Here is a 109,413-nt window from a genome sequence, read left to right on the forward strand (position 1 = left end):
GGAGAAGCACTATGAACGTGAACGAACTTTTGGATACCATTGAGGATGCTCTGGAGGAAGGTGCTAATGTGCCCCTTTCCGGCGGCAAAAAGATCGTGGATGTGGAGCAGATCCGGGATTATCTGGACGAGATCCGCGCAAACCTGCCCGGCGAGCTGCGGCAGGCCCAGCAGATCGTGAACGACCGCGCTCAGATCGTGGAGACGGCCAACGCACAGGCGCAGGCCATTGTGAAAAAGGCTGAGGAGCGGGCGCGCATTCTGGTGAGCGAAGCCGAGATCGTGAAGGCTGCACAGCAGCGCGCCGGGGAAATCACCACTGCAGCCCAGAACGAGGCCCGCACCCTGCGCCAGACCGTGACCGACTATTGCGACAACATGCTCAAGAACACCGAGGAAACAATGGTGGAAAATGCGGCACAGGTGAAGAATGTGCGCGCAAATCTGCGCCAGAACGCCAAGAAAAACGGCTGAAGACAGCCTTTTTCACACACAAATTACACATACGGCAAAAACCAAAGTTCCTGCAGGCAGAAATGACGGCCGACAGGGACTTTTTTTGTTGCATTTTGCGGCAAAAACGGGAGCACAAACCCTTGCAATCAGGGGCCTGATTTGTTAAAATAAAACTGTGTTATCGGGTAAAAGTGTGCGCTGTATGCACAGTGCCCGGAACACGGAAAGCTTATGAACTGAGAAAGGAGGCCGCAGCGATGGAACTTGAAACACAAGCAGCCTTTGACCCGGCCTCGTTTGAGCATATCCCCGTTCTGCTGAACGAGTGTCTGGAGGGTCTTGCCATTGATCCGGCCGGCACCTACCTTGACGGCACTGCAGGCGGCGCGGGACATTCCCGCCAGATCGCCTTGCGGCTGGATGCAGAAAAGGGCGGCAGGCTGATCTCGCTGGATCAGGACCCGGACGCGGTGCAGACCGCGCGTGCCCGCCTTGCGGGCCTGCCTGCCACGGTGGTGCAGATCAACTTCCGCTATGCCGGACAAGCTCTGGAAAGCCTTGGCATCGACAAGGTCAACGGCGCGCTGCTGGATCTGGGCGTTTCCAGCCATCAGCTGGACGATGCGGCCCGCGGCTTTTCCTACCGTGCGGATGCACCGCTGGACATGCGGATGAGCCAGCAGGGCGAAACGGCAGCGGACCTTGTGAACACCGAGAGCCGCGAAGAGCTGGCACGCATTCTGCGGGATTACGGCGAAGAACCTTTCGCATGGCAGATCGCGGGCAGGATCGTGGAGGCAAGGGAGAATTCTCCCATCGAAACGACCCTGCAGCTGGCAGACATCGTGGCCAGCGCCATGCCCCCGGCGGAACGCCGCAAAAACAAGAACCCTTCCCGCCGCACCTTTCAGGCGCTGCGCATTGCAGTGAACCATGAACTGGATGCGCTGGAAGAAGGCTTGGACACCATTTTTGATCACCTTGCGCCGGGCGGCCGGCTGTGCGTGATCACCTTCCACTCGCTGGAGGACCGGCTGGTGAAGAACAAATTTCGCCGCTGGTCCACCGCGTGCACCTGCCCGCCGGAGTTTCCGGTGTGCGTATGCGGCGGCAAAGCCAAAGCAAAGCTGATCACCCGCAAACCCATTGAAGCAAACAGTCAGGAATTGGAAGAGAACCGGCGCAGCCGGTCCGCCCACCTGAGAGTTTTGGAAAAATGCTGAACGGCAGAAGCCGTTGTGTGAGGAGGAGAGCAAACCATGGGTCAGGCAGCATATGATTATAACGCGGTACGCCGCAGAAAAGCCCCGCAGACACAGCGCAAGGCAGATCTGCAGGTAGCAAAGGGCGGCAAGCGTCGGCTTTCGCCGCTGCAGGCAGCGGTGCACAACGCCATGCATCTGGTAGCAGCAGCACTGCTGGTGGGGTTTGCCATCAGCCTGCTGTGGAGCGAGTCCAAGCTGGTGGAGCTGAACGACCAGATTCAGGACGCAAAGGCTCAGCTGGTCAGTGAGCAGAGCCAGTATACTTACTATAACAGCACCCTGAACAGCAAGACCAACATCACCAGCGTGGAAGAGACGGCCGGCAGGCTGGGCCTGATGAAAATTGATCAGAGCCAGATCACCTACATCCGTTTGGGCGAGAGCGACACGCTGGAGCGCACCCAGTCCGCTGTGCGGCAGTGGACCGACTTTATCTACAACGGTGCCGTGAACATTCTTGGCACTGTAAAGTGAACCAAATACGGGAAAGCGTGCGGCAGCGCACGCTTTTTCGGTTTATACACCCTGTTTGCAGGGCAGTTCCGAATTTGACAAAAGCGCGGCAGAAGGCAGCAAATGCCCGCTGCCGCAGGAGCATACCATGTGGAAATTCTTCCGAAAATTCATCAAAAAAATAAAAGGCCCCTGGCCGGAAACCAGCACCGGTGCCCGCATGAACCCCAGAACCAGTCTGATCTGCGGCGGTCTGGCCCTTGTGGTCATGGGCCTTGCTGCGGCCCGTGTGACCTACAGCCTGTATGATATCCAGATCAAAAACGGTGACACCTACCGCCAGCTGGCCGCAAAGCAGCAGCTGCTGGATACCACCATCAAGGCCACCCGCGGCGAGATCTACGATACCTCCGGCATCACGCTGGCCTCCACCAGCGTGGTGTGGACCATCTGGGCCGACCCGGACAACAGCAAAATCTTATATACCACCACCGGCAAGGATGAGGAGGCGGTGCGCACGCTGGACACGGCCATGTGCGCCGAGGTCAGCCGGGAACTGACCCTGCGCCTGCTTTCCGGCGACGGCGAAAGTCTGGACGCGGTGGACACTTCCTCGGAAGCGTACCAGACCCAGTACCAGAAGGTTTACGATGCACTTTCCAAGACGGACACCAAGTATCAGGTGCTGGCCACCAAGGCGAACAACGCTGTCAAGCTGTCCATCGAATCCTATGTTTCCCAGTTCAACAAGGCACACAAGCGTGCCACTGAGACCTCCCGCAAGGGCAACATCTCGGTCGGCAGCGAGAAGAGCTTCCAGCGCAATTACCCCTACGGAGCGTTTGCAGCGGCAGTGCTGGGCTTTACCGATGCGGACGGCATTGGTACTTACGGTCTGGAAAAATCCTATCAGTCCACGCTGGCCGGTGTGGATGGCCGCACCATTACCCAGCGCAATGCCTACGGCAACGCCATTGCGGACGAGAATGCCACCACCTTTGCAGCCAAGGATGGCTCTAATCTGGTGCTTTCGCTGGATGTGAATGTGCAGGAGATCGTGGAACGGTATCTGAACGAAGCCATTGCAGCCAACACGGTGGAGAACCGCGGCTGCGCCATCGTGATGAACGTCAAGACCGGTGCCATCCTTGCCATGGCTTCCAAGCCGGATTTTGACCCCAACGACCCGCTGGACTACAGCGCAAATCTGGATTACCTCAACGAGCTGGTGCGCGCTGAGCCGGAGCTGTACGGCATCTACAAAAAGGATGAGAACGGCAACGAGCTGAAGGATGCAAACGGCAACCGCATTCTGGACGAGGAGGCCGATTACTCTGGCTACTTCCGCGATATCCAGTGGAAAAACAAGGCCATCACCGAGTTGTACTACCCCGGCAGTGTGTTCAAGGTGATCACCTCGGCCATGGGCGTGGACTCCGGCCTTGCAAACATCAACACCACCTTTACCTGCGCCGGTGCTTACGGCGTGGCAAAGGAGACCTACCACTGCGCAGGCCACAAAGCCCACGGCACCATCACACTGGCCGAAGCTCTGCGTCAGAGCTGCAATATCTACTATATCCAGCTGGGCCAGCGCGTTGGCTCCCAGACCTTCTATAACTACTTCGATGCCTTTGGCTTTACCGGCCGCACCGGCGTGGACCTGCCCAGTGAGACGGGCTTCATGCAGTATTATAAGGCCAACCAGCTGGGCGAAGTGCAGCTGGCTTCCTCGGCCTTTGGTCAGGCAATGGCCATCACCCCGCTGCAGATGTGCACCGCTGTGGCCGCAGCCGTCAACGGCGGCTATCTGGTCACGCCCCATGTGGTGGATAAGATCACCGATGCAAATGGCAACGTGATCGAGGAGATCGGTGCCAATGTGCGCCGTCAGGTCATCAGCGAGAGCACCAGCAATGTGATCCGCCAGATCATGGAATATGAGGTGGGCAACGGCACCGGCGGCGGCAAGTATGCCTATGTGTCCGGCTACCGTATCGGCGGCAAGTCCGGCACTTCCGAACAGTTGAACATGGACCGCCGTGCCGACGGCGACTACAAGAAGGTGGCATCCTTTGCCGCTGTCCTGCCCGCCGACGACCCGGAGATCATCGTCTATGTGATGCTGGATGACCCCAACAACGCCAGAACGGACTACTCGTCCCTGCTGGCAGCGCCCGTTGTGGGCAACATCATCAGCGAGATCGCACCCTACCTTGGCATTGCCGCCGACGGTGAGGATCGCAGCCAGACTGTGGTCACTGTGCCGAATCTGGTGGGCACCGAGTGGAGCAGTGCGCAGGTGCAGCTGAACATCAAGGGCCTCAGGCATCAGCTGGCCGAAAGCACCACCAGTCAGGCGGCAGCAGCTGTCACCTACCAGTATCCGCACGCGGGTGCAAAGGTGGCCTACGGCACCACCGTGTACCTGTATACCGATACCTATGAGGGCAGCCATACCGATGTGCCGGATGTGACCGGCAAGAGCGCGGACTTTGCCCGCCAGATGCTGTCTGCCGCCGGATTGAACTGTGTGGTGGAGGGCAATGCGAACGGCACCGTGCAGGCCCAGAGTGCAGACCCTGGTTCCAGTGTGCAGCGCGGCACCATCGTGACCATTACCTGTGGGTAACAAGAACCCTCTCAGGCGCTTGCGCGCCAGCTCTCCCGAAGGGCGAGCTTTATGAGTGGGCACGGTAAAGTGAATCTTCTGAAGAACTGCACTTTATCGTAAGATGCAAAAGAGCTCCCCTTTCGGGGGAGCTGGCAATGCCGCAGGCATTGACTGAGAGGGTTTTACAAGATAAAAGAGAGGGGACATGAACAATGGAAAAAATTTCTGCAAGCAAGCTTCTGGCAGGGCTGGTGCCCGCAGACTTCATCCGGGAAGAGGTGCAGGTGGAACTGGTGACCACCGACAGCCGCGAGGTGCGGCCCGGCTGCATTTTTGTAGCGTTCCCGGGTGAAAAATTTGACGGCCACGATTTTGCGGCCAAAGCACTGGAGAACGGTGCTGTTTATGTGGTGGTGAACCACCCGGTGGAGGGCGTGCCTGCGGAAAAGGCCATCCTCTGCCCGGACAGCTACCACGCCATGATGGTGATGGGCGCGAACTACCGCAGCCAGTATCACCCCAAGATGGTGGGTGTGACCGGCAGCGTGGGCAAGACCACCACCAAGCAGATGACCTACGCCGCCCTTGCAGGCTTTGGCGAGACCATCAAGACCGAGGGCAACCAGAACAATGAACTGGGCATGCCCCGCACCTTGATGCGGCTGGAAAGCAGCACTGAGTATGCCGTGATCGAGATGGGCATGAGCCATGCGGGCGAGATCGATCGTCTGGCCCGGGCCGCACGCCCGGATGTGGGCATCATTACCTGCATCGGTGTGTCCCACATCGGCAATCTGGGTAGTCAGGAGAACATCTGCAAGGCAAAGCTGGAGATCTGCAACGGCCTGCCGGAGGGTGCACCGCTGGTGCTGAACTATGATGATAAGTTCCTGCGCGCCGCAAAGCTGCCCGCCCACGTGAAGCCGGTATGGTTCAGTCTGGCAGATGAGAACGCTGATGTGTGTGCACTGTCCATCCGGCAGGAAGAGGACGGCATGAGCTTTGTGCTGGAAGATCAGGAAGAGGGCACCTTTGTGGTCAAGATCCCGGCCATGGGCAAGCACAATGTGGCAAACGCTCTGGCTGCCTACTGCGCCGCCACCCGCTTGGGCTGCGACCCGCGCGGTGTCATCAAGGGGCTTTCCAATTTTGAGCAGACCGGCCGCCGCCAGAAGGTGGTGCACAGCAAGGGCGTTACCGTCATTGAGGATTGCTACAATGCAAACCCCGACAGCATGAAGGCCGCGCTTGCCATGTTCAAGGAATTCCCCTGCAAGCGCCGCTTTGCCCTGCTGGGCGATATGCTGGAGCTGGGCGAGCTGTCCCGCGAAGCCCACGAGGAGCTGGGCCGTCTGGCTGCGGAGAGTGATCTGTACTGCCTTGTGACCTACGGCGAAAACGCAAAGCGCACGGCTGTGGTGGCTGCGGCCAAGGGGGTCAAGACCCTCCATGCCAACAACTACCGCGAGGCAGCGGATGCTCTGCTGAACCGGATAGAGCCGGGCGATGCCCTGCTGGTGAAGGCAAGCCGCGGCATGGCGCTGGAAAAAGTGCTGGAAATTTTCTACGCAGAGCAGAAAGATGCCGAAGAATAACCCTTTGGCATGAATTTGGAGATTGAAAAATGATTCGTTTCGCCTTGGTCGTCGCGTCGGTGCTGGGTTTTGTGCTGACTGCGGCGCTCGGCAATATGATGGTGCCGCTGCTGCGGGAGCTGCAGCGTGCGGCACGCGGTACACAGCCGGACAGCGATGCCCCGGACAGCCCGGTGCCTACCATGGGCGGGCTGTGCCTGATGGTGGGCACCCTTGCCGCTGTGGGCGTGGGCTGGCTGGCCGCATGTGCTGCACAGCCTTCCCTGCTTGGCAGCGACCGGCAGATGACCTCCCGCCTGCTCATTGCACTGCTGGGGTCGCTGGCCTTTGGCGCAGTGGGGCTGGCCGATGATCTGGCCCGCATCCGCAGCCGCTACCCGGACGGTTTGGGCCTTGGCCTGCGCCGCACACAGCGCCTTGCACTGGAATGCATCGCTGCAGTGCTGGTGCTGGGCCTGCTGGCACTGAACGGGTGCTTGCCCACAGGGCTGATCCTGCCGGGAGCAGGCTATGTGGAATGTGCGCTGGCACCGCTGCTGTGGGCTGTGCTGCTGGTGGCGATGGCCGAGGCGGCCCGCGTGGCCGACGGTGCCGACGGCACGGTGTGCGGCGCGGCCTTTGCGGCCATGCTGGGCCTGATGATGCTGGAAACGCAGCTGGGCTGGTTCCCGCTGGCAGTATTCCCGGCGGCACTGGCCGGTGCACTGATGGCCTTTCTGCTGTGGGATTTTCCACCGGCAAAGCTGCACCCCGGCCGGTGCGGCTGCTTGTATGCAGCGGGAGCCATTGGCTGCATTCCGCTGTGCATTGGCTACGCAGAGCTGAGCATCCCGCTGGCACTGCCCTTCTGGGTGGAGGGCGGCATGGTGGTGCTGCAGGTCCTGTTCTGCCGCTGGAAGGGCAGGCCGCTGTTTGCGGCGGCACCGCTGCACCGCTGGCTGGAAAAGCGCGGCATGAGTGCAGTGAATATTTTTTACAGCCTGTGCGCACTGAGCGTGTGCGGGCTGGCGCTGGCCGTGTGTCTGGCACGCTGGGCCTGAGCGCCTGATTCTGAAAATAAGGGGGCGTGGCAATGGCAGCCACCCGCAGACAACATAAAAACCAAAAAGAAAGTGCATGGGTGCCGCCGCTGCAGCGGGACCCGGGACCATGGAACCGGCTGCTGCTCAACTGGCTGGCAACGCTGGCCATTATCATGGTGTTCGGCCTTGTAATGCTGTACAGCGCAAGCTACACCACCGGCTACCTGCGCATGGGCGACAGCCTGCACTACATCAAGCAGCAGGCTATCTGCATGGCCATTGGCATTGGCTGTATGGTAGTCATGAGCTATGTGGATCACCGCTTCCTGCGCTGGGCGAGCAAGCCGCTGTACTGGGTGGTGCTGGCCATGCTGGCCGTCACGCTGACCTTTGCACCGCTGAACGGCTGCCGCCGCTGGATCCGTCTGGGCGGACTGACTCTGCAAACCTCTGAGGTGGCAAAGTTTGAGATGATCCTGCTCTCGTCCCATCTGGCGGCAAGTGCGCCGCAGATCGGCCGGTTCAGCCCGTCGCTGAGAGAAAAGATCAAACCAAAGGATTGGCTGTTCATCCGCATCGTAAGGCAGCTGATCGTGCCGGTGCTGCCGCTGGTGCCGGTGGTGGTGCTGCTGTTTTTAGAGCCGCACATGTCCGGCATCCTGCTGACCACCGCCATCGTGGGCACCATCCTTATGCTGACCGGCTGCGGCGGTGTATTGACATGGTGCGGGGCCGCAGCGGCGGCTCTGCTGCTGAAACCGGCCCTGACGCTGGTGGAATCCATTGGCTATCTGCAGGACCGCCTGAACACATGGTCCGATGATCTGGAAGCGCTGAACGACCAGACCAAGCAGAGCTTGTACGCCATCGGCTCCGGCGGACTGAAGGGCCTTGGCCTTGGCAACAGCGTGGAAAAGCAGCTCTGGCTGCCGGAAAGCACCAACGACTTCATCTTCAGTGTGGTGTGCGAAGAGTTGGGCTTCATCGGTGCGGTGCTCATCATCGTGCTGTTCATACTGCTCATAGCGCAGGGCCTGATGATCGCCTATAAGGCCGAGAACCAGTTCTGCACCATGGTGGGGATTGGCATTATGGCGCAGATCGCCTGGCAGGTGTTCTGCAACATCGCCGTGGTCACCAACACCATCCCGAATACCGGCATCAGCCTTCCGTTTTTCTCGTCCGGCGGCACCAGTCTGATCTTGCTGCTGGCAGAAATGGGCGTGATGGTGAACATTGGGCGCAACGGAGAGCGGGCGGCGCAGCAGAGGGCGGCGGCCCACGCACAGCGGCAGGCTGCAAAGGCTCAGCGTGATGCGGAGCTGAAGGACCGTACCATCAATCTGGACGATGCCCGCCGTGCACGCAATGAACTGTAACGACTGTTTTGAGGGCTCAGGCCAGTGGGGAGCTCCCCGATGACCTGCCCAGATGCACTAATAATAGAGGAGGAATCGTCATGCGAGTTCTGATCGCTGCCGGCGGCACTGCCGGCCATATCAACCCGGCACTTGCCATTGCAGGTGCTATCAAAAAGGCAGACCCTTCTGCCGAGATCCACTTTGCCGGCCGCAAGGAGGGCATGGAGTATCGTCTGGTAGGACAGGCGGGCTATCCCTTCCACCATATCGAGATCACCGGTTTCCAGCGCAGGCTGTCGCTGAACAACATCAAGCGCAACATCGTTACGCTGTGGAATCTGGCCCTCTCTGGCCCCAAGGCAAAGGCCATTATGAAGGAGGTCAAACCTGATCTTGTGATCGGCTGCGGCGGCTATGTGTCCGGTCCGGTGGTGCGCTGTGCCGCCAAAATGGGCATCCACACCGCCATTCATGAGCAGAACGCATTCCCCGGCGTGACCAACAAGCTGCTGGCACCGGATGTGGATCTCGTGTTTGCCGCCGTGCCTGCTGCTGTGGAAAAGCTGGGCGCACCTGATAAGACCATCGTGGTGGGCAATCCGGTGCGCCCGGAGGTGTTCACCAAGGCAAAGGACCGCGATGCCATCCGCGCTGAGCTGGGCGCGGGCGACCGCACGGTGATCCTTTCCTTCGGCGGCAGCCTTGGCGCACGCCGCGTCAACGAGGTGGTGGCCGACCTGTGTGCATGGGAACAGCACGAGAAGAAGCCGGTGCTGCATCTCCACGCTACCGGCCAGTACGGTGTGCAGCTGTTCAAGGATCTGGAAAAGGAAAAGAACTTCGCGGAGGGCGACGGCCTTGTGGTGAAGGAATACATCAACAATATGCCGGAACTGCTGGCTGCGGCAGACCTTGTCATCAGCCGCGCCGGTGCGCTGACGCTGGCCGAGTTGGAAGCTGTTGGCCGTGCAGCCGTGCTCATCCCCAGCCCCAATGTGGCTGAGAACCACCAGTACTTCAATGCCATGGAACTGCAGAAGGCCGATGCCGCTGTGGTGATCGAGGAAAAAGACCTGACCGGCGAAAAGCTGGTGAGCACGGTGTCCGACATGCTGGCACAGCCCGGCAAGCTGGCTGAGATGGGCAAAAATGCCCGCAGCCTGTCGGTGGATGACAGCCTTGACCGTATTGCAGACGCTCTGATGAAACTGGTGCAGAAGTAAAACAAAACCTAAACCGGAAAGGAGGTGTGCGCCATGCAGCAATACCGCAATAACAGAAACAACGGCAATATCTACGACCTGCGGAAAGACCTGCAGCATACTCCGCCGCCTTCACAACAAAAAGGATCTTCCGGCAGTGCGGACGGGCGCTATGGCTTCAACGGGGAACCGCTGAGCTTTGCGCCGGACCGCACCGCCAATGGTACGGTGCGCCGCACCCGTACCGATAACAGCATCGAGTTCCCTTCGCAGCCGCGCCGCACCGAACAGAGCGGCACCCGGCGCACCAGCGGCCAGAACCGGAACCGTACCGCGCAGCGAAGCCGCACGGCCCAGCCGGAACAGCGTGCATCCGGCACGGCCCGCAAGCCGCAGCAGCGCCGTTCACAGGGACAGAAGCCGCGCAAGACAGCGGCTCAGGCAGCGCAGCAGCGCTACAAAAACCAGCGTCTGCGCCCGGCACAACAGCAGCCACGCGACCCGGTACAGCGGGAAAAACGCAAGAAGCGCCGCCTAACCCGCGCTGCACTGAAGCGGCGGCGGATGCTGCGGCGGCTGATGGCCTTTGTGACCCTGCTGGCCGTGATCGCCGCCGGTGTTTACCTGACCATGACCATGCTGTTTAAGATCGGCACCATTCAGGTGCAGACGGCGGACGGCACCGTGGTGCAGGAGGTGGGCGGCTATTCCAGCAGCCAGATCCTGCAGGCACTGGGTGTGCAGACCGAAGAGAACATTTTCAGCTTTGACCCTGCCGCCAAGGAAGCGGAACTGGAAAAGCAGTTCCCGCTGCTGGAATCCATCAGGGTGGTTCGGGATTACCCCAACACGGTGGTGGTGCAGGTGACCGAGGCGGTGCCTACCTATGCCATGCAGACGAAGAGCGGCTGGCTGACCCTCTCGGATCAGTTCAAGATCCTGGCCTGCGAGTCTGCCCAGCCGGAAGAACTCAAGACTCTATACGGCGGCGAGCCGGTGTCGGTGACACCCGGCGACCAGCTGACCTTTGCAGCGCAGGCAGACCCGGCGGCATCGGATGCATCCGGTTCGGCAGCAGCTTCGGCAGCGGTGCAGACGGACGACCGTCTGGATGCGCTGAATGAGCTGCAGGCAAAGCTGGAAGAGTATGGGATGCTGGACGATGTGACCCGCATGGAATTTGCGGACACCGACCAGATGGCATTTTTGTATCAGGATCGTGTCAGTGTGCTTCTGGGTACACGGAACGATCTGGATTATAAGCTGGACCGCGCACGCTATGTGCTGACCAATGCCGACGGCAAGGGTTGTGCCCCTACCGACACCGGCAGACTGGATTTCAGCCATGTCAGCGCGGGCAGCACCCGTAAAATTTACTTTGCACAGGGCCAGCCGACCCTGCCCTCCGGTTATGTTGTGCCGGAAAAGACCGTGCCGGAAGAGCCTGACACCTCTGCTGCCGAGGATACTGCGGCAGACGGTGCAGAGGATGCCGCTGCGGCCCAGCCTGCGGACGATACGGCGGCAGCTGCGGAAGAAACACCGCTGACCGACCCCGCCCGCATGACCGCAAATAACGAAGAAAACCCCATGTGACAAAATGTTTTGAGGAGCGTGTGCAGTATGAAACTGGAACAGTTACTGGAAGGCGTGCCCTTTACCCTTGCGCAGGGCAGCCTGGACACCGAGATCTCGGATATCATCTACGACAGCCGCAAGGCGGCACCGGGCCTTTTGTTCGTGTGCATCGTGGGCACCCAGCGTGACAGCCATGAGTTTGCCGCCGACTGCGCGGCAAAGGGTGTCAGCGCACTGGTCATCCAGCACGACATCGACCTTTCTGCCCTGCCGGGCGTGACCGTGGTCAAGGTGGAAAGCAGCCGCTATGCCATGGCGCTGATGAGCGCGAACCTCTTCGGCAACCCGTCCCGCCAGATGACCATGATCGGTGTGACCGGCACCAAGGGCAAGACCACTACCACCCACATGATCAAGAGCGTGCTGGAAGCTGCAGGCCGCAAGGTGGGCATGATCGGCACCAACGGCATTTATTATATGGGCCGCCACAAGGAAACTGCCAACACCACCCCGGAAAGTTACGAGCTGCAAAAGACCTTCCGGGAGTTTCTGGATGCAGGCTGCGACACCGCGCTGATGGAAGTTTCCAGCCAGGGCTTGATGATGGACCGCGTGGCCGGTGTGCACTACAATGTGGGCGTGTTCACCAACCTTTCGCCGGATCACATCGGCCCCGGCGAGCACAAGACCTTTGAGGAGTACCGCAGCTGGAAGGGCCAGCTGTTCAAGCGCTGCGACGTGGGCGTGGTGAACATTGACGATGAGAATACCGAAGCACTTCTGGAAGGCCACACCTGCCGCCTTGTCACCTATGGCCGCGCTGAGCAGGCGGACTACCGCGAGACCGGCTTTGAACTGCTGCGCACCCACGATTTTCTGGGCGTGAAGTTCCATGTGACCGGCAAGGACGAGATGGATGTGAAGGTGAACATGCCCGGTGAGTTCAGCGTGTACAACGCGCTGGCAGCTCTGGCGGTGGGCAAGGTGCTGGGCCTGCCGGATCAGGCCATCCACGACGGCCTTGGCAAGTGCGTGGTCAAGGGCCGCGTGGAGCTGGTGCCCATCAGCAAAAAGTTTACCATCCTGCTGGACTATGCCCACAACGAGGTGTCCACCGAAAGCCTGCTCACCACTCTGCGGGCCTACAAGCCCCACCGTCTGGTGGTGGTGTTCGGCTGCGGCGGCAACCGCTCCAAGCTGCGCCGCTACGGCATGGGCGAGATCTGCGCCAAGATGGCGGATCTCTCCATCCTTACCGAGGACAACAACCGCTTTGAAAAGGTGGAGGACATCCTTGCTGATATCCGCGTGGGCATGAACAAGGGCAACCCGGACGCAAAGTTTGTGGAAATCCCCGACCGTCTGGATGCACTGCACTACGCAGTGGATCACGCGCAGGAGGGCGACCTGATCGCCGTCATTGGCAAGGGCCACGAGACCTACCGTGACCGCGAGGGTGTCAAGACTCCGTTCCTGGAGCGGGAGCTGCTGGAAGAGTACGCACAGCAGATCGGGCTGGAATAACAGATAAAAAATAACGCCGTGTCGAATGTTCAGACACGGCGTTATTTTTTGCGGTAATTATGCTTTCAGCTGCGGAGCCTTGTTCTCCGGCAGGAGATTGGTCATGCTCTTCAGGCTGATGCCGATGGTGGAGAGATTGTGCAGCATGGCAGAGGAGGCCGGCTGCAGGATGCCCAGAGCACCCAGCGCGATGAGGGCCGAGTTGAAGGTGAGCACGAAGCGGTAGTTTGCGTGCACGCGCTTTTGCAGAGAGTTGGCGATGGCCTTGAGGGCCACCAGCTCCTCCAGACTGTCGGCTTTGATGGTCACGTCTGCAATCTCGCGGGCGATGGCAGCACCGGAGTTGATGGCAATGCCAATGTCGGCAGCGGACAGGGCGGGGGAGTCGTTGATGCCGTCACCGATCATCACCACGGTGTGGCCCTCGGCCTTGGCCTGCTGGACGAAGTTTGCCTTGTCCTCGGGCAGCACCTCGGCAAAGAAGCGGTCCACGCCCACCTGCTTTGCAATGGCGGCAGCGGTGCGTTCGCTGTCGCCGGTCATCATGACGGTGTTCCGGATGCCCAGCGCACGCAGGCCGTTCAGCACAGCGGCGGCTTCCGGGCGCAGCGGGTCGGAAATGCAGATCACGCCCACCAGCTGCCCGCTGGCAGCCATGTACAGGTGCGAATACGCGGGCTTGAGGGCATCGAACTTCTGCTGCTCGGCTGTGGGGATGGTACACTTTTCATCCTCAAAGACGAAGTGGTGACTGCCAATGACCACGCGCTGGCCGCCCACGCGGCTTGCAATGCCGTGGGCCACGATGTACTCCACCTCGGAGTGCATCTCCTCATGGGAAATGCCGCGTTCCTTGGCGGCACGCACCACGGCGTTGGCCATGGAATGGGGGAAGTGCTCTTCCAGACATGCGGCCAGCTGCAGAACTTCGCGCTCGTTGCAGCCGGAGAAGGGCACGACCTCCACTACCTGCGGGGTGGCACGGGTGAGGGTGCCGGTCTTGTCGAACACGATAGTGTCGGCCTTGGACAGGGCTTCCAGATACTTGCCGCCCTTGACGGTGATGTGGTAGCTGCCGCACTCGCGCATGGCGGAAAGCACGGCCAGCGGCATGGAGAGCTTGAGCGCGCAGGAGAAATCCACCATCAGGCAGGAGATGGCGCGGGTGGCGTTGCGGGTGAGCAGATAGGTGACCACCGTTGCGCCCAGACACCAGGGCACCAGCTTGTCGGCCAGAGCCAGCGCACGGCTCTCGGTGCTGGACTTGAGCTTTTCGGATTCCTCGATCATGGCCACGATCTTATCGTAGCGGTTGGAACCGCCCTCGGCCTTGGCGATAAAGACACACTCGCCCTCCTCCACAACGGTGCCGGCATAGAGGGTGGAGCCCTCTGCCTTGCGCACCGGCATGGACTCGCCGGTCAAAGCAGCCTGATTCACCATGGCTTCGCCTTCCAGAACGGTGCCGTCCAGCGGGATCATGTTGCCGCTGCGCACGACCACCTCATCGCCGGAGCGTACTTTGGTCAGAGGCACCAGCACTTCGGTGCCTTGGCTGCGCACCCACACCTTGTCCACGTTCAGGGCCATGCTGCGGGCCAGATCGTCCAGACTCTTCTTGCGGGTCCACTCTTCCAGCAGAGAACCCAGGTTCAGCAGGAACATGACAGAACCGGCGGTGCCAAAGTCGCCGCGCAGCAGCGAGACGCCGATGGACAAAGCGTCCAGCACCTCCACTTCCAGCCTGCGGCTCAGCACGCAGCGCACACCCTTCCAGAGAAAGCGGATGGAGCGGAATGCCGTGTAGGCAGCGTCAAGGGGCGCGGGCAGGAACAGCTTGCGCAGGCAGCGGCCTGCCACCAGATCGAACATTTTATCCTGATATTCCCGGTTCAGCCTGCGGCTGTCGGTAGAGGTGACCAGAGCGTCATACTCGGCCACATCGAACTTGTAGCCTGCCAGAATGGCAATGGCGGCGGTGCGCTTGCCGGTATAGGTAATGACCACATCGCCGGTGCGCTCGTAAACGGCGGCATGGACGATGGCATCTTTGTGGTTCAGATATGCTTCCAGCACATCGGCACGGTGCAAAGTCATGCGGACGTTTTCCACATGCACGCGCATCCGGCCTTTGCCTTCATGCAGAATGGTACATTTCATATATCAAATATCCTTCTCTATCTTTTTGCCGCAGCGTCAGGCTGCTATACCCTGCACGCCTGCGGCCCCACTCTCACAAAAAAGAGCCGCCCGAAGGCGGCTCGAAAGCCACGTTGGGGCTTTCAGTGCTTTACGAACCGAAAATTACTCAGCGGTCTCTTCAGCGGTCTCTTCGGTGGTCTCCTCGGCGGCATCCTCGATCACAGCAGCCTCGGCCTCAACAGCACGAGCCTCGTTGATGGCCTTTGCATCGGCCAGAATGTCACCGGCCTGCTCCTGAACTTTGCTGACGGTCTCCATGGTGGAGTCCTTCATGCGCAGCACGGCAGCAGTGGTCTGGGTGTAGACCTTCTTGGCGTCCTTGCTGGACAGCAGCTTGAAACCGGCAGAACCGAACAGAGTACCGGCGGCGAACAGTGCGATCTTCTTGATATCCATAGTAACTTCCCTACCTTTTCTATTTCCTGTCAGAGGCCCTGCACCGCAGGACCTGTAAGATGAATATACCGGCCCAAAAGCCGGAGAACAGGGTGGACATTTCCCTTCTGTCGAGCCTATTGTAGCACAGAATTTACCATTTTCAAGCTTTTTCTTGAATGTTAATACATGTAAACTTTTTACGATGTGTAGTTAGAAAAAGCTATCTCTAACGCGTTTTTTAAGACAAACTACAGTTTGTAAATGGAAACTAACCGGCAGATGGGACGAGAAAGAATTTCCAGTTTGTAAAAAATCCTGGTTTGGAAATGCAGGTTGCCGCCACGGCCCTTCTCTGTGAAAAAGCAACCCGGAAAAATCCGCAGATTTTTCCGGGCTGCTAAAATAAAAATCGTTTTCCGCTGAAGATGCCAAGAGCGACGCGGCGGGCATTTTAAACCGTTTTGCTTTACAGGATGCGCACCCGGATCACGGCGGGGATGGCAGCCAGCTTTTCGGCCAGCGTCTTGTCCACAGCACCGGTAGCATCCAGCATGGTGTAGGCCATGTTCTTTTTGCTCTTGTTCACCATGTTCTCGATGTTCAGACCGGCTTCGGTGGTCAGAGCGGTGATCTGGCTGATCATGCCGGGCTCGTTTTTGTGGATGATGCAGATGCGCTTGCCGCCGGCTCTGGGCTGGGTGACCTCCGGCATGTTCACCGAGTGGATGATGTTGCCGTTCTTCAGGTAGTCGCTCAGCTCCTTTGCGGCCATGACAGCGCAGTTGTCCTCGGCTTCCGGGGTGGAAGCGCCCAGATGGGGGTGCACACGATGCCGGGCTTGCCCAGAATGGCCTCAGACGGGAAGTCGGTCATATAGCCGGACACCTTGCCGGTCTCCATGGCTTCCAGCAGCGCCTCGGTGTTCACCAGCTCACCGCGGGCGTAGTTCAGGATCTTCACGCCGTCCTTGCACAGGGCAAGGGTCTGGGCGTTGATGGTGTCCTTGGTGGTGGGCAGGTAGGGCACATGGATGGTGATGTAGTCGCACAGGGGCAGCATGTCGTTCAGGTTCACGCAGTGGCGTACCTGACTGCTCAGGTTCCAGGCGGCGTCAATGGAGATGTAGGGGTCGTAGCCGTAGACCTCCATTCCCAGCTCAATGGCGCAGTTGGCCACGCGGGAGCCGATGGCACCCAGACCGATGACACCAAGCGTCTTGCCCTTGATCTCGTTGCCCACGAACTGCTTCTTGCCCTTTTCCACGGTCTTTGCCATGGCGGGGTCGCCGGTCAGGCCCTGACACCACTGGGCAGCAGCAGCCACATTGCGGCTGCCGGCGATCAGCATACCGATCACCAACTCGGCCACAGCGTTGGCGTTGGCACCGGGGGTGTTGAACACCACGATGCCCTGCTCACTGCAGCGGTCCAGCGGGATGTTGTTCACGCCGGCACCGGCGCGGGCGATGGCCAGAAGATTGTCGTTGAAGGCGGTATTCAGCATGTCGGCGCTGCGAACGAGGATGCCGTCCGGGGCATCGGTGTCCACAGCCACGTCAAACTGCTTGTTGTTCAGCTTTGCCAGACCCACCGGGCTGATGGCGTTCAAAGTTTTGATGGTGTACATAGTCCAGATTTCCCTTCTATTATACAGGAACCCTCTCAGTCACGGCTTGCGCCGTGCCAGCTCTCCCGAAGGGCGAGCTTAGAAAGCGGGTTCGATCAAGTTGTCCCTCTGATAAAAAGCTCCCCCCTCGGGGGAGCTGCCGAACGAAGTGAGGCTGAGAGGGTTTTATGCGTTCTCCTTGCGGAACTTCTCCATGAAGTCCACCAGCTTGTCCACGCCCTCGGCGGGCATTGCGTTGTAAATGGAAGCGCGCATACCACCTACCAGACGGTGGCCCTTCAGGTTCACGAAGCCTGCTTCTGCAGCTTCGGCGCAGAATTTCTTGTCCAGATCTGCATTGGGGCTGGTGAAGGTGACATTCATGGTGCTGCGGTAGCGGTGCTCCACAGGATTCGTGAAGAAGCCCTGACCGTCCAGATAGTCGTACAGCACTTTGGCCTTGGCTTCGTTGATCTTCTGCATGTTGGCAAGACCGCCGATGTCGTTTTCCAGATACTTGAGTACCAGACCGGTCATATAGATGCACCAGCAGGGGGGCGTGTTGTACATGCTGTCCTTGCCCAGCAGGGTGGTGTAGTTCATCATGGTGGGCACATTGTCGGCGGCATGGCCCAGCAGGTCGTCGCGGACGATGGCAATTGCCATGCCGGCGGGAGCTACATTCTTCTGCACGCCGAAGTAGATGCAGCCGTACTTGGTCACATCCACGGGCTTGGAGAGGATCATGGAGCTCATGTCGGCTACCAGAGGCACACCCTCCACCTGCGGTACCTCGACAAACTGAGTGCCGAAGATGGTGTTGTTCTGGCAGATGTGGATGTAGCTGGCATCCTTATCATAGTTGATGGCATTCACGTCCGGGATGTAGGTGAAGTTCTTATCCTTGCTGGAAGCAACAATGTTCACCTCGCCGAACTTGGCGGCTTCCTTGGCGGCAAGGTTCGAGAAGTTGCCGGTGACAAGGTAATCTGCTTTGCCGGTGGTCATGAAATTCAGCGGGACCATGGCAAACTGCTGGGTGGCACCGCCCTGAAAGAAACCGACCTTGTAGTTGTCGGGAATGTTCATTACCCGGCGCAGGGTGGCCTCGGTGTCCTTGATGATGGCATCGAACCACTTGCTGCGGTGGCTCATCTCCATCACGCTCTGACCGCTGTCGCCATACTCGAGCAGCTCTGCCTGTGCCTGCTTGAGCACCTTCTCGGGCAGCATGCTGGGGCCTGCGCTGAAGTTGTAAACTCGTGCCATAATGAACTCTCCCTTTCCTGTATCGCACAGCACCGCGGTTTTCTGCGGTGCGTTCTGTTGATTGCTGTAGCCGTAGTATACCGGTTTTGCAGGGATGAAAACAAGAGCATCTTTGCACAAAGATACGGCGCAAAAGCCCCTGTGCGGGCACAAAGCACACAAATGTCCTTGATAGAAAAACAAAAACAAAGACAAATGTAAAATAGAGCTGAAAAAGCCTGATTTCATCGGCGTTTTCGGCTCTTGCGCTTTGGCGCAGAAATTGGTATAATAATAAAACAAAGACAAACGTAAAAGCAAAAAAGATGTCAAAAGGAGGGAGAACAGCAGGATGTACGGCATCCCGGACAGTGTAAAGCCGCTTTCGGCGGCAGAGGAGCAGGTCATGCTTGCCGTGTGGGCCTGCCGTGCGCCCGTCACCCGGCGGGACATCGACGCAAAGCTGCGCGCAAAGGGCTGGGCACCGGCGACCGTTCTGAACTTTCTTTACCGGCTGGAAGAAAAGGGCTGGGTGAAAAGCGGCAAGGATGGCAACCGCAATACCTACACTCCGGCCATCACCCAGCGCGCCTACAACGTGTGGAGTATGCGGGAACGGCTGGACACCCTCTTTGGCGGCGACCTTGCGGCGGCGGTGCACGCGTTGGTCAGCGAGAGCGGCTGCGGCCAAAGCGAGCTGGAACAGGCCATGAAGGTGCTGGAGGAAAAGCATCTGGAAGCGGAAGAATATGATCTGTATGACCCTTATGGGTAAAAAGGAGAGCGGAAGATGGATTGCAAACTGCGTGCCAAAAACTGCGGCGGCTGCCCGATGCTGGGCATGGACTACGCCGCACAGCTGAAACAGAAAGAAGAGACCGTGAAAAAGCTGCTGGGCAGATTCGGCCCGGTGGAGCACATCCGGGGCATGGAAACGCCGTACCACTATCGGAACAAGGTGGTCTCCACCTTTACCACCGGCTGGGGTGGAAAACTTACCTCCGGCATCTACGCGGCAAACAGCCACAAGGTGCTGCCGGTGGAAAGCTGCCTTTTGCAGGACGAAGTGCTGGATAAGACCATGCTGGCCGTGCGTGCGGCAGCGGGCACCTGCCATTACCAGCCTTTTAATGAGGATAAGGGCACCGGCCTTCTGCGTCACTGCCTGCTGCGGCGCGGTGTTATGACCGGGCAGGTGATGGTGGTGCTGGTGACGGCTCAGCCGGTGCTGCCGGGTGCCAAGAACTTTGTCAAAGCCCTGCTGACCGAAGCCGGAAAGCAGGGCGTGGCCATCACCACCATCGTCCAGAACGTGAACGACCGCAAAACCAGCGTGGTGCTGGGCGATATGGAAAAGGTGCTGTACGGCAAAGGATTCATTCTGGACGAGCTTTGCGGCAAGACGTATGCGCTCAGCCCGCGCAGTTTTTACCAGATCAATCATACCCAGACCGAAGTGCTGTACGGCCTTGCGGTGGACGCGGCGCATCTCACCGGCAAAGAAGTGGTGCTGGATGCCTACTGCGGCATCGGAACCATCGGCCTGACCGCCGCCGACCATGCAAAGCAGGTAGTGGGCGTGGAGGTGAACCGCGAAGCGGTGCACGATGCCATAGGCAATGCAAAGCACAATGGCGTGAAGAACGCCCGCTTCTTTGCCGCAGATGCCACCCGGTGGATCGGCGAAGCCGCTGCGGCTGGTGAACGCGCAGACGTGATCTTTATGGACCCGCCGCGGGAGGGCTCTACGCCGCAGTTTATCGAAAGCGTGGCCCGCATGGCCCCGAAACGTGTGGTCTACGTGAGCTGCAACCCGGTCACGCTGGCCCGGGATCTGGAGCTGCTGACCCGGAAGGGATACAAAGTGGAGAGCAGCACGCCGGTGGATATGTTCCCTCACAGTGAGCATATCGAGACGGTATGCGCATTGTCCAAACTGGATATCCACCAGAAGATCACGGTAGACCTGAAGATGGATGAGTTGGACGTGACTGCTGCAGAGACCAAGGCTACTTATGAAGAGATCCGGGAGTACGTCAAGGAACACACCGGTCTGAACGTGAGCGACCTCTATATTGCACAGGTCAAGCAGAAATGCGGCATCAAGGAGCGGCAGAACTACAACAAGCCTAAGGCTGAGAACCCCAAGCGGCTCAAGTGCCCGGCGGAGAAGGAAAGAGCCATCCGGGAGGCGCTGAAGTATTTTAAGATGATTTGAAATAAAAAAATAGACGGATGTCTGTCAACTGGCAGACATCCGTCCGTTTTTATGATAATCTGTTATGATCGCAGTTCCTCAAGCAATGCCGTGCATCCTTCCAGTATATCCTGCCATGTGGCTTCAAAATCTCCCGTGAACCATGGGTCTGCCACTTCACGGGGATGATCTGTATGCGCCATCAGCAGCGAGACTTTATGCTGTGGGTCTCCGCCGACAAGCCGCAGGATGTCGCACAGATTACTTTCGTCCATGCCAATCAGATGATCATACCGTGCATAATCCAGCCGGGTCATCTGCCGGGCGGTCTTGCCGTTGCAGTCGATGCCATGTTCTGCCAGCTTCTGCCGTGCAGGAGGATAGACCGGATTTCCGATTTCCCATGCACTGGTGGCGGCTGATGCGATTTCAAATTGCTCGGATAGTCCTGCCTTGGACGTAAGGTCTTTCATCACATACTCCGCCATCGGGCTTCGGCAGATATTTCCGAGACAAATAAATAAGATCCTGGTCATGCCGGGTCGTTCTCCTTTTGGCTTACAAAAGCATAGCCGCCGTGGGTAGTGCGGATAAAGCTGCCGCAGCCGGCCAGCTTCTTTCGCAGATTGGAAACGGTATTTGCCACGACCTTTAAGGTGTCGTCACAGTTTTGTCCCCACACAGCACGGAAAAGCTCTTCTTTTGAGAAGATTTGTCCTTCGTGGGAGGCAAGCATCAGCAGCAAATCGAACTCCAGTCGTGTAAGGGAGACTTTTCTGCCGTTGCACGACACTTCGTGGGTCATTCCGTCCAGTGTAAGCCCCGGAAGAACCAACTTCTCCCATGAATCAATGGATATTTGCTCTGCCTCGATGTGCTCTCGTTCCAGAAGCATCCGGATCTTCTGCTCCAATTCCGGGTCAGGCTGTCGGGTCTTTATAACGATCATGGCAAACTCCTGCGTGTATTTTACTCTGCGGCGGTATCCATTTCCCGGAGCAGGTTTACCATCTCGATGGCACTGACTGCACAGTCATAGCCTTTATTACCTGCTTTGGTGCCTGCCCGCTCGATGGCCTGTTCGATGTTTTCGGTGGTCAGAACACCAAAGAGGACGGGAACCCCGCTTTCCAGCGAGACCGTGGCAATGCCTTTGGAAACCTCATTGCACACATAGTCGTAATGGCTGGTAGAACCGCGAATCACGGCACCAAGGCAGATCACAGCATCATACTTTCCGCTTTTTGCCATTTTAGAGGCAACCAGTGGGATCTCAAAAGCACCCGGAACCCATGCAACATGAATATCAGCGTCCTGCACATCGTGCCGGAGCAGACCATCCATTGCTCCGCTCAGAAGTTTGGATGTGATAAATTCGTTGAATCGGGCAGCTACGATACCGACCTTGATATTCTGAGAAACCAGCTTGCCTTCAAATGTTTTCATTTTTAAATACCTCTTTCGTTGTTAATATTCCAGAAGATGCCCCATCCGTGCCTGCTTCGTTTTCAGGTAAAATAGGTCATACGGGGTCGCCGTCATCTGAATGGGTACGCGCTCGGAGATCTCCAGCCCAAACTCGGAGAGCTGATATACTTTGTCCGGGTTATTGGTAAGCAGGCGCAGGCTTTTTACGCCAAGTTCCCGGAGGATCTGTGCGCCGAGATAATACTCCCGTTCATCTCCATGGAACCCCAGAGCGAGATTGGCTTCCAGCGTATCCATGCCCTGCTCCTGAAGTTCATAGGCACGCAGCTTGTTGATCAGACCGATGCCCCGGCCTTCCTGCCGCATATAGAGCAGGATACCCCGGTCTTCTTTTTCGATCTGCGTCATGGCAGCGGCCAGCTGCTGGCCGCAGTCACAACGCAAAGAGCCAAATGTATCTCCTGTCAGGCATTCCGAGTGGACGCGGCACAGAATATCCTTTCCATCGCCAATGTCACCTTTTACCAGTGCAATGTGATGCTCTCCGTTCAGGCGGCTCACAAAACCATAAGCTCTGAAGGTGCCATACTTGGTGGGCAGGTTCACTGCCGTCACCTGATCGACCAGTTTATCGTGACACTTGCGGTACTCCTGTAAATCACGGATGGTGATGAATTTGATCTGGAAACGCTCTGCCAGCTTTGCCAGTTCAGCGGTGCGCATCATCGTGCCATCCTCCCGCATGATCTCGCAGCACAGGCCGCATTCTTTCAGCCCTGCCAGACGGCACAGGTCAACGGTTGCTTCCGTGTGACCGTTGCGCTCCAACACACCGTTCTTTTTTGCCAGAAGGGGGAACATATGGCCCGGTCTGCGGAAATCTTCTGCTTTTGCGTGATCGTCCACACAAGCCATCGCCGTAATGGAACGCTCTGCGGCAGAAATGCCCGTAGAAGTAGAAACGTGGTCGATGGACACCGTAAATGCCGTTTCATGGTTGTCGGTGTTATGCTGCACCATCTGCGGAAATTGCAGCTTCTGGACGAAAGCCTCGGACATCGGCATACAGATCAGACCTTTGCCGTGGGTCGCCATAAAGTTGACGTTCTCGGTGGTGGCAAATTCGGCAGCACAGATGAAGTCCCCCTCGTTTTCACGGTCGGGGTCATCCGTTACCAGAATGATTTTTCCTTGCTTCAGGTCTTGCAAAGCTTCGGGAATGGTATTGAAGTTCATCGTAAACTCTCCTTAAAAGCCGCAGCGCAGCAGCATTTCTTTTGTGAGCGTGTTTTGCTTCGGTGTTTCTGATGGAAGCAGCCTCTCGATATATTTTCCAACAACATCGGTTTCCAAATTGACAAAATCCCCTTTGTGCCGTTGGTTCAGGTTCGTCTGACGGACGGTGTGCGGTATCGTGGACACGGAAAAGCCCGTAGGTTCCACCGCAGCCACGGTCAGGCTGATACCGTCTATTGTGATAGAGCCTTTTTCAACGACATAGCGAAGGATCGCAGAATCTGCATGAATGGTGTACCAGATAGCCGTATCGTCTTTTCGGATATTAGCAATGCGTCCGACGCCATCCACATGGCCTGCTACGATGTGTCCGCCAAAACGTCCGTTGGCCGGCATGGCACGTTCCAAATTGACAGCACTTCCAACGGTGAGCTGTGCAAGTGCAGAGCGGTTCAAGGTCTCGTGCATGACATCCGCAGCAAAGCTATCCGGGAAGAGCTGCCTGACGGTCAGGCAGATGCCGTTGACGGCGATGCTGTCGCCGATCCTGGTTCCTTCCAGAACCGTTTTTGCACGAACAGTCAGTACGGCGGAATGCTGTCCCCGATTGATGGATTTTATTGTTCCGACTTCTTCCACGATTCCGGTAAACACGGGTAATCCACCTCACTTTCGATCAGGAAATCTTTGCCAAGCTGTTCCAATCGGCTGTTCTTCAGGCGGAATGCAGCATCCGGAAGCGGGACACCTGCACCCTCAATGGGTGCTTTGGCATCCCTTCCTCCGAACAGCTTCGGGGCAATGTAAGCCTGTACCTGCTGCACGATGCCGCTTTCCAGTGCAGACCAGTTCAAGGTTCCGCCGCCTTCCAGCAGAATGCTGTCGATCTGCTCCTGCCCCAGCTGTTCCATCAGTTGCAGAAGATTCACATGACCGCAATGCGCTTCCAGACAAAGGACCCGGCACCCGGCCTGTTGATATGCCGCCTGCTTCTCCGGGTCGCCGCAGCAGGTCGCAAGAATGGTCGGAACCTGTTTGGCGGTCATGACCACCTGGGATTGCAGCGGTGTCCGCAAATGTGTATCACAGATGATCCGGACGGGATCACGGCCACCCTCTATCCGGCAGGTCAGCAGCGGGTCATCTGCTAGGATGGTTCCGACTCCCACCATAATGCCGCGGAATCGGTGTCGCTGCCGTTGAACATGATTCCGGGCAATTTCCCCGGTGATCCATTTGGAAGCGCCTGTGTATGTGGCGATTTTTCCGTCCATCGTCATGGCGTATTTCATGGAAACGAAGGGGCGTTTTGTGGTGATATAGTGGAAGAACACCTTGTTCAGCGCATCGCATTCCTCTTGCAGAACATTTTCGGTCACATCTATGCCGTGTGCGCGCAGGATTGCAATTCCTTTTCCAGCCACCAGCGGATTCGGGTCAGCAGAACCCACGACCACCCGGTGAATGCCCGCGTCCAGAATCGCATCCACGCAGGGCGGCTGCTTTCCGTAATGGCAGCACGGCTCCAATGTCACATACAGGGTCGCTCCCTGCGGATCTTCGGTGCAGGATGCCAGCGCATTGCGCTCCGCATGAGCCTGACCGTATCTCTGGTGCCAGCCCTGTCCGATGATCCTGCCCTCTTTTACGACCACGGCACCCACCATCGGGTTGGGAGATGTCCATCCGCAACCCTTTTTGCAAGCTGCAAAGCCAGACGCATATACTCTTTGTCGTTCATCGTGTCGCCTCCAAAAGAAAAAGCCCTGAACAAAAACGTTCAGGGCAAGCCGAAAAGACACAAGGAACCCTTATGCAAAAAAGAAAGCTCCAGAATGCAAACGCATCCCAGAGCAGCCTCCACAAGCGCAGAACCGTGCGGGCTCTGCGCTTGGTATCTTCTTTCATCCAGACTGTACTGTCGGCTTCGGAGTTTCACCGAATCATGCCTTACGGCTCGTGGGCTGTACCACCGGTAGGGAATCGCACCCTGCCCTGAAGATTTCTGATTCAATTACAGCGGCATTATAGCACGGCTCCTTTCGGATTGCAAGGGCATTCTGCAAACCGGGACGAAACCGGGATGAAGCGAATCGCTACAACAATAAAATCACATCGTCCGTAGGACAATGTGAACGGAGAATCCAAAGGGGCGCGGGTCGCCAGTGGCAACCTCAAAATGCGTTGCATTTTGAAGCGCTTGACCGAGCCGACAGGCGAGAGCAGCGCCCTTTGGCACACGACTTTGCTTGCAAAGTCTATTCCGAACAAGACGGTACGAACGGGAGGTGCTGGAAATGGCAGCAGAAAAGATCAAGGTCTACACATGAAGGTAGATACCACTGCCATTGAGCAGGAGATCGCCGCCTATGAGAAGCAGCTGCGGCAGCACTACTCCACAAAATCCCGGCTTATGGAGGAGATCGACAGCCTTGACCCGGACGACCGGCACTTTATCGCCCGAAAATCTGACCTTGACGACCGCCTTTATAAGATGTACGATAAAATCGAAGAGGTGGAAAATGAACTGATGGATGCCCGGGCAAAGAAGCAGACCATTGAAGCCGACAAAATCACAGGCGACAACATCTATAAGATCCTGATTTGCTTCGACAAGCTTTATGCCACCATGACCGAGGCGGAACGCCGCAGACTGGTGGAGATTTTGATTGATGAGGTGCAGATCTACCCGGAACGCCAGCCTAACGGACAGTGGCTGAAGTCCGTCCGGTTCAAGCTGCCTATCATCGACCATGACCTTGAATTGAGTTTGGACAATCAGGATCGTGTCGAGGTCGTGTGTTCGATGGTTAGAGTCAAAAAGCATTGATCTAATGTGAAGTAGGGTGAACCGTTTTATGGATTCTGTTACACAGCGTATAAAAATGATCCGGCAATATGAAGGAAAATAAGTAGGCCTGTGCGGTCTGGTGAAAAATAACAACACAAATAGCACAGAGAAAAGGAGCATCCCATGAACGCAAATATCAATTATGATGAGATCCCGGATACCAGTGCCGTGCAGGAGGACCTGCTTGCGGCGCTGAGCAGCCAGCATGTGACCGTGCACACGAATGAGGAGCCGGACTTCGACTACATGGAAAACGGGGATGTGGCTTTTGTGGTCAAGAATCCGCACAGCGAAGAGGATCTGCTCATTGAACTGGGCGGCGAGTTCTCGCTCTTCTTCGGCCTGTGGCATGGGCAGTACAAGGCCGTGGAGTATGACTACGACCGCATGAAGAAGGACATTGCAGCCATTCTGGCGGGCAATGCCGGTGCGCTGAGCCTGTATACCGACGGCAGGTGGCAGGGCAGCGCTCTCTGCCCGGAGAAGGTGTCTGCCGATGCCGACATGGAAAAGCTGCTGGAACGCTGCTGGCAAAAGCAGGAGCCGAAGGAAAAACTGCTGGCACAGGGCGGCAGGGTGGAACTGCTTTATTGGGACCCGGCGGAAAATAAGAGCTTTATGATTCCGGCAAAGAACTGAATTATAACAAAAAGGACACACCACAACGGTGTGTCCTTTTTGTTATACGATATGAAGCTTAGATCTTCTCGATGGTGATGCTCCAATCAGCGGTCATGGCCTCGTCCGGCTCCAGCACTTCGTGCTTGCCTTCCTCATTGACGCTGTTGGCCCAACCATTCCACGGCTCCATGCACACAAAGCTCTCGGCATCCTGCTGCCACAGCACGGCGTGGTCGAAGCTGTCGTCGGCATCCACAGTCACCTTGTGGCCGCTGCCGCTGTCGGTGAGGGTCATGGGGAACTGCACGCCGGTCAGCAGGCGCACGCTGTTGTCAGCACCTTCCTTGCGGGTGAGGGTGATCTTTTCCGGGGCAGCGGGCTGCTCGCCCTTGGCGCTCTCGGAACAGGTGGCGCACTTGATATCGAAGTCCACATTCTCCAGCTTGGAAGCCTTGAAGTAGGGGTGGAAGCCGAAGCTGAAGGGCATGTTGGTGTCGCCCTCGTTGATCACGGTCATGTTGATGGCGGCAGTGTTGCCCTCGAGGTTATAGTTCATCAGCACGGTGAAATCGAAGGGATAGAGGAACTTGGTCAGCGGGGTGGACTCCAAAATCAGGGTCACGCCGTCCGGGCCGACGCTTTCCACATCCCATGCGCACAGGTCGGCAAAGCCGTGGTTCTCCATGGGGTATGCCTTGCCGTCAAAGATGTGCACGCCGTTATCCGGCAGGCCGCAGTTGGGGAACAGCACCGGCACGCCGAAGCGGGGGCGGTTGCACTCGGAAAAATTGTGGTGGCGGGTCCAGATGTACTCCTCGCCGTTCAGGGAGAAGCCGGTGATCATGCCGCCGCGCTCCGGGGTGATGACCAGCTCGGTCTTTGCCTCAGCATCGGTGATAACGTACTGCTCATAGCAGGCACCGTTTTCGGTGACATAACGGGTGGTGATCTGATTCATAGTTCAGTCCTCCTTATGTTTCTGGTTCTGTGCCAGTTTTTCAAAATAATAATCAATGCCATAGCGAATGAGATATTTTATGACCCTTGCAATAACGGCCACGATAGCGGCAAAAATGCCGCCGTAAAGCAGAAACGCATAGATCATCATGCGAGTGGTCATAGCCATAAAAACACTTCCCTTCCGTTTTCATGCACAAAGAGGCTGCCGTACAGCCAAAGTGCCATACAGCAGCCTCGAAACGATTACAGAACGACGCCGTCCTTGAAGATGGAGATCTCGCGGAAGCCGTGCTTCTCGGCCTTGGTCTGCTCACCGCTTGCAACGCGGATGACCAGATCCAGCAGATCCTTTGCAGCCTCGTCGATGGTCTTTTCGCCATCGGCGATCACGCCGGTGTTGAAGTCGATCCAGCCGGATTTCTTCTGGGCCAGCGGGGTGTTGGTGGAGATCTTCAGGGTGGGAGCCGGGGCCGAGAACGGAGTGCCGCGGCCGGTGGAGAACAGGATCAGGTGTGCGCCTGCGGCGGTCATGGCCGTGGCAGAAACCAGATCGTTGCCGGGGCCGTACAGCATGTTCAGGCCCTTGGTGACAACGGGATCACCGTAGCCGATCACGTCCATGATGGGGGCAGTGCCGCCCTTCTGGACGCAGCCGCAGCTCTTGTCTTCCAGCGTGGTGATGCCGCCCTGCTTGTTGCCCGGAGAGGGGTTATCGTAGACCACCTCGTTGTGGCTGATGAAGTAATCCTTGAAGCCGTTGATCATGTGCTCAGCCTTGACAAAGACGTCATGGTTGATGCAGCGATCCATCAGGAAGCCCTCAGCACCGAACATCTCGGGCACCTCGGTCAGCACGGTGGAACCGCCGCGCTGGCCCATCATGTCGGAGAAGCGGCCGATGGTGGGATTGGCGGTGATGCCGGACAGGCCGTCCGAGCCGCCGCACTTCATGCCCACCACCAGATCGGACACGGGGATAGGCTCACGCTTGAACTGCCCGGCATAGGCAGCCAGCTCCTTGAGGATATCGCGGGCAGCGGTGAACTCGTCGTCCACCTCCTGACAGGTGAGGAACTTCACACGGTCGTGGTCGTACTCGCCCAGCTCTTCCACGAACTGATCGTGCTGCAGGTTCTCGCAGCCCAGATGCAGCACCAGAACGGCGGCAGCATTGGGGTGGCGCACCAGCGCAGCCAGCAGCTTGCGGGTCTGTGCATGGTCGTGGCCGGTCTGGCTGCAGCCGAAGGGATGGGTGAAGGTGTACAGGCCCTCGATGGAGCCGGTGACCAGATCCTGATTGTCGGCAACGATCTTCTTGGCGATGTCGTTGACGCAGCCCACGGTGGGGATGATCCAGATCTCATTGCGGATGGCGGCACGGCCGTCCTTGCGGCGGAAGCCCATAAAGGTCTCCGGCTCGACCTTGGGCAGGGGAGCCAGATCCGGGGCGGGGTTGTAGCTGTACTCTACCTCACCGGACAGGTTGGTGTGCACGTTGTGGGTGTGCATCCAGCTGCCGGGAGCGGCATCTGCGGTGGCGTGGCCGATGGGGAAGCCGTACTTGATCACGTTCTCACCGTTCTTGATGGGCTTCACGGCCATCTTGTGGCCCTGCGGAATGTCCTCCAGAGCAGTCACAGAAAGACCGTCCACTTCCACCAGCGTGCCCTTGGCAATGGGGTGCAGGGCAACGACCACGTTGTCGATGGGGCTGATATGAATTGCCTGCGGCATAGTTGTTCTCCTTATCGTATCGCACAAAAGGGAATGAACCCTCTCCGTCATCGCCATGCGATGCCACCTCTCCCGAAGGGCGAGGTCTTTGCGATGAAAACTTTACGTTTCCACGTTTCCGCAAAAGCTCCCCCCTCGGGGGAGCTGGACGCGAAGCGGACTGAGAGGGTTCACACCTCAAAGCAATGTTTCTTTTAAACGATCAGGCTTACAGGCAGCTCTTGTAAGCAGCCTCGGCACCCTGAGTGCGGATCATTTCCAGATCAGCCAGAACAGCGGCCTCCAGACCCTCGATCTTGGTCAGATCCTGATCCCACATCTGGGTGTTGGTCAGCACGGCGTTCACCAGCTGAGCAGCGGTGTCGTCCTTGTGTGCATAGTAGAAGTCCAGTGCCCATGCGTCATCCTGGATCTTGTAGGTGTTGCCGGCAGGACGCTTGCAGATCAGGCCGTCAGCGGTACGCTCCTGAATGTCGCTGGAATAGAAGGCAATGTAGGCTGCCAGAGACATGGTCAGGCACTTGGGCAGCTGCTTCTGCTCCTCGATGTAAGCCAGGAAGGAAGGCATGTTGCGGGCCTTCCACTTGGAGGTGGAGTTCAGGGAGATGCTCATCAGCTCGTGGTTAACGAAGGGGTTGTTGAAGCGGTCCTCAACAGCGGAAGCAAACTCTTCCAGATCCTTCTTGTCCAGCGGCAGGGTGGGGATGATCTCCTCGTGCAGCATCTTGTTCATGAAGCCGCGGATGGTGTCGTTGTGCATGCAGTCACGCACAATGTCGAAGCCGGCCAGATATGCGCCCAGAACGAAGCCGGTGTGTGCACCGTTCAGGATGCGGACCTTGCGCTTCTTGTAGGGGGTAACATCGGGCACGACCATGACGTTCACGCCGGCCTTCTTGAACGGCAGCTTGTCCTCCAGCTCAGCGGGGCCTTCGATGACCCACACGCCGAACACTTCGCCCACGTCCAGAGCGGCATCATGGTAGCCGTTGGCCTCTTCCATGGCAGCCAGTTCCTTGGGATCGCGGATGCGGCCCGGAACGATGCGGTCCACCAGAGTGGAGCAGAAGGTGTTTGCGTTGTTCATCCAGTCGATGAAGGCAGGCTCCAGATTCCAATCCTTGGCGTAGTTGTTGCAGCACTTCTGCAGCTCCTTGCCGTTGTTGTCGATCAACTCGCAGGACAGGATGGCCAGACCCTTGTCAGCAGCGCCGTTGAATGCCTTGTAGCGCTCGAACAGCACGCGGGTCAGCTTTGCGGGGAAGCTGTTGGGAGGAACCTGATCGAACTGGCTGTCGCCCTGCGTGTAGGCGATGCCGGCCTCAGTGGTGTTGGAAACGATGGTCTCCAGATCGGCAGAACGTGCCAGTTCCAGCACTTCGTCCCACTTGCCGTCGATGTAGGGGCACACACAGTCGGACACGCAGGAGATCACGCGCTTTGCATCGACCTTCTGGCCCTTCTCGCTGCCGCGCAGGTACAGGGTGTACAGGCCCTCCTGCTCGTTGATCCAGTCTGCCATCTGGGGAAAGTTGCTGATGGGCTGCACCAGCTTGACCTTGCCGTTGTAGCCGGCCTTCTCGTTTGCGATGTCATAGAAGTAATCCACGAAAGCACGCAGGAAGTTGCCCTCGCCAAACTGCATGACCTTGACGGGTGCATCCTTCAGGATGTAGCCGTTGTAGCCGGTGCCTTCCAGAACCTTGTAGTTCAAAGTTTCCATCTTGTTGATCTCCTTTATAAACTTGCTTTGCTTATCAGAGAGCCTCTTTGTCTGCCCTCTGCTCCTTACCCTATTTTATGCTGTTGTATACAAATAAGTCAAGAGCTTTGTGCAATATTTTTAGCCGTAAGGTGACGATTTGGGGCATTTCCAGCGAAAAGCACAATTGTGTGCTAGAAAATTTGTCACTTTTTCAGTTGTATACATGCGTGTTTTCCGTTATACTAAAGGTAAGACAAACCTGCCCGTGCAGGCGGGCGTCCCGTTGTACACAAGGTTTGACGGATTTTTAACAAAAACCATCAGAGAAAAGGAGTTATCGACCCATGAAAGCATTTATGGATAAGGAATTCATGCTCCAGTCTCCCACTGCTCAGCATCTGTACCACGACTACGCTGCGGATATGCCTATCTGCGACTACCACTGCCACATCCCTCCCCGTGAGATCTACGAGAACCGCCGCTTTGAGAACATCGCTCAGGTGTGGCTGGGCGGCCGCAACCCGGACGGCAGCTACTTTGGCGACCACTACAAGTGGCGCGTGATGCGTTCCAACGGTGTGCCCGAGGAGTACATCACCGGTGATAAGCCCGACCGCGAGCGCTTCCAGAAGTTTGCAGAGGCTCTGCCCATGGCCATCGGCAACCCGATGTACCACTGGACCAACCTCGAGCTGCATGTGTTCTTTGGCTACGACGGCGTGCTGAACGGCGACACCGCTGAGGAAGTGTGGAACCTGTGCAACGACAAGCTGCAGCACGATCCCAAGCTGACTGTCCGCGGCCTGATCGAGCAGTCCAACGTTGCCTTCATCGGCACCACCGATGATCCCATCGATGATCTGTACTGGCACAAGAAGATCAAGGAAGACTCCACCATCAAGTTCACCGTGGCTCCTTCCTTCCGCCCCGATAAGGCAATCAACATCAACAAGCCCGGCTTTGCCGAGTACATGGGCAAGCTGGCCGCTGTTGTGGGCAAGGAAAAGCTGGCCTGCATCGACTGCGTCACCGACGCTCTGACCAAGCGCATCGAGTTCTTTGCCGAGATGGGCTGCCGCGCTTCTGACCACGGTCTGGATTACATTCCCTACCGTGAGGCCACCAAGGAAGAGGTCAACGCCATTTACCAGAAGGTGATGAAGGGCGAAACCTGCACCGTGGAAGAGGCTGAGAAGTACCAGACCTACATCCTGATCCATCTGGGCAAGCAGTATCACCGTCTGGGCATCGCCATGCAGATCCACTACAACTGCCTGCGCGGCGTGAACCGCAAGATGAACGCTCTGCTGGGACCCGACACCGGCTATGATATGATCAACACCGCTACCTGCGGCGGCGAGATCGCAAGCCTGCTGAGCGCCCTGAACGACACCGACGAGTGCCCCAAGACCATCATCTACAGCCTGAACCCCGCCGACGACGCACAGATCGGCACCATTCTGGGCTGCTTCCAGAACAGCGAGGTGCCGGGCAAGATCCAGCACGGCTCCGCATGGTGGTTCAATGACCACAAGATCGGCATGGAAGAGCAGATGACCCGTCTGGCAAGCCTGGGCCTGCTGGGCAACTTCGTTGGCATGCTGACCGACAGCCGCAGCTTCCTGAGCTACACCCGTCACGACTACTTCCGCCGCATCCTGTGCAACATCATCGGCCAGTGGGTCGAGGATGGCGAGTATCCCAACGACGAGAAGGCTCTGGAGAAGATCGTCAAGGGCATCTGCTTCGACAACGCAAAGCGCTACTTCAACCTGTAAGAAGTTCTGCCTAAACTGAATAAGGCAATAGAAAGCCCCCGGAACGGTGTGAAACGTTCCGGGGGCTTTTGCTGTAAGCAGATAATGTTTACTTTACAAGGCCGCGCAGCACAACGCGGGCAGTGGAAACATCGGAACCGAGCAGGGTGTCGTAGGCATTCAGGATGTCGCGGATGGCCTGCAGGTTGTCCTTGGTCAGGGTGTAGGTCTTGGTGGAGCCGTCTTTGCCGGTAAAGGTGGCGGTGACGCTCTTGGCGGCAAGCCACTCGTTCAGCCAGCTGGTGCTGTCGTCCATATCGAACAGCTCATAGTCGAACCATGCCTTGAGGTCGTTGTCGTAGCCGCCGATGAACTCTTCATCACAGGTGAAGTCGTAGTAGTTATCCTCGGTCTCTACCCGAACAGATTTCATGTCCAGCTTTTTATTGCCGAAGTAGGTCATGCCCAGACTGAGATAAACGGTGGGATCATCGTTGGTAACGAACAGGTAGGGGTACAGGCCGCAGGAGGCCTTTTCCATGCTGGCATCCTCGTAGGGAGAATCGATCTGCCAGCCCTCGGCCTCGCTGTCATAGGTGACAGTGAACTTGGACAGGGCAGAGCGCAGCTGTGCCTCCGACACCGCATTGGTCACAGAAATCTCTGCCGGTGTGGCAGTATCCACGGCGGCAGGGCTCAGGGCAAAGGCGGAGACGCCGCCCATCAGGATGGCGGCGGTGCACAGGCAGGCGGCACCGCGCTTGAACAGTCCGGTCAGTTTCATAAGGATCTCCTTTCGCTTCACAGAAACGCTTTTTCTCTGTCCAGAGCATACCAGATTTTACGGCTCCTGACAGCAAAACGGCATGAATCGCCCCTCAGATGCATCAAAACGACCGTTCAGATGGTGTGCAGTGCGGATGAAAACGGCTTCTTATACCTGATGGGTCTCCAGCCAGTCGGTCATCTGCTGGGCGATGCCTTTGATGCTGCCATCCTCAAAGGGGATCTTCAGCCCGGCAGTTTCCAGCAGCTCGGTGTAGCTGGCCATGCCTGCACGGCGCACAAGGCGCAGATAGCGCTGCCATGCGTCCTTGTGGTCGGTCAGGCTCAGCAGGAAGAACTGCAGTGCGGCCATGGTGGACAGGCAGTAGTCGATATAGTAGAAGGGGCACTCATAAATGTGCAGCTGACGCTGCCAGCCTGCACCGCGGCCATAGAAGGGAAGACCGGCAAAATCGATCCACGGGCGGTACTTCTTTTCCAGCTTGAGCCACTCGGCATTGCGTTCATCGGGGGTCAGATCCGGGTTCTGGTACATGATGTGCTGGAACTCGTCCACTTCGCATCCGTAAGCAAGGAACACAAAACTGTCCTCGGCGTGCAGCAGGGCGTATTTGTCGGTGTCCTTGCCAAACAGCAGATGATGCCACGGTGCGGTCAGGAACTCCATGGCCATGGAGTGGATCTCGGCGCTCTCCATGCCGGGACATTCCAGATCGGCGGGCACTTCGGGATCACGCTCGGCCACATAGCCCTCAAAGGCGTGGCCGCACTCGTGGGTCAGCACGTCCACATCGCCGGAGGTGTTGTTCCAGTTGGCAAAAATGAAGGGGGCCTTGTAGCTGGGCAGGCTGGTCATGTAGCCGCCGGACATCTTGCCGGGGCGGCTCTCCACATCGAACAGCTCGTTGTCCTGCATAAAGTCGATGAACTCGGCGGTTTCCGGGCTAAGCTCATGGTACATGGTGCGGGCGGCATCCATACGGGCTTTGTAGCCGGGAATGGGCTTGGGATTGCCGTCCTTGAACATGATGGGCAGATCGGTGAAGGTGGGGCGGGCAATGCCGGTGCGCTTTGCACGCAGGGCCATCACCTTTTGCAGCTGGGGCACCACATCGTTTGCCACCTGATCGCGGAATTTCCGGATCTCCTCCGGGCCGTAGCCGATGCGGTTCATGCGGACGTAGGAGAGCTCACTGTAGTCGTGATAGCCCATTACCCGGGCCTGTGCATTCAGGTTCTTCACGATCTCGCCGTACAGCTCGTCCAGCTCGGCACGGTGGGCGTCAAAATAACCGGCCTCGGCCTCGTAGGCGGCGCGGCGCACGGCAGGGTCCAGATCCTCCTTGTAAGGGCCCAGCTGCGGGATGGTGAGCTGTTTGCCGTCCAGCTCCACCAGTGCGCCGCCGTAGATCTGCTGGTAGCGGCTCACCAGAGCATTGAACTGCTGCTGCAGCTCCACGGTGCGGTCATCCATGCCCAGAACGGCATTCTTCATACCGGCCACACAGGTGGTGCCGAATTTTTCGGTCAGGGCATCCACATGCGGATTCGCAAGGAAAGCGCGGCTGATCTCTACGCTGGCGTTGGTCACGGCGGGGCCGTTGGCATCAAAGAAGTCCTGCTCAGCCTTCCAGTATTCATCGCGGGTGTCGCAGGTGTAGTGGATGTTGGCAAGGTTCGCGGCGGTGTTGTACTCCGCAAAGGCTTCGCTCTGCTCGTAGTAGAGCCGGACAAGAGCATCGCCGTCCGGTGCGGCAGCGGCCTTTGCGGCCAGCTCTTTGCACCGGGCCAGCAGGGCACCGATGTCCGGGCGGGTATAGGTCATTTCGTTGAATTTCATTGGGAAACATTCCTTTCCGGGAGAAGACTCCATATTTAAGGTTAAACCCATCTTACCACGTTATGCGGCAAATGAAAAGGGGACACAGGCCAAAACCCGGCAGATGCTATGCACAACTGCTAAAATTTGACGATGCGGTTTGGCAAAGTTGTCTGTGCAGGCGGTTGCATGGCTGCGGCAAAAGGACTATAATAAAACCATCAACAGAGTAAGACCATGTGCGTTAAGTGCCGCATCAACGGGGAGTTGTGCTGTGGACGAAGGCGTACCCGCGGTGCATGGTCTGCATCCCGCTGCTGCATGGACTTGGGTGCAGGCGAGACGGCTTGCGTCCCGCCCGGAAGTGAAAGTTGTTGGATTCACGCCCTCCTTTGTGCGGTTTGTCACAGGGAGGGCGTTTTTGTTTGTGCAGACCGCCCGCCCGGTATTCCTTTTGCAAGGAGGACAGTTGATATGAACAACTCGAAAAATTCCGTCCGTACGCTCACCATGCTGGCCTTGCTGGTGGCAATGAGCATCGTGTTCAGCTGGGTGCTGAGCATCTCCACCGGCTTTGTGCGGTTCAATCTGGGCAGCCTGCCGGTGCTGCTGGCAGCGCTGCTGTTCGGCCCCGGTGCCGGCTTTGCCGTGGGCGCCGTGGCCGATATGATCGGCGGCGTGCTGGCAGGCTACGCCATCAACCCGCTCATCACGCTGGGCGCGGGTGCCATTGGTCTGGTGGCGGGGCTTGCATGGCAGAAGCTGCCCGGGCTGCGCACCGGCCTGCGGCTGCAGATCAGCGTGCTGCTGGGACACTTTGTGGGTTCCATGGTCATCACCTCGCTGGCACTGCGCATCTTCTACGGCTACCCGTGGGCAACGCTGGCAGTGCGCATCCCCAATGCACTGATCCTGGCTGCGGTGAACACTGTGCTGCTGCGCATCCTGCTGGAGAACCGTACCCTGATGAAGATGGTGAAAAAGTAAAAAGAGGCATTACAATGAATTACGAACAGGCAATGGAATACATCCATGCGGTCCAGTGGGCCGGCCACAAGCCCGGCCTGACGCGCACCCGCACCCTGCTGGCCGCACTGGGCGACCCGCACAAACAGCTCAGATTCGTGCATGTTGCAGGCACCAACGGCAAGGGCAGCACCGCCTCCATGATGGCGTCCTGCCTGCAGGCCGCGGGCTATCGGGTGGGCCTGTACACCTCGCCCTTCATCAACCGCTTCAACGAGCGCATCCAGATCAACGGCGTGCAGATCCCGGATGAAGAGCTGGTGAAACTAGTGGAGCAGGTAAAGCCCGCCGCCGATGCCATGGAAGATGTGCCCACCGAGTTTGAGATCATCACGGCGCTTGGGATGCTCTATTTTGCCCAGCAGAAATGTGAGATCGTGGTGCTGGAGGTGGGCCTTGGCGGCACGCTGGATTCCACCAACGTCATTGATGCCCCGGAGTGCGCAGTCATCACGGCACTGGGTATGGATCATGTGAAGGAGCTTGGCCCCACTCTTGCGGACATTGCCGCCGCCAAGGCGGGGATCATCAAGGAAGAGTGCCCGGTGGTGAGCTACGGCGGCGTGCCGGAGGCAGATATTGTTATCCGCCGCGTCTGTGCTGAAAAGCATGCCGAGCTGACTGAGGTGGATTTCAGCAGGCTGAAGTACGAGGGCGGCAGCCTTGACGCGGTGGAGTTCGACTTTGACGGCCTGACGGATGTGCACCTGCCCCTGATCGGCAGCTACCAGCCGCGAAATGCGGCGCTGGCTATCACGGCTCTGCGGGTGATGCGTGCCCATGGCTGGAACATTCCGGAAAGCGCCATCCGTACTGGTCTTGAAACGGTCAGCTGGCCGGGCCGGTTCGAGCTGCTGCGGCACGCGCCCGCGTTTCTGCTGGACGGCAGCCACAACGCCCACGGAATGCGTGCCACGGTGCAGAGCCTGAGAGACCGCTTCCCCGGGCAGAAGTTCGTTTTTCTGGTCAGCATCATGGCAGACAAGGATGTGGACCAGATGCTCAGCCTGCTGGCACCGCTGGCGGTGCGGTTCGTCACGGTGGCGGCGCACACGCCGCGCTCCATGCCTGCCGAAACCCTGGCAGAACACATCCGGGCCTATGGCTGCAGGGCGGAAGCGGCAGCTTCCATTGAAGCGGGCGTGGCCCGGGCGGTGGAGCTGGGCGGCGAAGGCCCGGTGTGCGCACTGGGCACGCTGTATTTCTCTGGCGATGTGCGGAAGGCGTTTGCGGAACTTGTGAAGGGCTGAAGATTTAAAATGGCTCCGCGTGCGCTGCGCCATCATCAGCGGAAAAATATTTTTATATTTGCAAATCAGGAAAATCTGCGGATTTTCCTGATTTGCTTTTTCACGGTAAGAGCCGTAACGGCTGACGGCATCTTGCTGCTGTCAGCCTGCGGCTGTCGCGCAGCGGATAAAGCGAAAGCTTGCCCGCACGGCTTGTCGCGTAAGCGACTTTAAATCGGCGGAACACAAAAAATCCTTTAGCGAAGCGACTTGGATTTTTTGTATGGAGCCCAACAGCTTTGGGGTCTGAAAGGGGCGAGCAGCCCCTTTCTCGTTGCGGGGTGGGTGGAGTCCAGAGGCAGGGAGGGGGGACTCGAAACACCCCTCCCTGCCTCTGGCCCAGCGGAGCGTCCCCGGCGGCGATGATTTTTATAAAAGCTATGAAGCCTGTCCCACGCGACTGCTCTCTGCACAAGAAGCAACTTTTTCTGTGAAAAAGCAAACAAGCCAGCTCCGCAGGGCTGGCTTATTTGCAATAAAAAATAATTTTCCGCTAAAAATGCCCAGAGTGAAACGGAGGGCATTTAAATGGTTAGGCCTGCGATAGCACAGACAAAAAGAAAAAGCGGTGACTCGTGCAGGTTGAGTCATCGCTTTTCTTGCCCCTTGCGGGGCAGGCAGGGTAAATGATAAGAAGGTAAATGAAGAAAATAGCAATTTTAAGAACAAAGGCTTTGTGCTGAGCGAAGAACCGCTCGTAGAAGCTCATGTATCCAACGTAATGCCTTTGTTGGATACAACATACCACTTTTTTGGAAGAATTACAAGCCCTTTTTTCGATTTTTCACCAATAAACGTGCGAAAAATCGCATTTTTGGAGAAACGCACAAATTCAACGAGAAGTTCCCGGCAAACTGACGAACAAGCATAAAAATGAGCCGGTGCGGCCCAGAACGGCGGCAAAAAAGACGCAGAATGCGACAGTTCTTTACAAGAACCGGTCCGTGTGCTAAGATGAATACATTCAATGGGAAGTCTGCCCTGCGAAGGGTGGGCGTATGTGTCCGAGCGGGATGGCCCGGCACGGGGAAAGGAGCATATCAATGGAAAATCAGGCGGTGAGCGGAACAAAAAAGCCGCTCTTCGGAGGGCGGAAGCCGCTGTTCACACAAAAGGAACTGCTGCTGCTGACCGGCCCGCTGCTGGTGGAGCAGCTGCTGGAAGTGACCGTGGGTATGGCCGATACCATGATGGTGTCCCGCTGCGGCGAAGCGGCCATTTCCGGTGTCAGCCTTGTGGACATGATCAACAACCTCATCATCGTGCTGTTTGCGGCGCTGGCCACTGGCGGCGCAGTGGTGGTAAGCCAGTTTTTGGGTGCGCGGGAGCAGAAGGAGGCCGATGCAAGCTCTGGCCAGCTGCTTTTGCTCAGCGGTGTGTTCGGGTTGCTGGTGGGTGCATTCTGCTTTGTTCTGGCCCGGCCCATGATCCGGCTGTTCTACGGTGCCATCGAGGCCGATGTGCTGGATGCCAGCGTGCTGTACCTGCGCATCATCGCCATCAGTTATCCGTTTCTGGCACTGTATAACGGCGGTGCGGCACTGTTCCGCAGCATGGGCAACTCCAAGATCTCCATGCAGATCAGCTTTTTGATGAACGTGATCAACATTGTGGGCAACGCAGTGTGCATCTTCGGATTTAAAATGGGCGTAGACGGTGTTGCATGGCCCAGCGTGCTGTCTCGTGTGGTGGCAGCGGCCCTTATCCTGCGCAAGTGCTACCAGAAGGGCAATGCCATCACGGTGCCCAAGACCACCCGGCTGGATGCAAAGATGACAAAGCGCATTCTGGGCATCGGCATCCCGTCCGCCTTTGAGAACAGCCTGTTCGAGGCCGGACGCATTCTGGTGGTGAGCATGATCTCCACCTTCGGCACAGTGCAGATCGCAGCAAACGCCGTGGCAAACAATCTGGACGGCATGGGCGTGATCCCCGGCAAGGCCCTCAGCCTTGCCATGATCACGGTGGTGGGCCGCTGCATCGGTGCGCGGGACGACGAGCAGGCTGTTTATTATACCCGCAAGCTGACGGTGTGGTCTTACATCGCAATGGGGCTTTCCAACGGTGCCATCCTGCTGTTTTTGCACAAGCTCATCGGCATCTACGCGCTGTCCGGTGAGACGATGGTGCTTTCTGAGCTGCTGGTACGTATCCATGCAGGCTTTGCCATCCTGCTGTGGACCCTGTCCTTCGTGCTGCCCAACGCCCTGCGTGCAGCCAACGATGTGAAGTTCACCATGATCGTGTCCATCCTGAGCATGGCGGTGTGGCGGCTGGGCTTCAGCTACCTGCTGTGCGTGCGCATGGGCTGGGGCGCTGTGGGCGTGTGGATCGCAATGATCATTGACTGGGTTTGCCGCGTGACATGCTTTGTGCTCCGCTTCCGCAGCGGTGTATGGAAAACCAAATATCAGGCATAACATAAAGAGGAGTATACTTATGAAACTGATCAGCTGGAACGTCAACGGCCTGCGCGCCTGCCTGACCCATGGCTTTGCCGAGAGCTTTGCGGCTCTGGATGCCGATATCTTTTCGGTGCAGGAGACCAAGATGCAGCCCGGTCAGGCGGATTTTGCGCCGGATGGCTACACCGAGTATACCTATTCTGCCGAGAAGAAGGGCTACTCCGGCACGGCCTGCTGGTGCCGTGAGCAGCCGCTGACCGTGACCGCCGGCATCGGCATTGAGCAGCACGACCACGAGGGCCGTGTGCTCACGCTGGAATACCCGGGGTTCTGGCTGGTGAACTGCTATACCCCCAACAGTCAGGATGGGCTGAAGCGTCTGGACTACCGCATGGAGTGGGAGGATGCCTTCCGTGCCTACCTGCTGGCACTGGACGCAAAAAAGCCGGTGATCCTGTGCGGCGATCTGAATGTTGCCCATAGAGAGATCGACATCAAGAACGACAAGACCAACCACATGAGCGCAGGCTTTACCGATCAGGAGCGCGGCAAAATGACCGAACTGCTGGACGCAGGCTTTGCCGACAGCTTCCGCGTGCTGCACCCGGATGAGGTGAAGTACAGCTGGTGGAGCTACCGCTTCCACGCCCGCGAGAAGAATGCGGGCTGGCGCATCGATTACTTCATCGTGTCCCGCCGCATTGCCGATAAGATCCGCGCGGCGGAGATCCACAACGAGATCTTCGGCTCAGACCACTGCCCGGTGGAGCTGGACATTGACCTGTAACCTGTAAAAAAATGCCTGCTCTCCCGGAAAGAGCAGGAAAAAGGAGACTCTATGCTCAAAAGCTATCTGCTGGTATTTTTTGTTTCCATGGTGCCGCTCATTGAACTGCGCGGAGCCATCCCCATCGGGCTTGGCATGGGCCTGCCCATCCTGCCCACCTATCTGGTGTGCGTGGTGGGCAACATGATCCCGGTGCCGTTCATCTATCTGTTTGCACGCAAATTCCTGATCTGGGGCTACCACAAGCCCCTTATCGGGCCAATCTGCAAGTTCTGCATCGTCAAGGGCGAGAAAGGCGGCCGCGCACTGGAAGCCAAGGCGGGCCGCGGCCTTGTGGTGGCGCTGCTGCTGTTCGTGGGTATCCCGCTGCCGGGCACCGGCGCGTGGACCGGGACGCTGGCGGGCTCGATCCTGGATATGAAGTTCAAGGACGTGGTCAAGGCCTGCATGGGCGGCGTGCTGCTGGCGGGCATCATCATGGGTCTGGCCAGCGCGGGCCTGCTGGGTGCGCTGAGCACCCTGTTCTCGGTGGGCTGAGAAAAAAGACTGCGTTCCGGCAAAGAACAACAATTGACAATGGCATTTTGCCGCCGAGTATGCTAAAATAAAAAAGTGTTTTGAAACCGGCGGCGAAAAGCTGCCGGACAGAAAGGAACGATAAGATCATGGATCAGGCACTGAATCAGAAAATCGACGCATATATTGCGCAAAACAAGGAACAGCTGCTGAAGGATATCGCCGCTCTGGTGGCAGTCAACAGCGTAGAGGGCACCCCGGAAGAGGGCGCACCCTTCGGCGCAGGCCCCCGTGCAGCGCTGGACAAGACGCTGGAGCTGGCTGCGGGCATGGGCTTTGCCACCCGCAACTGCGAAAACTACATCGGCTATGCAGAGCTGGCCGGCAAGGACCCTGAAAAGTATCTGGCGACCATCTGCCATGTGGACGTGGTGCCCGTGGGCAACGGCTGGACGGCCGACCCCTTCACCATGCGCATTCAGGACGGCTGGCTGCTGGGCCGCGGCGTTGCCGACGACAAAGGCCCCATGGTGGCTACCCTGTATGCCCTGAAGTTCCTCAAGGAGCAGGGCTATGAGCTGCGCTACCCCATCCGCGCACTGGCAGGCACCAACGAGGAGACCCACATGCAGGATGTGGACTACTACCTCAAGAACTACCCGGCTCCCGCTTTCTGCTTTACCCCGGATGCCGAGTTCCCGGTGTGCAACGGCGAGAAGGGCCTGTTCGGCGCCAAGATCGTCAGCCCGGTGTGCAACGGCGTCATCGTGGAGATCGAGGGCGGCGTGGCAAACAACGCCGTGCCCGACCGTGCAAGCGCGCTGGTCAGGACCGACATCTCCAAGCTGAAGAATGCCCCCAACATCACGCTGGAGCCGGAAGGCGACGGCGTGCGCATCCGCGGCTGGGGCAAGTCCGGCCACGCAGCCATGCCGCAGGGCACTGTGAACGCCATTGGTCTGGTGGTGAACTACCTGCTGGACAACGGCCTGTGCAATGAGACCGAGCGCACCTATCTGGAGGCTGTGCGCAAGCTGCACGCTTCTACTGCCGGTGAGGGTCTGGGCATCAACTGCGCCGACGGCCCCTTTGGCCCGCTGACTGTGATCGGCGGCCGCATCTACATGGAAGATGGCCGCATTTTCCAGACCATGGACAGCCGCTTCCCCACCTGCACCAACGGCAAAAAGATGACCGAGCAGATCCGTGCCGCACTGGGCGATGGCGCTGAGCTGCGTGATGTGACCGCTGCCGAGCCCTTCTATATTGAAGCAGACAGCCCTGCCATTCTGGCCTGCATCAACACCTACAACGAAGTGACCGGCGAGAACGCCAAGCCCTTCACCATGGGCGGCGGCACCTATGCCCGCCACTTCCCCTATGCTGTCAGCTTCGGCCCCGAGCATGTGGACCTGCCGCTGCCGGAATTCGGCGGCCCGATGCACGGTGCAAACGAAGCGGCACCCATCGACAAGCTGCTGGAAGCCGTGAAGATCTATATCATCGCGCTGCTGCGCCTTGAGGAGATCGACTTCTGATGCAGCCGATGAATGTGCTCGTCATCGATGGGCAGGGCGGGGGCCTTGGCAAACAGCTGGTGGCAGCCCTGAGCACGCAGTGTCCGGTGGCCCGGCTCACTGCGGTGGGCACCAACAGTCTGGCGGCAAACGCCATGCGCAAGGCCGGTGCCCCGCGTGCCGCCACCGGCGAGAACGCCGTGGTGGTGAACTGCCGCAGCGCGGATATCATCGTGGGGCCCATCGGCATCGTCGTTGCGGATGCACTGCTGGGCGAGATCACGCCCGCCATGGCCACAGCCGTGTGCCAGAGCCATGCGATGCGGGTGCTCATCCCGGTGAACCACTGCGAAAACTATATCGTGGGTGTGCCGGAGCAGCCCATCAGTGATCTGGTGGCCGCTGCGGTGCAGAAGGTGAAAGCTCTCTGCGCCGGGGAGCGCTGCTGAAAGAGAAAAAAAGGGGGATATCTCGCAGTGTGAGATATCCCCCTTTTTGCATCCCGCAGAAAGGAGAAAATGGAATGAAAGTATCTGAGAGCGTAAAGAAAATGTGCGATGTGCTTTCCTGTATCCCGCCGGATTTTAAAACAGCGGAAACTCTTTTTGCAGAGCAGCAGCCTACGGAGCAGGAACTGATGTGGCTTGCGGTGGAGCTGGCGGATAATACGTTTGGGGAATACAGGGATATGCTGAATGAAAATTGCCCCAGAGTAACGCCGGGCAAGGTGCACCGAGACTACCTGTATGATACGATCTTGTTTTTGCTGGACCATGAAATGAATCCCAATACGGTTGTGGACGAACATACAACGGAAGCCGAAAATATAATGGCGGTTCTGCGATTTACCGATGGCCCAGACGTGGCGGCGCGAACCATGCGGCTTCTTTTAGAGCATGGCGGCGATCCAAATCTGGATGTTGATTCGCTTACACCCCTTTCATGGATGGATGATGAATTGTGCATTGATCCCATTTGGGAAAGATGGTGTTGCGACCATTTAGTGCAGTGCCTAATGGTGATGCAGGCGTACGGCGGTGGGTGGCATGGAACAGATGGAAAATTCCATCGACCATTTTCGATGTGCGAAGGGTACCGGTCCGAGATCTTCAAGGAATTTGAAAAGTTTGATTATCGGTTCGGAACAGAAAAAGGTCACCTCGGTCCGATCCATATCTTTGAGAAAGCAACAGGAACAGTCGTGGCAGATTACATTTGAGCATGAATGCCCTTCTGCCTGTTTCCCGGCTGTGCGGCTGTTTCCGCAGGAAACAAGCACAGACAGATCAAGTTTCCCTTTTGGGCCCTTTCCGTGAAAATGCAACAGCGGACAGCCCGCAGGCTGTCCGCTGTTGCTCTATTATAAAAATATTCTTCCGCTGAAGATGCCCAGAGCGCAAGCGGAGGGCATTCTGAATCGTTACGACTTCTGTCGTGCGGCGATCTGCGCTGCCGTGGGCGGGGTGTCGCCCTGCGCAGCGTTTTCCAGCGCGCCGAGACGGCGGTCCAGATCGGTCAGGCGCTGGGCTACGATATCCGGCAGATCCTGCTGATCCAGATCGTCCGCCGGGTTCACGGCCTTGTTGTTGATGCGCACCACCTCGGCGGGCACGCCCACAGCGGTGCAGTTGGCGGGCAGATTGCGCAGCACCACGCTGCCTGCGCCGATGCGGGAGTTGTCCCCGATATACACCGGGCCAAGGACCTTGGTGCCTGCACCGATCAGCACGTTGTTGCCCAGAGTGGGGTGGCGCTTGCCGGTGTCCTTGCCGGTGCCGCCCAGAGTGACACCGTGGTAGATGGTGCAGTTGTCCCCGATCTCACAGGTCTCACCGAACACGATGCCCATGCCGTGATCAATGAACAGGCATCTGCCGATGGTGGCACCGGGGTGGATCTCGATGCCGGTGCGGCGGCGGCCATGCTGGCTGACCCACCGGGCCAGAAAGAACCGCTTGTGCTGGTATAGCCAGTGCGCAATGCGGTGATACACCAGAATGTGAAAGCCCGGATACAGCAAAATGACCTCCAGCACGTTGCGTGCAGCGGGGTCCTTGCGCTGGATGTTCCGCGCGTCCTCCAACAAACCCATGGGAAAACCCTCTCTTTCCTGATTCCGATGAAGCTGCTCTGAATAAAAATCACGCCTCTGCCATGAAAACAGCCTCTGACTCTTTTGACCATATTATAATAGCACACCCGGACGGGAATGTACAGCAATATGCTAGGAATTGACATGACTAACCCTGAATCTGGCGGGGAAAAACTGCTTTTGGGTAGAGTAGCTAAAATTCCGGGAGGGAAGCGGCAAACCTTTTTGCAACAAAATATATGCGGAAGCATTGACACATTTCGCGCTTCTATGCTAAAATATTATGAAAAGATTCCAGACTTATAAAAGGAGACAGCACCATGCAGAAAAGCGCGATGTGCACCAAACTGAACAAGCAGTTCGCATCCGGTTTTGCCGTGGGTTCGTTGTTTCCTTTTTTTGTGGAATGAGCTTTTCCCTTTGCGGGGAAAAGTTTTTTTTTGCCCGTAAGCCGGAAAGCCGAACCAGACAAACGCAAATCAGGAGGGAACTGCGATGCTGCTTGTAAATGCTGTGAACACCGAAGGAAGACCGCTTGAGATTTTTGTAAAGGACGGCAGGATCGCTGCTGTAGGTCAGGAGCTGGAGGCACTGGCCGGGGAGAACGAAACGGTCATTGATGCCGGAGGGCTGACCGTGCTGCCCGCTTTTGTGGACCTGCACTGCCACTGGCGCACCCCGGGCTTTGAGTACAAGGAGAACATCGAGACCGGCAGCCGCGCCGCAGCCGCCGGCGGTTACACCTTCGTGAACCTGATGCCCAACACAAAGCCGGTCTGCTCTTCTGCGGCACAGGCCATGATGGTGGAGCAGAAAGCCGCCGAGGTGGGCCTGTGCGATGTGAACCAGACCGTCTCCATCACCGAGAACTTTGACGGTGTGAGCATCGACCACCTCAAGACCCTGCCTGCCGGTGTGAAGTTCATCACCGAGGATGGCCACGGCGTGCAGGACAATGCCACCATGGCAAAGGCTTTCGCCATCTGCACCCAGAAGGATATCACCGTGATGAGCCATGCCGAGGATATGGAGATCAGCCCGTGGGACTACCGTCTGGCTGAGGACATCGAGACGGTGCGCAACTGCTGGCTGAGCGAATACTACCAGACCAAGCTGCACATGTGCCACGTGTCCACCCGCGGTGCGCTGGATGCCATCCAGATGGCAAAGCTGCGGGGGGCACCCGTCACCTGCGAGGTGACCCCGCACCACCTGTGGTTCACCAATGATACCTGCGATTACCGTGTGAACCCGCCCATCCGCACCGCCGACGATGTGCAGGCGCTGGTGGACGGCATCCGCACCGGCATTGTGGATGCCATTGCAACCGACCACGCGCCCCACTCCGAAGAGGACAAGCTCAAGGGCATGGCCGGTATGGTGGGCAGCGAGACCGCTTTCGGTGTCTGCTACACCAAGCTCTGCAAGCAGGAAGGCCTGCCGCTGGAAGTGCTGGTGCACCTGATGAGCACCCGCCCGGCAGAAATTCTGGGCCTTGCCAAGGGCCAGCTGGAGCCGGGCTACGATGCCGACATGGTGCTGGTGGATCTGGATACCCCCTACACCGTGGACAAGGACAAGTTGCACTCCAAATCTCACAACACCCCGTTCGACGGCGCTGAGTTGTACGGCAAGGTGTGCGCCACCATCAAGGGCGGCAAGCTGACCTATCAGGCAGAGGATTGAAAAAACAATACTATATAAGATAAGAATCAATAAGAGAGCAAACAGGAGGAACCCACAATGACCAACATGGATAAGCTTTACGAAGCAGTGGAAGCCCGCGGCCCGGTGTGCGTAGGTCTGGATACCGATTTCAGCTACCTGCCCGAGGACTTCGTGGACAGCACCCTGACGAAGGGCGAGAACATCGTGCGCTTCAACAGGAAGCTCATCGACGCCACCAAGGCCGTGGCAGGCTGCTACAAGGTGCAGATCGCTTACTACGAGTCTCTGGGCCTTGAGGGCATGAAGGCCTACGCCGACACCCTGAAGGCTGTGCGTGAGGTCGGTGTGCCGGTGATCGCCGACATCAAGCGCGGCGACATTGCCAAGACCGCCGAGATGTACGCCATGGGCCACTTTACCGGCGATTTCGAGAGCGATTTCGTCACGCTGGCACCCTATATGGGTCTGGACTCCATCAGCCCCTACCTGCCCTACGCCGAAAAGCAGGGCAAGGGCATGTTCGTGCTCTGCCGCACCTCCAACGGCGGTGCCAAGGACTTTGAGTATGAGAAGCTGGCCGACGGCCGCCACGTCTACGATCTGGTGGGCGACAAGCTGAACGCTCTGGGCAAGGACTACATGGGCGAGCACGGCTACTCCTCCATCGGTCTGGTCATCGGCGGCACCCACATCGAGGAGGCCACCGAGATCCGTGCAAAGTATCAGGACAGCTTCTTCCTGATCCCCGGCTACGGCGCACAGGGCGGCAAGGCCGAGGACATTGCCCAGTATCTTACCAAGGGCAACGGCGGCGTGGTCAACTCCAGTCGCGGCATCCTGCTGGCCTATAAGAAGCAGCCGGGCACTGCCTTTGACGAAGCCGCTTACAACGAATGTGTGAATATGAAGGAGGCCATTGCTCATGCGTGCAGCCTGCTGTGAAGCCACTGTTCTGCGCAATGAGGTCATTGCCCCGGACATCCGCCTGCTGACGGTGGTCTGGCCGGACCGCGATCACGCACCCCACGCAGGCCAGTTCTTTACCCTGCGTGCATGGGGCGCAGACGAAGCCCCCTTCCTGTCCCGGCCCATCAGCGTGCACCGCTGGAACCCGGACAGCAGCACCATCGAGTTTCTGTATCAGGTGGTGGGCGAGGGCACTGAAAAGATCGCGCAGCTCAAAATGAAGGATACCTTCCAGCTCACCGGCCCTATGGGCAACGGCTTTGATGTGCCGGACATCCTGAGCAAGTACAAAAAGATCGCTGTGGTGGGCGGCGGCATCGGCACCGCGCCCATGTTCCAGCTCACCCGCGAGCTGGCAGCGGCAGGCGTGAAGCCGGATGTGTTCTTCGGCTTCCGGGATGCCCCCTACTGCATGGAGGAGTACCGCGAGATCGCAAACCTCGTCAAGGTGTCCACCGACACCGGCGCAGTGGGCTTCCACGGCTTTGTCACCCAGCTGTACGACCCCGCCGACTACGATGTGGTGCTGGTGTGCGGCCCCACGGTCATGATGAAGAACGCTGCCCGCCTGTGTGCCGAGAAGGGCACCCCCTGCTTTGTGAGCATGGAAAAGAAGATGGCCTGCGGCATTGGTGCCTGCCTTGGCTGCACCTGCGAGACCAGGGGCGGCGAGGGCAAGAGCGTGTGCAAGAACGGCCCGGTATTTGATGCAACGGAGGTGTTCTTCTGATGGCTGACCTGAAAACCAACCTGCTGGGCTTTGTGATGAACAGCCCGGTCATCGGCGCATCCGGCACTGTGGGCTACGGTGTGGAGTACGAAGAGCTGGCAGACTTTGCCAAGATCGGCGGCATCTCCGGCAAGGGCCTGACCCTGCACGGCCAGTACGGCAACAAGGGCGAGCGCCTGTGGGAGACCCCCTCCGGCCTCATCAACAGCATCGGTCTGCAGAACCCCGGCGTGCAGCACTTCATTGACGTGGAGCTGCCCGAGATGCTGGAACTGAAGCAGAAGTACGGCACGGTGGCCATTGCCAACCTTGGCGGCCACAGCGAGGAAGAGTATGTGGAAGGTGCCGCGATGCTGAGCGACAGCGCAGTGGACATCGTGGAGCTGAACATCTCCTGCCCAAACGTCAAGGTGGGCGGCATGGCCTACGGCGTGAAAGCCGAAGCTGCCGGTGAGGTGGTGCGCATGGTGCGCGCTGCCTGCAAAAAGCCCCTGATGGTCAAGCTGAGCCCGCAGGCCGAGAACATCCCTGAGATGTGCAAGGCCGTGGAAGCCGCCGGCGCGGACGCCATCAGCCTGACCAACACCTTCCAGGCCTGCGCCATCGATCTGGAAAAGCGCCGCCCGGTGTTCAACAACATCTTTGCGGGCCTGTCCGGCCCGGCGGTGCGGCCCATTGCCCTGCGCATGGTGTGGCAGGCCGTGGGCGCTGTGAACATCCCGGTGGTGGGTCTGGGCGGCATCGCCACGGGCCGCGATGCACTGGAGTTCATCATGGCCGGTGCTGCGGCGGTGCAGGTGGGTGCCGCAAACTTTGCCAACCCCCGCGCCATGGAGACCATTGCCGACGAGATGGCCGCATGGATGGACAAGAACGGCGTGAAAACGCTGGACGAGATCCGCGGATGTGCCCGGAATGCTGAATAATCCAATTGATATACCAGCAAAATGCTGATTTATACGCATAAAAACAAAACCACTGCATAAATTTGCAAATCACGCAAAAGCGTGGTACAATACCGTTCAAAAGACATTTTTATAAAAGAGAGGGAGAAGTACAATGAGTGAAGCACTTGAGATCCTGAAGAGCTGTGACGCGTTCCTGGAAGGCCACTTCCTGCTGTCCTCCGGCCGCCATTCCAGCGCATACTGCCAGATGGCTTATCTGCAGCAGTACCCCGACCGCTGCGCCGAGGTGATGAAGACCGTGGCAGATAAGGTCAAGGAAATGGACGTGGATGTGATCGTCGGCCCGGCCATGGGCGGCATCGTGTACGCCTACGAGCTGGCCCGCCAGACCGGCAAGCGCGCCATCTTCACCGAGCGCGTGGACAATGTGATGACCCTGAAGCGCTTCGCCATCCACCCGGGTGAGAAGTGCCTCATCGCTGAGGACGTGGTCACCACCGGTATCTCCTCTCTGGAGACCAAGCGCGTGATCGAAGAGAACGGCGGCATCTGCGTGGGCATCACCTGCGTGGTGGACCGCACCAAGCCCGAGGCTCCGTCTCCCATTCCCATCGTGGCAAGCGCCCTCAAGCTGGACCTGCCCAACTACGCACCGGAAGAGTGCCCCATCTGCAAGGAAGGCAAGCTGCCGCTGGTGCATCTGGGCAGCCGCAAGATGAAGCAGGAAGCAAAGCAGACCCTGTAATGTGTTGAAACGAGGAAAACTATGAACGCATATCTTCTTTTGGCAAATGGCATGGTCTTTGCCGGCCAGTCGGTGGGTGCCGAGGGTGTCACCGTGGGCGAGGTGGTCTTTGCCACCGGCATGGTGGGCTTTCAGGAGACCCTGACCGACCCCAGCTACTATGGCCAGATCATCACCCAGACCTACCCCCTTATCGGCAACTACGGCATGAATAAGGACGACATGGAGTCCGACCGCATCTGGGCAAAGGGCTACATCGTGCGCGAGGCCTGCACCACCCCCTCCAACTGGCGCTGCGAGGAAACGCTGGACAGCTTTTTGAAAAAGAACAACACCATCGGCATTGAGGGCATCGACACCCGCCACCTGACCCGCATCATCCGCGAGAGCGGTGTGATGAACGGTGCCATCCTGACCACCTTCGACCCCGCCGACCCGGCCAACAAGGCCGAGACCGAGGCTCTGCTGGCTCAGATCCGCGCCTACGCCGTCACCGATGCGGTGAAGAATGTTACCTGTGAAAAGCCCGAGGTGTTCAACCCGCAGGGCGAGACCCATATCGTGCTGATGCACTACGGTTGCAAACGCAACATCGTGCGCTGCCTTGTCAAGCGCGGCTGCAAGGTGACGGTCATGCCCGCCTTTGCAACGGCAGAGGAAATCAAGGCCCCTGCTCCGGACGGCATCATGCTGTCCAATGGTCCCGGCGACCCGGCGGAACCCGTGGAGGTCATCGAGAACCTCAAGCACATCTTTGAGCTGAACATCCCCACCTTCGGCATCTGTCTGGGCCACCAGCTGAGTGCTCTGGCAGCCGGTGCCAAGACCATGAAGCTCAAATACGGCCACCGCGGTGCCAACCAGCCTGTGACCGACTTTGAGTCCGGCCGCACCTTCATCACCAGCCAGAACCACGGCTACGCTGTGGTGGGCGACGAGCTGCCCGCCGAGATGGGCGAGGTGGCACAGGTGAACGCCAACGACGGCACCTGTGAGGGCATCAAGTACAAGAAGTGGAACTGCTTTACCGTGCAGTTCCACCCGGAAGCAAACGGCGGCCCCAAGGATACCGAGTTTCTGTTCGACCGCTTCCTGAACAACGTCAAAGCAGCAAAAAAGGAGGCACGCTGAAATGCCGAAGGACCCTAGAATCAAGAAGGTGCTGGTCATTGGCTCCGGCCCCATCATCATTGGTCAGGCTGCGGAGTTCGACTACTCCGGCACGCAGGCCTGCCGCGCCCTGAAGGCAGAGGGCATCGAGACCGTTCTGCTGAACTCCAACCCTGCAACCATCATGACCGACCCGGATGTGGCCGACCATGTTTACATCGAGCCCATGACGCTGGAAGTCGTGGAGCGCATTCTGGACATCGAAAAGCCGGACTCCGTGCTGCCGAACCTCGGCGGCCAGATGGGCCTGAACCTGTCCATGGAGCTGGCCCGCTCCGGCTATCTGGACCGCACCGGCATCCGCCTGCTGGCCTGCAAGCCCGAGACCATCGACCGGGCCGAGGACCGCGAACTGTTCAAGGAGACCATGGAAAAGCTGCACCAGCCCATCATCCCCTCTGAGGTGGTGGAAACGCTGCAGGACGCTCTGGCCTGCGCAGACCGCATTGGCTACCCGGTCATCGTGCGCCCGGCCTTTACTATGGGCGGCACCGGCGGCGGCATCTGCGAGACCCGCGAAAAGCTCATCGAGATCGGCACCAACGGCCTGCGCCTTTCCCCCATCCATCAGATTCTTGTGGAAAAGTGCATCGCCGGCTGGAAAGAGATCGAGTATGAGGTCATGCGCGACCACAAGGGTAACGTGATCACCGTGTGTAACATGGAAAACCTGGACCCTGTGGGCATCCACACCGGCGACTCGGTGGTCGTGGCTCCCTCCCAAACCCTGACTGACCACGAATACCAGATGCTGCGCACCGCTGCTCTGGATATCATCACCGAGCTGGGCATCGAGGGCGGTTGCAACTGCCAGTTCGCCCTGAAACCGGACAGCTACGATTACGCGGTCATCGAGGTCAACCCCCGTGTGTCTCGCTCTTCCGCACTGGCTTCCAAGGCCACCGGTTATCCCATTGCCAAGGTGGCTACCAAGATCGCCATTGGCTACACGCTGGACGAGATCACCAACGATGTCACCGGCAAGACCTGCGCCTGCTTTGAGCCTGCGCTGGACTACATCGTGGTCAAATACCCGAAGTGGCCCTTTGATAAGTTCGTCTACGCCGACAAGTCTCTGGGCACCCAGATGATGGCCACCGGCGAGGTGATGAGCATTGGCAACAGCTTCGAGGCTGCCATGATGAAGGCAGTCTCCTCCATTGAGCTGGGTATGGACACCCTGACCCACAAGCCCTTTGAGGAGCTGACCGATGACGAGATCGTGGCCCACATGCATGTTCAGGATGCCGAACGCGTGTTCTGCGTGTACGAGGCCCTCAAGCGCGGCATCGACCACCAGACCATCTACCGCATCACCAAGATCGACTGGTGGTTCCTGGACAAGATGCAGCATCTGGCAGATTTGGAAAAGGGTCTTGCCAAGTGCAACGGCGTGCTGACCGAAGAACAGTACAAGACTGCCAAGAAGTACGGCTTCCAGGATAAGACCATCAAGCGTCTGGCACAGGTAGACACCCTGCCTGTGGAGAACTACCGCGCCGGCTTCAAGATGGTGGATACCTGTGCTGCCGAGTTCTCGGCCAACACCCCCTATTTCTACTCCACCTACGACGGCGACAACGAAGCTGCTGAGTTCATTGCCGAGAAGGAAGCCGAAGCATCCGCCAAGGGCGAGCCTAGGAAAAAGAAGGTTCTGGTCTTTGGCTCCGGCCCCATCCGCATCGGTCAGGGCATCGAGTTCGACTACTGCTCGGTGCACTGTGTGTGGACCCTGAAGAAGCACGGCTGCGAAGCCATCCTGGTCAACAACAACCCCGAGACCGTCTCCACCGACTTTGACACCGGCGACCGTCTGTACTTTGACCCGCTGAACCCGGAGAGTGTGGACAACATCATTGCCACCGAGAAGCCGGATGCCTGCGTGGTGCAGTTCGGCGGCCAGACCGCCATCAAGCTGGCAAAGCACATGGACGAGATCGGCCTGCCCATTCTGGGCACCCCGGCAGATGCCATCGATGAAGCCGAGGATCGTGAGCGCTTCGACGAGCTGCTGGAGCGCTGCAGGATCCCCCGCGCACCGGGCCGCACTGTCTTTAATCTGGACGAGGCTCTGGCTGCCGCCGACGAGATCGGCCTGCCGGTGCTGATGCGTCCCTCCTACGTGCTGGGCGGTCAGAACATGATCGTGGCCTACACCAAGGCGGACGTGATCGAGTACATGGGCGTTATCACCGAGCATGTGGACATGGATCACCCTGTGCTGCTGGATAAGTATATTCTGGGCACCGAGTGCGAAGTGGATGCCATCTGTGACGGCGAAAACTTCCTGATCCCCGGCATCATGGAGCAGGTGGAGCGCACCGGTGTGCACTCCGGCGACTCCATCTGCGTCTACCCGGCACAGCACCTGACTCAGGCCGAAATCGACACCATGGTGGATTACACCGGCCGCTTTGCCCGCGAGCTGCATGTCAACGGTCTGGTGAACGTGCAGTACGCAGTTTCCAACGGCAAGGTGTACGTCATTGAGGTGAACCCCCGTTCCTCCCGTACCGTGCCGTATATCTCCAAGGTCACCGGCGTGCCCATGGTGGATCTGGCGGTGCGCTGCTGTCTGGGCGAAAAGCTGGCAGATATGGGCTACGGCACCGGCCTGCACCCCAACGCACCTTATGTGGCCGTCAAGGTGCCTGTGTTCAGCTTTGAAAAGCTGCACGGTGTGGATACCCAGTTCGGCCCCGAGATGAAGTCCACCGGCGAAGTGCTGGGCATTGCCCCCAACTACCACGATGCCCTGCTCAAGGGCCTCATCGGCGCGGGCTACACCTTCAAGACCCCCGGCCCTGCAAGCTGCTGCATCTTCACCGTGAAGGACAGCGACAAGCCGGAGTTCGTGGATATCGCATGGAAGCTCAAGAGCATGGGCTACAAGCTGTACGGTACCTCCGGCACCTGCGCATGGCTCAACAAGCACATGGTGCCCTGCAACGAGGTGCGCAATATGTCCGGCGAGTCGCCCAACATCGTGGACCTGCTGCAGAGCGGTCTGGTGGATTATGTGTTCTCTACCAGCGCTAAGGGCCGTGACCCCAAGCGCGACTCCGTCCGCCTGCGCCGCAAGGCTGTGGAGCTGAGCATCCCCTGCATCACCGCAGTGGATACCGCCAACGCTCTGGTGGACTGCCTGCGCAGTGATCACAGTCTGGAAAATATCCCGCTGGTGGATATTGCCACCCTGTATCACCGCAAATAATTACCTCACGAATTACCCGTAAAATGCTTTTTTGCAGCGCCCGCCAAAACAGCGGGCGCCGTATTTGTGAAGGACGGAGAGAGATTACATAAGTTCGTGCGCAATAAATGACGTTTTGTGCGCAATCTGTCGCAAACAGTGTGTGAATTATGTTATACTCAACAACGCAAAATTTGCCAAAAGACGTTACTTTTGGACACTCCAGGAGGATATAGATACATGACCCGTTCCCAGATGATCGAGACTGTGGCACGCAAGACCGGCTTCACCGAAGCACAGGTCGAGACCACGATGGATGCAATGTTTGACCAGATCGCCGACTGCCTGCGCGCAGACGAGAAGGTGACCATCGCAGGCTTTGGCCGTTTTGAGATGCGTCCCCGCAAGCCCAAGGCCTACACCAACCCCAAGACCAAGGTTTCCAGCCGTCTGGAGTCCACCTCCATCCCCGGCTTCAAGGCCAGCGGCCGCTTCAAGCAGAAGCTGGAAGCAGGCAAGGCTGCCAAGACTGAGGAAGCTGTCTGATCCTCAAATCAAATGCAAAGAGCTGTGCCCTCCACTCGGGGCGCAGCTCTTTTTGTTTGGAGCTCCCTCCGTTTCGCATTTGCTCAACAGCTCCCTCGGAGAGGGAGCCTCGCCGTGCGGAAAAGTCTCCCTCTGGGAGGAAGGTGGCATCGCATTAGCGATGACGGAAGGAGTTCGTTAAGAACCTGCTGACAAGTGTGGCATTTCATGCTATACTGGGTTCAGAATATAAAGTGACAAAGGAACGGAGAATCAGATGCTTTACAGTGAGTTGCAGTGCAGCGATGCCATCCACAAGGCCGTGGAGCGCATGGGCTTTGCCGAAATGACCGAAATTCAGGAAAAGACCATCCCCGTCATGATGGCGGGCTATGACGTGATCGCAAAAGCCCCCACCGGCACCGGCAAGACCTGTGCCTTCGGCATCCCGGTGGCGGAGCATATCTTACCGGAAAACAAGTACCCGCAGGCCGTGATCATGGCCCCCACCCGGGAGCTGGCCCAGCAGATCGCGCAGGAGCTGGAAGAGCTGACCTATTTCATGCCCGAAGTGCAGGTGGCCTGCGTGTACGGCGGTGCCAACATGGAAAAGCAGGCAAAGCGCCTTGCCGAGGGCTGCCAGATCGTGGTGGCAACGCCGGGCCGTCTGATGGACCACTACAAGCACCATTCCATTGATATCTCCCATGTGACCCAGATCGTGCTGGACGAGGCCGACGAAATGCTGAACATGGGCTTCTATAAGGATGTGCGGCATATCATTGAAATGATGAAGGCCCGCAAGTCCCTTTCCATGTTCTCGGCCACCATCAGCCGCGAGGTAATGGACATCGGCTGGCTGTACCAGCACAACGCTGAGGAGATCACTGTCCAGCCCCGTGAGGAGAGCCAGCCCAAGATCACCCAGTACATGCTGGAGACCTCCGGCCGCAACAAGCTTTCCGACCTTGCACAGATCATCATTGGTGAGAACTACAAGCGTGTGATGGTGTTCTGCGATACCAAGTTCAACACTGCCACTCTGGCCAATCAGCTGGCACGGCTGGGCTTCTCGGTGGACTGCCTGCACGGCGACCTCTCCCAGAAGGAGCGCAACCAGATCATGCAGAACTTCCGGGACGGCAAGCTGGCCATTCTGGTAGCCACCGACGTTGCCGCCCGCGGCATCGATGTTTCGGATGTGGATGCCGTGATCAACTACGATGTGCCCAGTGAGAACGAACATTACACCCACCGCATCGGCCGCACCGGCCGTGCCAAAAAGGAGGGCGTGAGCTACCTGTTCTATGTGCCGGAGGAGAAAAAGCGGGTGCAGGAACTGCTGCGCCTGACCCGCAATACCGACCTGTGCACCCCGGTGCACTTCGACTTCAACCATGAGCACATTGTGGTGGAGAAAAAGCAGGACAGCGCCGACCGGTTCCAGATCAAGTGCTACTTCTGATAAAATAAGAACTCCTTCAGTCTCGCATTCGCTCGCCAGCTCCCTCAAGGAGGGAGCCTTTGGCAGTGCGGCAAAGTTTTATGTTTTGCCAAAGGCCCCATCTCCGAGGGGGCTGTCTGCGAAGCAGACTGGGGGAGTCTCACTTTTCTATTAAAATCTATTGACCTTCCCCTTTCTGGAAGGTGTAACATAGGCACGTAAGGAGGCACCGGAACCATGAAGATCAACGAAGTGGAAGCCGCTGTGGGCGTGACCAAAAAGAATATCCGCTTTTACGAGGAGGAGGGGCTCATTACCCCCAGCCGCGAGCCGGGCAACGGCTACCGCAGCTACTCGCAGGCGGACGTGGAACGCCTGCGCCGCATCAAGCTGCTGCGCAAGCTGGATGTGCCGCTGGCCGAGATCCGGGAAATGCTGGAAGGGCAGAAGACGCTGGCCGAGGGAATGGCCCAGCAGCTGGAACGTCTGAGCACCCGCCGCAAGGATCTGGATGAAGCCATCGGCTTCTGTACCGTATTGGAAAAGGCTTCCGGAAACCTTGAAGAACTGGATGTGGAGCAGACGCTTGCGCGCCTTGCTGCACGGGAGGAACAGGGAGTGACCTTTGTGAACATTGAACGCACAGACCGAAAAGGCGAGCGCATCCGCGGTGCCTGCATCGGCGCTGCCCTTTTGTGGCGCTGATGGCTTTTGTGATCGCAACGATGGCGTGGGCCTTTTACAGCGACCCGCAGGAAGCGCCGCCGCTGCCGCTGCTCATCGTATTGTTCGGCATCCCGGTGGGGTGCATCGTGGGCACGCTGAAGGTGTTGCTGGAACGCATTGAAGAGATCGGAAAGGGAGAAGAAGATGCTTATCGTAACTATTAACGAAGTGCCCGGCAAAAAGCTGGAAGCGCTGGGCGTGGTGCGCGGCAGCACGGTGCAGAGCCGCAATCTGGGCCACGATCTGATGGCGGGGTTCCGCACGCTGGTGGGCGGTGAAGTGACCGACTATGCGGATATGCTCACCGAAGCCCGGCAGATCGCCACAGGACGCATGGTCAAGGATGCAGAGGCCCTTGGTGCGGATGCAGTTGTAGGGATGCGCTACGCTTCCGCCAGCGTCATGCAGGGCGCAGCAGAGGTTATTGCTTATGGAACGGCGGTGAAGTTCGTATGACCACAAAAGAAAAGCAGGGCTTCGGCCTTTATTTCCTGTTAGCATTTGGTCTGGCATGGCTGTGTCAGGTCGGCGGCTGCATGGTGCTGCTGCAAAAGCAGAATGCCGTGCTGTATCAGTTGGCGCTGGTCGCCACCATGCTCTGCCCGCTGCTGGCGGTGCTGCTGGTGCAAAAGGTCTTTCTGCGCCAGCCCACCGGCATCGGCTGGAAGGTGCAGGGCAAGCGCCGCTACTGGCTGGCGGCGTGGTTCGGCCCGGCGGTATTTACGGTGCTGGCCGCAGTGCTCTATTTTGCGGTGTTCCCGCATCGACTGGACCTCTCCGGCAGCTGGCTGGCAGCGGCCTACGGCGGCGAGATGGACGCTCAGACCCTGCGCAGGGAGCTGGGCGTATCCAACCTCAGCTACATGCTGGAAACAGGTCTGTTCGCGGTCACGCTGGCTCCGGTCATCAATATGTTCGCAGCTTTGGGTGAGGAAGCCGGCTGGCGCGGGTATATGATGCCTCACCTGAAGGCGCAGCTCGGCCTGCTCAACGGCCGCCTGCTGGGCGGCGTGATCTGGGGTGTCTGGCACTGGCCGCTGATGCTGCTGGTGGGCTACGAATACGGCACCAACTATTTGGGTGCGCCGGTGCTGGGCCTTTTCGTGTGGTGCATAGTCTGCTTTGCGCTCAATACCCTGTTGGACTGGCTCTATGAAAAGACCGGGTGCATCTGGGTTCCGTCCATTGCGCACGGCGCGTTCAATGCGGTGGCAGCGCTGTTTGTGGTTCTGACGAACCCGGCAGACAGCTATTACAATGTATTGGGCCCGGCACCCATTGGCCTGATCGGAATGCTGCCCATGCTGGCTGCTGCAGTCTGGCTGACCCTGCGAAGATCCTGAAAACCTGAATAGTTCCGGGAGAGGACTCTTCCGCTTTTGCCGCCGCAGCTGCATTGCAGCTGCGGCGTAGTTTTTCCTGCGGCCTGCTGCTGTTTTGGGGTGCACGCAAAAAGAATGGAAAAAATCTGTCAAAAAGTGTTGACAAGGAGGCAGGGGTGTGGTATTATACTTGAGCGCCAAGCGCTGAGGCAAAAGAATGACTTCCAAAGCCACAGCAGGAAGCCCTTGAAAAGAACCAATAGACGCAGAAAAGTTCCAGTTTGTTCTGAGAAACTTCTTGGATGTCCAAGTTCAGAAAGTTCAAAAGCTTCTAAAAAATAAGGCTTGACAAAAAACCACTTCGGTGGTAAAATGAACAGGTCGTCAGCCGCAAGGCTGAGGCGCTACAGGACCTTGAAAATTGAACAATATCGAAAAACTTGTAAGGAACCTTTTAAGTGTTTGGAAAAACACTAAAAACAATTCCAAAAGTAATTCACACAGGACGCAAGCGATTGCGTGCTGAGCGAACAAGATTTAACACTTTAAAAGTGATAAATATCATTTATAAAGAGTTTGATCCTGGCTCAGGACGAACGCTGGCGGCGCGCCTAACACATGCAAGTCGAACGAGCGAGAGAGAGCTTGCTTTCTCGAGCGAGTGGCGAACGGGTGAGTAACGCGTGAGGAACCTGCCTCAAAGAGGGGGACAACAGTTGGAAACGACTGCTAATACCGCATAAGCCCACGGTGCCGCATGGCACAGAGGGAAAAGGAGTAATCCGCTTTGAGATGGCCTCGCGTCCGATTAGCTAGTTGGTGAGGTAACGGCCCACCAAGGCGACGATCGGTAGCCGGACTGAGAGGTTGAACGGCCACATTGGGACTGAGACACGGCCCAGACTCCTACGGGAGGCAGCAGTGGGGAATATTGCACAATGGGGGAAACCCTGATGCAGCGACGCCGCGTGGAGGAAGAAGGTCTTCGGATTGTAAACTCCTGTTGTTGGGGAAGATAATGACGGTACCCAACAAGGAAGTGACGGCTAACTACGTGCCAGCAGCCGCGGTAAAACGTAGGTCACAAGCGTTGTCCGGAATTACTGGGTGTAAAGGGAGCGCAGGCGGGAAGACAAGTTGGAAGTGAAATCTATGGGCTCAACCCATAAACTGCTTTCAAAACTGTTTTTCTTGAGTAGTGCAGAGGTAGGTGGAATTCCCGGTGTAGCGGTGGAATGCGTAGATATCGGGAGGAACACCAGTGGCGAAGGCGGCCTACTGGGCACCAACTGACGCTGAGGCTCGAAAGTGTGGGTAGCAAACAGGATTAGATACCCTGGTAGTCCACACCGTAAACGATGATTACTAGGTGTTGGAGGATTGACCCCTTCAGTGCCGCAGTTAACACAATAAGTAATCCACCTGGGGAGTACGACCGCAAGGTTGAAACTCAAAGGAATTGACGGGGGCCCGCACAAGCAGTGGAGTATGTGGTTTAATTCGACGCAACGCGAAGAACCTTACCAAGTCTTGACATCCCTTGACAGGCATAGAAATATGTTTTCTCTTCGGAGCAAGGAGACAGGTGGTGCATGGTTGTCGTCAGCTCGTGTCGTGAGATGTTGGGTTAAGTCCCGCAACGAGCGCAACCCTTATGGTCAGTTACTACGCAAGAGGACTCTGGCCAGACTGCCGTTGACAAAACGGAGGAAGGTGGGGATGACGTCAAATCATCATGCCCTTTATGACTTGGGCTACACACGTACTACAATGGCGTTAAACAAAGAGAAGCAAGACCGCGAGGTGGAGCAAAACTCAGAAACAACGTCCCAGTTCGGACTGCAGGCTGCAACTCGCCTGCACGAAGTCGGAATTGCTAGTAATCGTGGATCAGCATGCCACGGTGAATACGTTCCCGGGCCTTGTACACACCGCCCGTCACACCATGAGAGCCGGGGGGACCCGAAGTCGGTAGTCTAACCGCAAGGAGGACGCCGCCGAAGGTAAAACTGGTGATTGGGGTGAAGTCGTAACAAGGTAGCCGTAGGAGAACCTGCGGCTGGATCACCTCCTTTCTAAGGAGTCAGGCGAAAGAGCGACATCGAAGATGGAGATCTTTCGGACAGGTAACAAACGAGAAGAGTAGATATTGTTCGATTTTGAGGGCCCTGAAAAGGACACTCAAAGACGTACCTTGAAAACTGAATAATAACTGCGAAACAAAGATTATAGTAAGTTCTTTTTAAGAAATATTACAATTTCAAAAGGAAGGGTAACAATAATCTTCGTTGGCAAGAGAGAATCAAGAGGATACCAAATGTTCCAAGAGAACGTTTGAAAGGTCAAGCGAACAAGGGCGCAGGGCGAATGCCTTGGCACTGGGAGCCGATGAAAGACGTGATAAGCTGCGATAAGCTTCGGGGAGCTGCAAATAAGCATTGATCCGGAGATTTCTGAATGAGGAAACTCACCTGGGTTCATACTCAGGTACGTTATACTGAACTTCAAAATAGGTATATCGAGGGAACCGCCTGAACTGAAACATCTAAGTAGGGCGAGGAAGAGACATCAAACGAGATTCCGTAAGTAGTGGCGAGCGAACGCGGAAGAGGGCAAACCGAGAGTAGAAATACTTTCGGGGTACGGACTGCTTTTAGGACTTAATCTGTTAACCGAACGGCATGGGAAGGCCGGTCAGAGAGTGTGAGAACCACGTAGGTGAAAACGGAGAGAGCTGCGCAGGATCCAGAGTACGGCCAGACACGTGAAACCTGGTCGGAATATGGGGGGACCACCCTCCAACCCTAAATACTACCCAGTGACCGATAGCGTATAGTACTGTGAAGGAAAGGTGAAAAGCACCCCGGGAGGGGAGTGAAAAAGAACCTGAAACCCTGTGCCTACAAGCACCTAGAGCGCGTCAATGCGTGATAGGGTACTTTTTGTAGAACGGTCCGGCGAGCGATTGTATGCAGCAAGGTTAAGGACTTAAGGTCTGGAGCCGAAGCGAAAGCGAGTTTGAAAAGGGCGTTAAGTTGCATATAATGGGCCCGAAACCGGGTGACCTACCCATGGTCAGGTTGAAGTGGAAGTAAAATTCCATGGAGGACCGAACCGACCTCCGTTGAAAAGGCGGCGGATGAACTGTGGGTAGCGGAGAAATTCCAATCGAACCCGGAGATAGCTGGTTCTCCCCGAAATAGTTTTAGGACTAGCCTCAAGTTAGATACCTGGAGGTAAAGCACTGAATAGCCTAGCGGCCGAGAGGTTAGCGAAGCTTATCAAACTCAGAATGCCAGAGTATTGATGCTTGGGAGTCAGACAGTGTCAGATAAATGTCATTGTCAAAAGGGAAACAGCCCAGATCTACAGCTAAGGTCCCAAAGTCAGGTTAAGTGGAAAACGATGTGAAGATACGTAGACAACCAGGATGTTGGCTCAGAAGCAGCCACTCATTCAAAGAGTGCGTAATAGCTCACTGGTCGAGCGTCTTTGCGCGGAGAATTTAACGGGGCTAAACCTGACACCGAAGCTTAGGCAGCATGTTTACATGCTGGGTAGGGGAGCGTTGTATACGCGGTGAAACAGTAGCGCAAGCGGCTGTGGAGTGTATAGAAGTGAGAATGCCGGAATGAGTAGCGCGAATGCAGTGAGAATCTGCATGGCCGAAAGCCTCAGGTTTCTGGAGGAAGGTTCGTCCGCTCCAGGTTAGTCGGGAGCTAAGGTGAGGCCTAACGGCGTAGCCGATGCACAGACGGTAGAGATTCCGTCACCACCAAAAGAGTTAAACACAGGGACACATATGAAGTCTCGGAGCCGGGTGTTGGTTCCGGTAGCGATCGAGGGAAGTTAGTACCGAAGTCTGAGATGGAAGATGGCGAGAAAAGCTGTGTGGATTTCTGCGGTGCCCGTACCGCAAACCGACACAGGTAGGTAGGAAGAAGATTCTAAGGCCAACGGGAGAAGGGTTGTTAAGGAACTCGGCAAATTGACCCCGTAACTTCGGGAGAAGGGGTGCTGCAGCAATGCAGCCGCAGAGAATCGGCCCAAGCAACTGTTTACCAAAAACACAGGTTTGTGCTAAATCGAAAGATGACGTATACGAGCTGACGCCTGCCCGGTGCTGGAAGGTTAAGAGGAGATGTGCAAGCATTGAATCGAAGCCCCAGTGAACGGCGGCCGTAACTATAACGGTCCTAAGGTAGCGAAATTCCTTGTCAGGTAAGTTCTGACCCGCATGAAAGGCGTAATGATTTGGGCACTGTCTCAACAGCCCGCCCGGCGAAATTGTAGTACCGGTGAAGATGCCGGTTACCCGCGACAAGACGGAAAGACCCCATGGAGCTTTACTGTAGCCTAATATTGGGTTTCGATGTTGCATGCACAGGATAGATGGGACACTGGGAAGCAGGTGCTTTGGCGCTTGTGGAGTGGCCGTTGGGATACCATCCTTGCGATATTGGAATTCTAACCTGCGCCTTTGAATCAAGGCGGGGGACATTGTTAGGTGGGCAGTTTGACTGGGGCGGTCGCCTCCTAAAGAGTAACGGAGGCGTTCAAAGGTTCGCTCAGCTTGAACGGAAATCAAGCAAAAGAGTGCAAACGCAGAAGCGAGCCTAACTGCGAGACTGACGGGTCGAGCAGTAACGAAAGTTGGAGTTAGTGATCCGGTGGTATGTGAGTGGAAATGCCATCGCTCAACGGATAAAAGTTACCCTGGGGATAACAGGCTGATCTCCCCCAAGAGTCCACATCGACGGGGAGGTTTGGCACCTCGATGTCGGCTCATCGCATCCTGGGGCTGTATTCGGTCCCAAGGGTTTGGCTGTTCGCCAATTAAAGCGGTACGCGAGCTGGGTTCAGAACGTCGTGAGACAGTTCGGTCCCTATCTGTCGTGGGCGCAGGATATTTGATGGGAGCTGTTCCTAGTACGAGAGGACCGGAGCGGACGTACCTCTGGCGCACCAGTTGTTCTGCCAAGAGCATAGCTGGGCAACTATGTACGGATCGGATAAACGCTGAAAGCATCTAAGCGTGAAGCCGACCCAAAGATAAGATATCCCATTGTTTTAAACAAGTAAGACCCCTTGAAGACTACAAGGTTGATAGGCACGATGTGTAAGTGGAGCGATCCATTCAGCAAGCGTGTACTAATAGGTCGAGGGCTTGACCACAATTCGCTTGAGACTCTGAGAGTCAACGAAAAAATGTAAGCAGTGATTATTCAGTTTTGAAGGCACGTCCTTCTAAGAAATACTGGACAAAGTACAACAAACATGTTATACTGGTTCAGTCAGATCGGTCGGTGTCGATGACGGTGAGGTTCCACCTGTTCCCATTCCGAACACAGAAGTTAAGCTCACTTGTGCCGAAGATAGTTCGCTGGAAACGGCGCGTGAAAATAGGTAGTCGCCGACTTGAACAGAAAGCTCTGAGAGAAATCTCAGGGCTTTTTTGTTGCACAAAAATATGGAGCGGATTTTGGTCGAAATGATAACAGGACAGGACTTGACAAAAATACTACTATGCAATACAATATAGATAAGCTACTATGTATTGCATAATAGGTAAAAGGAGGTATCCAGTGGAAAACAACACACAATTGCTCAAGGGCGTTTTGGAATTCTGTGTTCTGAAGCTCATCAGCAGAGAGCCGACCTATGGCTATGAGATCGTGATGCATCTAAAACAGGTCGGGTTTTCTGACTTGAGTGAAAGTACACTCTATCCGCTGCTACTGCGGCTGGAACAGCAGGGAAAGGTCACGGTGGAACGCAGACCCTCCCCCAAGGGACCGAGCCGGAAATACTACGTTGTAACGGAAGAAGGGCGGCAGGCGCTTCTTGAATTCCGACAAGATTGGAGCCAGCTATGCCAGCTGGTGGAAAAAATTTTTAAGGAGGAGCCATATGAATAAGTATTTTGCGTTGCGAAAGGCAAATCGGATGCGTACAAAGCTGCTGAACGAAAAAAGCCAGGAGCAGCTGAAAGAAGTGATCCGGTATCTTCGCCGGGTCAGCTGGGATTTCTGCGGAATCGAGCTTGTACGCAGCGATCTACTTGATATTGCCATCCAGGCAAATGCGGAGAACCGGGAACTGTTTCATTCAATTCCGGACGCAAAGACCTTTGTGGAGGAAGTCAAACCCAGCTTGAAAACACTGGGGGCTGGGGATTACTTCTGGTTTGTTGCACCGCTGTATTTCTTTTTGGAGTGGGGCGTGGAAGGGCTGCTGCTTTACCCGGTAATTGGTGATTGGGTTTTTGAACTTTCTGTAGGCTATCTGATGCAGCTTGTTGTTGCAGTGACGGTTTTTTGCGCACTGTTCCGCCGGATGATGGAGCAGGTAGGCTTTCCGCCACGAGAGCATTGGCTGAAATATGCTACATGGCTGGTGCTTTATATCGTGACTCTGTATGGAACGGGCTGGTTCTTTACCCAGATCGCGGGTAAGATCGTACTGCTGCGGCTTCCGATCCTTAGCTATTCGATTTTTTGCCTGCTTCTGGGTGCAGGACTGTATGCAATACATTTTTGGAGATATGGAAAAGACCCGCGTCTGAGTGCTCGCATATAAAGTAAAAAGCGCCCCCGCTGCACTGTGCATAACGGTGCAGCGGGGGCGCATACTTTATTGGGTGGTGTACCGGTTACGATACGAGCTTCTGCTTAGCCCTTGCCTGCGCAGCCGAACAGCTCGATCTTCTCCTTGCACTTGGCCTCGATGGCCTTTGCGCCGGGAGCCAGCAGCTTGCGGGGGTCGAAGCCCTTGCCCTGCTGATCCTTGCCCTCTTCGATGTACTTGCGGGTGGCCTCAGCAAACACCAGCTGGCACTCGGTGTTGATGTTGATCTTGGAAACGCCCAGGCTGATGGCCTTAGCGATCATCTCGTCGGGGATGCCGGTGCCGCCGTGCAGAACCAGAGGAATGTTATTGGTGGCCTTGTGGATGCGGTCCAGAGCCTCGAAGTCCAGACCCTTCCAGTTTGCCGGGTAGACACCATGGATGTTGCCGATGCCGGCAGCCAGGAAGTCAATGCCCAGAGCGGTGATCTTTGCGCACTCCTCGGGGTCTGCGATCTCGCCGGCACCCACAACGCCGTCCTCGACACCGCCGATGGAACCGACCTCGGCCTCGATGCTCAGGCCCTTAGCGTGTGCCAGAGCAACCAGCTCCTTGGTCTTTTCCACATTCTCCTCGATGGAGTAGTGGCTGCCATCGAACATGATGGAAGAGAAGCCGGCCTCGATGCAGGCCTTGCAGCCCTCATAGGTGCCGTGATCCAGATGCAGGGCAACGGGAACGGTGATGCCCATGGAATCGACCATTGCGCTGACCATGGCAGCGACGGTCTTGAAACCGGTCATGTACTTGCCGGCACCCTCGGAAACACCCAGAATCACAGGGCTCTTCATTTCCTCGCAGGCGGTCAGAACGGACTTGGTCCACTCCAGATTGTTGATGTTGAACTGAGGCACACCGTAGTGGCCATCACGTGCTTTGATCAGCATTTCGGTTGCATTTACCAACATTATTCATTACCTCCACAAAATCATTGGGGTCTTGCTCGTTTCATATCCGCTTTGTGCACGGTTTAACGAACCTACAGAATTAGTATACCCCAAACAGCGGCCAAAATCAATCCAAACCGGTGTTTTTCCTGTAACAATGCGGGGATTCTGTTTCTGGCAGGGTGCAGGGGGTTACTGCCAGAAGCGCGTATATTCGATAGAATGCAACAAATTTCCATATAATGTGCAATAAGCGGCCGAAAGACAGAACGCTTGATGAAGGACGGATTTTCAACACAGATCCACATTCGTCAAAATGATATTGGGCAATTTGGCAAAAGCGGACAGGATGCAGTTCAAAAAATTGTCATATTTCCGACTTGTATTCTACAAATTGTACGCAGGAAATCAAAAAAGGTCGAACCAAAAAGTGGAAAACCTTGTGGAAAGTGTGGAATTCCACAGGCAAAACAGGCTTTAAAGCTGGACTTTTGAACTTTCTCCACAGGGTTTTCAACATGTGGAAAAATAATCGCTCTTCTACGGATTGTATACCGCGTTTTTGTGGAAAACTTTTTTCTCCGGCAAAACAGAGGGATATCTACCCAGCAGCCGGGTAAAGCTGATGCAGGGCGGCAGAACATTTCTGCAAAAAAGCGGAAACGGTCTCCGGCACCACGAACAGAAAAACTTTTGCAGGACGCGGATAAAAAAGCCGTTTGTCAAGAGTAAATGCACAAAAAAGCAAAAATAATTTTACGAGGCCAGAATGAGGGCCATTTCCTCGCGGAAAAGCTGCTCGGAGCACAGATAACCGAACATTTTCCGCGGGTAGTTGTTGAGCCACGCCTCGATCCGCTTGGTTTCCTCGTCTGAGATTGTGCTGAGGTCGGTGCCCTTCGGAACGTGCCGCCGGATTAGGCCGTTTTGGTTTTCGTTGGATCCGCGCTCACTCGGCCGGTAGGGGTGGCAGTAGTAGACCTCGGTGCGGGCGCCCTTGCCGCTTGCGCTTCGCTCAATCCCGGCAGCGTCGGCAAACTCGCAGCCGTTGTCGCAGGTGATGGATCTGAATACCTTCGGGAACAGGTCGCCGTACTTGGCCTCGAGCCCGTCGATCGCAGCGACGACGCTGGCGGCCGTCTTGTCCGGCGACGGTATAATGAGCTCCCAGCGCGTTTTCCGCTCGGTCATCACGATGTAGGTGTTGCTGACGCCTTGGCAGCTTTCGACGCTGTCCATCTCCCAGTGTCCGAAGGTGCTGCGGTTGTTGATGTGCTCGGGCCGCTCCTCGATGCTCCGGCCCGCAGGCTTGCGCGGCATAGATCCGGCCGGGCGTTCCGGCTGGTGGCGCTTGCCGTGCTGCGGCAGCATGGAGACGGTCAGCTCGTCGCCGAAGATCTCGCCGCGGATGTAGTTGTAGGCGGTGCTCGCGCAGATGTGCGTCTTGAAGGGCCAGCCCTTCACCTCGGCCTCACCGATCGCAGCCTCCGGGCTGTACTTCTCGTCGCGGATCTTGACGATCAGGTAGTCGGCCAGCTCGTGATCGTTGCCGATTTTCAGCTCCGGGCCCTTTGCGCGGAGGTTGGCCTCATAGCGGGCCTGTGCTCCGTCCGGGTTGTATCTGGTCTCGGTGGTGTAGTCGCTGTTCAGGTGCTCATAGGTGCATCGCTTCAGCTCCCGGTAGATGGTCGTATGATGTACGCCGAGCTCTTTGGCGATGTCGGTCGGCTTCATTCCTGCGCGGATGAAGGCGTCGAGCTGGATCCGCTTGGTCGGTGTCAGATGGCTCCAGTGCTGTCCCATTGTGTTCCCCTCCGTGATAAAAGAAAAAGGGCGGCCCGCCGGCCGCCCCTTCTGTGTGTCAGTGTTCCTCGTACTTTTTCAGGAGCTCGAGCGTCTCCTCGTCCGTGATGATGTCGGCCAGCCTGCACTCCAGCGCGTTGCAGATCTTCAGCAGCGTCGGCAGCTTCGCGCCGTTGATGTCCCGGGCGCCTCGCTCGTACTGCTGGAGCACTTGCACGTTGATCCCGGCCAGTGCGGCGAGCTGAGACTGAGACAGGCCGGCCGCCTTGCGGAGCTTTTGCAGCCCCTCGTTTTTATAGGTCACTTTGATCGAGATGTCCATGTTGTTCCTCCCGCTTGACTTCGCCGTGGTTTCGTGGTTATAATAAAGAGGAACGGCGGGCGGGATTTTTCCCGCCGTCCTTCGACCTTACTGCTTGGGCTTTTGGTTCGGCTTTATCGTGATAGTGATGGTGGCAACCTGTTCACACTTTAGAGCCTGTTCCAGCAGCTCGAGCAGTTTTTTCATCTGCTCAGCATCCACGGCTTTGCCTCCTTTCCGCGGTTTTGTTCTCCTTTCTTTCTGTACTCGGCTATCCCTTGCCTGTGATTATATTATAGAGCATTTGCTCTATAATGTCAAGCATAATTCGGCAGATTTTCAACATTTTCCCGCGTTTTTTCACATAAAAAAAGCCGCACGGCGTCGCTGCCGTGCGGTTTTCTCATTCTTTCCCGAGCAGGTGGTTGATCGTGGTGCCGAGAGCGGTCGCCAGATAGTCCAGCTCGTAGTCAGCAACGACTCTGCTGCCGTTCTCGATGCGGCTGATGACCTTCTGCGTGACGTCCAGTCCGATGATCTGGAGCTTGTAGGCGAGCTGTTCCTGTGATAGACCAGCCCGCAGCCGTTCCTCTTTGACTCGCTCCCCGGAGATGTTGCACCTGCCGTCTGGTTTGTAGATTTTCGACGCCCTCGCCTCCTTTTATCCTAAAGATGACTATGCAATATTGACTTTACCAGTTCTGGCATGGTAATATTATGCCAAAGATGACTAAACGCTAAAAAACGCAAACAGGAGGTAACGGCATGGGTACACGGTTCAGACGTAGTTTCAAAATTGCCCCGGGTGTCCGGGTAAACCTTAACAAGAAAAGCGCGAGCGTCAGCTTCGGCCCGAAGGGCCTGAAGCACACGATTAGCACGACGGGAAAAAGCCACACGACCGTCGGGATCCCCGGGACGGGCTTGTCTTATACGACGAGCTCCGGCGGGAAGTCCGGCGCGCAGCAGGGCGCGGTCAGCATCCCCGCAGCGCAGCGGCCGACGTCGCCGAAAAGCAAGACGGTGGCGCTGCTGCTGTGCATCTTCCTCGGCTTCTTCGGTGTCCATCGGTTCTATGTTGGGAAAACCGGCACAGGCGTCATTTGGCTGCTGACGGCCGGGGCCTGCGGGATCGGCTGGTTGGTCGATATTTTCACCATCCTGCTCGGCGGTTTCTATGACTCCGAGGGCCGTGTGCTGCGGTTCCAGCCCACAGAGGCCGAGCTCGCCGCTGCCGGTGAAGCGCCGGATCCTGACGCCGAGGAGTAAAGCCCCACATAACAGAAAAAGCCCGCCCGGGATCTCCGGGCGGGTTTCTGCTTTTCTATGCGGTTTTAGAGTTTCGTGACGTAGTCCAGAGAGATCCAGCCCGCGCCGCTCTTGAGCTTGCCCCACTTGGTCGCGCCGGGGCCTGCGGCTTCGGCGACGATGGTGTAGATGCCCTTGCCCTTGATCTGGCCGGCGACGCCGTAGTTGGTGCCGGGGCCCTTGCGGATGTTCAGCACGTCGGCCGTCGTCCGCACGCGGTAGCTCGTTGCTGTGCCGGTGCTGCCGATCGAGATGTCCGCAGCGTTTACCCAGCCGTAAACGGTGGAGCCGCCGCCGCTGATTGCCTTCAGGTGGTACGGGTGCGCCTTGCCGGCCGCGACGGCCGTGATGGTGGCCTTGCCGGGCTTGCAGATCTTGGCGTCCTTGGCCGCCGCGCTGGTGTAGTGCTGCGTGCCCTTGAAGTCGACCACGTCGCCGACCTTCAGGCCGGTCTCGGTGCTGCCGGAGGTCTGGCCGCCGGTGCTGCCGCCTGCGTCCGTGATGCCGAGGCGCTTGTTGACCTCGGCCGCGATCTGGCCGTGGCGGTTGTAGAGGTAGTCGCCCGGGCAGCTCTTATTCGCGTAGTCCCTGTGCACGGTCATGTTGCAGCCGTTCAGGTGGTTCACGCGGTCGTTTTTGCTGGTCGACCAGACGAGGCGCTTGATGCCGTTGCGCTTGCAGATGTCGGTCACGAGATCCAGCAGCGCGGCGTATGCCTTCGCGGAGACGGGCCAGTCAGGCGCGCCGCCGTTGTTGGCGACTTCGATGGTGACGGCCCGCTGGTCGTTGGCGTTGGACGAGGTGCACCACGAGCGGTTTGCCTCGTCGACGTACAGGGCGATCCGGCCGTCGGTGCCGATGCCGTAGTTGCTGGACGCCTGCCGCGCAGAGTTGGTGAACAGGTTGCCGCAGGTTTCGACGGAGCAGTTGCCGGCCATACAGTGGATCGTGATGGTGTCGATCTTCTTGGTGCGCTTGCCCGAGTGGTTCGGGCTGAGCTTGGTGTAGACCACCAGAGGGCTGTTACTCATTGTCGTCTCCTTTCCCGCCGGTCAGCTCGTCGAGAGTCTCGTCTGTGATGGTCTCGCCGGGCTTCAGCTTGATGTCGTCGGTGTTCTGGTTTTTCATGGGTTTACCTCCTTTACAAGCAAGAAAAGGGCGGGCCGGAGCCCGCCCTCTCCGTTATTCGATGGTCAGGCCCTCAGTGTTGAGCTGCTTGACGATTGCCTCGATCGCGTTGACGACGCTTTTCTCGTCGACCTTGAAGCCCTTCTGCTTCAGGAAGTCGAGGACGTACTGCTTCTTCTCCTCGCCGCGGCCCTGTCCGACGTAGAGCTGCTCAGCGGCAGCGACGCCGATCTTTACCCACGCGGTCAGCTCCTTGCGCTGTGCCTCGGTGGTCTGCTTCTTCAGCCACGGGATCAGGAAAACGCTGACGCCGGCGCCGATCAGGGCGAGGGCTGCGTTGACGATGGGGGTGATGTCGATGGTGTTCATCCTTTTGCCTCCTCATTGTTGAGAGTGTCCCCGGACGGATCCGGGAGCGGGTTGCCGTCGGCGTCGAGCCCGTGGCGGTTTCGGCTGATTTTCTCGCCGAGGCTCTTGCCGGCGTATGTGATTAGATAGCCGACGCAGGCGGTGAAGATGGTGCCGGTCAGCTCACCGACCGGGTCGCGCCCGAAGGCAGAGAGCAGCAGAGAGCTGGCTGCGCTGAGCGTTGCCACGCTGGCCGCCCAGTATGCGAGCTTTTTGCTCGCCTCGATTTTCTTTTACGCTTGCGCCGGCGCTTCTTTGCGGCCATGCTGCTCCACCTCCTCAGTCGATGATCGCGTGGATCCCCTGACTGGTGAGGAAGTCCTTCTGCGCGTGTTTGATTTTGGCAGCGTAGTCGAGGGCTGCGTGCATATCCCCGTTACAATGTGCGTCAGGGATGCGCTGCACGGCCCGGGCCGTCGCCTCGCCGAGGGCGATGGCTGCCGACGTGCCCTGAATGGTGATGATCTGGAGATCTTCACGGGCACGTTCTCGGGCCGCTGCCTCTTTCTGTCGTTTGGCCTCCTCGGCCTCCTTTTGCTTCTCGCGCTTCTGGATCCTGTGCTCGAGCATCCAGAAGCAGAAGCCGGTCGCGGCCGTCGGGATCCCCATAAGGACGACGAGCGCGCCGATGTTGATTTCGATCATGGTGTCACCTCATAAAGTCGGAGGGCCGCAGCTCGCGGCCCTCCTTGTTGTTTGGCTTACTCCTCGACGTCGTCGAAGTAGCCCATGTCGACGAGATACTTGTGCACGCGGGCCTTCAGCTTCGCGGGGACGTTGTCCTCGGTGATGCGGCCCATGATGATCTCGCCTGCATACAGACGTACCAGCATTTCACGCTCCTCCTTTCCTGCAATTTTTAATAATAGCCACGCGAGGGCCCGGGCGATCATTCGGTCGCCCTTTCCTTCGCGGTGCCAGCGTTTGCGGCTGCCTCGATGGCAGCGATGGCGTCCTCGACCTGCTTGCGCAGTTTCTTCGGGACGTCGTTGATGGTCATGGTGGAGCCTTCGCGTGTCAGCTCCCTGACGTACAGCTCGACGATCTTGCTCATGCTGTTACCTCCCTCCGTCGCCGTAGACCACGTCGGCCAGCTCCATGATGCAGCCCTTCAGCAGCTCGATGGTGTCAGCCTGCTCGGCGATGGTTTTGTCCTTCTTGGCCTCTGCGGCCTGTTCGTCGTTCAGCTTTTGGATGCTGTCGGCTCTGTGTTTAATCATGCAAAGTTACCTCCGATCGACTGGATGTAGCAGGTCTCCGTAGCGGATCCGCGGAGCAGCTTGGCCTTGACCTTGACGCCCCACGCTGCGGCCGTCTTGGTCTGGTTGGTGAAATAGTGCTTCTGGCCGGTGCGGGCCTTCTGTGTGATGTCCTCCCACGTCGGGCTCGCGTCGTTGCCGTTGTTGCAGATCCAGACCTGAAGCGTGCAGCCGGCCGGGAAATTGCCCTGAATGTTGACGAGGGCCTTGGTCGGCATGGCGTCGGCCTCCATAGCGAGGGTCTGCTCAAACTCGACGGACGTGACGGCCTTGGTGAAGGTCAGCGTGCGGGTGACGCTGGCGTCCTTGGCGTCGGTCGCCACGATCTTCAGGGTGTGGCTGCCGTTCACGACCTTCAGCCACGCCTCGGAGCCGATCGTCAGCGTGTTGGTCTGGCCGAGGGTCACGGTGTAGCTGCGCAGCGTGACGCCGTCCAGCATCTCCACGACGTCGACCTGATGTCCGTCGGCGTCGGTGACGGTGTACTCGTAGGACGGGGCCGCCGTGCTGAAGCTGCCGAGGGCGCCGTCCGTGCCGCTGATGACGGGCGGTCGGTTATTGGTGACGGTGCGGGTGGCGCTGGTGGTGTACGCACTCTCCGCGCCGGCGGCGTCGTATGCCTTGACGCGGTACTGCACGCTCGTCCATCCGTAGGTGATGGCGTCGGTGTAGCTGCGCGAGGATCCCTTGTAGATCTGTGCCCATGTGCCGCTCCCGACCTTGCGCTCCAGAACGTAGCCGGAGAGGTTGCCGTCGGGGTCGGTGGAGGCCGCCCACGAGATGCTCAGGTTCTCGCCGCCGAGCACTTCGCTCGGGACAGTGATGGACGACGGCGCTGTGGGCGCCTGATTGTAGATCACTGTATAGCATCCATCCGAGTCGACGGAGTCGGAGATCAGGAGATCAGAGGACAGATTACAAGCGGGGCGCAGGCCGTAGTGGCCGTAGCAGGCGAGGTTCCAGCTCAGAGCGCCACCGGCGCTGACGTAGCGGGCGTCGAGGGCCGAGCCGGCATAGGCGTCCCGCAGCCAGTAGTACCACGCGGCACCAGAGCCCGGGTTGCTGGAATAGTTGGAATTGGCGACGCAGGAGGCCGTCACGGTGGCGATGCGGCTGTTGTTGTCGCTAAAGATCGCCAGCTTGCTGCCGCAGACGTGGTCGCCGCTCAGGCCGACCTCAGTGCAGGACAGGGGAAGATCTTGTCCGTGCAGGTCTCCGTCCCGCCGCCGTCTGTGGAGCTCTTGCCGACCGTGATGGTGGTGTTCAGCAGAGCTGCCCGCTCGTTGGCGGTGAAGGCGTTCAGAAAACCGGCGAGGCCACTGTACGGGTTGACGCCGTTCCAGACGTGGGAGGAGTCCGGCGTCTGGTCTGCGGAGTGCTGTGCGGTGTACCACTGGCCGGCAGCCGCGGGGCTGTTGAGCCACTGGCGCAGGTTCGAGTAGATGTAGCGGTTGTTGCCGTAGCCGCGGCGGTCGCTGTTGCCGTTACTCGGTTCTGTTGCGTCGAAGCACAGCATCTTGATGATCTGGTTGGTCACGAGCGTGACGCTGTTGGAGGGTAGCCTGCGTGGTTCTTATCGGCCACGATCCAGACGATCGGGCTGCCGTACAGGCTGCCGAACTTGACCTTCGACTTGTTTGCGAGGTTGCTCAGTTTTTGGGCCATGAGTTGTGTCTCCTTTCGGTGATGGTTTGAGCTCCGGGAAATAGCTGAAGAAATAGGCGTCCATGTTCTGCCGCAGGTGGTAGGTGTTGCCGTGTGAGATGTGGCCCGTCCAGCTCGCGTAGGATTGCACGACGCTGTCGAGTGTCATCTTGCCAGAGTCCACCAGTCCGCGGAACTTGCGGATCTTGCGCTTCATGTTGTCGATGCTCTTGGCTCGCACTTTCCTCACGACCTTGCCGGTCTGCGTGAGGTAGGTGTGAAAACCGAGGAAGTCGATGCCGTTCTTCAGCGGGAGGATCTGCGTCTTGCCGTTCAGCCGAAGGCCGAGCGGCTTGATGTATGCCTCGATCTCCTTGAGTATCTGCCGGAGCAGCAGCTTGTCGCTGTGTATGATGTAGAAGTCGTCCATGTACCTGCCATATACGAGGCCGCGGTCATCCCTCAGCCAGTGGTCGAAGGCGTCCAGATAGAGCAGCGCGAGCAGTTGGCTCGACTGGTTGCCGATCGGGATGCCGGGGTCTGGCGTGCTGTCGATTATGAGCCACAGCAGCCACTCAGCGAAGTCGATCAGCTCGGGATCCTTCAGCCACTTCAGGGCCCGGCGGGCCGTTTCGTAACAGTAGGAATGGAGCAGGGTGTAAAAGAACTTTGAAAAATCGCCCTTCAGTACCCAGCCGTCGGCGTAGTCCCACTCGTTCATCGGCCGGGGCGGCAGGCCGGCAGCCTTGCGGGCTGCTTCGTCTGCTGCCTTTCGGCTGAAGAAATAGTGGCGCATAGCCGCAGCCAGACGGTCGAGGCCGTCGTGGGTGCCTTTGCCGATCTGGCCGGCGTAGTTGTCCCGGATGAAGCGCCGGGAGAACGCCGGCTCGAGGACGTTGTCACAGAGCGAGTGCTGGACGACTTTGCCCTCGAAGTCGATGGCGAGGACGAGCCGCTCCTTGGGCTCGTACACCTTGAAGGGGTAGTAGGGCCCGAAGGAATAGTCGCGCCGCTGGAGCCTCTCAGAGAGGGCGACGGTGCGCTCGATGGCCTCCATGCGGTAGCGCATGGCGGTCGGGTTGTCGCGCTTTCCGCAGCGGGTTTTGCGGTATGCTTTGTAGAGCGCGATGGTGCTGTTTACGATATTCTCCATTGAAAAGTCTCCCCGCCGTGTATAGCTCCGGCCACGCTTTGCGTGCGCCGCCGGGGGCATCGGCGGTCTTGTGTTTACCCATGACCGGGCCGGTCAGACGGCCGCGGCTGCGGGAGGGATATGCCTTCCTTGGATGATGGGGCACAGTGTTCGCCGTCCGTCTCCGGGCGGTTAATAAGTCGGGCGATCCATCGAAGCGGGGCGCAGGCCGTTGTTGCCGTTGTAGGCGTTGTTCCTGTTCAGAGTGCCATCGGTGTTGACGTTGCGGGCGTTGTTGGCCGAGCCGGCACGAAAAAACAAGGCATACCCCGAGGGCCGCCTCACTGGTGACGCTTCTGTGCGTCCAGCTTGGCGGCCCTCTCTTTATCCGTTTTGTACCATTTGGCGGTCTGGTTCTTCACGCCGGCCGCCATCTTCGCCCAGTATGCAAAGGCGTCATCGCCGAAGCCGCTGAGGATCTCATGCGCGAGCTCGATGTGGTGGATCAGCTTTCGGCAGTTGCGAAGCGCCGACCGCTGCGCGCGATACCTGAGCTCACGCTCCTCGGGATCCGTCAGGAGCAGATCGTTGGCCTCCATCAGATCTGCGACGAGGTCGCTGGCCTCGTTCATCATCCTCTGTGCCAGACCGAGCCGCTCCTTCTTCGGGAAAACGGCCGGGTTTCTGGTCTTGATGTAGGTGTGTTTCTCGAGCTCCTTGGCGTCCGTGATGACCTGCATCTCGGGCAGTTTGTCACGGCCGAAGGGCGGGCGGCCTACATTGGCCCGCTCGTATGGCCGCGAGTGTCCGTTGCTTGCCGTAGTATCTCACCTCCTCGCCTTTGATTGTGACGCGGGCGCTGCTGCCGTCGTAGGTCTTGCCCTGAATGACGATGACGCCGTCCTCCCGCTTGCAGCAGGAGCAGGGCAGGGCCAGCTCGACGAACAGGTGCGCGATGATGCAGGAGGCTTCGGCTGGTGGGATCGGGGTGTAGTTGTAGCAGTTTCCCATCAGCACTCGAGCCTCCGCTGCCCTGTGTTCCAGATGCCGGATCTCACGGTCAGCCCCTCCAGATCGTCGAATGTGATCTGGAAGGGGTTGCTCGTGATGTCCGTGCAAACGAAGTCCCACAGGGCGTCGACCTTCACCTTCAGAGCGTTGTCAGCCGCGTCGACATACTCCTTCGTCGTGATGTCCTTCGGGTCGTCGACTGCTCCGTAGTGTTTCATAGGCCGGCCTCCTTACAGTGCGATGCTTGTGATGATGACGAGGATCGGGTTGGAGGGCGCGGCCGCGAGCGTGACCGTGACTTTGCCGTTGGCCGAGGCCGTAGCGTTATCGAAAGAGATGTCGCCGATGACCTGCTCCTTGGTGGCGCTGTCGATCAGGATCACGCTGAGGATGTAGCCGGTGACGGCGAAGCTCTTGCTCGCCGCGTCGCTGAGGGTCTGGACGGTCTTGGTGACGGCCTTCGGGATCGCGGGCTTGTTCTTGATGAAGGCGTCACTATTGCCGTCCGTCTCGTTCCAGTCGCTCTGGACGTTCTTCTCGGCGTCGGCGGGAGCGTGGGCGCTCTGGCTGTGGTCGTATGCCGTCTTGCCGCGGTCGCCGCGGTAGGCGGTGCTCGCAGTCTCGCCGATGGCGAGGTCGTTGCCGATGACGGCGTAGGTCGTCCCGCTCCAGCGGTACGTCTTGTTCTGGTACTCGCCTTTGCTCAGGATGACGTAGATCTTGTCGGACTCAGGTGTCAGGGCGGCGCCGCCGGAGGTCTTACTCAGCCAGTCGGCACCGAGGGCCGTGGCGCCGGTGCGGATGTAGGCGTCGACGACGTCGTCCACATAGCTCGGGAGCTGGTTGGCCGGCACCTTGCCGCCGCTGTCCAGCTCGGCCACGCCGCCGGCTGCGCCCTTTTCCGTTGCGGGGATCGCGCCGACGTCAGCGGCAGCGGACGGGATCGTCGGCTTGTCGCTCAGATCCTTATAGCTGCCGGAGAAGGCCACGGTCTTGAGGTCGCTGAAGAACTTCAGCACCTTGCCGAGCAGGACGCTCAGCTTCTCGCCAGAGGTGGGCGCCTCACGCTTGGCCGATGCCTCGAAGGCGACGGTCGCGTTGGAGCCGTCGCCGTCCGTGTTCAGCTTGCTGGTGTCCTTGGGGTGGACGTGGTCGCCGCGTGCGAACGCCATCTCAGTGCCGACGGCGGCGGTGCCGTTCATCTTCGGCGTAGTCGTGGACGCTGCTGCGCCCTCGGGGATGTCGCCGGAGGTGATAAAGCCGCTGTCGTTCTCGAGCTGCGAGGTCTTGGTCGGCACAGGGATCCATTTCTCACCTGTCCACAGGTACAGCGTCAGGTCGATGCTGTTGAAATAGATCTGGCCGATCTTCGGGTTGGCCGGAGGTGCAGCGAGCGGCTGCATGATGGCGTTTTGGATCTCGTTCTGTGAGAGATCAATGCTTGTCAGGAATTTCACGGGTTTACCTCCTTAGTTGAAGTATGCAGTCCCGGAAAAGGCTGCGCAGAAGGTCAGGCGCACGGTGTTGTCGTCGAGGTAGTCGACCTCCCCGATGACCACAGTGCCGGCGCTGTCGACGACCGTGACGGCGGGCCGCTTTCCGAGGTTGTGGGCGACTGTCCACACCTTCGCTGCCTGCGCCTGCTTGTGGGTGTGGTGCCTGTCGTCCGTGATGCCGAGCTGCGCCGGCGTCATGTCGCCGATCAGCTCGTGCCCGTTGATCTTGGGCTTGTTGCGCAGGGCTTCGTAGTTTGAGGCGCTGCCGCCGCCCGTCTCCTTCATGGAGGCGGTCATGGAGGCAGGCGTCTCGGTCATCTTCGCCCCGAAGGTCTCTGCGCTGCCAGAGAACGAGGCATTGAAGTCGACGCTCACTTAGATGACGCCGTCCTTCAGGATCCGGCTGAGCGGGGCGGTCATAATGTTGCTCGCAAACGCGCGCCCGTCCTCCGTCCTGCCGCGGATCTGCACCTCCACCTGTTGATCCTCGTCTGGAGACAGAGAGCCGAGCAGCAGCGTGTCGGCTTGCGTCAGGCTGACGGTGACGACCTTGTCGGTCGCGTCGACGCCCTCGTCCCCGAGGTGCTTGGTGACTTCCACCTGCTTCGGCGGGGCATAGGTGGCGAGCTGCTGCGTGCGGAATGTTACCCACATGGTCACGAACTCGCTGACGTCGATGTCACAGTTGATGGTGATGGTTGGTGTGGTGCCTCTATACATGGGCGGCCTCCTTTCTGGCCTTTGGCCGGTAGTTTAGCACTCGAGGCGCTGGAGTCCGCTGTTCCAGATGCCGGCCGTCAGGGTGATGCCCGTCAGGTCTGCAAACGTGATCTGGAAGGGGTTGGTCGTGATCTCGCTGAAAACGGCGTCCCACAGTGTTGCGATCTTGCTGGTGTTCTGGCCGACCGCGTTGCTCAGGTCATTCACCGACGCCTCGGCGGCCTGTGCGATTGCGATGGCCTGCCGGGCGAGCGCCAGAGCCTCCTCTGCCGTAGCCTGCGCGCCGAGGGCGATGGCTTTGTAGGTCTCGTAGTCCTCTTTGGTGGCGTAGGCGTCGGCGGGGATGTAGGCGGTCACGTTGGTGGCCGTGCCGATCGCGGTGACGATGTCGATGGTTTTCTCGACGATGGTGGCGCCGCCGGATGGCGGGATCCACTCGGCCAGATCGCCGCAGTTGCCGTAGCAGTACAGCACCTCGCCGACCTCGGGATCGGGATCTTCGGCATAAAGGCCGAGCTCGCGGTAGTAGAAGCCCTCGGTCTCGTCGCCGTTGGTGAAGATGCCGCCGACGGCCACGGTGCCGTCACCGTTGATCTTCAGCTTCGTGATGTCGACGGTCGCCTTCGGGCTGACCACGCCGGTGAGGGTGCGGGGCGTCTGGCCCTCCTCGAGGTAGCCATCGCCGAGGACGATCTTGGTGTAGTTGATCTTCTGGCCGGCCACGCCCTTCGCCAGAACGATCAGGCCGGCGGTGGTGATGTCGTTGTTGATAAATGCAGCCATGTCTATCTCCTTTCCTTAGTCTGAGATGACCGCCGCGTCGGTGCCGATGCTGACGGTCTCGCGGTTGTTGTCGTGGACGACGGCCGCGTGGTAGATGTGGATCTCGTCGCTGCCCATGACGTGCACCTCTTGGGTGTGATCCCTGACGGCCATGCCGGAATAGAGGAACATTTCGCCGGTCAGGCAGATCAGGATCGCGTCGAGCCACGAGCTGCGGCGCTTGACCGTCCGCAGCAGCTTCAGGAACAGGTCGAGGTTGCTGTTGACGAGGCTCGGGTTGTCGCTCAGCACCTTGAAGTGATGCGGCTGCCCGCCGTACTGATACCACTCCCTGACCTCGCCGGTGCCGAAGTAGTCGGCCACGATCTGCTCCACGGCGTAGGGGTGCCGAGTTTCGCGTAGACGCGGTCGCTGTTGCGGATGACGGCCTGCTTGGCTGCGATGGGCGCGGTGCTGTCATACCACTGGATGTTCAGCTCCCACGCCATTTCGTCGAGCTCTGCGTCGCTGAGCTGGTCGATCTTGTCCCACCTGCTCAGGAGCTTCAGGCGTGCATAGGCGTCGCGGCTGATAATGTCGCAGCCGGTGGCGATGCCCTTGTCGCTGCCGTCCTCCTGCATCCACGCAGGCAGCAGTTTGACCATCTCGGTCTCATTGAGCCGCATTTACACCACCTCGCTCTCGACCTTGTGGCTGACAGTCAGGTGGCCGCTGAATTTGGCGACTTGCGTGTCGTCGAGGGCCTTGTAGGTCGGCTTGACGACGTCCACGCGGAAGGCGCCGGTCAGGTTCTCGCCCCACGAAGGCGAGAGGATCCGCTTGCGGAGCTGGTCGGGGTTGATGTCCCGGCCGAGGGCTGCGACTTGCCACTCGTTGTAGCGGTCGATCGCGCCGCCGGTGCCTTCGACGTTGGCGATCACCTCGGCCTCGCTCTCCGGCGTGGTGTAGTACACGATCTCGATGTCGTAGGTCTCGACCTCCGGGGCACGGCGCTCACCTTGTCAGTGAGCGGCCGGATGTCCTTGGCGTTGACCACGTCCAGCACCTTCGCCAGCATGGCAGCGTCGGGGATCCCGCCGCCTTCCAGCAGGGGCACGATCTTGACGCAGCCCTCCAGCGTGCGGGTGATGATGATGTCGATGCTCTCGGCGGCCGAGAGGCTGCCCTTGAGCGTGATGGTCAGCAGGTCGTCGGTGTAGTCGACGGTGTAGTCCGTGTCCTTGGCCGCCGCCGTGCTCTGCCCGTGGGCCTTCACGACGAGGCTGTCGGCCAGAAGTGTGCCGCCGCCCTTGAAGGCTTTGCCGTCGCAGACCGTGAGGGTCTCGCTGACGGTTTCCTTCTCGCTGACAGCCTTTGCGTCCACGATGGAGCTGTCGGCCGTCATTACCCAGTAGATGTAAGCCTGTTCAGGGCCCGCGGTGGATCTCTTGGCGGGTGCCAGACGGATCCGCTCGCGGAGGCGGTTGTCGCCCTCGGTAGTGTAGGGCTCGCCGTCATCGCCTCCGGCCGTTTCGGTCAGATTGGTGACGGACTCGATGTAGGGGATCAGGTCGACGAGGGTGGCGATCGTGCCGGCTGCGTAGCCGTTGAACTTCGTGCCGTTGCTCACGGCCGAGGTAGGCACCTCCACAGAGTAGGCGCCAGCTTGCAGCACAGCGATCTCGTCGGTCGCAAAATAGTTTTCGCTGTCCGGCGTCACCTTCGTCCACTTCGGAATGATGATGTTTCTCTCCTGCGGCGTGGAGACAGAGAAGCGCATGGTCGTCTTGGCCGGTGTGCCTTCCAGTCGTTTCACGTCCTGCCGCTCGCCGATGGCGTCCAGCACCTCGCCCCTCGCATAGCGGAGGAGCGTCTGCCGGCCGACGTCGTTGAGGCTGTTGTAGAGGGCAACGAACACGGGCACGAGAGCCTCGCCGAAGATCCGGCGCTCGTCGCCCGGGTAGAGCGGCTCGCCGGCGCCCTTTTCGAGCTCGGTGATGATGGTCTTGTATAGGGTGCTCGCGTCTGTCGTGGTGAGTTTGATGTCCTCGCCGTAGGTGTTTGTCGCGTCGCTCACGCTGTTCACCTCCTTCATGTGATGTTGTCGATGCTGGCCCGCAGCTCGAAGTCGCCGGCCTGAGCGGTCAGAGCCTTCAGGTCGGAGTCACTGAGCTGCACGCGGGGCTCGTAGGTTTCCACGAGGAACTCCACGTCGGCGGCCAGATCGGTCGCAGCAGTTTCGCTCGGCTTGTCGATCAGCGTGCGGTCGATCCCTTTGATGCGCTCATAGGGCACCTCCCCGCGGATGGTCTTGAGGAGGTTCTGCACACAGATCTCGGGCGCTCCGTTGCCGGATGCTTTCATGGGATCACCTCGCTTTACTTGAGCTGTGCGTTGTTGGGTTTCTTCGCAGCCTTGTCGCTGCTGGATGCTCCGACGGTGACGGCGCTCAGACGCCGACCGACGCCGCCAGAGGACGAGACGCCGGCCGCGGACGAACTCTTGCTCGAGCCGCCTGCGCTGGCCTTCTTGCTGCTGGCCTCCTCGGCGTATTCCGTCAGATTGATCGTGATCTTGCCCTTCAGGATCCGGCCGAGGTTGTCGAGTGTGGTGTCTGAGAGGCTGACGCCGGTGAGCTGAAGATTGGCCGGGCCGAAGCGCCGGCCGGCCAGATAGAAGGGGCGTACTGCCCGACCAGCGACGTCCACGACTCGAACTCTCCCCGGGCGTCGCCGCCCACGGCAGACGCCAGATTGAAGTCGAAGCTCATGCTTTGCAGCTTGAGCGCCTTGGTCTTGGTGGCCGGGGATCCAGCCTTGTCGTCGCTGTTTTCTGTGTCGAGCTCGACGCTGGAGGAGACGCCATTCAGGGCGGCGATCCTCTGGCTGGAGACGCCCCACGTCTTGCCGTTCCATGATGCCATGACGGCCATGTCTATCCCTCCTTACTGCGGGCCAGAAGTGCCGCCTCCCATGCTGTCGGTGTGGGTGTGGCCGGTCAGGCTGATGCCCGTGGCGGTCACGTCTGCCGACGGGACGCTGATGCCCTTGTCCTGCATCGTGAGCGCGCCCTTCTTGACGGTGATGTCGCCCGGGACGATGCCGTCCCACTCTCCGTCCATGCGGGAGAGGATGATGCCGGTGCCGTCCTCGAACATAGCATAGGCGACTTCTGTGCCGGGGTCAGGTTTCCCATCTCTCCGCGCAGATACCACGGGATCGTCAGCGGCCGTGTGACCATGCTGTCGGCGGTGCTTGGGAGCACTCTGGCCGTAGTTTTGTCGCCGTTCCTGTCGATCTTTCCCTCCACGCTGGAGATCTTGCCCTTCTGGATCATTTGGTTGTTGCTGTTCATCAATATCCCTCCAGTGGCTTGCGGAGGTATAGCTTGCTCCGCGTCTTGACGTAGTCGTGCCGGATCCGGCTGATGAAGGCCGTGCCGTCCCACGACTTAACGCCTTCGGTCGCCAGCGTGACCACAGAGCCCGCCGCATAGTCTCGCAGCAGCGAGCCCGTCCAGAGGGTGCCGACGGTCGCGTTTTTGTTGGCGTCCCGGAGGAGGCCCTTGGCGAAGCGGTCGGCCTCGCTCTGGTCAGTCATGCGGAAGGGTAGGATCCGGCGCAGCACCTTGTCGCCGCCGTTCGGGGCTGCGAAGGTGCCGGTCAGACCGCCGTTGACGGCTTCGGCCGAGCCGTAGGCGTTGGCGCCCTCGTCGCGGTACTCGAAGTCATTGGCCGGGGTGATGGTGATGGTGTCGACGGGCTGCTGGCTTTCCATGTACGCCTCGTCGTAGACGACCAGCTTGCCGTCATACACCAGAAACGCCGCGCCCTCGAGGGTGCAACGGTTTTGAAAAAATGCGAAGTCTGCGAGGTTGTTCTGCTCAACGTAGTCGTAGGTCTGGTCGGTGATCCCGTAGGTCTCGAGCGTCAGGCCGTGGCGGCCGGCGATCTCCTGAGCCAGTTGCAGGAACTTGACCTTTTCCCACGATTTGCTCCGCTTATCCTTCGCAGACTGCGGGACGGAATAGGCCCGCAGGGTGATGATGCCGGACTCGGGGACGACGCTCTCGACGAACATTTTGCCCGTCTTGGCAGCGCCGTCCTCGATGGCGATGGTGTCGCCCTTCTTGGGGTTCCACGAGTCCCACAGCTCGCGGGTGTCGTTGAGCTTGAGCAGCAGCTCGTCGCTCTGCTTTTCGGCGTACATATCGTGATAGCAGCGGTGGACGCTGACGTCCGGGTAGATGTCGACGCCTTCGTATAGGATCTTCACGGCGTCACCTCCTCCACGGCGGCAGGGTCTCCGGCGTCTCCACGGTCTCGACGATCGGGATCCGCACAGCCTCGCCGCCCTCGAAGATCAGCACGTCGCTGAGGTCGGGGTTGGCCTCGATGATGGTGCTCGCCATGCGCTCCTCGTTATAGGCGACGAGCGCGATGCTGTCGAAGGTGTCGCCGCCCTGCGCCACATAATCAATAAAGCCGACTGTCTGCTGTGACATAGGCGCCGCCCTCCCTTCTGCTGAGTGCCTCGAGGATGAAGTCGATGAACTCCGGCTCGAGGTCGCGGAGCTTTCGGATCAGGGCGTCCTCGTCGGTGTCGCCCTCGACCTTGATCTGAGGTGAGAAGGACAGGCCGCTCAGGTCATAGACCACAGCCGTGCCCGATCCGCTGCTGATGGGCTCGTAGTCGGCCTCGCTGGATGCGCCCAGCATCCGGCCAGCCTCGGCCCAGTAGGACAGGTTTTGCGAGCGGTACGCAGGGTTGAAGCTGATGACCGCCTCGGTCGGATAGCGCGGATCCTCGCCCGCGATGGACGGGCCACTCGTGAAGCCGCCGGTCGCATAGCCGGAGACGTTGGCGCTGCCGCCGCCTCCACCTCCAAACAGGCCCGCGATCTTGCTGATGACGCCGGAGCCGAAGCTGACAATCTTCGATACCCAGCCGACGATCGTGCCGAGCACGCTTGCGATGGGCTCCAGAATAGCCAGCAGGGGCGAGAGGAGCGGCATGATCGCATTGAGCAGGCTCACGACCGGGGGCAGCAGGGCCTCGATCAGTTGCATCAGCGGAGGCAGCAGCGGCATGATGACGCTGTTGACGATTTGCAGGGCAACCTCCAGCAGCGGGGTGATGACCGGCAGCAGCGCGGCGATCAGGTTCGCCAGCACAGGCAGCACAGTCGAGATGATCTGCGTCAGCATCGGGAGCACGGTGGCAAGGATGCTGGCGATCGGCGGTAGAATAGCCTGAACGATCTGCATGAGCGGCGGGAGTAGCTGCTGTGCGAGGTCGAGCAGAGGCGGCAGGAACGAGCCCACGAGCTGAGCCAGTAGTGGCAGGATGACGCTGTTGACGATTTGCAGGGCAACCTCCAGCAGCGGGGTGATGACCGGCAGCAGCGCGGCGATCAGGTTCGCCAGCACAGGCAGCACAGTCGAGATGATCTGCGTCAGCATCGGGAGCACGGTGGCAAGGATGCTGGCGATCGGCGGTAGAATAGCCTGAACGATCTGCATGAGCGGCGGGAGTAGCTGCTGTGCGAGGTCGAGCAGAGGCGGCAGGAACGAGCCCACGAGCTGAGCCAGTAGTGGCAGGATGCCCGCAGCCAGCTCCGTGACCATCGGCATGACCTTCTTCAGGGTGTCGCCCATGCCGACGAGGAAGTCCTGCACAAACGGCATACAAGCGTTGAGCGTGTCGGTGATGACCGGGCTGATTTCCTCGAAGGTGTCGGTCAGGATTGGGGCCAGCGATGTCAGCGTGTTGGCGATCATCGACGCCATAGGCAGTAGGGCCACTTCGGCCGACCTCTTGACCGCCTCGAAGGCAGAGCCGAGGTCGTTGTACTTGACGTCGTTGATCTGCTGGAGTGCGGCGGCGCCGTCATAGGCTGCGGTCTCGATGTCTCCGAGCACGGGCAGGATGCCCGCCTCCAGATCCTCGAACTGTGAGCCAAACAGTGCGACGCCGATCTCGTTGCGCTTGAGAGGATCCTCGAGCTTGTTCAGAGCCTCGACGGTGTCGAAAAATGCAGCCTGCGCGGTCTCGCCGCCGGCTGCAAAGGCCGCGAACATTTTGTCGGAGTTGAGGCCGAGGCCCTTGAAGGCTTCGGCGCTGCTGTCGCTGCCGTCTTTCGCTCTGATGTTGAACTCCTTGACGGCGTCGGCCACTTTGTCGATGCTGAACAGGCCGGCGTCAGCGCCTTCCACGAGGGAGCCCATGAACTGGTCGGCGCTCAGGCCGAGGGCCGCAAACTGCGCCGAGTATTCGTTCAGGGTGTCGAGCAGGTCGCCGTTTTTGTCTGCGCCGTTCTGTGCGCCGGTGGCGATTAGGCCGTAGGCTTCTTCGGCGCTGATGTTGAAGTTTTTCATCAGAGCCGAGGCGGCTCTGGCGCTTTCACTGATGTCGTAGTCGAAGGTGTCACGCAGCACGAAGCCGGCCGCGGTGGCCTGCTCCAGTGCTTCGCCGGCCAGATCGCTCGCTTTCTGCGTAGCGGCCAGCCCTTCGGCCACGTCGTTGAAGTCCTCACCGAGGTTCTGCGCGTAGATGTTTTTTACACTCTCGCCCAGCGCGTCCAGCTCGTCGCCGGTGGCGCCGGTAGATGCGGAGAGCTGGTTCATGGCTTTGTTGTAGTCGTCGCCCAGCTCTGCCAGATACTTCCCGGCCTCGACGACCGCCTTGCCCGTCGCCACAGCGATGCCGCCCACGGCAGCACCGACGGCAACGGCCTTCCAGTTTACTTTGTCGAGGTGTCCCGCGACGTTGTCCATCGCCTTCCCGAGGGATGGGTCGATGGTGCCGGCGAAGCTGACGACGGCCTGCATGATCTTGTTTTTGCCTGCCATCAGTGTCACCTCCTTCTGTATTTCCTGAAGTTATTCCGGGGCATTGAGGCGGCCTTGTCGCGTTGCCGCTTGGCCTCCTCGGCTGCCTCGTAGTATTCCATCAGGAAGTCGGTCAGGCGTTCCCGTCTGAGCTCGCCGACTGAGGTGTGGAAGGCTCGAGAGTAGTCTCGGACGAGCTCTCCGAGCCGCTTTCCTCGGATTGTGCCGCCGACCTCGCCGTAGTAAAATTTCGGCCGATCCTCATAAGCTCCATGACGTCGGGGCCGCTGATGCGCTCGAGGTCGCTGACGTCGATGTCGCTGTTGACGGCGACGATCGCCATCATGGCGAGATAGGCGTGCAGGGAGTAGTCGAGCTCGCAGGCGCCGGCGCTGCCGCCGCCCTTGTTGGAGGTCGCGCGGAGCTTGCGGGCCTCAGCATCGGCAAACATTCCCACGGTGATCGCGTCGGTGTCATAGGTCAGAGTCTTGACCTTTTTGCCGTTGATGGTGATGGGGTTCTGGAGTGTCAGCTTTTCCATGTGTGTCTCCTTTCGATAAATAGAGGGCGCCGCCCGGAGGCGACGCCCTTCTTGTTACAGGACGCTGCGGATGTCCTTGGCGTAGTCGACGCCGCCGACGCGCATGATGGTGTTGAGCTGGTCGATCAGCCAGTATTCGTTGCCAGCGACGAAAAGCTGGTAGCGGCTGACGGCCAGCGCGATCTCGTTCTCGCTGGCGTTGCCGGGATCCACGCTCAGGCCGGGGATGCCCTTGGAGACGCAGCGGAGGAACGCCTTGCAGCCTTCGGTCTTGGTGGAGCCGTCGGAGAGCTTGACGTCCTGCGCCCAGCGGATCTCGATGGTCTTGCTCGTCAGCTTGACGAGGCTGCGCAGGCCGAGGTCAATGCCGATCTTAGTGATGGATGCCTCCATCGCCTCGATCTGGCCGGGCAGCGGCGCCGTGTAGGTTCCCATCGCCTTGAAGTCAGCCGTCACAAGGTTGACGGGAGGCAGGGCGATGGTCACGTCCTTGGCGGCGAGAACGCCGTCCACATAGACGGTATCGGCGAGGATGGGGCCCTTCAGGTCGAGCCACAGATTTGCCATTACTCGTCACCTCCTTCGTAGTAGACGGAGAAGCCCGCGTCGGTGTAGGCGACGTAGACGCTCGCAGACTTGAGGGGCGGGGTCGGGGTGACGGCGATGTCCCAGCGGAAGTCGCCATTCATCACGTCGGTGGTGCTGTTCTCGCTCTCGAGGAACAGGATCACAGGGGATCCGAGCAGCGCGCCCATGCTGACATAGCCGTCGAGCTTCTCCTGCTCGCGGTTGATGATGCGATCCTTCAGTGCGCGGGTCATGGGCTCGTCGATCTCCGGGCTCCACTCGCGCTGGAAGTCGTTGGTGATGTGCATGAGCATCCGCATGGAGACGTCGAAGATCGCGCGAGGATCCACGTCTGCGCCGTAGGTGTAGGCAGCCGTATGGTCGCCCCACAGTACCCATTCGCCGCCCCATGCCACGGCGGTGCTGATGCCGTTCTGCGTCAGCTCCTTGCCGCTCTGCTGGTCGAAGCCGCGGTTTTTCGCGTTGGCGCCGAAATACTGCTTGATGACGGGGATCGCCTTGTTGCCGCAGGTCTCCATCGGGACGCTGTTGTGGCTGAAGTCGGCACGCATGAGCTCGACCACGGCCAGCGTGCTCAGGTGGAACACGTTGCCGAGGTTGTCCACAGCCTGCGGCCAGTAGACCTTAGAGCGCTCGCCGGTGAAGGCGTTGGCCTTCTTCCATGCGATCGCCTTGGTGATCGTGTCGACCGCCTGCGCGGTGCTGTCCACGAGGGCAGGTCGGCCACGACGAAGGCGTCCCAGTGGCCGTTGATCTTCTTGCAGGTCGTCAGCATGGCGTTGTAGACGGCAGGGCTGTGACTCCAGCCGGGGGCCGCGATCAGATTGCAGACCGCGAACTGCTCGGGATAGAGCAGCGCGATCGCGCTCAGGCCGCTGTACTCGCCGGAGGAGGTGACGCCGCCGATGATGTCGCTGTCTGCGATCTCAGAGTCGTCCACCTCACTGAAGCTGGCCGTCAGGCTGCCGGCGAGCTGCGCGTCGTCCTTCAGGCTGGTGATGATGACCGTGCCCTTGGTGAAGTTATAGTCCACAGCGTAGTCGGTGCCCTCGACGTAGTTGCCGCTGTCATTCTTTGCGATGGTCAGGGTGTCGAGGATGATCTTGTCGCTGGCGAACTCGGCGCGGCCGCCGGTGAAGGTGAGGGTCTTGGTAGTGGCCGTCTCCTTGCGGTGCTTGCCCGCGGAGGGGTCGATCACATTGATGACGTAGATCGGGCCGATGTTCCCGAGGGTGTTGTTGAAATGCGCGTACACGGCCTCGCACAGGGTAAAGGTGCCCCAGTCGGACGAGTAGCCGATCTTCTTCTGCGCGTCGACCAGACTGGTGATCTTGATCGGCGCGTTGATGATGCCGGCCTTGCCGAAGTCGCGCACGAGGTTGACGGGTGCCGTGCCGATATAGACCGGCGTGGTGCCCGCCTGCACGGCGCTCTGTGCCACAGTCTCGCCGATGTGGCCGTAGGCGCCGTAGAGGTATTCGTTTGCCATCTGCTTATCCTCCTTTGCATGAAATTAGAGCAGCCGAGTGGCTGCCCTTAAAGCAGGTGTTGGTAGCTTTTCGGGTTGCGGGTCAGTGTCTCCTCGATGGAGAACTCAGCCCATGCAAACCAGTACGGGTAGAAGTCGGGGACGGCGTCTTGCTCCGTGACAGGGCCGAAGGTGATGCCCTTCTCCTTGATGACGCGGAGGTCGCCGAGGTACTCGGCGTTTTCAATCAGCCGGAGAGCTGTGTCCACAAAATTCCATGCGTCACGCCAGCCCTCTCCGTTCTTCACGAAGTAGGAGGCCGCCGCCTCGTTGTATTGCTGGATGTAGGTGCCGCTGCCGTCGCCCTTCGGCTTGAAGATGTCGGGCCCGTGGTAGCCGGGATCCCACGCTGAGAAGCAGAGCCGGATCTTGATGTCTCGGGCACTCTGGAGCAGGTCGTCGTCGCCCTGAACGATCTGCACGCAGACCGACGGGATCGGCGCGGCGATGTTCGGGGGCGTCCTGTCCTTCGATGGTACGAAAAGCGAGAACGCGGCCGGGTTTACCAGCTTGTATGGGTAGGAGGCGTCCGTTGCGTTGTCGTCGGGGAGCTTCAGCTTGACCAGAGGGCAGACCTCGGCGGTCAGCCAGTCCCGGACGGTTTCGATGCTGTTGACGATGGACATGGGGCACCTCCTACATGGTGACAGTCTGGCCGAGGGCCACGGTGGCGATCCCCATGTCCTCGCTCCAGTCGTTGACGATGTACTCGCGGCCGTCGACGTTGAGCCCTTCGCCCGCCGGGCGCCGAGCGGGCAGATCCTCGACCGCCGCATAAAGCAGCAGAGAGGACTCCGCGACGCTCAGCTCTTGCCCCCTTGGCGTTCCTTCAGGGCGTTGTCGTCCAGCACGGCGGCGATGGCTCTGCCTTCGACGGTGTGCTTCTCACCGAACTCGTCGAGATTGAGAAACGTGTGCCGACGGTCAGCCTCGACCATCGCCTTGAAGCTGAAGGCCATCAGACGGGATCGGCGGCGCCGATCTGAGGGGCTCCTCGTCGTCGGCGCCGTCATCAGGCTGCTCGGCCTTGGCGGCCTCGATGGCAGCGATGACGTCGGCCTTCTTGCGCATAGCAGAGGCGTCCACGCCATAGCGCGTGGCCACTTCCTTCAGCTCGTCGAGCTTCATGTCCTCGTTGTACTCAGGGGCCTCGTCGGCCGCGGTGTTGGTGCTGGCAGGCTCGTCGGCGTCGTCACTGGGAGCGGGTGCGGGCTGCTCGGCAGTCTCGCCCAGCTCGCCGATGTACTTGGCGACGCCTTCCTTCACCAGACGGGCCTCCAGCTCGTCGTCGAACTTCTGAGGGCCGTCTGCTTCAGTGATGGGGATCACCTTGCGGCCGTTATAGTAGCCGAAGGTGCCCTTGATGATCTGGATCATGCTCTGCTCCTTTCTGCTGCGCTCAGTCCGTCAGGACGTCCGCAACGATGAACGGGTTCTTGTTGTTGGGGATCATCAGCGGGCGGCTGGAGATGGTCAGCGTGCGGCTGTTGCCTTCGGCGCTGCTCACATACTTCGGCACGCGGCGGCCGGCGTAGGTGTGGAACTCGCCGTCGCTCTGCTCGACCTGAGAGACGGCGCCGTAGGCGGTGCGGCCAGCGCCGGGAGCGGTAAGGACGCACTTGCCGGACGGGATGTAGAGCTTGTCGTTGCCCTCGTCGTCGGTGTAGGTCAGGTCGTAGGAGATGACGCTGATGATGCGGCCGAGGACGTTCAGGCGGGCCACGATGGCAGCGCCGTCAGGCAGCAGCTCAGGCTCCACGTTGCCGATCTCGATGCGGCGGTTGTCGAGGAGCTTCTGCACGGCTGCGTCGTTGATGATGGTGTCAGCCACGTCCGGGGAGCAGACCAGATCAGAAGCGCGGAGGCCGCGCTTGGTCAGCATACGGATCATGGCCTCCAGATCCTTCAGGATCTTGCCGCCGGTGGCGTCCCACTTGGCCGTCGGGGTGTAGGTCGCGGGGTTGCTGGCCTCGGAGTAGAAACGGATCTCCATCTCGTCGGCCTTGTCGACGTCGTCGGCGATGTGCTTCATCACGCAGCCATTGGTCAGCATGGTCTCGGCGGCCATCGCTTCTTCGCGGTTGGTGATGAGCTCACCCAGCTCGTCAGCGTCGCGCAGGATGAGGGTCTGCTGGCGCTGCTCAGGGGTGAGCTGAGAGTAGAGAGCCTCGCCGAAGCCGCGCTTGCGCAGCTCGTCGAGGGTCAGGACGCGACGGGGAGCCACGAAGGGCGGGGTGTAGCGTTCCATATTGTAGCCGGCGCGCAGGACGGTGACGCCGCCCTTGCGAGGGCCACGAAGGGCGCCAGCTTCTTGCTGCCGTCACGGAACTCGACGAGCACGTCGTCGGTGGCGAAGATGTCGCTCGCGTCGTTGGTGGGGAAGTAGCGGTCACGCAGGAAGGTCGCAGCAGGGGTGAGCTGCTGCACGGCCATGAGCAGCGTGTGGGTGTCGTAGAAGTTAAAAGGCATTTTGTTGTCCTCCTTCTCTTAGTATTCGATGGCGTCGGAGAGCAGGATGCCGGCCTTGCGCAGCTCCTCCTCGTCGGTCGCCTTCAGGGTGTAGCCGCTTGCGACAGCCAGCTTGTTGCGGGCGAAGTGGCCGGTGCGGTAGGCCAGCACGGTCACGTCCGCGGTGGTGCCGACTTCCACGTCCTCGGCGAGGATGCAGTTGGCGGTCAGGGTTTCGTTGGTGGTCGCGGTGGAGCCGAGGATCACCAGCTTGCCGTCGCCGGCGGTGCCGGCAGACAGGGCCAGCACGGTGCCGCGCTTATAGGTGGCTGCGGCGGTGGCCTCCTTGCGGATGGTCACGGTGAACACGTCAGCGACGGGCTCGTTGGCAACGATCAGGCCATCATAGCCGACGCTGCCGAGGTTTTCGTCCAGTCTCTTGCTCATTACTTCTTACCTCCGTTCTGAGACTTGGTGGAGTTGTAGAGGCCGACGATGGCGTCCACCTTTGCCTTGTCGTCGCTTTCGCTGCCTTCCTCGCCGCCGTTAGGGGCAGCGCCGACGCCGGCAGCGCCGGACTCGTCGTTGTCAGCCTTGGCGTCCTTCAGGTGCTTGGCACCGAGGGCCGCCTGCTTCTGCATAGCCTTGAGCGCGAGCTGCTCAGCGGTGCAGGGGTCTCGCCGTACTTGGCGTCCCTGACGAGCTGCGCGTCGCCCACACTTGCGGCGATGCTGTCGATGGCCTCGATGCGGGCGCGCTCCTGCGTTCTGGCAGTTTCGGCCGCCTGCTGCTCGATCTGAGCCACGACGTCGGGGTGCTGTGCTCTCATTTCTTCGAGGGTCATGGTCTTGTTGTCCTCCTTCTTGGGGCCGTCGTTCTTGGCGGCCGCGTGTTTATTTCCAGCCGCAGGGGCGGCGTGGATGCTGTTGTCGATGGGGATCGTCCCCGGGATGTGTCTGAAGCCCTTGACGTCGTGCCGGATGCCGGCGACGAGGAGCACCTTCTTGTCGGCGCTCAGGGCGACGTCGGGGCCTTCGTCTGTGAGCAGGGTGTCGGCAAAGCCGTTGTCAATGGCCTCCTGCCCGACCATCCACGTCTCGCGGGTCATCATGCTGCGGAGCTGGTCGACCTCGAGGCCGGTCTTGGCGTGGTAGATCTCCGCGATGGCCCGCTCGCTCGCGTCGAAGTCCTTCTGGAGCTTCTTCAGGTCTGCGAGGGTGTAGTAGTCGTAGAGCAGCCCGGCGACGCCGTGGATCATCACCATGCTGCCGGGATAGACCTGTACCTCGTCGCCCGCGCAGGCGATGACGCTGGCCGCGCTGGCCGCGATGCCTTCCACGACGACGACCTTGTGGCCGGTCAGGCCCTTGATGGCGTTGTGGATGGCGATGCCGGTGTAGAGGTCGCCGCCGCAGCTATTGATCTTGATGGTGATGTTGCTCTTGCCCTTGACTGCCGTGAGATCCTCCATGAAGCTCTCGGGCGCGATGTAGAGGCCGGGCTCGGGCTCGCCCGTCCACCAGTCCACAGGCTGACGGCTCACGACGTCGCCGTAGAGGGTGATCTCGCCCTCGTCGTCGCCGATGCTGGCGACGTTCCAGAACTTGATCGGCGTGCCCGCAGTCTGAGGCCCGGCGCAGAGCCGGGGAGTGTTATGCGTTCTCATGCTTGTCTCCTTCCTTGATGCTTTTGATGGCCTCGGCGACGATCGCCTCCCGCAGAGCTGCGGAGATCGTGCCGCTGGCCGCTGTGCTCTGGTCGACCTGCCCCTGCGCTGCGCGCAGCTTCTCGTTTTCCCGAGTGAGCTGGTCGACGTTGGCGTCCCACTGACCGCCGTTGAGTCGGATGGTCGCCTGTTCTCTGGTCGTGATGCCTTCGCCGATGGCGAGGATCTCGGCCGTGATCTCCTTCGTCGGGTCGAGCTGTCCCTGAGAGGGGCCGATCCACTCGGCGCCGAGGTATGCGGCGCGGATCGCCGGATCTGCGAAGAAGCCCGGGGCGCTGATGCGGCCGCGGGCGACGGCTTCAGAGAGCCAGATCTCATATACCGGCGTGCAGAAGTCATCGACAAACCACTTGCGCCTCATGCGGAACGCCTTCCACGCCTCCATCAGGGCGGCGCGGCTGGCGCTGTACGAACTGTTGAAGCTCTTGAGCAGAAGGTCGGCCGGGATCTCGAGTGCGGCGCCCACCTGTTCACAGATGGCGCGCAGGAAGGTGTTGAAGCCACTGGCCGGCCGCTTGGGGTCTGCAAAGGTCACGTCCTCGCCGGGCTTCATGATGTTGATCTGGCCGGGGCCCATCTCGTACTCGTTAGGATCTCGGCTCACCTCCGGCAGGCTGCTCCCGACCTCGTTGAACGGGTTGTCGCCGGCGCCTGCCTCGGTCTTGATGAAGGCCGTGAAAAACGACTCGACGACCGCCGCAGTCAGCTCGCTCTCGGTGTAGCGGCGAAGCTGGAGCAGGGGCTCGATGACCTGCGCGAGATAGCTGACGCCGCGGTATTGATCCGGGCGCTCGCTCTCCATGACGTGCAGGATGTTCGGCAGGCCAGTCCGCTCGCCGTATGCCTGAACACGGGCCCACGTCGTCGTCGTGCTGCCGAGCTCGAAGGGGTAGGTGCTGCGGATGTGGTACGCCTCGATCTGGCCGTCGTCGTTCACCTCGACGCCGTCGTAGATGGTGTTGCCGTTGGACGCCTTTCCAGTGGTCAGCAGCATCGGGGTGATGATGCCGGAGGTCGTCGGTGTGGCGACTCGGTCGGCCTCGATCAGGTGAAGGCGCAGCGAGTAGGGCGTGAGCAGCGTCGGCTCGTACTGCTTCACGACGGCGAACACGTCGCCGCTGACCAGCCACGAGGATAGAGCGAGCTGCTGCATGGCTGCGAAGTTGTTGACGCCGGTGGCGTCGCACGCCCTTTGTTCTCAGACCAGAGGGCGAACTCCCGCTCGGCCTGAGCCTGCCATGCGTCTGCGGCCTCCTGCGTCATGCCGAGCGCCTCGCGGTCGATCCGGCTCTTGAGCTGGAGGCCGATGCCGACGACGTTGGTGCGGTTGGTGCGGATGGCAGAGGTGGCGATCGGGGCCGCCATGTAAAGCATCCGGGCACGCTGCCGCAGGGTGTAGTTGTTGGCGTCGATGTCCTCCTTCGGGCTGCCGCTCATAGCTCTGAAGCCCTTGGTCGCCTTCTTGTGCCAGCTCGCGCCGGCGTCGCCGTAGCCCTTATTCACAGGGCGCGGCTGCTGCCGCCTGTTCTGTGGGCGGCTTCTGCTTTTTCTTTTGCTGATGGTGCTCACCTCCTTCATGGTGAAGATGGCCGAGTCGGGAGAAAAGGAGCGAAAACTCCCGGCGTCGGCCTATGAAAAAGCCCCTTTCGGGGCTTCTTTCACCAGTCTCGGGGCACTACTCCCACAGCTTTTCGCGGCTTCTCGCCGTTCAGTGCGGCCTCGAGGGCTTCGATGTCTGCCTCGAGCTGTTTGATGGCGGCCCGGATGGATCCGAGGTCGGTGTTGTAGCGGGCCAGATTGCGCGAGCCGATGCCGTAGCTCTGGACGCCTCCGTCCAGCATCTCGGCCTCTCGTTTCAGGTAGAGCTCCAGCCGGTTCCTCTTGATGGAGAGCTGGTACTCGATTTGTTCGCGGGTCTTTCTCATTGTGGTGTGTCCTCCTTACCAGTCGTCGAAGGCGTCGGCCCGGTTGTGCCGTTGCCGCTGCCGTCGCTGCTGCGGGGCCTTCGGTTTTTCCTCCAGCCCTTGCAGGCGGCGCTCGATGGCGTCCATGTCGGGGTTGATGATCTTGAGGCCGGCGTTGGCGTAGTCGCGGCAGTCGAGGGCCTCGTTGCGGTTGTGCCCGGGCAGCTTCTCCCACGCCCAGCGGTCGCCGCGGCGCGTGTGCGTGAGCACCAGCTTCTCGGAGAGGAGCCCGTTGAAGAAATTGAGGTCATAACCGGCGTCGGGGTGCCGGTTGAAATGGCAGTATTTTGGCCCGGGCTCCTGCACCTTCAGATTAGCCATGATCGTCGCCTTGCCGGCGTCGACGCCGATGGTGTAGAGCCAGCAGGTGATCCGCTTGTTGTCGCGGATCGGCACCTTGCTCGGGGGCGAGACGAAGGGGATGCCGTCGCCGCCCTTGCCCTTGATGGCAAAGACGCGCTTGCCGACGCGGGCCCGGCACGCCTCATAGACCTCTTGGGTGAAGTGGCCGCCGGAGTCGACGCAGGTGATGGAGATCTTCAGGCCGCGGCCGTTTTTGAACTTGTAGACGTGGTCGACCACGTCGTCGAGTCGCTGCCAGACCTCCGGGGTGTCTGGCCGGCCCATGATGTAGCCCTTGACGACGCCCCACGTCTCGCCGTACTTCCCGTGGCCGACTACCTCGTATTCGAGGCGGTTGTCCTGAGTGTCGACGCCGCAGGTCAGCACGAGCACGCCGTCAGGCAGCTCCACAGGGGTGCCGTCCGGGCGGGTGCCGTAGTCCTCACGGCGGGCGAGCATGGTGTCCTCGTCCTCGAGGTCGCCGCGATCTTCCCACAGTTGGCCGAGCAGGGTGTTGTAGACGACCTTGAGGCGCTGCGGGTCATCCTTGGCGTCGAGGAACTTGAGGACGATCTTCTCCCACGGAGTCCACGGGCTCGAGAAGGCATTGAGCCAAAAGAACGGACGCCCTTCTTGTAGGCGTCCGGGTTGTCGGCGATCCACTTGGCCGGCTGCTTTCGCATGACGTCCTCGGGGATCAGGCAGCCGCAGGCCGGGCAGCTCCACGAGACGCCGCTCTTGAGGCTCCACGACTTTTCCCGCGGATCCTCTTGGCCTCCGGGTCGAAGTGGATATTGTCGAACACGATCTCGCTGTACTCCCCACACTCGGGGCAGCGGTGGCACCAGCGTTCCTGCGTGCCTTGGTAAAAACTTGTCTCGATGTTGCTGTTGCCCTTGATGGTCGGAGTGGAGACTTCGACCGCCTTGGCGTTGTAGAATGTGGCCTGACGTGCTTCAGCCAGCGCCCACGGGTCGCCCTCGGTGCCGGCGCTGGTCGCCCAGCGGTCGCGCTCGTCGCCGATGATATAGCGGGCAGGCGTGGAGGCCAGAGCCGAGGCGCTGTTGGAGCCGGTCAGGGTGAGCATCCCGCCCGGGAACGACTTCTGGAGGATTGTGTTGCCGCTGTCCTTGGCCTTGACGTCGTGCACCTTCGCCTTCAGGGGCTTGCTGTCGCGGATCATAGGTGCCACGCGGAGGCGGCTGAACTTCCGGGCGTCGTCGATGGTCGGGTGGACGTAGAGGATGCTGCCGGGGTCTTGGTCGATGATGTAGCCGATGATGTTGAGCTCGAGCTCAGACTTGCCGACCTGCGAGGCGGCCACCATGACTATTTTGTGCACCTTCGGATCCGTAAAGGCCCGCATGGGCTCCTCGAGGTACGGGGTGCGCTTGGTACGCCACGGGCCGGCCTCGGCCGAGCTTTCAGGGAGAGTCGGCGATGCTTGTCAGCCCACTCGTCCACGGTCAGGCTCTCGGGCGGTGCGAAGCGTTTGACCGCTCCGGCGATGGCGGTATTGAGCTTCGCGGCTGCCTTCTTAGTCGTCAGAGTCATCGGCGAGCTGCTCGCTCCAGCCTTCCCGATCCCTCACGCGCCGGGCGTACACCTCGGGATCGTATTTATAACCGGCCAGCTCCGTCAGGATCTTGTAGACCTCTGTGCGGATGATTTCGGACGCCTCGGCGGGTGTAGCTGCGCCGGTGACGTCGACGGCCAGACGGCCCGGCAGGGCCACGAGCATCGACCTGATGTTGTAGACGAGGTCGGTCATCACAGCCTCGACGTCCTCGCTGCGGTGCATGGTGCCCTCGAGCTCGCTGAGCTGGAGGGCGGCGATGTCTGCCTTGCTGCGCTTGAGGTCTGCCTCGGCCTCCAGACGGCGGCCCTCGATCTCGCTGTCCTTCTTTGACGGCTCCCGGCCGTTGGCCTTGGCTGTCAGGTATCGGATGTACCTCTGGATCGTCGGCAGCAGGTCATAGCGGTTGGCGTTGCCTTCCTTGACTGCGGTGATGACGCCCTCCTTGGTGAGCTGCTGAACTCGGCGGGGCGTCATGTCGAACAGGGCCGCGATGGTCTTGCTGTCGACGAGTTTGGTGTTGGGTTGGTTCGGCACGGCGTTCCCTCCTTTCTGCCGCGTCCATCATTTTCGTGACCTCACGAAAAAGGTCAGCGGCCGCTCGGACGAAACGAAACGGCCTGAAAAAATTTTCCCGGCTGCGCGTTTTTGGGCTCGCCAGCACCGCAGGCCAGAGGGGCCCGTCACAGTACCTTGCGGCGCTGTGCGTGGCCGTGGAGGCGTCTGCGCGGCGCTGTGGCGCGCTCTGTGCGCGTCTGGTGGTGTGGGGCCGGGCTCGGTGTCGGGTGCGGCTGTGGACGCGCTGTGCGGCGTTCTGGTGGGCTCTGGCTTAGAGGCCGAGGGCTCGCTTCATGTGGTGCTCGAGGCGCTTGCTTGTCTCGGTGTTGAGCCGGAGCATGATGGCCTCGTTGGTGCGGTCGCTGGTTATCATCTGCGGCACCGAGATGGTGGTCAGCTTCTTGATGTCGGTGCGGGTCTTGCTCATTCGCTGGAATGGGATCCAGCTCGTGCCGTCTCCCTTGGTGTTGCCTGTCCCCATGAGGATATTGTGCGAGCGCTGCGAGAACGGGCCGCCCGGGGTACGGGTGTTCAGATAGCGGCCGATTACCTTCTTCTGTCCCTTGAGCACCGACGCCTTCAGCGTGTAGCTCTTACCGCGGGGCGGGGCCTTCGGTGTCATGCCGAAGTGCACAGGGGTCAGGAGCCTGCCCTTGTAGGTGATGGTGAGCTCCTCGATGGTCTCGCCGGTGATCTGGATGCTGCCTGCCATCTTCTTCGGCTTTCCGCTGCCCGAGGGCGTGATCTCTGACTTCTTGATGTTGTAGACGGCCGTGACCTCCTGAGCGATCCAGCCCGGGGCTCTGGCCTTGACGTCCTTGATGGTGTTGCTGATGGCCTTCTTGCCGCCGTTCTCGATTGCCTCGAGGTCAGCGACGAGCTGTTGCAGGTTGCTGAGCTGCGCCGAGATGCTGTTCTGCGGCATGGCCGTCGCCTCCTTCCTATACGCAAAAAGAGACCGGCGGGCGTTGGTTCGCCCGTCGGCCTCTTGCCGTCGGTTGTTATTTGGTTTTCCTCTGGTCAGCCGCTCGGAATTGTCACGGCGTTGCCCGTGTGTCCGGCGGTCTTTTGCAGGATATAGAATAGCACGGGTCGCTACTGCTTTTCAATTCCTTTTACTTCCCTTTTGTTCCTTTTACTGCGTTTTACTGCCGCAGCTCAGGCAGGGGCTCCAGCTCCTCCAGCACGGCGGCGAGGTTGAGCAGGGCGCGGCCGTGGATCTTGTATGTCCTGTTCTGGTAGGCGTCCACTCTGTCGACGTAGTCCCGCCGATCACCGAACAGGACGCCGCAGGTGCTCTCCCAGTCAGCCCGGTCGAAGTAGCGCAGCCGGATGACGGCGCGCTCGTCGGGGTCGGAGAGCTGGAGGATCAGGCCCTCGATGGCGTTGCGCTCCTGCTTCTCCTCAGCCTTGAGCCGGTCGATCTGTTCCTCGAGCTCCATTTTCCGCTCCACCATCATGCCGGTGCGGTCGGATGGTGTGCCGGATCCGCGTGGCATACCTGTCAGATCAGGGCCGGGCGGTGATGCCATCGTCATCTCCATGCGGTCGAGGCGTTCGAGCTGGTTGTCGATGTCCCTCAGCATGGCGGTGTAGGCCGCGAGCCTGTCCTTGATCCGTTGTGTGATCGGCTTCTCGCTCATTATGTCAGGGCGTCACTCCTGCTCACCTCCTTCCTCGTCAGGCTCGAAGATCGCGGCGATCTCCTCGCGCGGTAGCTCTCGGCCTTGACGGACGCAGCGCACGGTTGTCTTTCCTGTTATTCTGATGTACCTCTTGACGATCACGTCCGTGAAGGCGGGCGTCAGCTCCATGATGTAGGAGGGCTGCCCGTATGCCTCGCAGGCGGCCAGCGTCGTGCCGGAGCCGCCGAAGGGATCATAGACGCCCGTGGCGAAGTCCGTGTTGTCGACCAGCTTCTCCAGCAGCTCGACGGGCTTCTGTGTTGGGTGCAGCTCATTCCCGGAGCGGGAGATGCTCAGGACGTTGCCGTAGCCCTTGTGGCCGTCGAAGTGGGTGGCAGCCTTGGCGCCGAACAGAATGAGCTCATGCTGTGAGCGCCAGCCGACGCCCATGCCCGGCGTGCCCTTGTCCCATACGATCTCAGACTTGACGCCGAAGCCGGCCGCCTCGACGAGGTCGAACAGATATACCCACATACGCCAGTCGGTGAAGATGTAGGCGTAGAGGCAGGGGATGTCGGTGAGCGCGCCGCGGATCAGGTTTTGGTAGCCGCGCGTGCTGAGGATGTCGTTGGCGATCTTCGGGGCCTTGCCGTTCTTTCTCTCGGTGCCGATGCTGCCGGTCGACTTCTGCGACTCCTTGCTGCCGCCCGAGCAGTAGGGCGGGTCGGTCAGCAGGATCTCGGGCTTGTTGCCGTCGAGCAGCAGGGCGCGATCCTCCGGCCGGGTGCAGTCTCCGCAGAGGACGCGGTGCCGGCCGAGGATCCAGAGGTCGCCGTACTGTGTGACCGGCGCGGCCGGGGCCGGGATCTCGGCGTCGGGGTCGCTGCTCGGCTCCTTGGTGTGCAGCGCCTCAGAGAGAGCCGTCACGATGTTGCCGTAGTCGTCCTCGGTGTAGCCGCTGAGCATGAACGGGATCTCGCCGGTGTCGATGTCGGCGAAAACCTCGGCGAGCATCTTGTTGTCAGTGGTGGCGAGCTCCGCGATGCGGTTGTCTGCCGTCAGATCGGCCAGCTCCTCGGCCTCGCTTGCGTAGTCCTGATAGTCGACCGGGGCGTCGGTCAGGTCGTCGAGCTGCGCGGCCATGAGACGGCCGTGGCCCTTGGTGACGAGCCCGCTGCGCTTGCTGACGGTGATCGGAGCACGCCAGCCGGTCGCCCGGATGATAGAGGCGAGGAGCTTGATCTGCTCCGGCGGGTGCTGGTTGGGGTTCTTGGGGTTAGGCCGCAGATCCTTCAGCGGGACGATGGCGTCGTGTGCACAGAACACAGGGACGCTGCCGGCGTATGCCTTCGGCGTGGCCGTGGTGCTGTACTCCTCGATCTCGGGGCCGGTCTGCGGCTGCGGTTTATTCATGGCCGTCACCTCCTGTGGAGAATTGTTTCTCGATCCACTTGTGGAGGCTGGAGCCCTGCCAGTTGTTTCGGCCGTCAAGACGGTTTTTCAGCCGTTCCAGTTTCGCCTCCTCGACCTCCTCGGTGGATCGGTGGAAGATGATGCGGAGCTGGTCGAGCATGATCTGGACGTCTGCCATCTCCTCGATCACGTTGCCGATCGCTGCGGTCACTTCGCAGCCAGCCTGTGCCCGTTTGATTTTGCAGAGGGCTTTGGTCAGCTCGGCCATCTCCTCGACGGCCATGTCCATTTGTGCCGGCGCGCCGTAGGTCGTGATTGCACGATCCAGCAGGGCCCGGCGCTCCTCCGCGGTTATCACGGGCGGCCTCCCTTCGTCAGCTCTCTGACCAGTATGGCCACGAGCACGATCACGATGATGGCGAGGGTGATGGCGGTCGGGATCCAGATCGGGGCCAGTACCCACAGCCAGCTCCAATTGATGACGCCGGTGAGCTTCAGGACGATGAAGGCGACGGCGAGAAGGCCGCAGAAGCCGATCCCGCCGGCCGTCGTGTTGTTTCTTTCGTTGTTCATGTATTACCTCCAGTATTATTTTCCGAGCCCCTTCAGCGCGCAGGCTGTGCAGGCGGTTCGGACGTCGGGCTCCAGTGCGAGGATCCGGCGGGCCGTGTCTGTCTGCCAGCACTCAGCGCCACAGACGGGGCAGGTGGTGAGCTGCCAGTCGTCCGTCGGAGGCTCCGGGACGTTATCGCGCAGCGGCATGGTGAGGATCCCGCCGTCTCCGGGCTGGTGGGGTGAGAGGATGGGCTCAGGCTCGTCGGGGATCATAGTGCCGAGGAGCTCGTTGTACTTCTTGAATATGGCCTCCGACGCTGCGCTCCAGCTCTCGCCGTGCTCTGTGTCCTCCGGGGTGGCGACGTGGGCCAGCTCGTGCGCCAGCAGCTCATGGGCGGCGCTGATGGGCGCCTCGGCCGAGATGCAGACGATCGGCGTGCTGCCGTCGTCGGGAAAGATGGTCAGGCCATAGGCGGTGCCGTTGGTCTCGTCCCGCAGGTCGGGGACGTACTGCGCGACGTACTCGACGCCGGGGTAGAGCTCAGAGAAGGCCCGGGCCACGATGGCCGTCGGGTCGTTGATGAAGGGCGAGGCCATCGGGCCGATCTTCTCGTACTGCTTCAGGGCCGTGTAGGTCTCGCGCAGCATGGCCCGCACTTCGTCCTTTTTGATGCCGTTGATGGTTGGCCCGTTCAGGATCAGGTCGAGCATCCTGTCGCTCCAGTCCTGCATCAGGTGGGTCTCCGGCATACCGCAGCCGAAGGGCACGACGTCGACCTTCTCACGGGTGAGGGTTTCGTATTCTTTCACGGTGCTGCTCCTTTCAGAAAAGCCGAGCGGGCCGGAGCCCGCCCGGCGCTCCATTTACTGCATGACGACGACCTTGCCGGCGTCGATCAGATCGCCCATGTTCTTCAGGAAGTAGTCGGCGATGTTCTTCTTGGCCTCGAGCTTCCAGATGCCTCCGTCAGCCTCGAAGAAGCCGATCCCCTCGTCGGGATCCACGCGCAGCAGGAACTCGCTCTCGGGCTGCTCCACCTCGAGGAAGGTGCGGAACGGCCGCAGCATGACGCGAGGCTTGATCTCGACGACCGCGTTGAGGGCGACGCCCTGACGTGCCTCGACGGTCTGCGTGACGCCGTTGTCGTTGGTGCTGACGCTGTTCTCGTTGGTCATGCGACTCAGCAGGTCGAGCAGGTAGGCCGTGCCCTCGTTGGGGATGCAGAGGCTCCGCAGCTCGATCAGAGCTACCTCGCGTCCTCTGAAGCCGGTGCGCAGGCCCGGGGCGTCAGCCTTGGCGCGGTAGAGCGTGTTGCGGGAGAAGTCGCTCAGGTAGGTGGTCATCACCTCGACGGTGTCGTTGCTCTTGACCTGCACCATGATGGTCGTGCCGACCTTCTCGAGCTCGGTGCGGATCAGCTTGCAGATGCTATCGAGTCCGCTGACGCTGATGCAGTCAGGGCGGTCGACGTGCGGCGGGATGCGGGTGAGTGATGCGTCGGCGTAGGTCTGGCCGTCAATCTCGAAGATCTTGGTCTCCTTCAGGCTGACGATTTTGTCGATCATTTTTGCGAGCATTGTGTTGTCCTCCTTGTTCTGTGTTGTGGGTGTTTATCCGTGCTGGACGAGCTTCAGGAGCTTCGGGGCCTCCTGCTGCGTGCCGTCCATGTTCATTTGGCCGGGCACCTGCGGCACCATCTCGGCGACGACGAGCTCGCCGTTGCCGTCAGAGGTGACATAGAGAGCCGTGGCGACGGGGTTGGTGGCTGCGAGCGTAGACTTGGCCGTCACGGAGACGCCGATGGTGCGGCGCTCGTCGTCCGGGGTCAGCTCGATGGTGAGGGTGATTTTGCGCTTGGCCGTGGCCTTCGTGTTGGGGTCGAGGATGTTCTGGATCACCTTGTCCATCTCATAGTCGACGCGCTCCTCGAAGGCGCCGCGGGCCATCGACATGATGCTGTCGCGCTGGTTCTGTTCGTTCATGGGGTTTCTCCTTTCTTTCCGCTGCCGGCCGTGCCATACTTCTCGAGCGTGTCCTTCATCGCTCCGGCGATGCACTCGGCCATGATGGTCGCGGTCTTGGTTTCGCTGTTCTTGGCAGCCTGTTCAATGGCTGCGCGGATCTCGTCGGGCTCGTAGCCCGTGTTCTCGTAGGCGGCGAGCTTCTGGACGAGCACCTCCTTGGTGGCTGCGCTCCAGTAGCCCGTCTTGATGCCGTTGACTCTCTCGTGGGTCAGACGTTCCATGCTGGCCCTCCTCTCAGGTGGCCGATCCGAGCGTCATCTGCTCGGCCTCGGTCGGGTTGTCTGCGTAGGCTGCGGCCGTCTGGCCCGTGGGGCCTGAAGGCTCCGCTCTGGCCCACACGGCCTCGGTGGCGTCCGAGCGGGTGGCCTTGCGGCGGCCGACCGTCGTGAGGATCCCGATCTCCTTCAGCTCTGTGAGCCGTGGGGCGACGTAGTTGCGGTTGAAGTACGGGATCCGGCCGGCTGCGACGAGCTCCTCAGTGATCTCGCTGGCCGTGAGCTCACGGTTGCCGAGGGTCTCGAGGATCAGGCGGCAGCGGGCAGCCCGCTTGGGGAGTACGGCGTCATAGCTGCGGCGCCGGGTCTCTTTGGTTGTCTGGTTCATGTGTTTCCTCCTTTCCGGCCAGCTCGACGCTGTCGGCTGGCGCGTCCTTGACTTCAGGCGTCGGTGCTTCGTTGCCCCACACGTCCCATCCCGGGGCGGCTTCTCGGGCAAAAAGCTCGATGCGGGGTAGGTCTCCCATCAGCTCGACGATCTTGTCGCGCACTTCGGCAGGCTTTTGACTATGCCTGCGCAGCGGCGAGAACACGAGCTGACCGACGCCGGCGCTGATGCGCTTCGGCTTGCCTTTGATAGCGATCAGGCAAGGTTCGGTATTACCTCGAGTCCAGCGGCCGAGGCCGAAAAAGTAGCCGTTTCCGCTGCGGTTCTGCTTGATCCACTGGAAGGCGATCGACTTGTATTTGAAGCCCCACGCCTCGATCAGGTCGAGGGCCTCCTGCATCTTCGGGTATGTGGCCCACATAAAGAGCACACAGTCGTCAGCAGCTATACCCCCCCGCAGGGTTGACGGGGAGCTGCTTCAGCTCGTTGATGCTCATGGTCGCGTACTGCGCGGCAGCCGCGCCCGAGCATCCGCTGTCGCTGTAACTCCACGGCGGGTCGGCGTAAATGATGCTGTATTTCTTATCCGGGAACGGGATCACGTTGTTGCCTCCTTTCCGAGCACTTCCGACTCGATGCCGTGCAGGAACTTGATGAAGCCGGCCGTCGCCGGTACTTCGTAGCGGGAGAGCTCTGCGTGCGTCATGTACTTGCGGCCGTAAATCTCGGCCATATCACGCCAGACGGGCCACGGCACGCGGTAGAAGTCCGTCAGGCTCACGGAGACGAGCACGAAGGCGATGGCGCCGAGCTTGTGATGGGCCTCGAGGTCGTCCTGCTGCTCTTGAGTGAGCCGGCGCTGCTCGATGCGCTCGTCGTCGGTGTGCTTGGCCTCGAAGTAGATGCTCCGGCCGCCCTTCAGGGTGCCGCCATAGTCCGGCTGGGCCTGCTTGGTATAGCAGGCGAGGAACTGGCCCTTGCGGTTCTTGGCGCCGAGGGGCTTCATGGGCTCCGGCGTCTTTTCGATCTTTGCGAGGCCGCGGCTGAGGTAGTAGTCGCACGAGGCCGAGATGATATTCTCGAAGTAGCCGCCGGCGACTCTGGCCTGCTTGCCGCGGATCTGCGCCATCATGTGTTTTTCGGCTGCGTAGGGCGTCGGGTCGTTGTAGCCCTCCGCGTTCTTTCTCGGGTCGTACTTCGTCACGGCGTTCAGCCTCCGATCTCGATGTGGACGCCCGGATCGGAGATCAGGCGGTCGGCGAGCGTGAGGATGGTGGCACCGTCGAGGTGGACGTGGATGGAGCCGCCGCGGGCAGGCAGGTGGATCGTCACGCTGCCGATGTCGGGATCGTCCTCCTCGCCGCTTTCAGGCTCCTCGTCAGGCTTCAGCTCGCTGATGGCCTTGAAGCCGTTGCGGACGGGGATGCCGTGCGCCTTGGCGAGCTCGATCTCCGCGGCCATACCGGCCGAAGGGTGGTCAATACCGAAGGCCCACAGCTCGGAGCAGCCGAGCACCAGCTCGCTGCCGATCTTCAGGGCCAGCTCACGCTCCTCGGGGACGTTGTCGTCCATGAACTGCGTGAGATAGATGTGCGGGGTGACGGGGATGACGCCCTTCTCCACAGCCGCGCGGCTGTACTCCTTGGCGCGCTGGATGTTGTTCTCGTAGTCCCCGCGGCACGGGGAGCAGATGTAAACCTTTTTCATGTTGTCGTGTCCTCCTTCTGGTTCAGGGCTTTCGCCCATCGTTGTTTGTACTCGGCCGGTGGTTGTTTCGACGGGAAAAGAGAGAGCTGCACGGGCTTGGCGGCGTATCGTTCCTTGTTCCATCGTGGCTTTCCGGCTTTTGCGGCCTCCAGCGTCCAGCCTGCGGCCCTGAGACTTGTCCCGGGCTCGCTCTGGAGGATGAAGGTGATGATTTTGGCGTAGCCTTCCCGCTTTGCGCGTCTGGCGCAGGCTGCGTAAAGCGCCGAGCAGGCGTTCCGCGTGCCGTCCGTGCAGAGTCGTGTTACTTCGAGGGTGCTGCCGTTGTCGAGGTAGCGGCCGGTCGGCCTTCCGACGATTGCGACGCCGCAGAGGCGTCCGTCTTTGTAGGCTGCGAGGCTCCACTTGTGGCCGACGACTTTGCCGTGGTGCCTGTGCAGCTCCTCGACGTAGGCGTTGGCCTCTCTGAGCGTAGTCTCGCGGATCTCGATCACCTGCTGCGCCAGCTCTGGCCGGTGAGGGTGATGCCCCTGCACATTTCCATGAGCCGGTCGATGGTGGCCCGGGCCGTCATGCTGTCGTGGCTTTCTCGCGGTGTCATGCGGTCGATCAGGGCCTCGGTGTCGTAGTTGGTGGTCACTATGGTCGGCAGGTATGCCTCATAGCGGCCGTTGATGATGTTGTAGACCGTGGAGATCGCCCACTCGGTCGGCGGCTCCTTGCCGATGTCGTCGATCACGAGGAGCGGGACGGTCTTGTAGATCTTCAGAACGTCGCTCTCGCTGCCGCCGGTCGTGGAGTAGGTGCGCTTGATGCGCTCCAGCAGGTCGATCATCGTCATGCAGATGACCGGCTTGCCTTGCGCGATCAGGTGGTTGGCGATGGCAGCGGCGAGGTGGGTCTTGCCGGTGCCCGGCGGGCCCGCGATAAACAGGCCGTTGCGACCGGGTTCCTGACGACCGGGCTGCGGCAGCATGGCGTCGAAGCCTTCGGCATAGCGCCGGGCGGCTGCCGCTGCTCGCTTGTTGTCGTCGGTGAGCTGGAAGGTGGAGAAGGTGCGCCGCAGGAAACGGTCGCCCATGCCTGACTCGCCGACGATGCGCTTGATGCGATCCCGCATTTTCTTCTCCTCCTCAGCCTTGGCAGCTGCGGCCTCAGCAGCTTCGCGCTCTGCCTTCGCCTTCTCATAGGCAGCCACGGCCTCGGGGCAGGTGCATCGCTCGGCTCCGTAGGGAGGCCAGAGGATGCGGTTGCCGAGCTGGATGCCCTTGTGGTAGCGCAGGGCGCCGCAGAACTCGCAGGGGACGGGCTCAGGGACTCCGGGACGGCCGGCGAGGCGCTCGTCGTTGCTCCAGATCCAGTTACCGGCGTCACTCGTCGTCGGCCGGCTTGAAGCCCTTGCCCCAGTCTCGGCCGGAGCTGTCGGGCTGTTCAGGATCTCGCTGATTTTCTGCACCTTCGTTCACCTCCTCATTGTCCCAGTAGCCGCCGTTGAGCCATGTGCTCGGGTTCGGTATGTAGCGCCCGTTCTCCCGGCGCCACTGGTCGCTCCGCTTCTGAGCGTCGACCGCCTGCATGATCCTCTCGTGGAGCTCAGCGGTGGGCTTGATCTTGTTCCACGCCTTCAGAGCGTACTGCTTGCCGGTCTTTTTCGGGTAGGCTTTCCAGAACTCGAGAAATCTGGCCTCGACGAGCGACTTCGTGCCGCTGTCACTCCCCTCGTCAGAGGGGGAAGGGGGTGTATTACCTTCTCTTGTCTTATCTTCTCTACTCTGGTCTACTCTGCCTCCGGCTTTCTTGCGGCTGTTTGCCGGTCGTCCGGCGGTCGGCGTTGGGTCGTCCGGCGATGCGTCGGCAGACGCCGCAGCAGCGGCCCGACGACTGCGGGAGCGCTCTTTCTCGGCTTGCCGCTGGTCGATCAGCTTGCCGGCGTACTCGTACCAGTCGTGGATCTCGAGCGTCCCATCCTCTTTTTCGTCGATCCAGCCCGCCCGGATCAGCGTTTTCGCCAGCTTTTCGGGGTCTCCGTCCCACTGAGCAGCCCGCGAGATCATGCGCGGCGTGATGTCGACGAGGCTGCCGGTCGGGGCGTTGTCGAGGGCCCACAGCCAGAACGAGACGAGCAGCCCCATCATGTGCGGCGGCTCGACTTCGAGCTGGTCAGCAGCGTCGAACAGTTTGCGGTGATCCTTGAGTGTCTGATGCACTTGCAGCCATGCCACGGTCGTCACCTCCTTTCTGTGGTCGTTTGTTTGTGGCCTGCTTTTGGTCGTCTGCCGGTCGTCCGGCGGTCAGGTTAAAATGGAAGGTCGCCATTGTCCTCGATCTCCGTGAAGTCGCCGGAGCCCTCAGAGTAGCCCGGATCGGCGAAGTCGCTGCCAGAGCTCTGGCCGCCGTCCTTCTTGCTGTCGCAGAAGTGGACGGAGTCGACCGTGATCTCGACGGCTTTGCGGCGGTTTCCGTCCTTGTCCTCGTAGCTGCGGCTCGTGAGCTCGCCCTCGACGAGGACGAGGCGGCCCTTGCTCAGGTACTTGCAGACAAACTCGGCCTGTGCGCGCCATGCGACGCACTCGATGAAGTTGGTGATCTTCTTGCCGTCCTTGGTCTTGCGGCCGGTGTCGCTGGCGAGGGTGAAGCTGGTGATCGCCGTGCCCTGCTGCGTGTATCTGAGCTCGGGGTCGGCGGTGAGACGGCCTTGGAGGCCGGTGTGGTTATACATTACGCATTTCCTCCTTGCTGGTTATGCTGTGCGGCCGCATTGTCGAGGGACGTGCAGATCTCGTCGTACTCTTGGCGGGTCAGGGTGGCCGGATCCTGCTTTTTGTACTTCTCCACGATCCGGGCGTTGGTGCGCTCCTTGGTCATTCCCGCGGCCTCTGCCTTCTTGTAGAGGCGTGCGAGCTGCGCGTCGCTCAGACGGCCGGAGCTCTGCCCCTGACGGCCCTGTGTGGCCTGCTGGCGGCCTCCAGCGCCGGATCCTTTGCCCTGCGCGCCGAAGTCACTGTTGTCGGGGTCGTCCTCGCCTTGGTCGACGGTGAACTTCTCGAAAAGGTAGTATTTCAGGGCGTAGGTGTGGGCTGCGCCCTTGGCCTTGGCGGGGTCATCGTTCCAGCCGACGGCGTGGACGGTGGCCTCGATGGTCTCGTCGTCGTTGTCGAGGTTCAGCCAGCGGATCGTCAGGTCGGCCTCGTAGAGGAACATTAGCTTGTCGCCGTTGCGGGTCTTGGTCTGCATGGTGATCCAGTAGACCGGGTCGCCGTTCTCGGCGTGGCGCGTGGCCTGCTCGCTGATGACGTCGAAGTCGACGCCGAGCTCGTTCATTATGGGGGTGATCTTCTCCCACACGTCGTAGATCTTGGCGTACTTGTAGCTGACGCCGTCGCTGTGCTGCTTCTTGACGATCTCCGGGCAGGCTTTCCGCATTTCGACGAGCTTCTGCCGGAGCGTCAGGCAGGCGGCTTCAGGAGGGCCGCAGCAGCGGCCGCCTCGGTTTTCTTGGTTTCTGCCATGTCGGTGCCTCCTTACACGTCGACCGTGAAGATGCCCGGGGTCTCGTAGACGGTGACGCCCTCCACGATCTCGCCGGTCTCGGTCAGGGTTGCGATGTCGCCGGTGTAGCTGAGCAGCTTCTTCAGATCGGCCCAGCGGGTCGACTCCTCGACCTTTACGAGCTCGCCGTAGCCGTTGGCCTTGAGCCACGGCACCAGCTTGGTCTCGTCGAGCTTGGTCTTGGTGGTGCCCTTCTTGAAGGTCAGGGTGCCGGAGAGGAGGCGGTACTTCTCCGTCGTCTTGGTCTCCTTGTGGGGGACGGTGGCGAAGAAGTCGGCCAGACAGCTCGTGAGGTACGAGGTGCCGTTCTCCATGCGCTTGCGGGCGGCGGCGACTTTCTCGTTGATGGCCGCGATCTGCTCGTCGGCCAGAGCCTTCAGGCGGTCGTACTCGCTGCGCTCGTCGGCGATCTTGCGGATGGCCCAGTCGGCACAGCGGTCGTCAGTGATACGGAACGGGGCGCGCTCGCCCTCTGCGACGGTGCCGAGGTCGACCTGCTCCAGCTCGTCCAGCGTGGCAGCAGGCAGCAGCTCGGCCTCCTGCGTGGTGGTGGCCTCTGCGTCTGCCTGCTCGGCAGCGAGGGCCGCGGTGGTCTTATCGCTCATTGTTGTGCTCCTTTCTTTCGGTGACGTTGAAGGTGAGCATCACGCCGCAGGTGACAGGGTGACGCTCTCGAGCTCGAGGTCGCGGCCGCTGCGGAGGTGCAGGGTCTCGCCCGGCTTCATTTC

General features: G+C 59.5%; 121 protein-coding genes, 3 rRNA genes, 5 pseudogenes and 2 riboswitches (1 of these 131 running past the window's edge). Of the genes and pseudogenes, 43 read left to right on the forward strand and 86 right to left on the reverse strand.

What is annotated here, in order from left to right; translation table 11 throughout:
• The 11 genes from rsmD to PXT33_RS02750 form a co-directional block, all read left to right on the forward strand.
• A protein-coding gene (gene rsmD / locus PXT33_RS02700; RefSeq protein ID WP_044953972.1) for a 16S rRNA (guanine(966)-N(2))-methyltransferase RsmD crosses the window boundary here: on the forward strand, positions 1 to 15 show its final stretch. Its footprint begins 573 nt before the window's first position; the window shows 15 of its 588 coding nt (coding positions 574–588); its start codon lies beyond the left edge, outside the window; the stop codon is at positions 13 to 15.
• The gene (locus PXT33_RS02705; RefSeq protein ID WP_005944071.1) at positions 12 to 473 is read left to right on the forward strand and encodes a hypothetical protein; all 462 of its coding nucleotides are present in this window, start codon (positions 12 to 14) and stop codon (positions 471 to 473) included. The genes rsmD and PXT33_RS02705 overlap by 4 nt, the downstream gene beginning before the upstream one ends.
• A gap of 239 nt (positions 474 to 712) precedes the next feature.
• Positions 713 to 1,678 carry a 16S rRNA (cytosine(1402)-N(4))-methyltransferase RsmH gene (gene rsmH, locus PXT33_RS02710; RefSeq protein ID WP_097777433.1) on the forward strand — a complete coding sequence of 322 codons (966 nt, stop codon included), beginning with the start codon at positions 713 to 715 and terminating at the stop codon, positions 1,676 to 1,678.
• A 36-nt stretch (positions 1,679 to 1,714) separates the two neighbouring features.
• Positions 1,715 to 2,194 (forward strand): cell division protein FtsL, encoded by a 480-nt coding sequence (locus tag PXT33_RS02715; protein WP_332375898.1) that lies wholly within the window; start codon positions 1,715 to 1,717, stop codon positions 2,192 to 2,194.
• 127 nt (positions 2,195 to 2,321) lie between these two features.
• Entirely contained in the window at positions 2,322 to 4,805 is a 2,484-nt protein-coding gene (locus PXT33_RS02720) for a penicillin-binding transpeptidase domain-containing protein (RefSeq protein WP_332375899.1), read from the forward strand.
• A gap of 194 nt (positions 4,806 to 4,999) precedes the next feature.
• Complete coding sequence (gene murF / locus PXT33_RS02725; protein ID WP_118528655.1) at positions 5,000 to 6,382, forward strand: UDP-N-acetylmuramoyl-tripeptide--D-alanyl-D-alanine ligase; 1,383 nt, start codon at positions 5,000 to 5,002, stop codon at positions 6,380 to 6,382.
• Between the two features lie 29 nt (positions 6,383 to 6,411).
• Positions 6,412 to 7,422, forward strand: coding sequence for a glycosyl transferase family 4 (locus PXT33_RS02730; protein WP_332375900.1), 1,011 nt, complete (start codon positions 6,412 to 6,414; stop codon positions 7,420 to 7,422).
• A gap of 32 nt (positions 7,423 to 7,454) precedes the next feature.
• Positions 7,455 to 8,783, forward strand: a complete 1,329-nt coding sequence (locus PXT33_RS02735) for an FtsW/RodA/SpoVE family cell cycle protein (protein WP_207698930.1) — start codon at positions 7,455 to 7,457, stop codon at positions 8,781 to 8,783.
• Positions 8,784 to 8,863: 80 nt separating this feature from the next.
• The gene (gene murG / locus PXT33_RS02740) at positions 8,864 to 9,988 is read left to right on the forward strand and encodes an undecaprenyldiphospho-muramoylpentapeptide beta-N-acetylglucosaminyltransferase (protein WP_097774340.1); all 1,125 of its coding nucleotides are present in this window, start codon (positions 8,864 to 8,866) and stop codon (positions 9,986 to 9,988) included.
• 33 nt (positions 9,989 to 10,021) lie between these two features.
• Positions 10,022 to 11,563 (forward strand): FtsQ-type POTRA domain-containing protein, encoded by a 1,542-nt coding sequence (locus PXT33_RS02745; RefSeq protein WP_332375902.1) that lies wholly within the window; start codon positions 10,022 to 10,024, stop codon positions 11,561 to 11,563.
• A gap of 27 nt (positions 11,564 to 11,590) precedes the next feature.
• A complete protein-coding gene (locus PXT33_RS02750; RefSeq protein ID WP_332375903.1) occupies positions 11,591 to 13,069 on the forward strand; it encodes a UDP-N-acetylmuramoyl-L-alanyl-D-glutamate--2,6-diaminopimelate ligase in 1,479 nt (492 codons plus the stop codon).
• A 57-nt stretch (positions 13,070 to 13,126) separates the two neighbouring features.
• Here the strand turns inward: PXT33_RS02750 and PXT33_RS02755 are convergent, their stop codons facing one another.
• From PXT33_RS02755 to serC, 4 genes and pseudogenes are all read right to left on the reverse strand, one after another.
• Positions 13,127 to 15,229 carry a heavy metal translocating P-type ATPase gene (locus PXT33_RS02755; protein WP_332375904.1) on the reverse strand — a complete coding sequence of 701 codons (2,103 nt, stop codon included), beginning with the start codon at positions 15,227 to 15,229 and terminating at the stop codon, positions 13,127 to 13,129.
• A gap of 144 nt (positions 15,230 to 15,373) precedes the next feature.
• A complete protein-coding gene (locus PXT33_RS02760; RefSeq protein WP_332375905.1) occupies positions 15,374 to 15,667 on the reverse strand; it encodes a DUF6110 family protein in 294 nt (97 codons plus the stop codon).
• 448 nt (positions 15,668 to 16,115) lie between these two features.
• Positions 16,116 to 17,275 (reverse strand): annotated as a pseudogene (locus tag PXT33_RS02765) (phosphoglycerate dehydrogenase).
• Between the two features lie 165 nt (positions 17,276 to 17,440).
• Entirely contained in the window at positions 17,441 to 18,523 is a 1,083-nt protein-coding gene (gene serC / locus PXT33_RS02770) for a 3-phosphoserine/phosphohydroxythreonine transaminase (RefSeq protein WP_044953998.1), read from the reverse strand.
• 331 nt (positions 18,524 to 18,854) lie between these two features.
• Between serC and PXT33_RS02775 the strand changes: the two genes are divergently transcribed.
• The gene (locus PXT33_RS02775) at positions 18,855 to 19,277 is read left to right on the forward strand and encodes a BlaI/MecI/CopY family transcriptional regulator (RefSeq protein WP_097774344.1); all 423 of its coding nucleotides are present in this window, start codon (positions 18,855 to 18,857) and stop codon (positions 19,275 to 19,277) included.
• 15 nt (positions 19,278 to 19,292) lie between these two features.
• The gene (gene rlmD, locus PXT33_RS02780; RefSeq protein ID WP_332375907.1) at positions 19,293 to 20,720 is read left to right on the forward strand and encodes a 23S rRNA (uracil(1939)-C(5))-methyltransferase RlmD; all 1,428 of its coding nucleotides are present in this window, start codon (positions 19,293 to 19,295) and stop codon (positions 20,718 to 20,720) included.
• A 62-nt stretch (positions 20,721 to 20,782) separates the two neighbouring features.
• Here the strand turns inward: rlmD and PXT33_RS02785 are convergent, their stop codons facing one another.
• From PXT33_RS02785 to ribD, 6 genes and pseudogenes are all read right to left on the reverse strand, one after another.
• Positions 20,783 to 21,235: a low molecular weight protein-tyrosine-phosphatase gene (locus tag PXT33_RS02785; RefSeq protein ID WP_005944118.1), complete on the reverse strand. Its 453-nt coding sequence runs from the start codon at positions 21,233 to 21,235 to the stop codon at positions 20,783 to 20,785.
• Positions 21,232 to 21,648, reverse strand: coding sequence for a response regulator transcription factor (locus PXT33_RS02790; RefSeq protein WP_005944121.1), 417 nt, complete (start codon positions 21,646 to 21,648; stop codon positions 21,232 to 21,234). The genes PXT33_RS02785 and PXT33_RS02790 overlap by 4 nt, the downstream gene beginning before the upstream one ends.
• A 20-nt stretch (positions 21,649 to 21,668) precedes the next feature.
• Complete coding sequence (gene ribE, locus PXT33_RS02795) at positions 21,669 to 22,145, reverse strand: 6,7-dimethyl-8-ribityllumazine synthase (protein ID WP_097781396.1); 477 nt, start codon at positions 22,143 to 22,145, stop codon at positions 21,669 to 21,671.
• Between the two features lie 21 nt (positions 22,146 to 22,166).
• The gene (locus PXT33_RS02800; protein WP_097781397.1) at positions 22,167 to 23,363 is read right to left on the reverse strand and encodes a bifunctional 3,4-dihydroxy-2-butanone-4-phosphate synthase/GTP cyclohydrolase II; all 1,197 of its coding nucleotides are present in this window, start codon (positions 23,361 to 23,363) and stop codon (positions 22,167 to 22,169) included.
• Between the two features lie 12 nt (positions 23,364 to 23,375).
• Positions 23,376 to 24,017 (reverse strand): riboflavin synthase, encoded by a 642-nt coding sequence (locus PXT33_RS02805; protein WP_154261081.1) that lies wholly within the window; start codon positions 24,015 to 24,017, stop codon positions 23,376 to 23,378.
• A pseudogene (gene ribD, locus PXT33_RS02810) lies at positions 23,981 to 25,104 on the reverse strand (bifunctional diaminohydroxyphosphoribosylaminopyrimidine deaminase/5-amino-6-(5-phosphoribosylamino)uracil reductase RibD). The gene PXT33_RS02805 and the pseudogene ribD overlap by 37 nt, the downstream one beginning before the upstream one ends.
• Positions 25,105 to 25,255: 151 nt before the next feature.
• A riboswitch (FMN riboswitch) is annotated at positions 25,256 to 25,370 on the reverse strand.
• Positions 25,371 to 25,689: 319 nt separating this feature from the next.
• Between ribD and PXT33_RS02815 the strand changes: the two are divergent.
• Both PXT33_RS02815 and PXT33_RS02820 read left to right on the forward strand, forming a co-directional pair.
• Positions 25,690 to 26,193: a resolvase gene (locus PXT33_RS02815; protein WP_345786144.1), complete on the forward strand. Its 504-nt coding sequence runs from the start codon at positions 25,690 to 25,692 to the stop codon at positions 26,191 to 26,193.
• Between the two features lie 144 nt (positions 26,194 to 26,337).
• Complete coding sequence (locus PXT33_RS02820; RefSeq protein WP_332375909.1) at positions 26,338 to 26,853, forward strand: hypothetical protein; 516 nt, start codon at positions 26,338 to 26,340, stop codon at positions 26,851 to 26,853.
• A gap of 58 nt (positions 26,854 to 26,911) precedes the next feature.
• Here PXT33_RS02820 and PXT33_RS02825 read toward each other — a convergent pair whose 3' ends face one another.
• The 4 genes from PXT33_RS02825 to PXT33_RS02840 all read right to left on the reverse strand — a co-directional run bounded on the left by PXT33_RS02825 (position 26,912) and on the right by PXT33_RS02840 (position 31,252).
• A complete protein-coding gene (locus tag PXT33_RS02825) occupies positions 26,912 to 27,793 on the reverse strand; it encodes an aldose epimerase (protein WP_332375910.1) in 882 nt (293 codons plus the stop codon).
• Between the two features lie 3 nt (positions 27,794 to 27,796).
• Complete coding sequence (locus tag PXT33_RS02830; protein WP_005944144.1) at positions 27,797 to 27,961, reverse strand: hypothetical protein; 165 nt, start codon at positions 27,959 to 27,961, stop codon at positions 27,797 to 27,799.
• Between the two features lie 77 nt (positions 27,962 to 28,038).
• Positions 28,039 to 29,529: a UxaA family hydrolase gene (locus PXT33_RS02835; protein ID WP_005944146.1), complete on the reverse strand. Its 1,491-nt coding sequence runs from the start codon at positions 29,527 to 29,529 to the stop codon at positions 28,039 to 28,041.
• A 208-nt stretch (positions 29,530 to 29,737) separates the two neighbouring features.
• Positions 29,738 to 31,252, reverse strand: coding sequence for a tagaturonate reductase (locus PXT33_RS02840; RefSeq protein WP_005944147.1), 1,515 nt, complete (start codon positions 31,250 to 31,252; stop codon positions 29,738 to 29,740).
• 326 nt (positions 31,253 to 31,578) lie between these two features.
• Between PXT33_RS02840 and uxaC the strand changes: the two genes are divergently transcribed.
• Positions 31,579 to 33,012, forward strand: coding sequence for a glucuronate isomerase (gene uxaC / locus PXT33_RS02845; protein WP_332375911.1), 1,434 nt, complete (start codon positions 31,579 to 31,581; stop codon positions 33,010 to 33,012).
• Between the two features lie 88 nt (positions 33,013 to 33,100).
• Here uxaC and PXT33_RS02850 read toward each other — a convergent pair whose 3' ends face one another.
• Positions 33,101 to 33,775, reverse strand: a complete 675-nt coding sequence (locus PXT33_RS02850) for a hypothetical protein (RefSeq protein ID WP_332375912.1) — start codon at positions 33,773 to 33,775, stop codon at positions 33,101 to 33,103.
• A 150-nt stretch (positions 33,776 to 33,925) separates the two neighbouring features.
• On the reverse strand, positions 33,926 to 35,617 hold the full coding sequence (locus tag PXT33_RS02855; protein WP_332375913.1) for a M3 family oligoendopeptidase: 1,692 nt from the start codon (positions 35,615 to 35,617) through the stop codon (positions 33,926 to 33,928).
• Between the two features lie 202 nt (positions 35,618 to 35,819).
• Positions 35,820 to 35,915, forward strand: a riboswitch (THF riboswitch).
• Positions 35,916 to 36,070: 155 nt separating this feature from the next.
• Here PXT33_RS02855 and PXT33_RS02860 point away from each other — a divergent pair.
• From PXT33_RS02860 to PXT33_RS02895, 8 genes are all read left to right on the forward strand, one after another.
• On the forward strand, positions 36,071 to 36,583 hold the full coding sequence (locus PXT33_RS02860) for a folate family ECF transporter S component (RefSeq protein ID WP_097774352.1): 513 nt from the start codon (positions 36,071 to 36,073) through the stop codon (positions 36,581 to 36,583).
• A 14-nt stretch (positions 36,584 to 36,597) separates the two neighbouring features.
• Positions 36,598 to 37,872 carry a folylpolyglutamate synthase/dihydrofolate synthase family protein gene (locus tag PXT33_RS02865; protein WP_332375914.1) on the forward strand — a complete coding sequence of 425 codons (1,275 nt, stop codon included), beginning with the start codon at positions 36,598 to 36,600 and terminating at the stop codon, positions 37,870 to 37,872.
• Positions 37,873 to 38,954: 1,082 nt separating this feature from the next.
• Complete coding sequence (locus PXT33_RS02870; RefSeq protein ID WP_294648833.1) at positions 38,955 to 40,331, forward strand: MATE family efflux transporter; 1,377 nt, start codon at positions 38,955 to 38,957, stop codon at positions 40,329 to 40,331.
• 19 nt (positions 40,332 to 40,350) lie between these two features.
• A complete protein-coding gene (locus PXT33_RS02875) occupies positions 40,351 to 41,103 on the forward strand; it encodes an exodeoxyribonuclease III (protein ID WP_097781367.1) in 753 nt (250 codons plus the stop codon).
• Between the two features lie 51 nt (positions 41,104 to 41,154).
• Positions 41,155 to 41,640, forward strand: coding sequence for a small multi-drug export protein (locus PXT33_RS02880; RefSeq protein ID WP_005944184.1), 486 nt, complete (start codon positions 41,155 to 41,157; stop codon positions 41,638 to 41,640).
• Positions 41,641 to 41,768: 128 nt separating this feature from the next.
• Positions 41,769 to 43,157, forward strand: coding sequence for a Sapep family Mn(2+)-dependent dipeptidase (locus PXT33_RS02885; RefSeq protein ID WP_332375915.1), 1,389 nt, complete (start codon positions 41,769 to 41,771; stop codon positions 43,155 to 43,157).
• Between the two features lie 8 nt (positions 43,158 to 43,165).
• Positions 43,166 to 43,585, forward strand: a complete 420-nt coding sequence (locus tag PXT33_RS02890) for a DUF3842 family protein (protein WP_332376665.1) — start codon at positions 43,166 to 43,168, stop codon at positions 43,583 to 43,585.
• 74 nt (positions 43,586 to 43,659) lie between these two features.
• Entirely contained in the window at positions 43,660 to 44,355 is a 696-nt protein-coding gene (locus PXT33_RS02895) for a hypothetical protein (RefSeq protein WP_332375916.1), read from the forward strand.
• A 201-nt stretch (positions 44,356 to 44,556) separates the two neighbouring features.
• Here the strand turns inward: PXT33_RS02895 and epsC are convergent, their stop codons facing one another.
• Positions 44,557 to 45,228 carry a serine O-acetyltransferase EpsC gene (gene epsC, locus PXT33_RS02900; RefSeq protein ID WP_005944190.1) on the reverse strand — a complete coding sequence of 224 codons (672 nt, stop codon included), beginning with the start codon at positions 45,226 to 45,228 and terminating at the stop codon, positions 44,557 to 44,559.
• A gap of 495 nt (positions 45,229 to 45,723) precedes the next feature.
• Between epsC and PXT33_RS02905 the strand changes: the two genes are divergently transcribed.
• The 18 genes from PXT33_RS02905 to PXT33_RS02990 all read left to right on the forward strand — a co-directional run bounded on the left by PXT33_RS02905 (position 45,724) and on the right by PXT33_RS02990 (position 65,204).
• Positions 45,724 to 46,914 (forward strand): dihydroorotase, encoded by a 1,191-nt coding sequence (locus tag PXT33_RS02905; protein ID WP_332375917.1) that lies wholly within the window; start codon positions 45,724 to 45,726, stop codon positions 46,912 to 46,914.
• Between the two features lie 57 nt (positions 46,915 to 46,971).
• Positions 46,972 to 47,838, forward strand: coding sequence for an orotidine-5'-phosphate decarboxylase (pyrF, locus tag PXT33_RS02910; protein ID WP_332375918.1), 867 nt, complete (start codon positions 46,972 to 46,974; stop codon positions 47,836 to 47,838).
• Positions 47,819 to 48,592, forward strand: coding sequence for a dihydroorotate dehydrogenase electron transfer subunit (locus tag PXT33_RS02915; RefSeq protein WP_005944199.1), 774 nt, complete (start codon positions 47,819 to 47,821; stop codon positions 48,590 to 48,592). The genes pyrF and PXT33_RS02915 overlap by 20 nt, the downstream gene beginning before the upstream one ends.
• Positions 48,592 to 49,518, forward strand: a complete 927-nt coding sequence (locus tag PXT33_RS02920; RefSeq protein WP_005944201.1) for a dihydroorotate dehydrogenase — start codon at positions 48,592 to 48,594, stop codon at positions 49,516 to 49,518. The genes PXT33_RS02915 and PXT33_RS02920 overlap by 1 nt, the downstream gene beginning before the upstream one ends.
• Positions 49,519 to 49,651: 133 nt before the next feature.
• The gene (gene pyrE, locus PXT33_RS02925) at positions 49,652 to 50,245 is read left to right on the forward strand and encodes an orotate phosphoribosyltransferase (RefSeq protein ID WP_005944207.1); all 594 of its coding nucleotides are present in this window, start codon (positions 49,652 to 49,654) and stop codon (positions 50,243 to 50,245) included.
• A gap of 21 nt (positions 50,246 to 50,266) precedes the next feature.
• Positions 50,267 to 51,376, forward strand: coding sequence for a carbamoyl phosphate synthase small subunit (locus PXT33_RS02930; RefSeq protein WP_332375919.1), 1,110 nt, complete (start codon positions 50,267 to 50,269; stop codon positions 51,374 to 51,376).
• 1 nt (position 51,377) lies between these two features.
• The gene (carB, locus tag PXT33_RS02935; RefSeq protein ID WP_097774361.1) at positions 51,378 to 54,629 is read left to right on the forward strand and encodes a carbamoyl-phosphate synthase large subunit; all 3,252 of its coding nucleotides are present in this window, start codon (positions 51,378 to 51,380) and stop codon (positions 54,627 to 54,629) included.
• A 219-nt stretch (positions 54,630 to 54,848) separates the two neighbouring features.
• On the forward strand, positions 54,849 to 55,154 hold the full coding sequence (locus PXT33_RS02940) for an HU family DNA-binding protein (protein WP_005944215.1): 306 nt from the start codon (positions 54,849 to 54,851) through the stop codon (positions 55,152 to 55,154).
• A gap of 256 nt (positions 55,155 to 55,410) precedes the next feature.
• A complete protein-coding gene (locus PXT33_RS02945; RefSeq protein WP_332375920.1) occupies positions 55,411 to 56,598 on the forward strand; it encodes a DEAD/DEAH box helicase in 1,188 nt (395 codons plus the stop codon).
• Between the two features lie 216 nt (positions 56,599 to 56,814).
• Complete coding sequence (locus tag PXT33_RS02950) at positions 56,815 to 57,282, forward strand: MerR family transcriptional regulator (protein ID WP_347070448.1); 468 nt, start codon at positions 56,815 to 56,817, stop codon at positions 57,280 to 57,282.
• Complete coding sequence (locus PXT33_RS02955; protein ID WP_347070449.1) at positions 57,273 to 57,467, forward strand: hypothetical protein; 195 nt, start codon at positions 57,273 to 57,275, stop codon at positions 57,465 to 57,467. The genes PXT33_RS02950 and PXT33_RS02955 overlap by 10 nt, the downstream gene beginning before the upstream one ends.
• Positions 57,448 to 57,759 carry a heavy metal-binding domain-containing protein gene (locus tag PXT33_RS02960; RefSeq protein WP_005944222.1) on the forward strand — a complete coding sequence of 104 codons (312 nt, stop codon included), beginning with the start codon at positions 57,448 to 57,450 and terminating at the stop codon, positions 57,757 to 57,759. The genes PXT33_RS02955 and PXT33_RS02960 overlap by 20 nt, the downstream gene beginning before the upstream one ends.
• Entirely contained in the window at positions 57,756 to 58,646 is an 891-nt protein-coding gene (locus PXT33_RS02965; protein WP_097774363.1) for a CPBP family intramembrane glutamic endopeptidase, read from the forward strand. Before PXT33_RS02960 ends, PXT33_RS02965 begins: the two co-directional genes overlap by 4 nt.
• Positions 58,647 to 59,189: 543 nt before the next feature.
• Positions 59,190 to 60,700, forward strand: a 16S ribosomal RNA gene (locus PXT33_RS02970).
• A gap of 265 nt (positions 60,701 to 60,965) precedes the next feature.
• Positions 60,966 to 63,800: ribosomal RNA gene (locus PXT33_RS02975) — 23S ribosomal RNA — on the forward strand.
• A gap of 127 nt (positions 63,801 to 63,927) precedes the next feature.
• Positions 63,928 to 64,044 (forward strand): 5S ribosomal RNA (rrf, locus tag PXT33_RS02980).
• The 16S, 23S and 5S rRNA genes sit together here, the layout of an rRNA operon.
• Positions 64,045 to 64,210: 166 nt before the next feature.
• On the forward strand, positions 64,211 to 64,543 hold the full coding sequence (locus PXT33_RS02985; protein ID WP_097776731.1) for a PadR family transcriptional regulator: 333 nt from the start codon (positions 64,211 to 64,213) through the stop codon (positions 64,541 to 64,543).
• The gene (locus PXT33_RS02990) at positions 64,536 to 65,204 is read left to right on the forward strand and encodes a hypothetical protein (RefSeq protein WP_097776730.1); all 669 of its coding nucleotides are present in this window, start codon (positions 64,536 to 64,538) and stop codon (positions 65,202 to 65,204) included. Before PXT33_RS02985 ends, PXT33_RS02990 begins: the two co-directional genes overlap by 8 nt.
• Positions 65,205 to 65,296: 92 nt before the next feature.
• On the opposite strand, the gene fba is transcribed toward PXT33_RS02990, so the two are convergent.
• The 4 genes from fba to PXT33_RS03010 form a co-directional block, all read right to left on the reverse strand.
• Positions 65,297 to 66,160, reverse strand: coding sequence for a class II fructose-1,6-bisphosphate aldolase (gene fba, locus PXT33_RS02995; RefSeq protein ID WP_005941384.1), 864 nt, complete (start codon positions 66,158 to 66,160; stop codon positions 65,297 to 65,299).
• A gap of 735 nt (positions 66,161 to 66,895) precedes the next feature.
• Positions 66,896 to 67,942, reverse strand: coding sequence for an IS30 family transposase (locus PXT33_RS03000; protein ID WP_332375921.1), 1,047 nt, complete (start codon positions 67,940 to 67,942; stop codon positions 66,896 to 66,898).
• Between the two features lie 58 nt (positions 67,943 to 68,000).
• Positions 68,001 to 68,264, reverse strand: coding sequence for a helix-turn-helix domain-containing protein (locus PXT33_RS03005; protein WP_118761600.1), 264 nt, complete (start codon positions 68,262 to 68,264; stop codon positions 68,001 to 68,003).
• A 382-nt stretch (positions 68,265 to 68,646) separates the two neighbouring features.
• Positions 68,647 to 68,883 carry a helix-turn-helix domain-containing protein gene (locus PXT33_RS03010; protein WP_118761633.1) on the reverse strand — a complete coding sequence of 79 codons (237 nt, stop codon included), beginning with the start codon at positions 68,881 to 68,883 and terminating at the stop codon, positions 68,647 to 68,649.
• A gap of 125 nt (positions 68,884 to 69,008) precedes the next feature.
• On the opposite strand from PXT33_RS03010, the gene PXT33_RS03015 reads away from it, so the two are divergent.
• Positions 69,009 to 69,512: a DUF4236 domain-containing protein gene (locus PXT33_RS03015; protein WP_332375922.1), complete on the forward strand. Its 504-nt coding sequence runs from the start codon at positions 69,009 to 69,011 to the stop codon at positions 69,510 to 69,512.
• Between the two features lie 65 nt (positions 69,513 to 69,577).
• Here the strand turns inward: PXT33_RS03015 and PXT33_RS03020 are convergent, their stop codons facing one another.
• The 65 genes and pseudogenes from PXT33_RS03020 to PXT33_RS03345 form a co-directional block, all read right to left on the reverse strand.
• Positions 69,578 to 70,582 (reverse strand): N-acetylmuramoyl-L-alanine amidase, encoded by a 1,005-nt coding sequence (locus PXT33_RS03020; protein ID WP_332375923.1) that lies wholly within the window; start codon positions 70,580 to 70,582, stop codon positions 69,578 to 69,580.
• A gap of 151 nt (positions 70,583 to 70,733) precedes the next feature.
• Entirely contained in the window at positions 70,734 to 71,048 is a 315-nt protein-coding gene (locus PXT33_RS03025) for a phage holin, LLH family (protein ID WP_332375924.1), read from the reverse strand.
• The gene (locus PXT33_RS03030; protein WP_347070450.1) at positions 71,045 to 71,275 is read right to left on the reverse strand and encodes a hypothetical protein; all 231 of its coding nucleotides are present in this window, start codon (positions 71,273 to 71,275) and stop codon (positions 71,045 to 71,047) included. The genes PXT33_RS03025 and PXT33_RS03030 overlap by 4 nt, the downstream gene beginning before the upstream one ends.
• A 91-nt stretch (positions 71,276 to 71,366) precedes the next feature.
• A complete protein-coding gene (locus tag PXT33_RS03035) occupies positions 71,367 to 71,732 on the reverse strand; it encodes a serine/threonine protein kinase (RefSeq protein ID WP_332375925.1) in 366 nt (121 codons plus the stop codon).
• A gap of 56 nt (positions 71,733 to 71,788) precedes the next feature.
• Positions 71,789 to 71,920 carry a hypothetical protein gene (locus tag PXT33_RS03040; protein WP_020989839.1) on the reverse strand — a complete coding sequence of 44 codons (132 nt, stop codon included), beginning with the start codon at positions 71,918 to 71,920 and terminating at the stop codon, positions 71,789 to 71,791.
• A gap of 56 nt (positions 71,921 to 71,976) precedes the next feature.
• The gene (locus PXT33_RS03045; protein ID WP_332375926.1) at positions 71,977 to 72,141 is read right to left on the reverse strand and encodes a hypothetical protein; all 165 of its coding nucleotides are present in this window, start codon (positions 72,139 to 72,141) and stop codon (positions 71,977 to 71,979) included.
• Between the two features lie 4 nt (positions 72,142 to 72,145).
• Complete coding sequence (locus PXT33_RS03050) at positions 72,146 to 72,307, reverse strand: hypothetical protein (RefSeq protein WP_347070451.1); 162 nt, start codon at positions 72,305 to 72,307, stop codon at positions 72,146 to 72,148.
• Positions 72,304 to 73,206 (reverse strand): fibronectin type III domain-containing protein, encoded by a 903-nt coding sequence (locus tag PXT33_RS03055; protein ID WP_278985077.1) that lies wholly within the window; start codon positions 73,204 to 73,206, stop codon positions 72,304 to 72,306. The genes PXT33_RS03050 and PXT33_RS03055 overlap by 4 nt, the downstream gene beginning before the upstream one ends.
• 108 nt (positions 73,207 to 73,314) lie before the next feature.
• Positions 73,315 to 73,557, reverse strand: a pseudogene (locus tag PXT33_RS03060) (DUF6273 domain-containing protein); the annotation flags it as partial.
• Positions 73,512 to 73,883, reverse strand: coding sequence for a DUF6273 domain-containing protein (locus PXT33_RS03065; RefSeq protein WP_347070452.1), 372 nt, complete (start codon positions 73,881 to 73,883; stop codon positions 73,512 to 73,514). The pseudogene PXT33_RS03060 and the gene PXT33_RS03065, both read right to left, overlap by 46 nt.
• Before the next feature lie 36 nt (positions 73,884 to 73,919).
• Complete coding sequence (locus tag PXT33_RS03070) at positions 73,920 to 75,143, reverse strand: RNA-directed DNA polymerase (protein ID WP_033121185.1); 1,224 nt, start codon at positions 75,141 to 75,143, stop codon at positions 73,920 to 73,922.
• A gap of 171 nt (positions 75,144 to 75,314) precedes the next feature.
• Positions 75,315 to 75,443, reverse strand: coding sequence for a hypothetical protein (locus PXT33_RS03075; RefSeq protein ID WP_255653996.1), 129 nt, complete (start codon positions 75,441 to 75,443; stop codon positions 75,315 to 75,317).
• A gap of 20 nt (positions 75,444 to 75,463) precedes the next feature.
• Positions 75,464 to 75,862, reverse strand: coding sequence for a sugar ABC transporter ATP-binding protein (locus tag PXT33_RS03080; RefSeq protein ID WP_118647741.1), 399 nt, complete (start codon positions 75,860 to 75,862; stop codon positions 75,464 to 75,466).
• Between the two features lie 13 nt (positions 75,863 to 75,875).
• Positions 75,876 to 76,133 carry a hypothetical protein gene (locus PXT33_RS03085; protein ID WP_033121184.1) on the reverse strand — a complete coding sequence of 86 codons (258 nt, stop codon included), beginning with the start codon at positions 76,131 to 76,133 and terminating at the stop codon, positions 75,876 to 75,878.
• On the reverse strand, positions 76,133 to 76,351 hold the full coding sequence (locus tag PXT33_RS03090; RefSeq protein WP_040649713.1) for a hypothetical protein: 219 nt from the start codon (positions 76,349 to 76,351) through the stop codon (positions 76,133 to 76,135). The genes PXT33_RS03085 and PXT33_RS03090 overlap by 1 nt, the downstream gene beginning before the upstream one ends.
• A 12-nt stretch (positions 76,352 to 76,363) precedes the next feature.
• Positions 76,364 to 77,590: a hypothetical protein gene (locus PXT33_RS03095; RefSeq protein ID WP_332375928.1), complete on the reverse strand. Its 1,227-nt coding sequence runs from the start codon at positions 77,588 to 77,590 to the stop codon at positions 76,364 to 76,366.
• 12 nt (positions 77,591 to 77,602) lie between these two features.
• A complete protein-coding gene (locus PXT33_RS03100; protein ID WP_223474777.1) occupies positions 77,603 to 78,004 on the reverse strand; it encodes a hypothetical protein in 402 nt (133 codons plus the stop codon).
• A complete protein-coding gene (locus PXT33_RS03105) occupies positions 78,005 to 78,349 on the reverse strand; it encodes a hypothetical protein (protein ID WP_008981412.1) in 345 nt (114 codons plus the stop codon).
• Between the two features lie 33 nt (positions 78,350 to 78,382).
• Positions 78,383 to 79,132: a hypothetical protein gene (locus PXT33_RS03110; protein WP_008981413.1), complete on the reverse strand. Its 750-nt coding sequence runs from the start codon at positions 79,130 to 79,132 to the stop codon at positions 78,383 to 78,385.
• A gap of 15 nt (positions 79,133 to 79,147) precedes the next feature.
• The gene (locus PXT33_RS03115) at positions 79,148 to 79,495 is read right to left on the reverse strand and encodes a hypothetical protein (RefSeq protein ID WP_347070453.1); all 348 of its coding nucleotides are present in this window, start codon (positions 79,493 to 79,495) and stop codon (positions 79,148 to 79,150) included.
• Complete coding sequence (locus PXT33_RS03120; RefSeq protein ID WP_347070454.1) at positions 79,417 to 79,797, reverse strand: phage tail protein; 381 nt, start codon at positions 79,795 to 79,797, stop codon at positions 79,417 to 79,419. Before PXT33_RS03120 ends, PXT33_RS03115 begins: the two co-directional genes overlap by 79 nt.
• The gene (locus PXT33_RS03125; protein WP_347070455.1) at positions 79,798 to 80,085 is read right to left on the reverse strand and encodes a hypothetical protein; all 288 of its coding nucleotides are present in this window, start codon (positions 80,083 to 80,085) and stop codon (positions 79,798 to 79,800) included.
• Positions 80,049 to 80,927: a baseplate J/gp47 family protein gene (locus PXT33_RS03130; protein ID WP_347070456.1), complete on the reverse strand. Its 879-nt coding sequence runs from the start codon at positions 80,925 to 80,927 to the stop codon at positions 80,049 to 80,051. Before PXT33_RS03130 ends, PXT33_RS03125 begins: the two co-directional genes overlap by 37 nt.
• Before the next feature lie 275 nt (positions 80,928 to 81,202).
• On the reverse strand, positions 81,203 to 81,475 hold the full coding sequence (locus tag PXT33_RS03135; RefSeq protein WP_008981416.1) for a hypothetical protein: 273 nt from the start codon (positions 81,473 to 81,475) through the stop codon (positions 81,203 to 81,205).
• A gap of 14 nt (positions 81,476 to 81,489) precedes the next feature.
• Positions 81,490 to 81,819: a hypothetical protein gene (locus tag PXT33_RS03140; protein ID WP_347070457.1), complete on the reverse strand. Its 330-nt coding sequence runs from the start codon at positions 81,817 to 81,819 to the stop codon at positions 81,490 to 81,492.
• 236 nt (positions 81,820 to 82,055) lie between these two features.
• On the reverse strand, positions 82,056 to 82,268 hold the full coding sequence (locus tag PXT33_RS03145) for a hypothetical protein (protein ID WP_347070458.1): 213 nt from the start codon (positions 82,266 to 82,268) through the stop codon (positions 82,056 to 82,058).
• Between the two features lie 196 nt (positions 82,269 to 82,464).
• On the reverse strand, positions 82,465 to 83,385 hold the full coding sequence (locus PXT33_RS03150) for a phage late control D family protein (protein ID WP_223474780.1): 921 nt from the start codon (positions 83,383 to 83,385) through the stop codon (positions 82,465 to 82,467).
• A gap of 4 nt (positions 83,386 to 83,389) precedes the next feature.
• On the reverse strand, positions 83,390 to 83,614 hold the full coding sequence (locus PXT33_RS03155) for a LysM domain-containing protein (protein ID WP_008981420.1): 225 nt from the start codon (positions 83,612 to 83,614) through the stop codon (positions 83,390 to 83,392).
• Entirely contained in the window at positions 83,586 to 85,961 is a 2,376-nt protein-coding gene (locus PXT33_RS03160) for a phage tail tape measure protein (protein WP_332375933.1), read from the reverse strand. The genes PXT33_RS03155 and PXT33_RS03160 overlap by 29 nt, the downstream gene beginning before the upstream one ends.
• Before the next feature lie 112 nt (positions 85,962 to 86,073).
• Positions 86,074 to 86,481 (reverse strand): early nodulin 20 (N-20), encoded by a 408-nt coding sequence (locus PXT33_RS03165; protein WP_118761587.1) that lies wholly within the window; start codon positions 86,479 to 86,481, stop codon positions 86,074 to 86,076.
• A 54-nt stretch (positions 86,482 to 86,535) separates the two neighbouring features.
• Positions 86,536 to 87,048, reverse strand: coding sequence for a phage major tail tube protein (locus tag PXT33_RS03170; RefSeq protein ID WP_118647723.1), 513 nt, complete (start codon positions 87,046 to 87,048; stop codon positions 86,536 to 86,538).
• A complete protein-coding gene (locus PXT33_RS03175; protein WP_347070459.1) occupies positions 87,048 to 87,674 on the reverse strand; it encodes a hypothetical protein in 627 nt (208 codons plus the stop codon). The genes PXT33_RS03170 and PXT33_RS03175 overlap by 1 nt, the downstream gene beginning before the upstream one ends.
• Positions 87,644 to 88,558: a hypothetical protein gene (locus tag PXT33_RS03180; protein WP_347070460.1), complete on the reverse strand. Its 915-nt coding sequence runs from the start codon at positions 88,556 to 88,558 to the stop codon at positions 87,644 to 87,646. Before PXT33_RS03180 ends, PXT33_RS03175 begins: the two co-directional genes overlap by 31 nt.
• A 47-nt stretch (positions 88,559 to 88,605) precedes the next feature.
• Positions 88,606 to 89,223: a hypothetical protein gene (locus PXT33_RS03185; RefSeq protein WP_033121173.1), complete on the reverse strand. Its 618-nt coding sequence runs from the start codon at positions 89,221 to 89,223 to the stop codon at positions 88,606 to 88,608.
• Positions 89,224 to 89,400: 177 nt separating this feature from the next.
• Positions 89,401 to 89,556, reverse strand: coding sequence for a hypothetical protein (locus PXT33_RS03190; RefSeq protein WP_347070563.1), 156 nt, complete (start codon positions 89,554 to 89,556; stop codon positions 89,401 to 89,403).
• Complete coding sequence (locus tag PXT33_RS03195) at positions 89,522 to 89,974, reverse strand: Rho termination factor N-terminal domain-containing protein (RefSeq protein ID WP_347070461.1); 453 nt, start codon at positions 89,972 to 89,974, stop codon at positions 89,522 to 89,524. Before PXT33_RS03195 ends, PXT33_RS03190 begins: the two co-directional genes overlap by 35 nt.
• A 22-nt stretch (positions 89,975 to 89,996) precedes the next feature.
• Positions 89,997 to 91,066 (reverse strand): annotated as a pseudogene (locus tag PXT33_RS03200) (major capsid protein).
• Between the two features lie 18 nt (positions 91,067 to 91,084).
• Positions 91,085 to 91,492 carry a head decoration protein gene (locus tag PXT33_RS03210; RefSeq protein ID WP_008981429.1) on the reverse strand — a complete coding sequence of 136 codons (408 nt, stop codon included), beginning with the start codon at positions 91,490 to 91,492 and terminating at the stop codon, positions 91,085 to 91,087.
• Positions 91,492 to 91,686: a hypothetical protein gene (locus PXT33_RS03215; RefSeq protein ID WP_347070464.1), complete on the reverse strand. Its 195-nt coding sequence runs from the start codon at positions 91,684 to 91,686 to the stop codon at positions 91,492 to 91,494. The genes PXT33_RS03210 and PXT33_RS03215 overlap by 1 nt, the downstream gene beginning before the upstream one ends.
• On the reverse strand, positions 91,650 to 92,711 hold the full coding sequence (locus PXT33_RS03220) for a head maturation protease, ClpP-related (RefSeq protein ID WP_347070465.1): 1,062 nt from the start codon (positions 92,709 to 92,711) through the stop codon (positions 91,650 to 91,652). The genes PXT33_RS03215 and PXT33_RS03220 overlap by 37 nt, the downstream gene beginning before the upstream one ends.
• Positions 92,698 to 93,924, reverse strand: a complete 1,227-nt coding sequence (locus PXT33_RS03225; protein ID WP_347070466.1) for a phage portal protein — start codon at positions 93,922 to 93,924, stop codon at positions 92,698 to 92,700. Before PXT33_RS03225 ends, PXT33_RS03220 begins: the two co-directional genes overlap by 14 nt.
• Positions 93,867 to 94,274, reverse strand: a complete 408-nt coding sequence (locus PXT33_RS03230) for a phage portal protein (RefSeq protein WP_347070467.1) — start codon at positions 94,272 to 94,274, stop codon at positions 93,867 to 93,869. The genes PXT33_RS03225 and PXT33_RS03230 overlap by 58 nt, the downstream gene beginning before the upstream one ends.
• Positions 94,275 to 94,429: 155 nt before the next feature.
• Positions 94,430 to 94,696: a hypothetical protein gene (locus PXT33_RS03235; RefSeq protein ID WP_118647711.1), complete on the reverse strand. Its 267-nt coding sequence runs from the start codon at positions 94,694 to 94,696 to the stop codon at positions 94,430 to 94,432.
• A 15-nt stretch (positions 94,697 to 94,711) separates the two neighbouring features.
• Complete coding sequence (locus tag PXT33_RS03240; protein WP_347070468.1) at positions 94,712 to 95,803, reverse strand: terminase gpA endonuclease subunit; 1,092 nt, start codon at positions 95,801 to 95,803, stop codon at positions 94,712 to 94,714.
• Positions 95,775 to 96,443 carry a phage terminase large subunit family protein gene (locus PXT33_RS03245; RefSeq protein WP_347070469.1) on the reverse strand — a complete coding sequence of 223 codons (669 nt, stop codon included), beginning with the start codon at positions 96,441 to 96,443 and terminating at the stop codon, positions 95,775 to 95,777. The genes PXT33_RS03240 and PXT33_RS03245 overlap by 29 nt, the downstream gene beginning before the upstream one ends.
• A 171-nt stretch (positions 96,444 to 96,614) precedes the next feature.
• Positions 96,615 to 97,190, reverse strand: coding sequence for a protoporphyrinogen oxidase (locus PXT33_RS03250; protein ID WP_332375940.1), 576 nt, complete (start codon positions 97,188 to 97,190; stop codon positions 96,615 to 96,617).
• Positions 97,191 to 97,482: 292 nt separating this feature from the next.
• Positions 97,483 to 98,136, reverse strand: a complete 654-nt coding sequence (locus PXT33_RS03255; protein WP_332375941.1) for a serine/arginine repetitive matrix protein 2 — start codon at positions 98,134 to 98,136, stop codon at positions 97,483 to 97,485.
• A gap of 220 nt (positions 98,137 to 98,356) precedes the next feature.
• Positions 98,357 to 98,854 (reverse strand): hypothetical protein, encoded by a 498-nt coding sequence (locus PXT33_RS03260; protein ID WP_332375942.1) that lies wholly within the window; start codon positions 98,852 to 98,854, stop codon positions 98,357 to 98,359.
• Between the two features lie 12 nt (positions 98,855 to 98,866).
• Positions 98,867 to 100,249, reverse strand: coding sequence for a site-specific DNA-methyltransferase (locus tag PXT33_RS03265; RefSeq protein ID WP_332375943.1), 1,383 nt, complete (start codon positions 100,247 to 100,249; stop codon positions 98,867 to 98,869).
• On the reverse strand, positions 100,242 to 100,607 hold the full coding sequence (locus tag PXT33_RS03270; protein ID WP_242842975.1) for a hypothetical protein: 366 nt from the start codon (positions 100,605 to 100,607) through the stop codon (positions 100,242 to 100,244). Before PXT33_RS03270 ends, PXT33_RS03265 begins: the two co-directional genes overlap by 8 nt.
• Complete coding sequence (locus tag PXT33_RS03275; RefSeq protein WP_008981440.1) at positions 100,604 to 100,822, reverse strand: hypothetical protein; 219 nt, start codon at positions 100,820 to 100,822, stop codon at positions 100,604 to 100,606. The genes PXT33_RS03270 and PXT33_RS03275 overlap by 4 nt, the downstream gene beginning before the upstream one ends.
• Before the next feature lie 15 nt (positions 100,823 to 100,837).
• A complete protein-coding gene (locus PXT33_RS03280; protein WP_332375944.1) occupies positions 100,838 to 101,614 on the reverse strand; it encodes a hypothetical protein in 777 nt (258 codons plus the stop codon).
• Between the two features lie 54 nt (positions 101,615 to 101,668).
• Positions 101,669 to 102,382 (reverse strand): hypothetical protein, encoded by a 714-nt coding sequence (locus PXT33_RS03285; RefSeq protein ID WP_195278364.1) that lies wholly within the window; start codon positions 102,380 to 102,382, stop codon positions 101,669 to 101,671.
• Between the two features lie 33 nt (positions 102,383 to 102,415).
• Positions 102,416 to 102,787, reverse strand: a complete 372-nt coding sequence (locus tag PXT33_RS03290) for a hypothetical protein (RefSeq protein ID WP_033121166.1) — start codon at positions 102,785 to 102,787, stop codon at positions 102,416 to 102,418.
• A complete protein-coding gene (locus tag PXT33_RS03295; protein ID WP_223474790.1) occupies positions 102,784 to 103,050 on the reverse strand; it encodes a hypothetical protein in 267 nt (88 codons plus the stop codon). The genes PXT33_RS03290 and PXT33_RS03295 overlap by 4 nt, the downstream gene beginning before the upstream one ends.
• Before the next feature lie 13 nt (positions 103,051 to 103,063).
• Positions 103,064 to 103,432: a hypothetical protein gene (locus PXT33_RS03300; RefSeq protein ID WP_008981445.1), complete on the reverse strand. Its 369-nt coding sequence runs from the start codon at positions 103,430 to 103,432 to the stop codon at positions 103,064 to 103,066.
• Positions 103,392 to 104,031 (reverse strand): annotated as a pseudogene (locus PXT33_RS03305) (MT-A70 family methyltransferase). The gene PXT33_RS03300 and the pseudogene PXT33_RS03305 overlap by 41 nt, the downstream one beginning before the upstream one ends.
• Positions 104,031 to 104,636, reverse strand: a complete 606-nt coding sequence (locus tag PXT33_RS03310) for a Holliday junction resolvase RecU (protein WP_332375946.1) — start codon at positions 104,634 to 104,636, stop codon at positions 104,031 to 104,033. The pseudogene PXT33_RS03305 and the gene PXT33_RS03310 overlap by 1 nt, the downstream one beginning before the upstream one ends.
• Positions 104,637 to 104,641: 5 nt before the next feature.
• Positions 104,642 to 105,139: a DUF4406 domain-containing protein gene (locus PXT33_RS03315; protein WP_332375947.1), complete on the reverse strand. Its 498-nt coding sequence runs from the start codon at positions 105,137 to 105,139 to the stop codon at positions 104,642 to 104,644.
• On the reverse strand, positions 105,136 to 105,630 hold the full coding sequence (locus tag PXT33_RS03320; protein ID WP_332375948.1) for an XF1762 family protein: 495 nt from the start codon (positions 105,628 to 105,630) through the stop codon (positions 105,136 to 105,138). Before PXT33_RS03320 ends, PXT33_RS03315 begins: the two co-directional genes overlap by 4 nt.
• Positions 105,627 to 106,592, reverse strand: coding sequence for an ATP-binding protein (locus PXT33_RS03325; RefSeq protein WP_270554413.1), 966 nt, complete (start codon positions 106,590 to 106,592; stop codon positions 105,627 to 105,629). Before PXT33_RS03325 ends, PXT33_RS03320 begins: the two co-directional genes overlap by 4 nt.
• Positions 106,507 to 107,358: a hypothetical protein gene (locus tag PXT33_RS03330; RefSeq protein WP_223474795.1), complete on the reverse strand. Its 852-nt coding sequence runs from the start codon at positions 107,356 to 107,358 to the stop codon at positions 106,507 to 106,509. Before PXT33_RS03330 ends, PXT33_RS03325 begins: the two co-directional genes overlap by 86 nt.
• Positions 107,359 to 107,432: 74 nt before the next feature.
• Complete coding sequence (locus PXT33_RS03335) at positions 107,433 to 107,855, reverse strand: single-stranded DNA-binding protein (RefSeq protein WP_223474796.1); 423 nt, start codon at positions 107,853 to 107,855, stop codon at positions 107,433 to 107,435.
• Positions 107,855 to 108,559, reverse strand: a complete 705-nt coding sequence (locus tag PXT33_RS03340; RefSeq protein ID WP_347070470.1) for an ERF family protein — start codon at positions 108,557 to 108,559, stop codon at positions 107,855 to 107,857. The genes PXT33_RS03335 and PXT33_RS03340 overlap by 1 nt, the downstream gene beginning before the upstream one ends.
• 98 nt (positions 108,560 to 108,657) lie before the next feature.
• Positions 108,658 to 109,290 carry a host-nuclease inhibitor Gam family protein gene (locus PXT33_RS03345; RefSeq protein ID WP_332375949.1) on the reverse strand — a complete coding sequence of 211 codons (633 nt, stop codon included), beginning with the start codon at positions 109,288 to 109,290 and terminating at the stop codon, positions 108,658 to 108,660.
• Between the last annotated feature and the right edge of the window lie 123 nt (positions 109,291 to 109,413).

Source organism: Faecalibacterium taiwanense (assembly GCF_036632915.2).
Taxonomy (GTDB): domain Bacteria; phylum Bacillota; class Clostridia; order Oscillospirales; family Ruminococcaceae; genus Faecalibacterium; species Faecalibacterium taiwanense.

Bases quoted from the DNA above. Each gene is read 5' to 3' on its own strand.
- PXT33_RS03285 (WP_195278364.1), bottom strand. From the start codon at position 102,382: ATGCTCGCAAAAATGATCGACAAAATCGTCAGCCTGAAGGAGACCAAG.
- PXT33_RS03015 (WP_332375922.1), top strand. From the start codon at position 69,009: ATGGGTACACGGTTCAGACGTAGTTTCAAAATTGCCCCGGGTGTCCGG.
- PXT33_RS02855 (WP_332375913.1), bottom strand. From the start codon at position 35,617: ATGAAATTCAACGAAATGACCTATACCCGCCCGGACATCGGTGCCCTG.
- PXT33_RS02820 (WP_332375909.1), top strand. From the start codon at position 26,338: ATGAACGCAAATATCAATTATGATGAGATCCCGGATACCAGTGCCGTG.
- PXT33_RS03040 (WP_020989839.1), bottom strand. From the start codon at position 71,920: ATGCTGGTACGTCTGTATGCAGGCGAGATCATCATGGGCCGCATCACC.
- PXT33_RS03260 (WP_332375942.1), bottom strand. From the start codon at position 98,854: ATGAGCGAGAAGCCGATCACACAACGGATCAAGGACAGGCTCGCGGCC.
- PXT33_RS02730 (WP_332375900.1), top strand. From the start codon at position 6,412: ATGATTCGTTTCGCCTTGGTCGTCGCGTCGGTGCTGGGTTTTGTGCTG.
- PXT33_RS02895 (WP_332375916.1), top strand. From the start codon at position 43,660: ATGAAAGTATCTGAGAGCGTAAAGAAAATGTGCGATGTGCTTTCCTGT.
- PXT33_RS02745 (WP_332375902.1), top strand. From the start codon at position 10,022: ATGCAGCAATACCGCAATAACAGAAACAACGGCAATATCTACGACCTG.
- PXT33_RS03025 (WP_332375924.1), bottom strand. From the start codon at position 71,048: ATGAACACCATCGACATCACCCCCATCGTCAACGCAGCCCTCGCCCTG.
- PXT33_RS03335 (WP_223474796.1), bottom strand. From the start codon at position 107,855: ATGTATAACCACACCGGCCTCCAAGGCCGTCTCACCGCCGACCCCGAG.
- PXT33_RS03185 (WP_033121173.1), bottom strand. From the start codon at position 89,223: ATGTCCATCGTCAACAGCATCGAAACCGTCCGGGACTGGCTGACCGCC.
- PXT33_RS02790 (WP_005944121.1), bottom strand. From the start codon at position 21,648: ATGATCGTTATAAAGACCCGACAGCCTGACCCGGAATTGGAGCAGAAG.
- PXT33_RS03220 (WP_347070465.1), bottom strand. From the start codon at position 92,711: ATGAGAACGCATAACACTCCCCGGCTCTGCGCCGGGCCTCAGACTGCG.
- PXT33_RS02775 (WP_097774344.1), top strand. From the start codon at position 18,855: ATGTACGGCATCCCGGACAGTGTAAAGCCGCTTTCGGCGGCAGAGGAG.
- PXT33_RS02940 (WP_005944215.1), top strand. From the start codon at position 54,849: ATGACCCGTTCCCAGATGATCGAGACTGTGGCACGCAAGACCGGCTTC.
- PXT33_RS03295 (WP_223474790.1), bottom strand. From the start codon at position 103,050: ATGGAACGTCTGACCCACGAGAGAGTCAACGGCATCAAGACGGGCTAC.
- PXT33_RS03235 (WP_118647711.1), bottom strand. From the start codon at position 94,696: ATGAGAAAGACCCGCGAACAAATCGAGTACCAGCTCTCCATCAAGAGG.
- PXT33_RS03340 (WP_347070470.1), bottom strand. From the start codon at position 108,559: ATGCGGAAAGCCTGCCCGGAGATCGTCAAGAAGCAGCACAGCGACGGC.
- PXT33_RS03020 (WP_332375923.1), bottom strand. From the start codon at position 70,582: ATGAGTAACAGCCCTCTGGTGGTCTACACCAAGCTCAGCCCGAACCAC.
- PXT33_RS03005 (WP_118761600.1), bottom strand. From the start codon at position 68,264: ATGGACATCTCGATCAAAGTGACCTATAAAAACGAGGGGCTGCAAAAG.
- PXT33_RS03120 (WP_347070454.1), bottom strand. From the start codon at position 79,797: ATGCGGCTCAATGAGACCGAGATGGTCAAACTGCTGCCTGCGTGGATG.
- pyrE (WP_005944207.1), top strand. From the start codon at position 49,652: ATGAGTGAAGCACTTGAGATCCTGAAGAGCTGTGACGCGTTCCTGGAA.
- carB (WP_097774361.1), top strand. From the start codon at position 51,378: ATGCCGAAGGACCCTAGAATCAAGAAGGTGCTGGTCATTGGCTCCGGC.
- PXT33_RS03180 (WP_347070460.1), bottom strand. From the start codon at position 88,558: ATGGCAAACGAATACCTCTACGGCGCCTACGGCCACATCGGCGAGACT.
- PXT33_RS02850 (WP_332375912.1), bottom strand. From the start codon at position 33,775: ATGAAACTGACCGGACTGTTCAAGCGCGGTGCCGCCTGCCTGTGCACC.
- PXT33_RS03290 (WP_033121166.1), bottom strand. From the start codon at position 102,787: ATGAACGAACAGAACCAGCGCGACAGCATCATGTCGATGGCCCGCGGC.
- PXT33_RS02860 (WP_097774352.1), top strand. From the start codon at position 36,071: ATGAACAACTCGAAAAATTCCGTCCGTACGCTCACCATGCTGGCCTTG.
- PXT33_RS03170 (WP_118647723.1), bottom strand. From the start codon at position 87,048: ATGGCAAATCTGTGGCTCGACCTGAAGGGCCCCATCCTCGCCGATACC.
- PXT33_RS03050 (WP_347070451.1), bottom strand. From the start codon at position 72,307: ATGATTAAACACAGAGCCGACAGCATCCAAAAGCTGAACGACGAACAG.
- rlmD (WP_332375907.1), top strand. From the start codon at position 19,293: ATGGATTGCAAACTGCGTGCCAAAAACTGCGGCGGCTGCCCGATGCTG.
- PXT33_RS02815 (WP_345786144.1), top strand. From the start codon at position 25,690: ATGAAGGTAGATACCACTGCCATTGAGCAGGAGATCGCCGCCTATGAG.
- PXT33_RS02950 (WP_347070448.1), top strand. From the start codon at position 56,815: ATGAAGATCAACGAAGTGGAAGCCGCTGTGGGCGTGACCAAAAAGAAT.
- PXT33_RS02715 (WP_332375898.1), top strand. From the start codon at position 1,715: ATGGGTCAGGCAGCATATGATTATAACGCGGTACGCCGCAGAAAAGCC.
- PXT33_RS03215 (WP_347070464.1), bottom strand. From the start codon at position 91,686: ATGCAGAAGCAGGCGGCCCTCGGTGCCAAGCACCTGAAGGACGCCAAG.
- PXT33_RS02865 (WP_332375914.1), top strand. From the start codon at position 36,598: ATGAATTACGAACAGGCAATGGAATACATCCATGCGGTCCAGTGGGCC.
- PXT33_RS02965 (WP_097774363.1), top strand. From the start codon at position 57,756: ATGACCACAAAAGAAAAGCAGGGCTTCGGCCTTTATTTCCTGTTAGCA.
- PXT33_RS02755 (WP_332375904.1), bottom strand. From the start codon at position 15,229: ATGAAATGTACCATTCTGCATGAAGGCAAAGGCCGGATGCGCGTGCAT.
- PXT33_RS03090 (WP_040649713.1), bottom strand. From the start codon at position 76,351: ATGAAACACTACGGAGCAGTCGACGACCCGAAGGACATCACGACGAAG.
- PXT33_RS02930 (WP_332375919.1), top strand. From the start codon at position 50,267: ATGAACGCATATCTTCTTTTGGCAAATGGCATGGTCTTTGCCGGCCAG.
- PXT33_RS02750 (WP_332375903.1), top strand. From the start codon at position 11,591: ATGAAACTGGAACAGTTACTGGAAGGCGTGCCCTTTACCCTTGCGCAG.
- PXT33_RS02720 (WP_332375899.1), top strand. From the start codon at position 2,322: ATGTGGAAATTCTTCCGAAAATTCATCAAAAAAATAAAAGGCCCCTGG.
- PXT33_RS02825 (WP_332375910.1), bottom strand. From the start codon at position 27,793: ATGAATCAGATCACCACCCGTTATGTCACCGAAAACGGTGCCTGCTAT.
- PXT33_RS03245 (WP_347070469.1), bottom strand. From the start codon at position 96,443: ATGCGGGCCTTTACGGATCCGAAGGTGCACAAAATAGTCATGGTGGCC.
- PXT33_RS02890 (WP_332376665.1), top strand. From the start codon at position 43,166: ATGAATGTGCTCGTCATCGATGGGCAGGGCGGGGGCCTTGGCAAACAG.
- PXT33_RS03035 (WP_332375925.1), bottom strand. From the start codon at position 71,732: ATGATCGAAATCAACATCGGCGCGCTCGTCGTCCTTATGGGGATCCCG.
- PXT33_RS02760 (WP_332375905.1), bottom strand. From the start codon at position 15,667: ATGGATATCAAGAAGATCGCACTGTTCGCCGCCGGTACTCTGTTCGGT.
- PXT33_RS03275 (WP_008981440.1), bottom strand. From the start codon at position 100,822: ATGAACAACGAAAGAAACAACACGACGGCCGGCGGGATCGGCTTCTGC.
- PXT33_RS03155 (WP_008981420.1), bottom strand. From the start codon at position 83,614: ATGTCACAGCAGACAGTCGGCTTTATTGATTATGTGGCGCAGGGCGGC.
- PXT33_RS02990 (WP_097776730.1), top strand. From the start codon at position 64,536: ATGAATAAGTATTTTGCGTTGCGAAAGGCAAATCGGATGCGTACAAAG.
- PXT33_RS03315 (WP_332375947.1), bottom strand. From the start codon at position 105,139: ATGAAAAAGGTTTACATCTGCTCCCCGTGCCGCGGGGACTACGAGAAC.
- PXT33_RS02735 (WP_207698930.1), top strand. From the start codon at position 7,455: ATGGCAGCCACCCGCAGACAACATAAAAACCAAAAAGAAAGTGCATGG.
- PXT33_RS03210 (WP_008981429.1), bottom strand. From the start codon at position 91,492: ATGAGCAAGAGACTGGACGAAAACCTCGGCAGCGTCGGCTATGATGGC.
- PXT33_RS02915 (WP_005944199.1), top strand. From the start codon at position 47,819: ATGCGTGCAGCCTGCTGTGAAGCCACTGTTCTGCGCAATGAGGTCATT.
- PXT33_RS02840 (WP_005944147.1), bottom strand. From the start codon at position 31,252: ATGGAAACTTTGAACTACAAGGTTCTGGAAGGCACCGGCTACAACGGC.
- PXT33_RS03300 (WP_008981445.1), bottom strand. From the start codon at position 103,432: ATGAACCAGACAACCAAAGAGACCCGGCGCCGCAGCTATGACGCCGTA.
- PXT33_RS02885 (WP_332375915.1), top strand. From the start codon at position 41,769: ATGGATCAGGCACTGAATCAGAAAATCGACGCATATATTGCGCAAAAC.
- murG (WP_097774340.1), top strand. From the start codon at position 8,864: ATGCGAGTTCTGATCGCTGCCGGCGGCACTGCCGGCCATATCAACCCG.
- PXT33_RS03160 (WP_332375933.1), bottom strand. From the start codon at position 85,961: ATGGCAGGCAAAAACAAGATCATGCAGGCCGTCGTCAGCTTCGCCGGC.
- ribE (WP_097781396.1), bottom strand. From the start codon at position 22,145: ATGAAAACATTTGAAGGCAAGCTGGTTTCTCAGAATATCAAGGTCGGT.
- PXT33_RS03345 (WP_332375949.1), bottom strand. From the start codon at position 109,290: ATGAGCGATAAGACCACCGCGGCCCTCGCTGCCGAGCAGGCAGACGCA.
- PXT33_RS03070 (WP_033121185.1), bottom strand. From the start codon at position 75,143: ATGGAGAATATCGTAAACAGCACCATCGCGCTCTACAAAGCATACCGC.
- PXT33_RS02785 (WP_005944118.1), bottom strand. From the start codon at position 21,235: ATGACCAGGATCTTATTTATTTGTCTCGGAAATATCTGCCGAAGCCCG.
- murF (WP_118528655.1), top strand. From the start codon at position 5,000: ATGGAAAAAATTTCTGCAAGCAAGCTTCTGGCAGGGCTGGTGCCCGCA.
- PXT33_RS03080 (WP_118647741.1), bottom strand. From the start codon at position 75,862: ATGCAGGTCATCACGGACGCCAAGGAGCTCGAGAAACACACCTACATC.
- PXT33_RS03145 (WP_347070458.1), bottom strand. From the start codon at position 82,268: ATGTTCGAGGACGGCACCGGCATCATCCTCTCCCGCATGGACGGAGAG.
- uxaC (WP_332375911.1), top strand. From the start codon at position 31,579: ATGAAAGCATTTATGGATAAGGAATTCATGCTCCAGTCTCCCACTGCT.
- PXT33_RS03265 (WP_332375943.1), bottom strand. From the start codon at position 100,249: ATGAATAAACCGCAGCCGCAGACCGGCCCCGAGATCGAGGAGTACAGC.
- PXT33_RS03225 (WP_347070466.1), bottom strand. From the start codon at position 93,924: ATGCAGCAGCTCGCTCTATCCTCGTGGCTGGTCAGCGGCGACGTGTTC.
- PXT33_RS03165 (WP_118761587.1), bottom strand. From the start codon at position 86,481: ATGGAAAAGCTGACACTCCAGAACCCCATCACCATCAACGGCAAAAAG.
- PXT33_RS02705 (WP_005944071.1), top strand. From the start codon at position 12: ATGAACGTGAACGAACTTTTGGATACCATTGAGGATGCTCTGGAGGAA.
- PXT33_RS02870 (WP_294648833.1), top strand. From the start codon at position 38,955: ATGGAAAATCAGGCGGTGAGCGGAACAAAAAAGCCGCTCTTCGGAGGG.
- serC (WP_044953998.1), bottom strand. From the start codon at position 18,523: ATGGCACGAGTTTACAACTTCAGCGCAGGCCCCAGCATGCTGCCCGAG.
- PXT33_RS03045 (WP_332375926.1), bottom strand. From the start codon at position 72,141: ATGAGCAAGATCGTCGAGCTGTACGTCAGGGAGCTGACACGCGAAGGC.
- epsC (WP_005944190.1), bottom strand. From the start codon at position 45,228: ATGGGTTTGTTGGAGGACGCGCGGAACATCCAGCGCAAGGACCCCGCT.
- PXT33_RS02920 (WP_005944201.1), top strand. From the start codon at position 48,592: ATGGCTGACCTGAAAACCAACCTGCTGGGCTTTGTGATGAACAGCCCG.
- PXT33_RS03105 (WP_008981412.1), bottom strand. From the start codon at position 78,349: ATGTATAGAGGCACCACACCAACCATCACCATCAACTGTGACATCGAC.
- rsmH (WP_097777433.1), top strand. From the start codon at position 713: ATGGAACTTGAAACACAAGCAGCCTTTGACCCGGCCTCGTTTGAGCAT.
- PXT33_RS02830 (WP_005944144.1), bottom strand. From the start codon at position 27,961: ATGGCTATGACCACTCGCATGATGATCTATGCGTTTCTGCTTTACGGC.
- PXT33_RS02945 (WP_332375920.1), top strand. From the start codon at position 55,411: ATGCTTTACAGTGAGTTGCAGTGCAGCGATGCCATCCACAAGGCCGTG.
- PXT33_RS02800 (WP_097781397.1), bottom strand. From the start codon at position 23,363: ATGAACTTCAATACCATTCCCGAAGCTTTGCAAGACCTGAAGCAAGGA.
- PXT33_RS02875 (WP_097781367.1), top strand. From the start codon at position 40,351: ATGAAACTGATCAGCTGGAACGTCAACGGCCTGCGCGCCTGCCTGACC.
- PXT33_RS03000 (WP_332375921.1), bottom strand. From the start codon at position 67,942: ATGGGACAGCACTGGAGCCATCTGACACCGACCAAGCGGATCCAGCTC.
- PXT33_RS02880 (WP_005944184.1), top strand. From the start codon at position 41,155: ATGCTCAAAAGCTATCTGCTGGTATTTTTTGTTTCCATGGTGCCGCTC.
- PXT33_RS02835 (WP_005944146.1), bottom strand. From the start codon at position 29,529: ATGCCGCAGGCAATTCATATCAGCCCCATCGACAACGTGGTCGTTGCC.
- PXT33_RS02960 (WP_005944222.1), top strand. From the start codon at position 57,448: ATGCTTATCGTAACTATTAACGAAGTGCCCGGCAAAAAGCTGGAAGCG.
- PXT33_RS03085 (WP_033121184.1), bottom strand. From the start codon at position 76,133: ATGGGAAACTGCTACAACTACACCCCGATCCCACCAGCCGAAGCCTCC.
- PXT33_RS02905 (WP_332375917.1), top strand. From the start codon at position 45,724: ATGCTGCTTGTAAATGCTGTGAACACCGAAGGAAGACCGCTTGAGATT.
- fba (WP_005941384.1), bottom strand. From the start codon at position 66,160: ATGTTGGTAAATGCAACCGAAATGCTGATCAAAGCACGTGATGGCCAC.
- PXT33_RS03190 (WP_347070563.1), bottom strand. From the start codon at position 89,556: ATGGCCTTCAGCTTCAAGGCGATGGTCGAGGCTGACCGTCGGCACACG.
- PXT33_RS03110 (WP_008981413.1), bottom strand. From the start codon at position 79,132: ATGGCTGCATTTATCAACAACGACATCACCACCGCCGGCCTGATCGTT.
- PXT33_RS03255 (WP_332375941.1), bottom strand. From the start codon at position 98,136: ATGCCGCAGAACAGCATCTCGGCGCAGCTCAGCAACCTGCAACAGCTC.
- PXT33_RS03135 (WP_008981416.1), bottom strand. From the start codon at position 81,475: ATGAAAGCATCCGGCAACGGAGCGCCCGAGATCTGTGTGCAGAACCTC.
- pyrF (WP_332375918.1), top strand. From the start codon at position 46,972: ATGACCAACATGGATAAGCTTTACGAAGCAGTGGAAGCCCGCGGCCCG.
- PXT33_RS03195 (WP_347070461.1), bottom strand. From the start codon at position 89,974: ATGATCCAGATCATCAAGGGCACCTTCGGCTACTATAACGGCCGCAAG.